A 115,343-nucleotide genomic window follows, 5' to 3' on the forward strand; every position below is an offset into this window, starting at 1 on the left:
TGCTCGCCCACGCTGTAGGTCATCAGCACGCGGCGCTGTATCGCCGCGATTATGCCTACAGCGCCAACGGCAACCTCGAGCACATTGCCGACAGCCGCCACGGCCAGCGCACCTACGGCTACGACGCCCTCGACCGACTGATTCGCGTGCGTCACTCGCGCGATGAACTGCCCGAATCCTTCGCCCACGACCCGGCCGGCAACCTGCTGATGCAGGACCGCCCGGGACCGGCGAAGGTCAAGGGCAACCGCCTGTTGATGCAGGGCGACCGCCATTACGACTACGACGCCTTCGGCAACCTGATCCGCGAACGTCGGGGCCACGGTCAGACCCTCGTCACCGAATACCGCTACGACTGCCAGCACCGCCTGATCGGCCTGACCCGCCCCGACGGCCAAACTGCCCGTTACCAATACGACGCCTTCGGCCGGCGCATCCGCAAAACCGTCAACGGCATCGCCACTGAGTTCTTCTGGCAGGGCGATCAACTCGTCGCCGAAAGCAGCCCAACCCAGTACCGCAGCTTCGTCTACGAACCCGGCACCTTCCGCCCCTTGGCCCTGCTCGACGGCAAAGGCCCGAAAAAAGCCTGCCCGTTCTACTACCAACTCGACCACCTCGGCACCCCGCAAGAACTCACCGACTACAGCGGCGAAATCGTCTGGTCGGCGCAATACGACGCCTACGGCAAAGTCGCCGCCGTGACCCTGGCCGGCGAAGAATACCTCGACCAGCCGCTGCGCTTTCAGGGGCAGTACTTCGATGCGGAAAGCGGACTGCATTACAACCGCCATCGGTATTACGACCCGAGGTTGGGAAGGTATCTGACCCCGGATCCGGTGAAGCTCGCGGGTGGGTTGAATCAGTACCAGTACGTGCCGAATCCGACGGGGTGGGTGGATCCGTTGGGGTTGACGTCCAGTTGTCCGCCGCCGAATAAGCCTGGGTGTGCAGTGCCGGGTGGGATTGGTGGGGCTAAGGTTGATGAGGGAACGCCCAAGGTTCCCGCAGCGAAGCATGAAAACCACTACCTTTATCGTGGTGATGATCGAGAGCCTTGGGAGATTTTTGAAGCAGGGTTTGAACCGTGGGGCGAAAGTACAGATTTATATTTGCATGCTCTCGACAATAAAAGTCCTCCTAGCTGGTTCGTGGCCACGTCCACATCAGAAAAAGAGGCAATGAAATTTGCAACTGGCCATGGATTCGCTGATGGATACATTTATGTCCTCAAGAACATTCGCGGCATCAACGTCAATAAAGAATTGGGAGCCATGTCGCCACATCGCCGAGAGGTAGAGATCGCCTTTCCGGGCGGGATCAATAACAGGGACATTGTCGGAGCTACCCCCGTTACCGAAAATGGCGAATACATCGGATACTCCATACCCAACCCTTACAGGAAATAGTCGTGAAAAAAATAGAAATCCAAATCATAAAAAACCAAGTCCAACAAACCGCGACCTTAGAGGTAGACAGAAAAACAAGAACACTCATCTTCTCTACCCATGACGGTTTAACAAAAAAACATACCGCCGAAGATCTTTATCAATGCTTTGGCTTACTCAGAGCGGATTTCCCCGAGATTACGTTTTTGTGCAAGGGTGCAAAAATAAATGTCCACCCGTCCCGTATGTCGTCACAAATGTCAGCAGGGTTGGTCGCCTACGAAGTCAGGAAGGGATACCCGACCGACGAGGACGATGTCGTACGCATTTTTGATTACGAAGAAAACGATTTAACAAACGACATAAAAAAACAGGAAAACCACTACAAACTATGGATTGAGTCAATCACCCCTACAAACCGTTTATCTACCGAATGCTAGACGGTGAGAAAAAGAAACCTATTAAAGCTGCAATCAACGGAGATCAATAATGGAAAAGACTCAAATAACCATAATCATCAACGGAACCAGGGAACAAGCGACCTTAAAACATGACGCTAGCAAAGGAATCATAAAATTCTCCATGCGCAATGGATTTAGAAAACAATACGAGGCTAGCGATCTTTATCGATGTTTGGCGAAAATCCGCGAAGACCATCCTGACATAGTATTTTTATGCAAAGGCGCCAAGCTTAATGTAACTCCATCAACAATGTGTTCCCAAATGAGCGGCGGCATTATTGCCTACGAATTAAAACCTGGCAAATCCGCAACCTTCGACGACATAGTGCAAATATTTGCTTACGAAGAAGAAAACTTATCTAGAAACCTAGAAGAACAACAAGCTTACTATAAGGAGTGGGTTGCCCTTACATTAGAAGCACGTCGAGCGAACCGAAGCCCAACTGATGGCTCGATAAAATAATAACCCAACATACCAATTATCGGATGACTTTAGAGCACTAGGACTCTAGGAAACTCACAGAATATCGAACCGATACTACAACGCAGAGAAAATACTCCGCCAGGATACTTTATCTTGACAGGACTCGTATATGACAAATGAAGACTTCCGAGAACTCTTTCAATTCTTGGGTGCCTATTTTCACGAAGATTGGATGTGTGAATCCAATCTAGCGGACGAGATTGTAAACTCATTCATAAATGACTCTGCGCTCAAAACGATAGAGGTTGTTGCAAAAGAAATTCAAAACCTATTGGATTTAAAATTAAGTGAAACCGTTTTGAGAGATTTCCTGTTGAAAGAAATCGGATGTAGCTATTGCTACTGGCATGAGTGGCAGAGCGGAGAGCAATGGCTCAGACACGTAGCTTTCAAGCTACAGCAGACGTGATAATCAACCGAAAGACGCTTCAAAGATAGTTTCTATTGAGGCTCAGCGACTCACTAAAACAGAAAGCCCGGCAGCGCTACCGGGCTTATATATCTGCAACTAATGAGCGCTACGATCTAGCGTACCGAGCCCGGGTTTGCCGCAATGTGAAGTCGTTTCCCGACCTGTTCCGACCATCACCGAGCCTAAGAAGCAGCGTCACTATTTAAAATCCACATCAAACGCCTGATAAAACGCATTCCCGGTATTGGCGACGATCCACATCAGCACAATGACGTGATGCCCCTTCTTGTTCGCAGGCAGTTTCACTTCGTGGTCGACTTTGGCCTTCAGCTCGTCCGCATGGCTGTAATACGGCACTTGGGGATAGAAGTCCTCGAAGAAGGGTGCCGCTTCCAGTTGCGCGCGGGTAATGCGTTGCTGTGGATCCCAGCCATCCTTGGTGATCAGCCAACGATATCCGCGGGTGGTGTGCGGTGCGGTGTAGACCCAGCTGACCTTGAAGATCTGGCCCGGATCGACGTTAAGCAGCGGCCAGGTGAACGGGCGAGCGAGCTTGGTGCTCATCTCGGTATGGGTGTAGTTCACGCAATCGCGTGCATCGGTCTTGCCGCCGCTGAGAATGTAGCCGTCGGCTGGCGGCGCGACGCTGTCAGCGTCTGTGTCGAAGGGCTGCGGGAACGGTCCGGCCGCCAACGCCGGAAAGTTCTTGCCACCTTCCATTTCGTTGACTTGCCAACCGCCGAGCAAGCCGAGGTCAATGGCCACTGCGCCGCGACTCGCTGGCGAAATAACGCGACCGTGTTTCAGTTGGGTCTGTGCAATTGCCTGATTCATGTTTTTCACTCCGTTGATTTAAGAACCCTCCTTCCCGAGGAGAGGCCTTCAAGCTAACGGAGGCAGTTTTTTTGTCCATCGGCGCTTTTGTCGCAGGTTGATCGGCCGGAAAGGCAGATCGCCGAAAACACTGGATGGATAACCAGTTACTGCGGAGACTTCGCACTCGTTATGTAGCTAATCGCGTACACGTTGAATTGATGAAATCGCGCCTGAATGATTCAAGCCAGTTTTGCCTGATACTCCTTTTCGTATTGCCCGGCGAGTTGCACTTTCTGTTTTTCGTCGAGCAGCTTGCCGGCCATCTGGAAGAATTTATGCTCTTCCTCCTCAAGGTGATGATGGACCTTGTCCGACAGTTTTTTTGCCGTGGCCAACCATGCAGGGCTCGACATCTCGGTTTCGTCGAGTTCTTCCATCATCTCGTCCATTTCATGGTGCTCGGCGATGGCGTGGCGGCTCAGATCAACGCCTTCGTCAATTTCCATCAACGGAATGTAGAAGTGCCGCTCTTCTGCGGTTTCGTGCGCTTGCAGTTCAGCTTTCAGCTGTTTGTAGGCTTCGACCCGCTCAGGGCTGTCGCCGCTGGTCGCGATGAGCGCCTTGGCGTAAGTGCGCTGACGCTCGTGGCTTTCGCGCAGGGCTTCAAAAATATTCAAGGGAGCTTCCTCATCAATCGCACTCAGGGAAAGGCGCGATAAAGCCTAGACCGCAGCGCTTGATTAACGGTTCCGCTTGTTTATCGAGGGGCTTGGAGGCGCCTGCCCGGACACGGTAGGCTGGGCGTTCAATTACACAAGGAAGTCACGCATGAATTTGCGCATAGAGTTGACGCAGAACCCTACCGAGGAACAACGCAGCGCGATTCTTGCCCCGTTGCGTGCGCACAATGTCGCCAATGCCGGGCCGTCTACCTGGGAGCCTGTCGCGCTGCTGGTGCGCGACGAACAGGACGCGATTCTCGGCGGCCTGTATGGGCACACGTTTTACCGCTGGTTGTTCATTGAGCTGCTGGCAGTCCCGGAACAGGGGCGCGGCCAGGGTATCGGCACCAGACTGATGCAGATGGCCGAGGATTTTGCCAGGGAAAAGGATTGTGTCGGAATCTGGCTCGACACGTTCTCCTTTCAGGCGCCCGGGTTTTATCGGAAGGTGGGCTACAGCGAATGTGGCGAGATTGCCGATTATCCACTGGGGCACAAGCGGCATTTCTTCCAGAAGCGGCTTATCGGTTGAATGTTCCGCCGCCTTCGCGAGCAGGCTCGCTCCACAGGTTCTGTGGCATTCACCTATGTGGGAGCGAGCCTGCTCGCGAAAAGCGCCAGCCGCTTCAGCACCTGATCAGAGACAGGTTGCCAGAGCCGCCAAACGCCGCTTGGCGACGAAATCATCCTGCTGGGCGTAGTAGTTCAACGTTGTGCCGGATGCCTCGGTGATCACATCGACAAACGATTCTGCCGAACGCGTATACACCGTCGTGCCGCCCGGCTTGCGCGGTTCCAGATAGGCCGCCGCATCGACGCCAAATACCGCTTCGTCCTGCCAGCCGAACTGCACGCACTGGGCGACGACTTTCTCAGGCTTGTCCGAGGTCAACACCTTGTAGGGGCTCTTGGTGCGAGCATCGTCCATCACCGAACCTGCGCAACCGGCCAGCAGGACCGTCACCAGCGCTACCATCAGCATTCGCATTGCATTTGCTCATTCAGAAAAAAGCGGACTGTAGCACTGCAAAGCGAGAATTCGTTCTGCTTTACTGTTTTTATACGGCCACCGGTCCCACGAGGAAAATACATGGCGCCTAGCGACCAGCGACATGAACACGCGCTGAAACTGTTTCTCGACGCGCACCCCGAACTGCGCGAAGCCCTCGACCATCTCAATCCGCTGCTGGCCCAGGCCAAGGGAGAAAGCCAGGCGCAATACCGCGAAGAACGCCTGCATGAAGCGTTTGAAGCCGAGGCGGAGAGTCAGGGGTTGTTTGCGTGGGAGCTGACGCTGCAACTGACGGCTGGTTCGCCTGAGGAATATCAGGCGCAGCGTCTTGAGGTACACCGGGAAGTGGCAGAGATGGCGGGGATGGACTGGCTCGAATATTGCGACTTGTACGGCAGCACCCCATAGGCCCCCCACCAATGGGTCATAGGCAACGTGGATTTCGCGGCGCGACTGATAAAGCTTTATGATGCCCGCAGTTTTGCTGATCGAGTCCGTCATGAAATTCGCCATTGCGCTGTTTTCCGCCGCCCATGCGCCCTCCTCGCGCCGTGCCCTGCTGTTTGCCCAGGCCGCGCTGGCCGGGGGGCATGAGATTGTCCGGCTGTTCTTTTATCAGGACGGCGTCTTCAACGCCTGCGATGCAGTGGTAACGCCGCAGGACGAGCTGGACTTGCCCAAGCAGTGGCGCAGTTTTATCAGCGAACAGAAGCTGGACGGTGTGGTGTGCATCGCCGCCGCTTTGCGCCGTGGTGTATTGAATGAAGAAGAAGCCAAGCGTTACCAGCGCGAGGCGATTTCACTCAGCGCGCCGTGGGAATTGTCCGGCCTCGGCCAACTGCACGACGCCGTGCAAGACGCTGATCGCCTGATCTGCTTTGGAGGTGCATAAGATGGCCAAGTCGCTGCTGATCATCAGCCGTCAGTCGCCGTGGTCCGGCCCTGGCGCTCGCGAAGCGCTGGATATCGTGCTGGCCGGCGGCGCCTTCGATCTGCCGATCGGCGTGCTGTTTCTCGATGATGGCGTGCTGCAACTGGCCGCCGGACAGAACGCCAAGGCCCTGCAACAGAAGGACCTCAGCGCCAACCTGCAAGCGCTGCCGATGTTTGGTGTCGAGGAGCTGTTCTATTGCGCCGAAAGCGGCAACGCTCGCGGACTTGGAAAACGGTCGCTGGACGACGCACAGCCGCTGACCACCGAGCAAATCACCGCCCTTATTGACCGTTACGACCAGGTGATCACCCTCTGATGTCGACTTTGCATGTGTTGTCCCATTCCCCGTTCGGCGATGATCGCTTGAACAGTTGCCTGCGTGTCATCGGCAGCGCGGATGCATTGCTGCTCTGCGGTGACGCGGCCTATGCGTTGCAACCGGGCACGGCGCCATTCGCTGCGCTGCAAGCCTGTGCGCGCAAACGCTACGTCCTGGCCGAAGATGCCCAGGCGCGCGCCATCGAGATTCCCGACTGGGCCGAAGCCATCGACTACCCGGCCTTCGTCGCACTGTCGATTCATCACGACAAGGTCAACAGTTGGCTATGAATCGCATGACCGTAGGCGGCCGTACCATTGAACTCGACAAGGACGGCTTTCTTGTCGAACTGAGCGACTGGTCGGCCGAGGTCGCCAGCGCCCTCGCCGCTGCCGAAGACCTTGAGTTGACGCCCGAACACTGGGAAGTCCTCGAACTGCTGCGCAGCTTCTACAAAGAATTCCAGCTGTCGCCGGCCACGCGGCCGCTGATCAAGTACACCGCGATGAAGCTCGGTCCTGACAAAGGCAACAGCCTGCACCTGAACCGACTGTTCAAAGGCACCCCTGCCAAACTCGCCGCGAAACTGGCGGGCCTGCCCAAACCGACGAATTGCCTATGACCGACTATCCAGCGCTGACCCTCGACACACCCGCCGAACACCCGTTCGCGCAATTCGTGCGCATCCTTGGCAAGGGCAAGCGCGGTGCCCGCGACCTGACCCGAGCCGAAGCGCGGGAAGCCATGGGCATGGTGCTCGACGACAAGGTCGAGGACACCCAGCTCGGCGCCTTTCTGATGCTGCTGCGGCACAAGGAAGAAAGCGCCGAGGAAATGGCCGGTTTCACCGAAGCCCTGCGCGAACGCTTGCAGGCGCCGGCGCTGAACGTCGATCTCGACTGGCCGACCTACGCCGGCAAGAAACGCCATCTGCCGTGGTATCTGCTGGCGGCCAAATGCCTGGCGCAAAACGGCGTGCGTATCTTCATGCACGGTGGCGGCGCACACACGGCCGGACGGCTTTACAGCGAGCAATTGCTCGGCGAGCTGAACATCCCGTTGTGCCGCAACTGGCAACAGGTCGGTACCGCGCTGGATAATGGTGGCCTGGCCTTTATGCCGCTGGTGGATTGGGCACCGCACTTGCAAAAAATGATCGACCTGCGCAATACCCTGGGCCTGCGCTCGCCGATCCACTCGCTGGCGCGGATTCTTAATCCGCTCGGCGCACGTTGCGGGCTGCAAAGCATTTTCCACCCCGGCTACCAGGCGGTGCATCGTGATGCCAGCGGTCTGCTCGGCGATACGGCGATTGTGGTCAAGGGTGATGGCGGCGAAATCGAAATCAACCCGGACGCCACCAGCCATCTCTACGGCACCCGCGGCGGTCAGAGCTGGGATGAAGAATGGCCACAGTTGTCAGCGCAACGCCACGTCAAACCCGCATCGCTGGACATCGAACAGTTGAAAGCCGTGTGGCGCGGCGATGTCGTCGACAGCTACCCGCAAATGGCCTTGATTGCGACCATGGCCCTCGCCCTGCGCGGCCTCGGTCAGGATCGTGAACTGGCCTTTGCAACCGCCGAGCAGTATTGGGCGGCACGCAACACATCGATCTAACCGATCATTAACGCCCGATCTTTGCGCTTTTTGTTCGAACTCATCGGAATAGACTCGGCTCCAACGATTATTGGTTTACGGAGTCTTGATCATGGGTTTACTCGTCGATGGCCACTGGCAGGACAAGTGGTATGAAAGCAGCAAGGACGGCGCGTTCCAGCGCGAACAGGCGCAACGCCGCAACTGGGTGACCGCTGACGGTCAGGCCGGGCCGAGCGGCGAAGGCGGTTTCGCCGCCGAAGCGGGGCGCTATCACCTCTACGTGTCCCTCGCCTGCCCTTGGGCGCACCGCACGCTGATCCTGCGCAAACTCAAAGGTCTGGAAAGCCTGATCGACGTATCCGTGGTCAGTTGGTTGATGCTGGAAAACGGCTGGACCTTCGACAAGGCGCTGGGCTCGAGCGGCGACCGTCTCGACGGTTTCGACTTCATGCACCAGCGTTACACCGCTGACACGCCTGACTACACTGGCCGCGTCACGGTGCCGGTGCTGTGGGACAAAAAGCTCAAGCGCATCGTCAGCAATGAATCGGCGGAGATCATCCGTATGTTCAACAGCGCGTTCGATGGTCTCACCGGCAATGATCTGGATTTCTACCCGGCGCCGTTACGCAATGAGATCGACGCGCTGAACGAGCGGATCTATCCGGCGGTTAACAACGGTGTTTACCGTGCCGGCTTCGCCACCTCTCAGCAGGCCTATGAACAAGCCTTCGATGAAGTGTTCGCCGAGCTGGATCATCTGGAGCAACTGCTGGGCGCCAATCGTTACCTGAGCGGGGAATACCTGACTGAAGCCGATGTGCGCTTGTTCACCACGATGATTCGCTTTGACGCTGTGTATCACGGGCACTTCAAGTGCAACCTGCGGCGCATTGCCGACTATCCGAACTTGTCGAACTGGCTGCGCGAAATGTATCAGTGGCCAGGGATTGCCGAGACGGTAGATTTCCAGCACATCAAGCATCACTACTACGGTAGCCACAAGACCATCAACCCGACCGGGGTGGTGCCGAAGGGGCCGGAGCAGGATTTCACCGTGGCGCATGATCGGGCGCGGTTGAGTGGGCAAGGGGTTTGGCACCGGGGTTGATTCCAGACAAGCGTGAGTTTCAAGGCCCCTTCGCGAGCAGGCTCGCTCCCACATTGGATTAGTGTCGTGCACAAATCCCCTGTGGGAGCGAGCCTGCTCGCGATGGCAGCGACTCGGTTCTCAGACCTGCGCCTGAGCCCCTTCAAACCACGCCAGTTTTTCGCGCAACTGCACCACTTCCCCAACGATCACAAGCGTCGGCGCATGCACTTTATGCTCCGCCACCAGTCGCGGCAGGTCGGCCAGCGTGCCGGTGAATACTCGCTGATTGACCGTGGTGCCTTGCTGAATCAGGGCCGCCGGGGTATCCGCAGAACGGCCATGCTTGATCAACTGCTCGCAGATGATCGGCAAGCCCACCAGGCCCATGTAGAACACCAGCGTCTGCGCCGGAGCCACAAGGTCCGCCCATGGCAGATCGGTTGAGCCGTCCTTCAAATGGCCGGTGACAAACCGCACGGACTGCGCATGATCGCGATGAGTCAACGGAATCCCGGCATACGCCGCGCAACCGCTGGCCGCCGTGATTCCCGGCACCACCTGGAACGGAATGCCGTGGGCCGCCAGTTCTTCGATCTCTTCGCCGCCACGACCGAAGATGAACGGATCACCGCCCTTCAACCGCACCACGCGTTTGCCGGCCTTGGCCAGGTCGACCAATTGCTGGTTGATCTGATCTTGCGGCACGGCGTGTTCGGAACGACGTTTGCCGACGTACACGCGCTCGGCGTCACGACGGCACAACTCCAGAATCGCCGGCGCCACCAGACGGTCGTACAGCACCACATCGGCTTGCTGCATCAAACGCAGCGCACGAAAGGTCAACAGATCCGGATCGCCCGGCCCGGCACCGACCAGATAAACCTCGCCGGTGGTGACCATGGGTTCACCATCCACCTTGGCTTGCAACAGGCGTTCGGCCTCGGCGCCCTGCCCGGCCAATTGCCGGTCGGCGATCGGCCCCTGAAACACATCTTCCCAGAAGCCACGGCGCTGCTGCACATCCGGAAACAGGTTTTTCACCTGGTTGCGAAAACGCGCGGCAAGTCCGGCCAGTTGACCGTAGGTCGAGGGAATCCAGGTTTCGATCTTGGCGCGAATCAGACGCGCCAGCACCGGCGCATCGCCGCCGCTGGACACTGCAATGATCAACGGCGAGCGATCGACAATTGCCGGGAAGATCACGCTGCACAACTGCGGCGCATCGACCACGTTCACCGGCACGCAACGTCGATGCGCATCACTGGAAACCTGTGCGTTAAGCGTTTCATCGTCGGTGGCGGCGATGATCAGCGCGCAACCGTCCAGATCCGCCTCCACGTAACCGCGCAACAGGCACTCGCCAGCGGAGGCGACGACCAGTTCGCGCAGTTGCGTTTCGATTTCAGGTGCGACCACCCGCAGCAGCGCACCGGCATCGGCCAGCAGGCGGGATTTGCGCAAGGCAATCTCCCCCCCGCCGACAACCAACACACGACTGCCGCGCAGGTTGTGAAACAGCGGCAGATATTTCATTTAACCGATGACCTCAAGGCCGCCCATGTACGGCTTGAGCACGTCCGGGACGCGGATCGAACCGTCGGCCTGCTGATAGTTTTCCAGCACGGCAACCAGGGTACGGCCGACCGCCAGGCCGGAACCGTTCAAGGTGTGCACCAGTTCCGGCTTGCCGGTTTCCGGGTTGCGGAAGCGCGCCTGCATGCGACGGGCCTGGAAGTCGCCGCAGTTGGAGCACGAGGAAATTTCACGGTACTTGTCCTGGCTCGGAATCCACACTTCCAGGTCGTAGGTCTTGACCGCGCTGAAGCCCATGTCACCCGTACACAGGGCCAGGGTGCGGTAAGGCAGACCGAGCAGTTGCAGGACTTTTTCGGCGTTGGCGGTCAGGCCTTCCAGCGCTTCCATCGATTGCGACGGCTCGACGATCTGAACCATTTCAACCTTGTCGAACTGGTGCTGGCGGATCATGCCGCGAGTGTCGCGACCCGACGCACCGGCTTCGCTGCGGAAGCACGGGGTGTGGGCGACGAACTTGATTGGCAGCAGTTTCGAATCGACGATTTCGCCGGCGACAATGTTAGTCAGCGACACTTCGGCAGTCGGAATCAGGTACAGGTCGGCTTCGCCTTCGCGAGCGATCTTGAACAGGTCTTCTTCGAACTTCGGCAACTGGCCGGTGCCTTGCAGTGCCGGGGCTTGCACCAGATAAGGCGTGTAGGCCTCTTCATAGCCATGTTCGTTGACGTGCAGGTTGATCATGAACTGCGCCAGTGCACGGTGCAGACGGGCGATCGGGCCACGCAGCAGAGCAAAGCGGGCGCCGGACAGCTTGGCGGCAGTCTCGAAGTCCAGCCAGCCGAACTTCTCGCCCAGGGCGACGTGGTCTTTCACTTCGAAATCGAATTGAGTCGGGGTGCCCCAGCGGCGCACTTCGACGTTGTCGTCTTCGTCTTTGCCGACCGGAACCGACTCGTGCGGCAAGTTCGGAATACCGAGCAGGATCGAATCCAGTTCGGTCTGGATCGCGTCCAGCTCGACTTTACCGACACTCAGTTCGCCCGCCATGCGCTCGACGTCCGCCATCAACGGCGCGATGTCTTCGCCGCGCTGCTTGGCCTGACCGATGGATTTGGAACGCGCGTTACGCTCAGCCTGCAGTGCTTCGGTGCGGGTCTGGACGGTCTTGCGCTGTTCTTCCAGCGCTTCGATGCGCGCGGTATCCAGGGCATAGCCACGGGAAGCCAGGCGGTCCGCTACGTCCTGAAGGTTGCTACGTAACAGTTTGGAATCGAGCATGTCGGTTTCTCGTTATCAAAGTTTGGTCAGGGACAGGCCAGCCCACGTCGCGAGCAGCCCGCCGAATACGCTGAGTGCCGCGTAGCCCAGGGCCAGCAACACCTGCCCACTTTCGAGCAGGCGCACCGTATCCAGTGAAAAGGATGAAAAAGTCGTCAGCCCCCCGAGGAAGCCGACCATCAACCCGGCACGCACCTCGATCGGCACCTCCGGGCGTATCAAAAACAGGCCGTACAACACGCCAATCAGCAGACAGCCCACGATATTAACGGCCAGCGTCGCGGTATAGAAGTGCCGCGGCCAATTGGCGCTGACCCAATTGCCGGTGGCGAAGCGCAACAAGGTGCCGGCCACGCCGCCGACCGACACCGCAACGATCAATGGAAGCACTATTTTCTCCGCTGCCGAGGGCTTAAACGGTCGAGTTGGGCAAGGTGGTTGAGCTTCTCGCCGATCTTCAGTTCCAGGCCACGCGGCACCGGTTGGTAGAACGGGATCGGCTCGAGTTCTTCCGGGAAATAATCTTCACCGGCGGCGTAGGCATCCGGTTCGTCGTGGGCATAACGGTATTCGTCACCGTAACCCAATTGCTTCATCAGTTTGGTCGGCGCGTTGCGCAGGTGCAGTGGCACTTCCAGCGAGCCGTGTTCGGCGGCGGCACGCAGGGCGGTTTTGAAGCCCATGTACACCGCGTTGCTTTTCGGCGCGCAAGCCAGGTAGGTGATGGCCTGCGCCACGGCCAATTCACCTTCCGGGCTGCCGAGACGCTCCTGCACTTCCCACGCCGCCAGGCACAGACTCAGTGCGCGCGGGTCGGCGTTGCCGATGTCTTCGCTGGCCATGCGCACCACGCGCCGGGCCAGGTACAGCGGATCACAACCACCGTCGATCATCCGCGCAAACCAGTACAACGCACCGTCGGGATTGGAGCCACGTACCGATTTGTGCAGCGCCGAGATCTGGTCATAGAACGCTTCGCCGCCCTTGTCGAAACGCCGCCGGGTGTCGCCGAGCAGACTTTGCAGCAGCTCGGTGCCGATTTCGCTGTTGTCTTCGGCCAGGTCCGAGGCGTTTTCCAGCAGGTTGAGCAAGCGCCGGCCATCGCCATCGGCGGCTGACAGCAGCATCTGGAAGCCTTCGTCGTTGAGCGTCAGGTTGCGCTTGCCCAGGCCGCGCTCTTCAGTGAGCGCGCGGTGCACCAGTTTACGCAACGCCGCTTCGTCGAGGCTTTTCAGCACGTAGACGCGCGCGCGCGACAGCAGCGCGTTGTTCAATTCGAACGAAGGGTTTTCGGTGGTGGCGCCGATGAAGATCAGCGTGCCGTCTTCAACATAGGGCAGAAACGCATCCTGCTGCGACTTGTTGAAGCGGTGCACCTCGTCGACGAACAGAATCGTGCGCTTACCGTACTGGCCGGCCTGCTGTTTGGCGATTTCAACTGCCTGACGGATTTCCTTGACCCCGGCGAGCACCGCCGAGACCGTTTCGAAGTGTGCATCGGAAACTTCCGCGAGCAACCGCGCAAGTGTGGTCTTGCCCACACCCGGTGGTCCCCAGAAGATCATCGAATGCAGGGCACCCTGCTCCAGCGCCTCGCGCAGAGGCTTGCCGCGAGCGAGTACGTGCTCCTGACCGACGTACTCATCCAGATTGGTCGCACGCAAACGCGCGGCCAGCGGCTGGGCTATCGGTGCACTGCGAAACAGATCCATCACGTAGCGTTGAAACCTCTATTTGAATACCAGGACCAACATTAAACCCTGTGGGAGCGGGCTTGCTCGCGAATGCGGTGTGTCAGTTGGCACGTGAATAAACTGATACACCGCATTCGCGAGCAAGCCCGCTCCCACATTTGGAATGGTGGTTATTCCTGGATGACGTCGGCACCCTTGGGGATGTCGAACTTGAACTTCGATGCCGGTACCGCTTCGTTGGCTTTCACCCCGGTGAACAGGATATTGGTGCGTTGGCCAACGCTGTCAATCAGTTGCATGTCATTGAGCAGACCGTTGCGAAACGACAGGCGCAGGTTGTCGAACAAGGTGTCCTTGGTCTTCGGCTTGAGGGTGAAATCGATCACGCCGCCCGCCTCTTTCGCGCTGATATCAAAGCTCTGGCTGATCTTCGACACGTCGCCGGAGAGCAGCAATGCCGGGGTCTGGGTCAAGCGTTCGTCGAGCTTTTTGATGGTCGCCTGTTCCAGGTCCGGGTCCCACAGGGTGACTTTCTTGCCATCGGAGACCATGGTCTGCTCGGCCGGGGCGTTGGTGTGCCAGTAAAACAGGCCCGGACGCTGCAGGGTCATGTTGCCGGTGGTTTCCTGCAATTGCGTGCCGCTGCCGTCGAGGGTCAGCTGCGAGAAGTTCGCGCTCAGGGTCTTGGATGTTTCCAGCAATTGGGTCAGACGGGCTACGTCTTTTTCATCGGCGTGAGCGGTGAGCGCGGTCAGCGCCAGTACTGGCAACAGCATGCGGATAAGACGCATGGGAGTCCTCTTGAATACTCGTGGGAGAGTGGCGGAACCTCATTGTCCCGCCGCTTGCTTGGCAAATCAGTCGCGCACCGGGCCTGGCGCCAGGACTTCGCGCGAACCATTGGTGTTCATCGAGGTGACGACCCCGGCCATTTCCATGGCTTCGATCATCCGTGCGGCGCGGTTGTAGCCGATCTTCAACTTGCGCTGGACAGCGGAAATCGAGGCACGACGGCTTTCCAGCACGAACTGCACCGCCTCGTCATACAGCGCATCGGCTTCAGGATCATCGCCGTCGCCGCCACCGCTGCTGCCTTCAAAGCCGCTGCCCGCCTCTTCGACACCGTTGAGGATGTCGTCGTTGTATTCCGGCGCACCGCGCAGTTTCCACGCTTCAACCACACGATGCACTTCATCGTCGGAAACGAACGCACCGTGAACCCGGATCGGCAGGCTGGTGCCCGGCGGCATGTAGAGCATGTCACCGTGACCGAGCAACTGCTCGGCGCCGCCCTGGTCGATAATGGTCCGCGAGTCGATCTTGCTCGACACCTGGAACGCCATACGGGTCGGGATGTTGGCCTTGATCAGACCGGTGATCACGTCCACCGACGGCCGCTGGGTCGCCAGAATCAAGTGAATCCCGGCCGCACGGGCCTTCTGCGCGATACGGGCGATCAGTTCTTCGACCTTCTTGCCGACGATCATCATCATGTCGGCAAACTCATCGACCACCACAACAATGGTCGGCAGTTTCTGCAGCAATGGCGCTTCGTCGTGGATGCTTTCGCGCTTGTACAACGGATCGCTCAATGGCTCGCCGGCATCCTGCGCTTCCTTGACCTTGGCGTTGAAGCCGGACAGGTTACGTACGCCCATCTTCGCCATCAATTTATAACGCCGTTCCATCTCGGCGACGCTCCAGCGCAAGGCGTTGGCGGCGTCCTTCATGTCGGTCACCACCGGACACAGCAGGTGCGGGATGCCTTCATAAATCGACAGTTCGAGCATCTTCGGGTCGATCATGATCAGCTTGGCGTCTTCCGGGCCGGACTTGAACAGGATCGACAGGATCATCGCGTTCACGCCCACCGACTTACCGGAACCGGTCGTACCCGCCACCAGCAGGTGCGGCATCTTCGCCAGGTCGGTAATCACCGGTTTGCCGCCAATGTCGTGGCCCAGCGCCAGGGTGACCGGCGACTTGAAGTTGTCGTACTCCGGCGTCGACAGCACTTCGGAGAAGCGCACGATCTGCCGGTCTTCGTTGGGGATTTCAATACCGACGGTGGTCTTGCCCGGGATCACTTCAACGACCCGCACACTGGTCACCGCCAGCGAACGCGCAAGGTCTTTCGCCAGGTTGGCGATACGGCTGACCTTGACGCCGGCGGCAGGCTGAATTTCGTAACGGGTAATCACCGGACCCGGGTGGATCGAATCCACGGTGACCTCGACGCCAAACTCCTTGAGCTTGATTTCGAGCAGATGGCCGACCGCGGCCAGGGATTCCGGCGAATAGTTGAGCTGTTTCTTTTCCGCAGGATCAAGGATCGAGATCGGCGGCAAGGTGCCTTCGACAGCGCTGTCGACAAACAACGGCGCCTGTTTCTCTTTCTGCACGCGCTTGCTTGGCTCGGGGGCTTTGGCCGGGGCTGGCGCAATGACCGGCGGGACCTGCTTCTCGCGATCGGACATGTGCTTGCTCAGGGCTTGCTCACGCTCGATCAGGCGCTCCTTGACCTTGGCCTGCTCACGCTTGTCGGTGACGGTCGGCGCGACCACGTCGTGCACGCGGTCATCGACCTCACGCAATTGCGCGACCAATTGTTTGCGCTCGGTGCGCGCCGTCCACCAGCGGTTGAGCGCGCTCTGGAACAATTCGAACAGGTCGAGCGTGATCTTGCCGGTGATGTCCATCACCTTGAACCACGACAGATCGGTGAACACCGTCAGGCCGAACAGGAACAGCGCAATGAACAGCAACGTGCTGCCCTGAATATTCAGCGCATTCTTCGCCAGGTCGCCAAGGCTTTCGCCCAGTGCCCCACCGGCGCCGGCCGGCAGACCGGTCGCGGCATGGAAATGGATGTGGGCCAGCGCAGCCCCGGACAGCACCAGAAATACCAGGCCGATCAGCCGCCAGGAGAACAGCCAGCCGCTCCACTGCCATGGCTCGTGGCGCTGACGGAAGATCTGATAGGCCTTGATCGCCAGCAAAAGCGGAAAGATGTAGGCGAAGTAACCCAGCACCATGAACAGGATATCGGCACTGTAGGAGCCCGCCGGGCCGCCGAAATTCTGTACGTCGTCGATCTTGCTGTTATGACTCCAGCCCGGATCGTCCTTGCCGTAGGTCAGCAAGGCCATCATCAGGAACAGACACAACGCGCCGATGGCGATCAATGCACCTTCCTTGAGCCGGTAGTGCAGTTGCTGACGCCAGAGCGGAACGACTGTTTTTGGTGCTTCGGTGGATTTCTTCAAAACGCTTCTTTTCCTGCGCCCGAGGCGCGTCCATCTATTGAATGACAAAAAACTGCCCAATCCAGGCAGGTAAAAAGTAAACGGGCACAACCGAGACTACTTTTAACACTGTGCGGCGGCTTTTATAAACACAGCGATAGGCGCGGCGCGCAGCAAATATCTGTAACAGCCCGGCATTGTACGGGTTTGTACGAGCGTTACCATGCTTGCAGCCCAGTGTTGAGCATAGCCAAGCGTACACAAACTGCGGTCCAATTTGATCATGCATTGTCTTTTGTGACAAAGGCTTATGAGGTGTATTTGATGAACGTAGCGAAGCCTGCGACCGCGTCCCGCTTGCCACGCTGAATCGGCACGCACGCGATGATCGCTTACGACCACAGCCGACACCCCAAGTTGCACCACGATGCAGGTGCAGGCAGGCTTGCATGCAGGACATCTCGGGCGATTCGCGGCACACTCGCTCCCGGGACCAAAACACCCCTGACCGCCCTCCCCTTCTGCAAAGCCTGGATGCCATGCTGACTTGGTTACAACGTAATTCACTGACTTTTCCACCACTGGAAAAGGCCATGCGCGACCCCAACGGCCTGCTCGCCGCGGGTGGCGACCTGTCCGCCGATCGGCTGATACAAGCTTATCGCCACGGCTGCTTTCCGTGGTTCTCAGAAGGCCAGCCGATTCTCTGGTGGTCGCCTAATCCGCGTACGGTGCTGTTTCCCGACGAACTGCACGTTTCGCGCAGTCTCGGCAAATTGCTGCGCAAGCAGCGTTACCAGGTGACCTTCGATCAGGATTTCGAGGCCGTGATCCGCGCCTGCGCCGCGCCACGGGATTACGCCGACGGCACCTGGATCACCCAGGCCATGCAGGACGCTTACGTTGAATTGCACCGACGCGGCTTTGCCCATTCGGTCGAGGTCCGCGATCAGGGCGAACTGGTCGGCGGCCTGTACGGCCTGGCGATGGGCCAGTTGTTTTTCGGTGAATCAATGTTCAGTCGCGCCGACAACGCCTCGAAATATGGCTTTGCCACGCTGGTGCAGCACTTGAAGGACTCCGGATTCGTGCTGATCGATTGCCAGATGCCAACCGATCATCTGCACAGTCTCGGCGCCCGGGCGATTCCGCGCCAGGAATTCGCCGACTATCTGGCCCGACACCTGGATCAACCCAATCGCGCGACCTGGGTTTGCTGAGCGACTTTGGCGCGCGTGGCTTACACTTAATTCACCAGCTTATCCCGAGGGTTGATCATGACCGAGTTGGCGCGGTTGAAGTTCTATGCCACTCAGCCTCACTCTTGCAGTTATCTGCCCGAGGAGCAGGCCACGACCCTGTTTCTCGATCCCAGTCAGCCCATGGATGTGCATGTCTACGCAGACCTGTCGGAGATGGGCTTTCGTCGCAGTGGCGACCATTTGTACCGGCCGCATTGCCAGAATTGCAATGCCTGCGTGCCTGCGCGCATTCCGGTCGCGCAGTTCAGCCCCAATCGCCAGCAGAAGCGTATTTTCAAACGCAACGCCGACTTGCAGGTACGCCCGGCCAAGCCTCAGTTCAGCGAAGAGTATTTCGACCTGTACCAGCGTTATATCGAACAACGTCACGCCGACGGCGATATGTACCCACCGAGCCGCGATCAATTCTCGACTTTTCTGGTGCGCGACCTGCCCTTCTCGCGGTTCTATGAGTTCCGACTCGACGGACGGTTACTCGCGGTGGCGGTGACCGATTTGCTGCCGAACGGTTTGTCGGCGGTGTATACCTTTTACGAACCCGAGGAAGAACGTCGCAGCCTTGGCCGTTTCGCCATCCTCTGGCAGATCGGCGAGAGCCGGCGCCTTGGCCTCGAAGCGGTCTACCTCGGTTACTGGATCAAGAATTGCAAAAAGATGAATTACAAGACGCAATATCGGCCCATCGAACTGCTGATTAATCAGCGCTGGGTCGTCCTCAACTAATCCCACCGCCTAAACCCCTTGGCGTAAACCCCATTTTTCGGGCACAATGCACGCCGCTTTTGCCTGGCGCAGTTGCACCGGGCCATTCATTGGATACCGAGGGCTTTACTGCATGTCGAAAGAAGACAGCTTCGAAATGGAAGGCACTGTCGTCGACACCCTGCCCAACACCATGTTTCGTGTGGAGTTGGAAAATGGGCACGTCGTAACCGCGCATATTTCCGGCAAGATGCGCAAGAACTACATTCGTATTCTTACCGGTGACAAAGTGCGCGTCGAGCTGACGCCCTATGATTTGAGCAAAGGGCGGATCACTTACCGCGCTCGTTAATCAAGTCAATACAGAACGCCCGGGTTATGCCGGGCGTTTTTGTATGTGCGATTTGGGTTTTGGCTTGAGTGTTGGGTGTATATCCGTTGCTGCGGTAACGGCTGCTCAGGGTTCCGCCCTTACGGCGGGTCACCTTTTCCAAACGCCGAAAAGGTAACCCAGAAGGCTTTGCCCCCGGCGTACGGCCCGCTCGCTGGGGCTCGGGGTTCCTTCGTTACGGGATCGATCCGGGCGCAGCGTCTCCGGTTTGCTTCGCTGCACCTCCTCTCGCTGTGTACGACTGCGTCGTACGGTCGCTGCGCTCCCACGCCCGGATCAATCCCGTAACAAAGCCTGCCGATGGGGCATAAGATCAAAAGCCAGAGCCAGAGCCAGAGCCAGAGCCAGAGCCAGATCAAAAGATCGCAGCCTGCGGCAGCTCCTACGGTTGGATCGTTTGTATCCGGTAGAAATATGTTGGCCGGAGGCCGCCATCGCGAGCAGGCTCACTCCTACATTTGGAATGCATACACCAGTGAGAGACAGGTCGGCTGTCAGGCCGCCTTCGCGAGCAGGCTCGCTCCCACAGAAAAGCAAAGCAGCGCAGCTGCCCGCGGCAAAGCCGCCCCACTCAACAATGAGCGTTAGCTCGAGTACCGCTCTTGATCTTGATCCACGGGCGACTTCGGAAGGCTGAGTGGAGGGATTGATCCGGGCGTGGGAGCGCAGCGACCGTTTGGCGCAGCCAAACACAGCGAGAGGAGGTGCAGCGAAGCAAACCGGAGACGCTGCGCCCGGATCAATACCGCAGCGAAGGAACCCGAGCCTGCGAGGGCCGTACGTAGGAGCAAGCCTTTTTGGTTACTTTTTCGGCGTCTGGAAAAAGTGACCCGCCGTAAGGGCGGAACCCTAAGCAGCCATCACCGCAGCAACGGATATTCACCCAAAAACCCCAAACGACAAATAACAAAAAGGCGCCCGAAGGCGCCCTCGTGATCCAAGGCCGTCAGGCCATTTCCGCGGTAGTTTCGAAGTCGAACGTCAGTTCCCCGTCCTTGATGTCGATGTGCACCACACCGCCATGCTCGGCCAGCTCGCCAAACAGAATCTCCTCTGCCAGCGGACGCTTGATCTTGTCCTGAATCAAACGCGCCATCGGCCGTGCGCCCATTGCCGAGTCGTAACCACCCGCCGCAAGCCAACTGCGCGCCGCATCGGTCACTTCCAGCAACACGCGCTTGTCTTCCAGCTGCGCCTGAAGCTCGGTAAGGAACTTGTCCACCACACTTTTGATGACCTCATGGCTGAGGCGACCAAACTGGATAATGGTGTCCAGACGGTTACGGAATTCCGGCGTGAAGCTCTTCTTGATCACTTCCATCGCATCGGACGAGTGGTCCTGATGGGTGAAACCGATCGAAGCCCGCGCGGCCGTTTCGGCACCGGCGTTGGTGGTCATGATCACGATCACGTTGCGGAAGTCCGCCTTGCGCCCGTTGTTATCGGTCAGCGTACCGTGGTCCATGACCTGCAGCAGCAGGTTGAAGACTTCCGGATGCGCCTTCTCGATTTCGTCGAGCAGCAATACGCAATGTGGCTGCTTGGTGATCGCTTCGGTCAACAGACCGCCCTGATCAAAGCCGACATAACCCGGAGGCGCGCCGATCAAACGAGATACGGTGTGACGCTCCATGTATTCGGACATGTCGAAACGCACCAGTTCGATGCCCAGCGCCTTCGCCAGTTGGCGCGCGGCCTCGGTCTTGCCGACACCGGTAGGCCCCGCGAACAGGAACGAACCGACCGGTTTGTCCGGTGACTTGAGCCCGGCACGGGACAGTTTGATCGCGGTCGACAGCGAATCGATCGCCGCGTCCTGGCCAAACACCGTGAGCTTCAGATCGCGCTCCAGATTACGCAGCAGCTCCTTGTCGGAACTGGTGACGTGTTTCGGTGGAATCCGCGCGATTTTCGCCACAATGTCTTCGACCTGCGGCACTTCGATACGCTTGACGCGCATCTCGACCGGTTGCAGACGCTGGTAGGCGCCCGCCTCGTCGATCACATCGATAGCCTTGTCCGGCATGTGCCGGTCGTTGATGTAGCGCGACGCCAGCTCGGCGGCGGCACGCAACGACTCATCGCTATATTCGATGTTGTGGTGCTGCTCGAAACGCCCTTTCAGGCCACGCAGGATACCGATGGTGTCTTCCACCGACGGCTCGACGACATCGACCTTCTGGAAACGACGCGCCAAGGCACGATCCTTCTCGAAGATGCCGCGAAATTCCTGGAAGGTGGTCGAGCCGATGCAACGAATGTCGCCAGACGACAGCAGAGGCTTGAGCAGGTTGGATGCATCCATCACGCCACCGGACGCAGCGCCCGCACCAATAATGGTGTGGATTTCGTCGATGAACAGGATCGCCTGCGGACGTTTTTTCAGCTCATTGAGCAGCGCCTTGAAGCGCTTCTCGAAATCGCCGCGATATTTGGTGCCTGCGAGCAGAGCGCCAAGATCGAGCGAGTAGACAACCGCATTGGCCAGCAGATCCGGCACCTGATTGTCGACAATGCGCTTGGCCAGGCCTTCGGCAATTGCGGTTTTACCTACGCCTGCCTCGCCGACCAGCAGCGGGTTGTTTTTGCGCCGACGCGCGAGGATCTGCGCGACACGCTCGACTTCCGACTCGCGCCCGACCAGCGGATCGATCCGCCCCTGACGAGCGAGTTCGTTGAGGTTGCTGGCATAAGCATCCAGAGGATTGCCTGAAGAAGAAGACTCACCGCCCTCGTCGTCCTGCATATCTTGTTCACCTTCAGAGTGATCGCCATGCCCAGGCACTTTGGAAATGCCGTGAGCGATGTAATTGACGACATCAATGCGCGCAACGCTCTGCTGTTTCAGCAGAAACACTGCCTGACTCTCTTGCTCACTGAAGATTGCAACCAGCACGTTGGCGCCGGTGACTTCGCGTTTGCCCGAGCTCTGTACGTGGAAAACAGCACGCTGCAGGACACGCTGGAAGCCCAGGGTTGGCTGGGTTTCACGGTCCTCGTCATGAACGGGGATCAATGGCGTTGTGGAGTCGATGAACTCCTGCAGGTCATGCTTGAGTTTGTCGAGGTTTGCGCCGCAGGCACGCAAAACGGTGGCGGCAGCCTCATTATCCAATAGGGCCAGCAGCAGGTGTTCGACGGTCATGAATTCATGACGCTTCGAACGAGCCTCCTTGAAGGCTAGATTGAGGGTGACTTCGAGCTCGCGGTTTAACATAGCTTCACCTCATACCCAAGTGGTCGGCGATTAACCGTCCTTCTCGATTTCACAGAGTAGCGGATGCTGGCTTTCCCTGGCGTACTGGTTGACCTGCATGGCCTTTGTCTCGGCGATGTCGCGGGTAAACACTCCACATACTGCCCGCCCTTCTGTATGGACGGCCAGCATGACCTTGGTCGCCAGCTCGCGATTCAGGTTAAAAAACACCTCGAGCACTTCGACGACGAAATCCATCGGTGTGTAGTCATCATTAAACAAAACCACCTTGTACATCGGCGGCGCCTGTAACGCAGGCTTTGCTTCCTGAACAGCAACGCCTGCCGAATCGTCGTCGTGCTCCTGTGGAAGATCCTTTTGGAGAAGCGGGCGATCCTGATTGAATGTTAGTCGAATCTGGCTGATTGCATGCATGGAAAGAAAGGTTCGTCAGTTGTGCAAATACAGTGGTGGGGGCGATTGCTCACGTTTTCAACTCCGACTGCCCGGTCACCTTGACTATCGGGAAAACGGTGTTACAACCAATAGAGCCCACAGTGGGTAAAAAAGATCCGCGGAGTCAATTCTTTTAACGAATTCGATTGCGGATGTCCTGGATGATACTCCAGCGATGGAGACTGTTGCAGAGGGATTTGAGCATGGCTGTCGGCAAGGTGAAATGGTTCAACAATGCCAAGGGGTTCGGCTTCATCAACACCAATGGCCGTGAAGGTCGCGACGAGGATGGCAAGGACATCGATTTCTTTGCCCACTTCTCGGCGATCGAAATGGACGGGTACAAAACCCTGAAAGCGGGCCAGGAAGTGAATTTCGACATCGTGCAGGGTCCGAAGGGACTGCATGCTGTAAGCATTAAGCCCGTAGTCATCAAACCAGCCACGGCTTCTGAAAGTGCCGCTGTTGGCGCAGCGGCTGCTGCCGCTGCCGCAACGGCCAAAGCAATGAGCTGACTGATTCCTGCCTGAATACGCCGAGCAAAAAAACCGCCTGACTCAACCCATCGAGTCAGGCGGTTTTTGTATGCCTGCGATATTTACATATGCGAAATCAACGCATCCCCAAACCCTGAAGAGGAAACCAGCTTGGCTCCCTCCATCAAACGCTCGAAATCATAAGTAACAGTTTTGGCACTAATCGCACCGTTAGTACCCTTGATGATCAGGTCTGCCGCTTCAGTCCAGCCCATGTGACGCAGCATCATCTCGGCCGAGAGGATCAGCGAGCCCGGGTTGACCTGATCCTTGCCAGCGTACTTCGGTGCCGTACCGTGAGTCGCCTCGAACATTGCCACGGTGTCGGAAAGGTTGGCGCCCGGCGCGATACCGATACCGCCCACTTCCGCCGCCAGCGCGTCGGACAGATAGTCACCGTTCAGGTTAAGTGTAGCGATGACGTCATATTCGGCCGGGCGCAGCAGGATCTGCTGGAGCATGGCGTCGGCGATAGCGTCCTTGACCACAACGTTCTTGCCGGTTTTCGGGTTCTTGAACTGCATCCACGGACCGCCGTCGAGCAGCGTTGCGCCGAATTCTTCGGCCGCCACTTCGTAGGCCCATTCCTTGAAGGCACCTTCGGTGAACTTCATGATGTTGCCTTTGTGCACGATGGTCAGCGAATCGCGGTCGTTATCGACCACGTATTGCAGGGCCTTGCGCGCCAGACGCTTGGTGCCTTCGCGGGAAACCGGCTTGACGCCAATGCCGCAGTTTTCGTCGAAACGGATCTTGGTGACACCCATTTCTTCTTTAAGGAATTTGATGACCTTGGTGGCTTCCGGCGAACCGGCCTTCCATTCGATACCGGCGTAGATGTCTTCGGAGTTCTCGCGGAAGATGGTCATGTCAACATCGCCAGGCTTTTTCACCGGGCTTGGCACGCCTTCGAACCAGCGCACCGGACGCAGGCAGACGTACAGGTCGAGTTGCTGACGCAGGGCAACGTTCAGCGAGCGGATGCCGCCACCGACTGGAGTGGTCAGCGGGCCTTTGATGGACACCACGTAATCCTTGACCGCATCGAGAGTTTCCTGCGGCAGCCAGGTGTCCTGATCGTAAACCTGGGTGGCCTTTTCCCCGGCGTAGACTTCCATCCAGGAAATCTTGCGCTTGCCGCCGTAGGCCTTTTCAACAGCAGCATCGACAACCTTGATCATCACCGGACTGATGTCGACACCAATACCGTCACCTTCGATGAAGGGGATGATCGGGTTATCAGGAACATTGAGAGAATGGTCTGCATTGACGGTGATTTTGTCGCCGACGGCTGGAACCTGAATCTTCTTGTAACCCATGCTGAACTCCATTGTTTGGATTGAACATCTGGCTTGCTTCGAGCGTAACCCAGTTAAATCAACACGCAAACCCTATGTTCCGCCACCGCGCACTTCTCGTTTCGTACAAGCCTGAAAGCAAAGGGAAAAGCGCCAAACTCCAGCATTCGTAACGAGTCTTTGCCCAGCCCTGCCCTGCGACCTTTAGACCAATGGACGAGAATCGTTGCATATGAACCATCGGCAGATTGCCAGCTACCTATGTATAATGCCGCCCGCTGACCACAGGGTCACGACGGCTGGCCTCTCTAGCACGAGACTTTCCGCCTGATTGGTCGGGTTGTTACCGCAGCCTGACTGCTTGACGCTCTACTGATGCACCCAACATCACCGCGAAGAATCTCGACATTCGGTTCATGGATGACTTTGAACGAACGCGCTTACCCGGCGCCCCTCGAGTTTCTGCGCACGCTTTAGCAAAGAAGAGAGAGTTAATCCGAATATGCCCACCCGCTCGAAGATCATCTATACCTTCACCGACGAAGCCCCAGCCCTCGCCACCTATTCCCTGCTGCCGATCATCGAGGCTTATACGGCCTCGGCCGATATCGCCGTGGAAACCCGCGATATCTCTCTTGCAGCGCGCATCCTGGCCAGCTTCCCCGAGCAACTGGGCGACAAAGCCGTAGCCGACCACCTCGCCGAACTGGGCGACCTGGCCGTTACGCCTGAAGCCAACATCATCAAGCTGCCGAACATCAGCGCTTCGGTGCCACAGCTGCAAGCCGCGATCAAAGAGCTGCAGGCGCAGGGTTACAACCTGCCGGACTACCCGGAAACCGTGACCAGCGACGCCGACAAAGACGCCAAGGCGCGTTACGACAAGGTCAAGGGCAGCGCCGTGAACCCGGTTCTGCGCGAAGGCAACTCCGACCGCCGCGCTCCGCTGTCGGTGAAGAACTACGCGCGCAAGCACCCGCACAAAATGGGCGCCTGGGCCAAAGACTCCAAGTCCCACGTCGCTCACATGAGCACCGGCGATTTCTACGGCAGCGAAAAAGCTGCCCTGATCGACGCCGCTGACGCCGTGAAGATCGAACTGATCGCCAAAGACGGCACCGCTACCGTCCTGAAAGAAAAAACCACCGTTCAGGCTGGCGAGATCCTCGACTGCGCCGTGATGAGCAAAAACGCCCTGCGCGCGTTCATCGCTGCGGAAATAGAAAGCGCCAAGGCCCAGGGCGTGCTGCTCTCGGTTCACCTGAAAGCGACCATGATGAAGGTCTCCGACCCGATCATGTTCGGCCAGATCGTTGCCGAGTTCTATAAAGACGCCCTGACCAAGCACGCTGATGTGCTGAACCAGATCGGCTTCAACCTGAATAACGGCATCGGCGATCTGTACGCGCGCATCAAGGCCCTGCCTGGCGATCAGCAAGCACAGATCGAAGCGGACATCGCCGCGGTCTACGCTGCGCGTCCGTCGCTGGCGATGGTCAACTCCGACAAAGGCATCACCAACCTGCACGTGCCGAGCGACGTCATCGTCGACGCCTCGATGCCGGCGATGATCCGTGACTCCGGCAAAATGTGGGGCACCGACGGCCAGTTGCACGACACCAAGGCCGTGATCCCGGATCGTTGCTACGCAACCATCTACCAGGCCGTGATCGAAGACTGCAAAGCCAATGGCGCCTTCGACCCGACCACCATGGGCAGCGTGCCAAACGTTGGCCTGATGGCGAAGAAAGCCGAAGAGTACGGCTCGCACGACAAGACCTTCCAGATCAAGGCTGACGGTGTGGTTCGTGTGACCGACAGCAAAGGCACCCTGCTGATGGAGCAGGCAGTTGAAGCCGGCGACATCTTCCGCATGTGCCAGACCAAAGACGCGCCGATCCAGGACTGGGTCAAACTGGCCGTCAACCGCGCTCGCGCGAGCAGCACGCCGGCCATCTTCTGGCTGGACCCGATGCGCGCTCACGATGGCGTGGTGATCGAGAAGGTTCAGGCTTATCTGAAGGATCACGACACTGCCGGTCTGGACATCCAGATCATGGCGCCGGTCGACGCGATGAAGTACACCCTGCAGCGCACCCGCGAAGGCAAGGACACCATTTCGGTGACCGGTAACGTGCTGCGCGACTACCTGACCGACCTGTTCCCGATCATGGAACTGGGCACCAGCGCCAAGATGCTGTCGATCGTGCCGCTGATGAACGGCGGTGGCCTGTTCGAAACCGGCGCCGGCGGTTCGGCTCCGAAGCACGTGCAACAACTGGTTGAAGAGAACTTCCTGCGCTGGGATTCGCTGGGTGAGTTCCTCGCCCTGGCCGCTTCTCTCGAGCATCTGGGTGTGAACTACAACAACCCGAAAGCACTGGTGCTGTCGAAAACCCTGGACCAGGCCACTGGCCAGTTCCTCGACAACAACAAGTCGCCATCGCGCAAAGTCGGCAACATCGACAACCGCGGCAGCCACTTCTACCTGGCAATGTACTGGGCTCAGGCCCTGGCCGCCCAGACTGAAGACGCTGCACTGCAAGCGCAGTTCGCGACACTGGCCAAGACGCTGACCGAGAACGAGGCAACCATCGTTGCCGAGCTCAACGCCGTTCAGGGCAAGCCAGTCGACATCGGCGGTTACTACCACGCCGACGCCGAGCTGATCAGCAAGGCCATGCGCCCAAGCGCAACCTTCAACGCGGCGATTGCTGCGCTGGTTTAAGGTTGTAGCGCTGTAAACAGACCCCGGCCGAGTGCCGGGGTTTGTGTTTCTGCTGACAACACAAAACCCTTGTAGGAGTGAGCCTGCTCGCGATAGCGGTATACCATTCACCATTAATGGCGACTGATAGCACCGCTATCGCGAGCAGGCTCACTCCTACAAGGGATTGGGTTTCAACCAATAGATTGAGGAGGTTTTATGGAATGGCTCCCCCACATCACCGTCGCCACCGTCGTCGAGGACAACGGCCGTTTCCTGATGGTCGAAGAGCACAAGGCCGGGCGTAACGTGCTCAATCAGCCGGCCGGGCATCTCGATCCGGATGAAACACTGATCGACGCCGCCATCCGCGAAACCCTTGAAGAAACCGGCTGGGACGTCGAACCCACCGGGGTGATCGGCATCTACCTGTACACCGCACCGAGCAACGGTGTGACTTATCAGCGTGTATGTTTCAGCGCCAAAGCCGTGCAACACCACCCGGATTACCAACTCGACGACGGCATCCTCGGCGCCAAGTGGCTGACCCGCGACGAATTAATTGCCCAGCGCGACAACTGGCGCAGCGAGCTGATCATCCGTTGCATCGACGATTACCTGGCCGGTCATCACTTCAGCCTCGAACTGATCCGCCCTTCTCTTTAGCCTTGCGGCCGCGAGCCTGATAGAATCGCGCCCTTTTCCAAGACACTCATTGAATCCCTATGCGTGATCCAGCCCCTTCTGACACATCCAAGCAGCGCGTCATTGTCGGCATGTCCGGCGGCGTGGACTCTTCCGTTTCCGCACTTCTGCTGATCGAGCAGGGCTATGAAGTGGAAGGCCTGTTCATGAAGAACTGGGAAGAAGACGACGGAACGGAATACTGCACCGCCATGGACGATCTGGCGGATGCGCAGGCCGTGTGCGACAAAATCGGCATCAAGCTGCACACCGCCAACTTTGCCGCCGAGTACTGGGACAACGTGTTCGAGCATTTCCTCGCCGAATACAAGGCCGGACGCACCCCGAACCCGGACATCCTCTGTAACCGCGAGATCAAGTTCAAGGCGTTCCTCGACTACGCCATGATGCTCGGCGCCGACCTGATTGCCACCGGCCACTATGTTCGCCGCCGCGACATCGACGGTCGCACCGAACTGCTCAAGGGCCTGGACCCGAACAAGGATCAGAGCTATTTCCTGCACGCCGTCGGCGGTGAACAGATCGCCAAGACGCTGTTCCCGGTCGGCGAACTGGAAAAGCCGCAAGTACGCGAAATTGCCGAGAAATACGAGCTGGCCACCGCGAAGAAGAAGGACTCCACCGGGATCTGCTTTATCGGCGAGCGGCGCTTCAGCGATTTCCTCAAGCAATACCTGCCAGCCCAGCCAGGCGAGATCAAGACCACCGAAGGCGAAGTCATCGGCCGTCACCACGGCTTGATGTACCACACCATCGGCCAGCGCCAGGGCCTCGGCATCGGCGGCTTGAAAGACGCCGGTGATGAGCCGTGGTACGTGCTGCGCAAAGATCTGGACACCAACGAGCTGATCGTCGGCCAGGGCAACAACCATCCGTGGCTGTTTTCCAGCGCCCTGCTCGCCTCGGAAATCTATTGGGTCAACCCGATCGACCTGAGCCAGCCGATGCGCCTGACCGCCAAAGTGCGTTATCGCCAGAGCGATCAGGCCTGCACCCTGGAAAAAACCGCCAACGGCTACCGCGCCGTGTTCGACGAACCGCAACGCGCGGTGACGCCGGGTCAATCGGTGGTGTTCTATGACGGGGAAATCTGCCTCGGCGGCGGCGTGATTGAAGTCGCCGAACCGTGGAGCGGCCAGGCATGAGCCCGACTCAGGAGCAACTGACGGCGCTGGGCGGTGTGTTTCTCGCCGCTGTGCTGGTCGACCGCATCGCCAAGACCGGACAGACCCACGAAGCCGGTCTGAGCTGCATGCTCGGCAGCCTGCTGGTGCGCGATCCGAAAGATACGCTGGATGTGTACGGCGGCGATGACCTCAATCTGCGCGAGGGCTACCGCGCACTGATCGGCGCCCTTGAACGTGATCCAAGCACCTTGCAGCGCGAGCCGCTGCGCTACGCCCTGTCGATGCTCGGTCTGGAGCGGCAGTTGGCCAAGCGCGGCGACATGCTGGAAGTGATCGGCAAGCGTCTGCCGCAGATCCAGTCGCAGGTCGAACACTTTGGCCCTGCCCACGAAAACGTGATCGCCGCGTGTGGCGCGCTGTATCAAGACACCCTGAGTACGCTACGCCAACGCATTCAAGTGCACGGCGACATGCGCAATCTGCAGCAGCCAAGCAACGCCTCGAAAATCCGCGCCCTGCTCCTTGCCGGTATTCGCTCGGCGCGCCTGTGGCGCCAGCTCGGCGGCCATCGCTGGCAGTTGGTGATCAGCCGCCGCAAGCTGCTCAAAGAGCTGTATCCGTTGATGCGCAGCGAGTAAACGCTGCGCCATAAAAGCTTTGTAGTCTGTAACGCGTAATACGCCGGTCAGTTGGCAGCGGATCGGCGGATTTTTTCATGTATGATACGCGCCCCATTTCGTTGCCCGACTGTCCGAGAACACCCCATGCAGCTCTCTTCGCTCACTGCGGTTTCCCCTGTAGACGGCCGCTACGCCGGCAAAACCCAGGCCCTGCGCCCGATTTTCAGCGAGTACGGTCTGATCCGTGCCCGCGTCCTGGTTGAAGTGCGCTGGCTCCAGCGCCTGGCCGCCCACGCCGGTATCCCTGAAGTACCGGCCTTCTCCGCCGAAGCCAACGCCGTTCTCAATGAACTGGCGGAAAACTTCTCGCTGGAGCACGCCGAGCGCGTCAAAGAGATCGAGCGCACCACCAACCATGACGTCAAGGCGATCGAATACCTGCTCAAGGAGCAGGCGGCCAAGCTGCCGGAGCTGGCCAGGGTCAGCGAGTTCATCCACTTTGCCTGCACCAGCGAAGACATCAACAACCTGTCCCACGCCCTGATGCTGCGCGAAGGCCGTGACGAGGTGATGCTGCCGCTGATGCGCCAGACCGCCAACGCCATCCGCGAGCTGGCCATCCGTTTCGCCGACGTGCCAATGCTGTCGCGCACCCATGGTCAGCCGGCTTCGCCGACCACTTTGGGTAAAGAACTGGCGAACGTGGTTTACCGCCTCGAGCGTCAGATCGCTCAGGTCGCTGCCGTTCCGCTGCTGGGCAAGATCAACGGCGCCGTCGGCAACTACAACGCGCACCTGTCGGCCTACCCACAGATCGACTGGGAAGCCAACGCCCGCGCCTTCATCGAAGACGAGCTGGGCCTGGGCTTCAACCCGTACACCACGCAGATCGAACCGCACGACTACATTGCCGAACTGTTCGACGCCATTGCGCGCTTCAACACCATCCTGATCGACTTCGACCGTGACATCTGGGGCTACATCTCCCTGGGCTATTTCAAGCAGCGCACCATCGCCGGCGAAATCGGTTCGTCGACCATGCCGCACAAGGTCAACCCGATCGACTTCGAAAACTCCGAAGGCAACCTGGGCATCGCCAACGCGCTGTTCCAGCACCTGGCGAGCAAACTGCCGATCTCCCGCTGGCAGCGCGACCTGACCGACTCCACCGTATTGCGTAACCTCGGTGTCGGCTTCGCCCACAGCGTGATCGCCTACGAAGCCAGCCTCAAAGGCATCAGCAAACTCGAGCTGAACGAGCAGAAGATTGCCGCTGACCTGGATGCTTGCTGGGAAGTATTGGCCGAGCCGATCCAGACCGTGATGCGCCGCTACAACATCGAAAACCCGTACGAAAAACTGAAAGAACTGACCCGCGGCAAGGGCATCAGCCCTGAAGCGCTGCAGACTTTCATCGATGGCCTGGACATGCCAGCCGAGGCGAAAGCCGAGCTCAAGCAACTGACCCCGGCCAACTACATCGGCAACGCTGTGGCACAAGCCAAACGCATCTGATCGACCGTTTGCCCCGTTTAAGACGCCCGGCCGCGCCGGGCGTTTTTATTCCCGTCTGAAAAGTGCTTTTTTTCAATAGGTTACATATGAATTCCGATATTCCTCTTCAACTTCTGGGCGGCCTTACAGCTCGCGAATTCCTGCGCGACTACTGGCAGAAAAAACCGCTGCTGATTCGTCAGGCGATTCCTGACTTCGAAAGCCCGATCGACGCCGACGAACTGGCCGGCCTGGCCTTGGAAGAAGAAGTCGAATCGCGTCTGGTCATCGAGCACGGCGAGCGCCCTTGGGAACTGCGTCGCGGCCCGTTTGCCGAAGACGAGTTCAGCAAGCTGCCCGAGCGCGAGTGGACCCTGCTGGTACAAGCGGTCGACCAGTTCGTGCCGGAAGTCAGCGAACTGCTGGAAAACTTCCGCTTCCTGCCGAGCTGGCGCGTCGACGACGTGATGATCAGCTTCGCCGCCCCAGGTGGCAGCGTCGGTCCGCACTTCGACAACTACGACGTGTTCCTGCTTCAGGGCCACGGCAAGCGCAACTGGAAAATCGGCCAGATGTGCGATTCCGAGAGCCCGCTGTTGCAGCACGCCGATCTGCGCATCCTCGCCGAGTTCGAACAGACCGAAGAATGGGTGCTGGAGCCAGGTGACATGCTCTACCTGCCACCGCGCCTGGCCCATTGTGGCGTCGCGGTCGACAACTGCATGACCTACTCGGTGGGCTTCCGTGCCCCGAGCGCCGCTGAAGTGCTGACCCATTTCACCGACTTCCTCAGCCAGTTCCTGACCGACGAAGAGCGCTACACCGATGCCGACGCACAGCCAGCGGCCGACCCGCATCAGATTCAACATGACGCGCTGGATCGCCTGAAAAGCCTGCTCGCCGAACACATGAGCGACGAGCGTCTGCTGCTGACCTGGTTCGGCCAGTACATGACCGAGCCGCGCTACCCGGAACTGGTGGTCGGCCCGGAAGACGTCGAAGAAGACGATTTCCTCGCCGCCCTCCAGGACGGCGCCGTACTGATTCGCAACCCGAGCGCGCGTCTGGCCTGGTCCGAAGTCGACGACGACCTGCTGCTGTTCGCCAGCGGCCAGAGCCGTTACCTGCCGGGCAAGCTGCGCGAACTGCTGAAGCTGATCTGCGCCGCTGACGCCCTGCACACCGATAACCTCGGCGAGTGGCTGAACGATGAAGACGGTCGCGGCCTGCTGTGCGAACTGGTCAAGCAAGGCAGTCTGGGGTTCGCCGATGAATAAAATTCGCGTTCGTGTCGCAGACTGGCAGAAGGATATCGCCGAGATCCGGCGCATTCGTGAAGCGGTGTTCATCGCCGAGCAATCGGTGCCGCCCGAGCTTGAGTGGGACGCGGACGACGCGACCGCCGTGCATTTTCTGGCCTTTGAAGGCGACTTTCCGATTGGCACCGCGCGCCTGCTGTCCGATGGGCACATCGGCCGGGTCTCGGTGCTGAAAGACTGGCGCGGGATGAAGGTCGGTGACGCGCTGATGCAAGCGGTGATCGCCGAAGCCGAAGCGCGCGGCCTGAAGCAACAGATGCTCAGCGCGCAGGTGCAGGCCACGGCGTTCTATGAGCGCCTGGGGTTCAGCCTGGTCAGCGAGGAGTTTCTCGAGGCCGGGATTCCGCATGTCGATATGGTTCGGCATTCGACCTGATACCGAGGCGCGGCCTTCGCGAGCAGGCTCGCTCCCACAGGGAGTCTCCAGCGAACACAGATTTTGTGTGCAGCAGAGATCCAATGTGGGAGCGGGCTTGCTCGCGAAGAAGCCCTCCAGCACAGCGCAAAATTCACTACTGAACATGCAAAACCCTGTGGCGAGGGGATTTATCCCCGTTCGGCTGCGCAGCAGTCGCCAACCCAGCGCGCTCGATTCAACTGACTCGCCGCGTTTTCAGGATTTGGGGCTGCTTCGCAGCCCATCGGGGATAAATCCCCTCGCCACAAGAGCAGTTCTCGAAACGCCCCGTCATCCAACGCTGCCGGGGCGTTTTGCTGTCTACGATTCAACTTGCCCCACCCCGGGCCGACAAACTGGCACTATCAAGCCTTTCGAACGCGGAGATAACGGACATGTCCCTACGCACCCTGCTCACCACCCTGCTGCTCGGTTGCAGTTTTTCGGTGCTGGCAGCCACAGAAATCGTCCCCCTCAAGTACCACACCAGCGCCGACATGCTGCCGGTGGCGCAGGACTTTATCGGCCAGGACGGTCAGGTCAGCGCCTACGGCAACCAACTGATCGTCAAGGCTGAGCCGGGCAAGATTCAGGAATTGAAGGACCTGCTGGCGCAACTCGATACCGCGCCCAAGCGCTTGCTGATCACCGTCGACACCAATGAAAACAACGGCCGTGGCGACGAAGGTTACTCGGTCAACGGCGCCCAGCCGAATCAGACCCGCATCATCAGCCGCAGCACCACCAGCCGTAACGGCGGCGTGCAACAGATTCAGGCCAGCGAAGGCGCTCCGGCATTGATTCAGGTCGGTCAAAGCGTGCCGATCACCAACACCCAGAGCGATTCCTACGGCGGCTACAGTAGCGAAACCCAGTACCGCAACGTCACTCAGGGCTTCTACGTGACAGCCAGCGTTACCGGCGACACCGTTCATCTGGCAATCAGTACCAACCGTGACCGCATGAGCCAGGAGCGTCCCGATGTAGTGAACGTGCAAAGCACCGACACAACCGTCACCGGGCGCCTCGGTGAATGGATCACCCTGGCGGGCGTCAACAGCCAGACTCAGGCCGACAAACAGGGCCTGACCCGCAGCTACTCGACTCAAGGCCGGGATGACATGACCCTGCGGGTGAAAGTCGACACGCTGGACTAAAGCACCGAAAACTGACTGATTAGTCGTATTAGACGAAAGATGTAGTGCTTGAAAAAAAGCACTACAAAACGTTTGACGAGGCAAAAAAGCAGAGGCATGATGGCCTCGCTCCCGCTAATCAGAGGCCCTGGCAAGGGCCTTCGAAGCGCCGTTCGCACCTACCCCGCGAACCGTTTCGTGTCTGTACCGCCCACAAGGTGTGTTTGACGAGGTTGCCGACTGGAACGAAGTTGTCCCGAGGGACGGAAGCGTATTTAGGTAACCCGGCTTCACGCTGTTGATCGCATAAAGGCCCACGACGCCCAAATGTGCCTGCAGTACGCCACTACCTGCTCACTTCCCCTCGAGCCCATCGTTCATCCCGTCGCCTACCCCGCCGAATCCGCCATGACCCCGAAGCTTCTGGTCAGCGAGCGCAGGAATTTTCCACCGCAGAACAACTTTTCATAAAAGACGCGACGAGGTTTATCTCCATGGCACTGACACGCGAACAGCAAATTGCAGCCCTCGAAAAAGACTGGGCTGAGAACCCGCGCTGGAAAGGCGTGACTCGCACTTACTCCGCTGCTGACGTGGTCCGTCTGCGTGGCTCGGTTCAGCCTGAGCACACCTTCGCGAAGATGGGCGCCGAGAAGCTGTGGAACCTGGTCACCCAGGGTGCCAAGCCGTCCTTCCGTCCAGAGAAAGATTTCGTCAACTGCATGGGCGCCCTGACCGGCGGCCAGGCTGTGCAGCAAGTCAAGGCCGGTATCCAGGCGATTTACCTGTCGGGCTGGCAAGTGGCAGCGGACAACAACTCCGCAGAATCCATGTACCCGGACCAGTCGCTGTACCCGGTGGACTCGGTGCCAACCGTGGTCAAGCGCATCAACAACTCGTTCCGTCGTGCCGACCAGATCCAGTGGAAAGCCGGCAAGAACCCGGGCGATGAAGGCTACATCGACTACTTCGCACCAATCGTGGCCGACGCTGAAGCCGGTTTCGGCGGCGTGCTGAACGCCTACGAGCTGATGAAAAGCATGATCGAAGCAGGCGCCGCCGGCGTTCACTTCGAAGACCAACTGGCGTCCGTGAAGAAATGCGGACACATGGGCGGCAAGGTACTGGTACCCACCCAGGAAGCCGTACAGAAGCTGACCGCTGCGCGTCTGGCAGCTGACGTTGCTGGCACACCGACCATCATTCTGGCCCGCACCGACGCCAACGCGGCCGACCTGCTGACCTCCGATTGCGACCCGTACGACCAGCCATTCGTCACTGGCGAACGTACTCAGGAAGGTTTCTACAAGGTGCGTGCCGGCCTGGATCAAGCCATCGCCCGTGGTCTGGCTTACGCGCCATACGCCGATTTGATCTGGTGCGAAACTGCCAAGCCGGACCTGGACGAAGCCCGTCGCTTCGCCGAAGCGATCAAAAAGGAATACCCGGACCAGCTGCTGTCGTACAACTGCTCGCCTTCCTTCAACTGGAAGAAAAACCTGGACGACGCGACCATCGCCAAGTTCCAGCGCGAGCTGTCCGCCATGGGCTACAAGCACCAGTTCATCACCCTGGCCGGCATTCACAACATGTGGCACAGCATGTTCAATCTGGCGCACGACTACGCCCGCAACGACATGACTGCCTACGTGAAGCTGCAAGAGCAGGAATTCGCTGACGCCGCCAAGGGTTACACCTTCGTGGCTCACCAGCAGGAAGTGGGCACCGGCTACTTCGACGACATGACCACCGTGATCCAGGGCGGCTCGTCCTCGGTGACCGCGCTGACCGGTTCGACCGAAGAAGAACAGTTCCACTGATAACGCTTCGCTGAGCAAACGGCCTTTGCGGATCGAATAAAAAGCTAACTGCAGAGCCGCCAAACTGACGCCCCGACTGGATCGGGGCGTTTTTTTTGCCTGCGTGAATCTCAAAGACACCACAAATCCTTTGTAGGAGTGAGCCTGCTCGCGATAGCGGTGTGTCCGACACCCGATGCGTTACAGGAACACCGCTATCGCGAGCAGGCTCACTCCTACAGGTTTTGTGTTTTCCTGTGCGAAAACATTGATCTGACGCGGTACAAGCGTCAGAAATTTCCGCTAAAACGGTAGGCTTCGCTACTTGCAGTAACGCGCAAGTAAGACAACTTCCCAACCACTCACTCGTTAAACAGTTACAAAACCACTCCAAACGATATCAATTATCATTCAGCGGCAACTATGTTCGTTACATTCCCTACAAAACAGTAATTGATGGAAACCCGCCTAATGCCCGCAACGCATGGGCCGCAGGGCTTTGAGGAAGCGCTATGTCCTTAATCCGGTAAATAATTTCGCCTTTGGAATTTTACTTGCCGGGTGTTTAGCCATAAAATCAGCCCGATTGATTGCTGCGACATATCGTCACTGCCTATTTCTTTATCAAGCTCAGAGACCTTTGCTCTCTGTTAAGGATTACCAGCATGCCCGAAGCGACAGGACTCATGGCCCACAACTGGGGCTTTGCCATTTTCCTTCTGGGTGTCGTCGGCCTGTGTGCCTTCATGCTTGGCGTCTCCAGCCTCCTTGGGTCAAAAGCCTGGGGTCGCAGCAAAAACGAACCGTTCGAGTCGGGCATGCTACCTACCGGTGGCGCCCGCTTGCGGCTCTCAGCCAAATTCTATCTGGTCGCGATGCTGTTCGTGATCTTCGATATCGAAGCCCTCTTTCTCTTTGCATGGTCTGTGTCCGTCCGCGAAAGCGGCTGGACCGGATTCGTCGAAGCTCTCGTTTTCATAGCAATTCTGTTGGCAGGTCTTGTCTACCTGTTCCGAGTGGGCGCCCTTGACTGGGCTCCGGAAGCTCGTCGCAAGCGGCAGGCGAAGCTGAAACAATGAGGCTTTGGCAATGCAATACAATCTCACCAGGATCGACCCCGATGCTCCTAACGAGCAGTATCCGATTGGCCAGCGGGAAACCGTTTCCGATCCGTTAGAAGATCAAGTCCACAAAAACATTTTCATGGGCAAGCTGGAAGACGTGCTGAGTGGCGCGGTCAACTGGGGACGTAAGAACTCCCTGTGGCCGTACAACTTCGGCCTGTCGTGCTGCTACGTGGAAATGACCACCGCCTTCACGGCGCCCCACGACATCGCGCGCTTTGGCGCCGAAGTGATCCGGGCCTCGCCGCGTCAGGCCGACTTCATGGTTATCGCCGGTACCTGCTTCATCAAGATGGCGCCGATCATTCAGCGTCTCTATGAGCAGATGCTCGAACCGAAGTGGGTTATCTCCATGGGTTCGTGCGCCAACTCCGGCGGCATGTACGACATCTACTCCGTGGTTCAAGGCGTAGACAAGTTCCTGCCCGTGGACGTCTACGTACCTGGCTGTCCGCCCCGTCCGGAAGCATTTCTGCAAGGCTTGATGCTTTTGCAGGAATCGATTGGACAGGAGCGTCGTCCGCTTTCCTGGGTCGTTGGTGATCAAGGCGTGTATCGCGCCGACATGCCTTCGCAGAAGGATGCGCGCCGCGAACAGCGAATCGCAGTCACCAACCTGCGCAGCCCTGACGAAGTCTGATCCAGTTCTGTTCCAAGTAACGAGAAGCTGGCTTCATTCTTTACGTTGACCGAAAGCGAAAAAATAACCATGACTACAGGCAGTGCTCTGTACATCCCGCCTTATAAGGCAGACGACCAGGATGTGGTCGTCGAACTGAACAACCGTTTTGGCGCCGAAGCGTTCACCGCGCAGGCAACCCGCACCGGCATGCCGGTGCTGTGGGTCGCGCGCACCAGGCTCGTTGAAGTCCTGACGTTCCTGCGCAACCTGCCCAAGCCGTACGTCATGCTCTATGACCTGCACGGCGTGGACGAGCGTCTGCGCACCAAGCGTCAAGGGCTGCCGAGCGACGCCGAGTTCACCGTGTTCTATCACCTCATGTCGCTGGAGCGTAATAGTGACGTGATGATCAAGGTGGCCTTGTCCGAAGGCGACCTCAGCATGCCTTCCGTCACCAGCATCTGGCCGAACGCCAACTGGTACGAGCGTGAAGTCTGGGACATGTTCGGCATCGACTTCAAAGGCCACCCGCACCTGTCGCGCATCATGATGCCGCCGACCTGGGAAGGTCACCCGCTGCGCAAGGACTTCCCGGCGCGCGCCACCGAATTCGACCCGTACAGCCTTAACCTCGCCAAGCAGCAGCTTGAAGAGGAAGCGGCGCGTTTCCGTCCTGAAGACTGGGGCATGAAGCGTTCCGGGGCCAACGAGGACTACATGTTCCTCAACCTCGGTCCGAACCATCCTTCGGCGCACGGTGCATTCCGCATCATTTTGCAGCTGGACGGCGAAGAGATCGTCGACTGCGTTCCGGACATCGGTTACCACCACCGTGGCGCCGAGAAGATGGGCGAGCGTCAATCCTGGCACAGCTACATTCCGTACACCGACCGCATCGACTACCTCGGCGGTGTGATGAACAACCTGCCGTACGTGCTCTCGGTCGAGAAGCTTGCTGGTATCAAGGTGCCCGAGAAGGTCGACGTCATCCGCATCATGATGGCCGAGTTCTTCCGTATCACCAGCCACTTGCTGTTCCTGGGTACGTACATCCAGGACGTCGGCGCCATGACCCCGGTGTTCTTCACCTTCACCGACCGCCAGAAGGCGTACACGGTGATCGAGGCGATTACCGGTTTCCGCCTGCACCCGGCCTGGTACCGCATCGGTGGCGTCGCCCACGACCTGCCGCGCGGCTGGGAAAAACTGGTCAAGGACTTCGTCGAGTGGATGCCCAAGCGTCTGGACGAATACACCAAGGCCGCCCTGCAGAACAGCATTCTCAAGGGCCGTACCGTCGGCGTCGCCGCCTACAACACCAAAGAGGCCCTGGAATGGGGCGTCACCGGTGCCGGCCTGCGTTCGACCGGTTGCGATTTCGACCTGCGTAAAGCGCGTCCGTACTCGGGCTACGAGAACTTCGAATTCGAAGTTCCGCTGGCCGTCAACGGCGATGCCTACGACCGCTGCATGGTTCGCGTTGAAGAGATGCGCCAGAGCATCAAGATCATCGACCAGTGCATGCGCAATATGCCGGAAGGCCCGTACAAGGCGGATCACCCGCTGACCACGCCGCCGCCGAAAGAGCGCACGCTGCAGCACATCGAAACCCTGATCACGCACTTCCTGCAAGTTTCGTGGGGCCCGGTCATGCCGGCCAACGAATCCTTCCAGATGATCGAAGCGACCAAGGGCATCAACAGTTATTACCTGACGAGCGACGGCGGCACCATGAGCTACCGTACCCGGATCCGCACCCCAAGCTTCCCGCATCTGCAACAGATCCCTTCGGTGATCAAAGGCAGCATGGTCGCGGACTTGATTGCGTACCTGGGTAGTATCGACTTCGTTATGGCCGACGTGGACCGCTAAGCATGAACAGCACGCTTATCCAGACAGACCGTTTCACCTTGAGTGAAACCGAGCGCTCGGCCATCGAGCACGAGCTGCATCACTACGAAGACCCGCGCGCGGCGTCGATCGAAGCCCTGAAGATCGTTCAGAAGGAACGCGGCTGGGTGCCGGATGGCGCCCTCTACGCGATCGGCGAGATCCTCGGCATCCCGGCCAGCGACGTTGAAGGCGTGGCGACGTTTTACAGCCAGATCTTCCGTCAACCGGTCGGCCGCCACATCATTCGCGTCTGCGACAGCATGGTCTGCTACATCGGCGGCCACGAGTCGGTGGTCAGCGAAATCCAGAACAATCTGGGCATCGGCCTGGGCCAGACCACCGCCGACGGTCGTTTCACCCTGCTGCCGGTCTGCTGCCTCGGCAACTGCGACAAGGCGCCGGCGCTGATGATCGACGACGACACCTTTGGCGACGTGCAGCCTGCTGGCGTGGCCAAACTGCTCGAGGGCTACGTATGACCCTGACATCTTTCGGTCCTGCCAACCGCATTCAGCGTTCGGCCGAGACTCACCCGCTGACCTGGCGTCTGCGCGATGACGGCGAAGCCGTATGGCTCGACGAATACCAGGCCAAGAACGGTTACGCCGCTGCGCGCAAGGCCTTCGCCGACATGGATCAGGACGCCATCGTCCAGACCGTGAAGGACGCTGGCCTGAAGGGTCGCGGCGGCGCCGGCTTCCCGACCGGCGTCAAGTGGGGCCTGATGCCCAAGGACGAATCCATCAACATCCGCTACCTGCTGTGCAACGCGGATGAAATGGAGCCGAACACCTGGAAAGACCGCATGCTGATGGAGCAACTGCCCCATCTGCTGATCGAAGGCATGCTGATCAGTGCCCGCGCGCTGAAAACCTACCGTGGCTACATCTTCCTGCGTGGCGAATACACCACCGCCGCCAAGCACCTCAACCGTGCCGTGGAAGAAGCCAAGGCTGCTGGCCTGCTGGGCAAGAACATCCTCGGTTCCGGTTTTGATTTCGAGCTGTTCGTGCACACCGGTGCCGGGCGTTACATCTGCGGTGAAGAAACTGCACTGATCAACTCCCTCGAAGGCCGCCGCGCCAACCCGCGCTCCAAGCCGCCCTTCCCCGCCGCCGTCGGCGTGTGGGGCAAGCCGACCTGCGTGAACAACGTCGAAACCCTGTGCAACGTGCCGGCGATCATCGCCGACGGCGTTGACTGGTACAAATCGTTGGCCCGCGAAGGCTCCGAAGACATGGGCACCAAGCTCATGGGCTTCTCCGGCAAGGTCAAGAACCCGGGCCTGTGGGAACTGCCATTCGGCGTCACCGGTCGCGAACTGTTCGAAGATTACGCCGGCGGCATGCGCGACGGCTTCAAGCTCAAGGCCTGGCAGCCAGGTGGCGCCGGTACCGGTTTCCTGTTGCCGGAACACCTCGACGCACAAATGTACGCCGGCGGCATCGCCAAGGTCGGCACCCGTATGGGTACCGGTCTGGCGATGGCGGTGGATGACAGCGTCAACATGGTCTCGCTGCTGCGCAACATGGAGCAGTTCTTCGCCCGCGAATCCTGCGGTTTCTGCACCCCGTGCCGCGATGGTTTGCCATGGAGCGTCAAGCTCCTGATGGCCATCGAGCAAGGCAAGGGCCAGCCAGGCGACATCGAGACCCTGCTGGGTCTGGTCGGTTTCCTCGGCCCGGGCAAGACCTTCTGTGCTCACGCACCGGGTGCCGTGGAGCCGTTGGGCAGTGCCATCAAATACTTCCGTCCAGAGTTCGAAGCCGGTATCGCGCCTGTCAGCGCCGCCGTCCCGCCTCTGGCAAGGCCGATCGTAGTCGGCGCGTAAACGCTTAAAAAGGCGAAGGGTCCGTGCCCTTCGCCTTTCGTCCGATGACGCCCTTCGGGGCTGTTTGGATTCGGACGCATAACAAGATTCCATTAGCCACGCCCGCTGACACCGGGCCAACGAAGACCTTTGAACCATGGCCACTATCCACGTAGACGGCAAAGCGCTCGAAGTCGACGGGGCAGACAACCTGTTACAGGCATGTCTGTCGCTGGGCCTCGACATTCCATATTTCTGCTGGCACCCCGCGCTTGGTAGCGTCGGGGCTTGCCGCCAGTGTGCGGTCAAGCAGTACACCGACGAAAACGACACCCGTGGTCGCATCGTCATGTCCTGCATGACGCCTGCCACCGACAACACCTGGATCTCCATCGACGATGAAGAATCCAAGGCGTTCCGCGCCAGCGTTGTCGAATGGCTGATGACCAACCACCCGCACGACTGCCCGGTGTGCGAAGAAGGCGGTCACTGCCACCTGCAAGACATGACGGTGATGACCGGCCACAACGAGCGCCGTTATCGCTTCACCAAGCGCACCCACCAGAACCAGCAACTGGGCCCGTTCATTTCCCACGAGATGAACCGTTGCATCGCTTGCTACCGTTGTGTGCGTTTCTACAAGGACTACGCCGGCGGCACTGACCTCGGTGTGTTCGGCGCTCACGACAACGTGTATTTCGGTCGCGTTGAAGACGGCACGCTTGAGAGCGAGTTCTCCGGCAACCTCACCGAGGTCTGCCCGACCGGTGTGTTCACCGACAAGACTCACTCCGAGCGCTACAACCGCAAATGGGACATGCAGTTTGCCCCGAGCATCTGCCACGGCTGCTCGAGCGGTTGCAACATCTCCCCGGGCGAGCGTTACGGTGAACTGCGTCGTATCGAAAACCGTTTCAACGGTTCGGTGAACCAGTACTTCCTCTGTGACCGTGGCCGTTTCGGTTATGGCTACGTCAACCGCACCGACCGTCCACGTCAGCCGCTGCTGGCCGACGGCACCAAGCTGAGCCTCGACGCTGCGCTGGATAAAGCCGCCGATCTGCTGCGCGGTCGCAACATCGTCGGTATCGGTTCGCCGCGTGCCAGCCTCGAAAGCAACTACGCGTTGCGCGAACTGGTCGGTGCCGAGCACTTCTATTCGGGCATTGAGGCTTCCGAGCTGGAGCGCATCCGTCTGGTCCTGCAGGTGCTGAACGACAGCCCGCTGCCCGTGCCGAACATGCGCGAGATCGAAGACCACGACGCGATTTTCGTCCTCGGCGAAGACCTGACCCAGACCGCTGCGCGTATGGCTCTGGCCCTGCGTCAGTCGGTCAAGGGCAAGGCTGAAGACATGGCCGAAGCCATGCGCGTCCAGCCTTGGCTTGACGCTGCCGTGAAGAACATCGGTCAGCACGCGCTGAACCCGCTGTTCATCGCCAGCCTCGCCGAAACCAAGCTCGACGACGTCGCCGAAGAATGTGTACACGCCGCTCCCGACGATCTGGCGCGCATCGGTTTTGCCGTTGCTCACGCACTGGATGCCAGCGCCCCGGCCGTTGACGGTCTGGACGCCGAAGCGCTGGAACTGGCGCAGCGCATCGCCGACGCCCTGCTCGCCGCCAAGCGCCCGCTGATCATCGCCGGTACTTCGCTGGGCTCCAAAGCGCTGATCGAAGCCGCCGCCAACATTGCCAAAGCATTGAAGCTGCGCGAGAAAAACGGTTCGATCAGCCTGATCGTGCCGGAAGCCAACAGCCTCGGTCTGGCCATGCTCGGTGGTGAATCGGTCGACGCCGCGCTGCAAGCGGTTATTGATGGCAAGGCCGACGCGATCGTCGTGCTGGAAAACGATCTGTACACCCGCACCGCCAAAGCCAAGGTCGATGCCGCACTGGACGCCGCGAAAGTGGTGATCGTCGCCGACCATCAGAAAACCGCTACCACCGACCGCGCACAACTGGTGCTGCCAGCGGCGAGCTTCGCCGAGGGCGACGGTACGCTGGTCAGCCAGGAAGGCCGCGCCCAGCGCTTCTTCCAGGTTTTCGATCCGCAGTACATGGATGCGAGCATCCTGGTTCACGAAGGCTGGCGTTGGCTGCACGCCTTGCGCGCCACCCTGCTCAACCAGCCGATCGACTGGACGCAACTCGACCACGTTACCGCCGCCGTTGCTTCGAGCACCGCGCAACTGGCGCGTATCGTCGACGCTGCACCGTCGGCTGCGTTCCGCATCAAAGGTCTGAAACTGGCGCGTGGGCCGCTGCGTTATTCCGGTCGCACCGCGATGCGCGCCGACATCAGCGTCCACGAACCGCGCACCCCGCAAGACAAGGACACCGCGTTCGCCTTCTCCATGGAAGGTTACTCGGGCTCTGCCGAACCGCGTCAGCAGGTTCCTTTTGCATGGTCGCCGGGCTGGAACTCGCCACAAGCGTGGAACAAGTTCCAGGACGAAGTCGGTGGTCACCTGCGCGCTGGCGATCCGGGCACCCGCCTGATCGAAAGCACTGGCGATTCGCTGAACTGGTTCGCCACCGCGCCGCGTGCGTTCAGTCCGGCGCCGGGTACCTGGCAAGCCGTGCCGTTCTTCCACTTGTTCGGCAGCGAAGAAAACTCTTCGAAAGCTGCACCGGTGCAAGAGCGCATTCCGGCGCCTTACGTGGCTCTGGCGAAATCCGAAGCGGACCGCCTCGGCGTCAACGACGGTGCCCTGTTGAGCCTGAACGTGGCCGGCCAGACCTTGCGTCTGCCGCTGCGCATCAATGAAGAACTGGGCGCCGGTCTGGTGGCATTGCCTGCGGGCATCGCCGGCATTCCACCGGCATTCGCCGGCGTGTCCGTCGACGGTCTGCAGGAGGCAGCGCAATGACCTGGTTCACCCCTGAAGTGATCGATGTGATCCTGACGGTCATCAAAGCCATCGTGATTCTGCTGGCCGTAGTGGTCGCAGGCGCCTTGCTCAGCTTTGTCGAACGTCGCCTGCTGGGCTGGTGGCAGGACCGTTACGGTCCGAACCGCGTTGGCCCGTTCGGCATGTTCCAGATCGCTGCCGACATGCTGAAGATGTTCTTCAAGGAAGACTGGACCCCGCCGTTTGCCGACAAGGTGATCTTCACCCTGGCGCCGGTGGTGGCCATGTCCGCCCTGCTGATCGCCTTTGCGATCATCCCGATCACCCCGACCTGGGGCGTGGCGGATCTGAACATCGGCCTGCTGTTCTTCTTCGCGATGGCGGGTCTATCGGTCTATGCGGTGCTGTTCGCCGGATGGTCGAGTAACAACAAGTTCGCCCTGCTCGGCAGCTTGCGTGCCTCGGCGCAGACCGTGTCCTACGAAGTGTTCATGGGCCTGGCCCTGATGGGCATCGTGGTGCAGGTCGGCTCGTTCAACATGCGCGACATCGTCGAGTACCAGGCGCAGAACCTGTGGTTCATCATTCCGCAGTTCTTCGGCTTCTGTACCTTCTTCATTGCTGGCGTGGCCGTGACTCACCGTCACCCGTTCGACCAGCCGGAAGCGGAACAGGAACTGGCCGACGGTTACCACATTGAATACGCCGGTATGAAATGGGGCATGTTCTTCGTCGGTGAATACATCGGCATCATCCTGATCTCGGCGCTGCTGGTCACCCTGTTCTTCGGTGGCTGGCACGGTCCGTTCGGCATCCTGCCGCAACTGTCCTTCGTCTGGTTCGCATTGAAGACCGCGTTCTTCATCATGCTGTTCATTCTGCTGCGCGCTTCCATCCCGCGTCCGCGTTATGACCAGGTGATGGATTTCAGCTGGAAATTCTGCCTGCCACTGACCCTGATCAATTTGCTGGTAACCGCTGCGGTTGTGTTGTTGAACACGCCTGCGGTTGCGGTTCAGTGAGGATTTGACCCATGTTCAAATATATTGGCGACATCATTAAGGGTACCGGTACCCAGTTGCGCAGCATGGTCATGATCTTCGGTCATGGCTTTCGCAAGCGCGACACCCTGCAATATCCCGAGGAGCAGGTCTACCTGCCGCCGCGTTACCGTGGCCGCATCGTCCTGACGCGCGACCCGGATGGCGAAGAACGCTGCGTAGCCTGCAACCTGTGCGCCGTGGCGTGCCCGGTGGGTTGCATCTCGCTGCAGAAAGCTGAAACCGAAGACGGTCGCTGGTACCCGGACTTCTTCCGGATCAACTTCTCGCGCTGCATTTTCTGCGGTCTCTGCGAGGAAGCCTGTCCGACCACCGCGATCCAGTTGACCCCGGATTTCGAGATGGCCGAGTTCAAACGTCAGGACCTGGTGTACGAGAAAGAAGATCTGTTGATCTCCGGCCCCGGCAAAAACCCTGATTACAACTTCTATCGTGTTGCAGGTATGGCAATCGCTGGCAAGCCGAAAGGCGCTGCGCAGAACGAAGCCGAACCGATCAACGTGAAGAGCTTGCTGCCTTAAGGAAGAACGATGGAATTCGCTTTCTATTTCGCATCGGGTATCGCTGTTGTGTCCACGCTGCGTGTGGTCACCAACACCAACCCTGTGCATGCCCTGCTCTACCTGATCATCTCGTTGATTGCCGTGGCCATGACTTTCTTCGCCCTCGGCGCACCGTTCGCCGGTGTGCTGGAAGTGATCGCCTACGCCGGCGCCATCATGGTGCTGTTCGTGTTCGTGGTGATGATGCTCAACCTGGGGCCCGCCTCGGTTCAGCAGGAACGCACCTGGCTCAAGCCCGGCATCTGGGCGGGGCCGGTAATTCTTGCCGCCCTGCTGCTGGCCGAACTGCTGTATGTGCTGTTCGCTCACCAGAGCGGCCAGGCCATCGGCCACACCACCGTAGACGCGAAAGCCGTGGGCATCAGCCTGTTCGGCCCGTACCTGCTGGTGGTCGAACTCGCCTCGATGCTGCTGCTCGCCGCAGCCGTCACGGCGTTCCATTTGGGCCGTAACGAGGCGAAGGAGTAACACATGCCTGCTATCCCTCTCGAGCATGGACTGGCGGTTGCCGGCATCCTGTTCTGCCTTGGTCTGGTCGGCCTGATGGTCCGCCGCAACATTTTGTTCGTGTTGATGAGTCTGGAAGTGATGATGAACGCCTCTGCCCTGGCGTTCATCGTTGCGGGCGCCCGCTGGGCGCAGCCGGATGGACAGATCATGTTCATCCTGGTGATCAGCCTGGCAGCCGCCGAGGCCAGTATTGGCCTGGCGATCCTGCTGCAACTGTATCGCCGCTTCCACACGCTCGATATCGACGCTGCCAGTGAGATGCGCGGATGAACCTGATCTTTCTGACTTTCGTATTTCCTCTAATCGGTTTCCTGCTGCTGTCGTTCTCCCGTGGACGCTGGTCGGAAAACCTCTCGGCGCTGGTCGGCGTGGGTTCCATTGGCTTGTCGGCGATTGTCACCGCTTACGTCATCTGGCAATTCAACGTCGCGCCTCCCGAAGGCGGTCACTACACCCTGGTGCTTTGGCAGTGGATGGCGGTGGAAGGCTTCAAGCCTGACTTCGCCCTCTACGTCGATGGCCTGTCGATCACCATGCTCGGCGTGGTGGTTGGCGTAGGTTTCCTGATCCACCTGTTCGCGTCCTGGTACATGCGCGGCGAAGCGGGTTACTCGCGCTTCTTCTCGTACACCAACCTGTTTATCGCCAGCATGCTGTTCCTGGTACTCGGCGATAACCTGTTGTTCCTGTACTTCGGCTGGGAAGGCGTGGGCTTGTGCTCGTACCTGTTGATCGGTTTCTACTACAGCAACCGCAACAACGGTAACGCCGCACTCAAGGCCTTCATCGTGACCCGGATCGGCGACGTGTTCATGGCCATCGGCCTGTTCATCCTGTTCCAGCAAGTGGGCACGCTGAACATTCAGGAACTGCTGGTGCTGGCACCGCAGAAATTCCAGGTCGGCGACTTCTGGATCACGCTGGCGACCCTGATGCTGCTCGGCGGTGCTGTCGGCAAATCGGCACAACTGCCGCTGCAAACCTGGCTCGCGGATGCGATGGCCGGCCCTACCCCGGTTTCGGCACTGATCCACGCTGCAACCATGGTGACCGCGGGTGTCTACCTGATCGCCCGTACCCACGGTCTGTTCACCCTGGCGCCAGACATCCTGCACCTGGTCGGCATCGTCGGTGGCGTAACGCTGGTACTGGCCGGTTTTGCCGCGCTGGTGCAGACCGACATCAAACGCATCCTCGCCTACTCGACCATGAGCCAGATCGGCTACATGTTCCTGGCGCTGGGCGTTGGCGCCTGGGAAGGCGCGATCTTCCACCTGATGACCCACGCCTTCTTCAAGGCACTGCTGTTCCTGGCGTCCGGTGCGGTGATTGTTGCCTGCCACCACGAGCAGAACATCTTCAAGATGGGCGGTCTGTGGAAGAAGCTGCCACTGGCTTACGCCAGCTTCATCGTCGGTGGCGCTGCGCTGGCCGCTCTGCCACTGGTCACCGCCGGCTTCTACTCCAAGGACGAAATCCTCTGGGAAGCGTTTGCCAGCGGCAACCAGGGTCTGCTGTATGCAGGTCTGGTCGGTGCGTTCATGACGTCGCTGTACACCTTCCGCCTGATCTTCATCGCGTTCCACGGTGAAGCCAAGACCGAAGCCCACGCCGGTCACGGCATTGCACATTGGCTGCCACTGTCGGTGCTGATCGTGCTGTCGACCTTCGTCGGCGCAATGATCGTGCCGCCGCTGCACGGCGTTCTGCCGCAGAGCGTTGGTCATGCCGGCGGCGAAGCCAAGCACAGTCTGGAAATCGCCTCGGGCGCCATCGCCCTGGCCGGTATCCTGCTGGCGGCCCTGCTGTTCCTCGGCAAGCGTCGCTTCGTCACGGCAATCGCCAACAGCGGCATCGGCCGTTTCCTTTCGGCCTGGTGGTTCGCTGCCTGGGGCTTCGACTGGATCTACGACAAACTGTTCGTCAAGCCGTACCTTGCGATCAGCCATGTACTGCGCAAAGACCCGCTCGACCAGACCATCGGTCTGATCCCGCGTATGGCCAAGGGTGGTCACACTGCCCTGAGCCGCACCGAGACCGGTCAACTGCGTTGGTACGCCGCCTCGATGGCTGCTGGTGCCGTGCTGGTGATCGGCGCCATCGTGCTGGTAGCGGTCTGATATGAACCTTGCGAATTTGCGAAAGGAAACGAGCCCGTCATGATTCTGCCTTGGCTAATCCTGATCCCCTTCATCGGCGGCCTGCTGTGCTGGATGGGTGAGCGCTTCGGCGCTACCCTCCCGCGCTGGATTGCGCTGTTGACCATGACCCTGGAACTCGCACTCGGCCTCTGGCTGTGGGCCCACGGTGACTATTCATTCGCACCGGCGCCGGGCGCCGATCCGACCTGGGCGCTTGAGTTCAAGCATGTCTGGATCCAGCGTTTCGGCATCAACGTGCACCTGGCCCTCGACGGCCTGTCGCTGTTGATGATCCTGCTGACCGGTCTGCTGGGTATCCTCTCGGTACTGTGTTCGTGGAAAGAAATTCAACGTCACGTTGGTTTCTTCCACCTGAACCTGATGTGGATCCTGGGCGGTGTTGTCGGCGTGTTCCTCGCCCTCGACCTGTTCATGTTCTTCTTCTTCTGGGAAATGATGCTGGTGCCGATGTACTTCCTCATCGCGCTCTGGGGTCACAGTTCTTCGGACGGCAAGAAAACCCGGATCTACGCCGCGACCAAGTTCTTCATCTTCACGCAGGCTTCCGGCCTGATCATGCTGGTGGCGATCCTCGGTCTGGTGCTGGTCAACTTCAACAACACTGGCGTGATCACTTTCAACTACGCCGATCTGTTGAAAGCCAAGATGTCGATGACCACCGAGTACATTCTGATGCTCGGCTTCTTCATCGCCTTCGCGGTCAAGCTGCCGGTCGTACCGTTCCACTCGTGGCTGCCGGATGCTCACGCCCAGGCGCCGACCGCCGGTTCCGTCGACCTCGCCGGTATCCTGCTGAAAACCGCGGCCTACGGTCTGCTGCGTTTCGCCCTGCCGCTGTTCCCGAACGCTTCGGCCGAGTTTGCGCCGATCGCCATGACCCTCGGTCTGATCGGGATCTTCTACGGCGCATTCCTGGCGTTTGCACAAACCGACATCAAGCGTCTGATCGCCTTCTCTTCCGTTTCCCACATGGGCTTCGTGTTGATCGGCATCTACTCCGGCAGCCAACTGGCGCTGCAAGGCGCGGTGATCCAGATGCTCGCGCACGGTCTGTCGGCAGCGGCACTGTTTATCCTCAGCGGTCAGTTGTACGAGCGTCTGCATACTCGTGACATGCGTGAGATGGGCGGCCTGTGGTCGCGTATCGCTTACCTGCCGGCGATCAGCCTGTTCTTCGCCGCCGCGTCGCTGGGCCTGCCCGGCACCGGTAACTTTGTCGGCGAGTTCCTGATCCTGATCGGCTCTTTCGCCAGCGCTCCATGGGTCACGGCGATTGCCACTTCCGGTCTGGTGTTCGGTTCGGTCTACTCGCTGATCATGATCCACCGTGCCTACTTCGGCCCGTCGAAATCCGACGCGGTGCTGCACGGTATGGACGCGCGCGAACTGATCATGGTGCTCGGTCTGGCGGTGCTGCTGATTTACCTCGGCGTCTACCCGCAACCGTTCCTCGACACCTCTGCCGCCACCATGCATGGCGTGCAGCAGTGGCTCGGCACCGCCTTCTCTCAACTCGCTTCGGCCCGGTAAGAGCGCTATGGAATTCACGATTCAACACTTTATTGCGCTTGCGCCACTGTTGATCACCAGCCTCACCATTATCGTGGTGATGCTGGCAATCGCCTGGCGCCGCAACCACTCGCAGACCTTCCTGATTTCGGTGGCGGGTCTGAACCTGGCGCTGCTGTCGATCCTGCCGGCCCTGAAAGTCGCGCCTTTGGCCGTGACCCCATTGCTGCAGATTGATGCCTTCGCCTGCCTGTACATGGCGATGATCCTGGTCGCCACCCTCGCCTGCGTCACCCTCGCCCACGCCTATCTGGGTGATGGCGGTTCGGGTTACCCGGGCAACCGTGAAGAACTTTACCTGCTGATCCTGATGGCCGCTGCCGGTGGTCTGGTGCTGGTCAGCGCGCAGCATCTGGCCGGGTTGTTCATCGGTCTGGAACTGCTCTCGGTACCGGTTTACGGTCTGGTGGCTTACGCCTTCTTCAACAAGCGTTCGCTGGAAGCCGGCATCAAGTACATGGTGCTGTCGGCCGCGGGTTCCGCGTTCCTGCTGTTCGGTATGGCGTTGCTGTACGCCGATGCCGGTTCACTGAGCTTCGTCGGCATCGGTCAGGCCCTGGCCGCGACTGGTCTGCCAAGCCCGCTGGCGCAACTGGGCCTGGGCATGATGCTGATCGGTCTGGCGTTCAAGCTGTCGCTGGTACCGTTCCACCTGTGGACGCCGGATGTTTACGAAGGTGCTCCGGCACCGGTGGCGGCATTCCTCGCGACCGCTTCGAAGGTGGCAGTGTTTGCGGTGATGGTGCGTCTGTTCCAGCTCTCCCCTGCTGCCAGCAGTGGTGTACTGAGTGACGTGTTGAGCGTCATCGCGGTCGCCTCGATCCTGTTCGGTAACCTGCTGGCCCTGACCCAGAGCAACCTCAAGCGTCTGCTCGGTTACTCGTCCATTGCGCACTTCGGCTATCTGCTGATCGCGCTGGTGGCGAGCAAGGGTCTGGCGGTGGAAGCCATTGGCGTGTACCTGGTCACCTACGTGATCACCAGCCTTGGCGCGTTCGGCGTGATCACGCTGATGTCGTCGCCGTACAACGGCCGCGACGCCGACGCTCTGTACGAATACCGCGGCCTGTTCTGGCGCCGTCCGTACCTGACTGCCGTGCTGACCGTGATGATGCTGTCCCTGGCCGGCATCCCGCTGACCGCCGGCTTCATCGGCAAGTTCTACATCATCGCCAGCGGCGTCGAAACGCGTCAGTGGTGGCTGGTGGGTGCGCTGGTTCTGGGCAGCGCCATCGGCGTGTTCTACTACCTGCGCGTGATGGTCACCCTCTACCTGATCGAGCCAAACCTGCGTCGCCACGACGCCCAGTTGCACTGGGAACAGAAGGCAGGCGGCGTCATGTTGCTGGCCATCGCCCTGGTTGCGTTCTTCCTGGGTGTTTATCCGCAGCCATTGCTGGTGCTGGTACAACAGGCGGGTCTGGCGGGCTGATTGCCTGGCTGATCTGGCTACACATGGAAACGGCACCTTCGGGTGCCGTTTTTGTTTTTATAGATATCGATATCGTGGGTGTTTGTGCTGGCCTCTTCGCGGGCAAGCCCGCTCCCACAGGTTTGTGTGTCGCTCATAGCATCCGGGTGCATCGCAAGCCGTTGTAGGAGTGAGCCCGCTCGCGATGGCGTCTACAAGTCGATGGATATGCTAACTGACCCACCGCTTTCGCGAGCAGGCTCGCTCCCACATTGGATCGTGCTACTCAAAAAATCCGATGACACCTGAGATTCCTGTGGGAGCGAGCCTGCTCGCGAAAGCGGCAGATCAGGCACCCCAAAAAAAACGGCACCTCCCGGTGCCGTTCATATTTCATAAATCAACCGTCACTTACGTGCATCCGCCCACGATTTCAGCAGTTCGCTGTAACTCACGGTTTCACCTTTCGGCTTCTCGTTCGCCAGTTTCGGTTTCGGTGCGCCCGGCTGATCGAACCAATACTGAGCATCGCGCTCCGGGTTCATCTTCGGAGCACAAACTGCCTGAGCCTTGGAGCGTTCGAGGCGTTCCATGATGCGGTCCTGATCCTTGGCCAAGCCATCAAGCGCCTGTTGCGGGGTCTTCTCGCCACTGGCCGCTTCGGCGATGTGGCTCCACCACAACTGCGCCAGACGCGGATAGTCCGGCACGTTGGTTCCCGTCGGGGTCCATTGCACGCGGGCCGGGCTGCGGTAGAACTCGACCAGGCCGCCGAGCTTCGGTGCCAGATCGGTCATCGCCTGGGAGTTGATGTCCGACTCGCGAATCGGCGTCAGACCGACGATGGTTTTCTTCAGCGACACGGTTTTCGACGTGACAAACTGCGCGTACAGCCACGCCGCCAGTTTCTGTTTCTCAGGCGTGGACTTCATGAACGTCCACGACCCCACATCCTGATAGCCGAGCTTCATGCCCTCTTCCCAATACGGCCCGCGCGGCGAAGGCGCCATGCGCCATTTCGGCGTGCCGTCGGCATTGACCACCGGCAGGCCCGGTTTGGTCATGTCGGCAGTGAACGCGGTGTACCAGAAGATTTGCTGAGCGATGTTGCCTTGCGACGGCACCGGGCCGGACTCGGAGAAGGTCATGCCCGCCGCTTCCGGTGGCGCGTACTTCTTCAACCAGTCGACGTATTTGGTGGTCGCGAACACTGCCGCCGGGCCGTTGGTGTCGCCGCCGCGGGTCACGCTGGAGCCGACCGGGTGGCAGTCTTCGACGCGAATGCCCCACTCGTCCACTGGCAAACCGTTGGGAATGCCCTTATCGCCGCCGCCGGCCATGGAGAACCAGGCATCGGTGAAGCGCCAGCCCAGCGACGGGTCTTTCTTGCCGTAGTCCATGTGGCCATAGACGCGCTTGCCGTCGATTTCCTTGACGTCTTCGCTGAAGAATTTGGCGATGTCTTCATAGGCCGACCAGTTCACCGGCACGCCCAGCTCGTAACCGTACTTTTCCTTGAACTTGGCTTTCAGGTCGGCACGCTCGAACCAGTCGGCGCGAAACCAGTACAGGTTGGCGAATTGCTGGTCGGGCAACTGATAGATTTTGCCGTCCGGCGCGGTGGTGAAGGAGATACCGATGAAGTCCTTGAGGTCGAGAGTCGGCGAGGTGAAGTTCTTGCCCTCGTTGGCCATCAGGTCGGTGATCGATTCGGTTTTGCCGTAGCGAAAGTGCGTGCCGATCAGGTCGGAGTCATTGACCCAGCCGTCATAGATGTTCTTGTCCGACTGCATCACTGTCTGCATTTTCTCGACCACGTCGCCTTCCTGCAGCAAGTCGTGGGTGAGCTTGATTCCGGTGATTTCGCTGAAGGCCTTGGCCAGCACTTTGGACTCGTATTCGTGGGTGGTCAGGGTCTCGGAAACGACCTTGATGTCCATGCCGCGAAACGGCTCGGCGGCCATGATGAACCACTTCAATTCTTCGAGCTGCTGTTCGGCCGTCAGGGTCGAGGGCTTGAACTCGCTGCCGATCCATTTTTTCGCAGCATCTTCATAGGCGTCGGCCCAGGCAGATGCGCTCAAACCGCTGAGTGCCAGCATGGCTGCCAATGAAATGCTATGTCGCAGCTTATTGTTTTTATCGAACATAGAGACCTCCTGTTTAAGTTGTGGAGCCGCGTTGCCGAACGATTCGACTAGCCCCAACGCATCACAGCCAACAGCCACACCAGGGACAACGCGGACGCCACCCAGATGCTCCAGTCGGTGACGCCGATTACCAGCAGATGCAGGTAGGCGCTGCCGAGAAGACCGATAAACAAGCGATCGCCACGGGTGGTGGCAATCGGCAAAAACCCGCGCCGCAGAATGCTCGGCGAGCGCAATTCCCAAGTGGTCATGCCCACCAGAATCAGACCAATGCCGATGAAGAACGCGGCGGTCGGTGTCGTCCAGCTCATCCATTCCATCATCAGCTCCTCAGACTCGACCGAGGGCAAAGCCCTTGGCCACGTGGTTGCGTACAAACCAGATCACCAGCATGCCCGGCAGGATGGTCAACACCCCCGCCGCTGCCAGCACGCCCCAATCGATCCCCGATGCCGACACCGTTCGCGTCATTACCGCCGCAATCGGCTTGGCGTTGACCGAGGTCAGCGTGCGCGCCAACAGCAGTTCGACCCAGGAAAACATGAAGCAGAAAAACGCCGTGACACCAATGCCGGAGCCGATCAACGGGATGAAAATCTTCACGAAAAACTTGGGGAAACTGTAGCCGTCGATGTAGGCGGTTTCGTCGATCTCCTTGGGCACGCCGGACATGAAACCTTCAAGAATCCACACCGCCAGCGGCACGTTGAACAGGCAGTGCGCCAAGGCCACGGCGATGTGCGTGTCAAACAGACCGATTGACGAATACAACTGGAAGAACGGCAGCAAAAACACCGCCGGCGGCGCCATGCGATTGGTCAACAGCCAGAAGAACAGGTGCTTGTCACCGAGGAAACGATAGCGTGAAAACGCGTAAGCCGCCGGCAGCGCCACGCTCAGGGAAATCACTGTGTTGAGGCTGACGTAATACAGCGAGTTCAGATAGCCGGTGTACCAGCTCGGATCGGTGAAAATCACCTTGTAGTTCGCCAGCGTGAAAGCCTGCGGAAACAGCGTCAGGCCGCCGAGGATTTCGGTGTTGCTCTTGAACGACATGTTCAGCAGCCAGTAGATCGGCACCAGCAGGAACAGGATGTAGATCAGCAACGGAATAAGCTTCTTTTTGCTCATGGCCGGGCCTCAGCGGTTGGCGTCGGAGTGCGTCATGGCGGTATAGAACAGCCAGGACACCAACAGAATGATCAGGAAGTACACCAGCGAAAACGCCGCTGCCGGACCGAGGTCGAATTGCCCTACCGCCATCTGCGTCAACGTCTGACTCAAGAAGGTCGTGGCATTACCCGGCCCGCCGCCGGTGAGCACGAACGGCTCGGTGTAGATCATGAAACTGTCCATGAAGCGCAGCATTACCGCGATCAGCAGCACGCTCTTCAGCTTGGGCAGTTGAATGTGGCGGAACACCGCCCAGGCCGAGGCCCGATCAATCCGTGCAGCCTGGTAATACACGTCGGGAATGGCCCGCAAACCGGAGAAACACAGCAGCGCGACCAGCGAAGTCCAGTGCCAGACGTCCATCACCAACACGGTCACCCAGGCGTCCATGGTATTGGCCGCGTAGTTGTAGCTGATGCCCATCGCGTTGAGGCTGGAGCCAAGCAGGCCGATGTCGGCGCGGCCAAAAATCTGCCAGATGGTGCCGACCACGTTCCACGGAATCAGCAGCGGAATCGCCAGGATGATCAGCACCACCGAGGACCAGCGGCCCTTGGTCGGCATGGTCAGCGCGACGGCGATGCCCAGCGGGATTTCGATCAGCAGCACACAGGCCGAATAGATGAACTGGCGCAGCAGCGAATCGTGCAAACGCGGGTCGAGCAGTACCTGCTTGTACCAGTCGGCACCGACGAAGTAGCGGCTGGACTGGTCGAAGATGTCCTGCACCGAATAGTTGACCACGGTCATCATCGGGATCACCGCACTGAACGCCACCAGCAGGAACACCGGCAACACCAGCCACCAGGCCTTGTTGTTCTGCACCTTGTTCATGGCTGCGCCTCCTCGTCGCTGACTTCCAGCAAAAATTCATCGGCATAGACCATCAGCCACTGCGCCGGGAAACTGATGTACGCCGTGCCCTGCGGCACCGGTTTGTCTTCGGCCAGACGCACATTCAACGGCGCGCCGTCGAGGTTGAGGGTCATGATCTTGTAGGTGCCAAGGTCTTCGACGTGTACGACTTTTGCCTGCATCGCATCGTCAAACGGCTCGTCCCAGACATGAATAAACTCGGGACGGATGCCGACCTTCAGATTTTTCCACTGACCGTGCTCGATATGACGCTGCATGGCGCCGGACAGGGGCAGGTGGGTCGAGGCGAAACCGACGCCACCGGGTTGCGCCTGCACCTCAATCAGATTCATCCCCGGGCTGCCGATGAAATAGCCGACAAAGGTGTGGCTCGGCCGCTCGAACAATTCCCGTGGCGTACCGAACTGGACGATCTGGCCGCCGTACATCACCGCGATCTTGTCGGCAAAGGTCGAGGCCTCCAGTTGATCGTGGGTGACGTAGACCATGGTGATGTTGAACTGCTCGTGGATCTGCTTGAGCTTGCGCCGAAGCTTCCACTTCAGGTGCGGGTCGATCACCGTCAGCGGCTCGTCGAAGAGGATTGCCGAAACATCGTCGCGCACCAGACCACGACCCATCGAGACTTTCTGCTTTTCGTCGGCGGTGAGGTTGCGTGCTTTCTTGCTCAACAGATTCTGCAGGTCGAGCACTTCGGCAATTTCCTGCACCTTGCTGTGCACTTTCGCCTCGGCCATGCCCTGATTTCGCAGGGGAAAGGCGAGGTTATCGAACACGGTCATGGTGTCGTAGACCACCGGAAACTGGAAAACCTGAGCGATGTTGCGCTTCTCCGGGGTCAGGTCGTTGACCGCTTTACCATCGAACAGCACGTGGCCCTGTGAAGGGCTGAGCAGGCCGGAAATGATGTTGAGCAAGGTCGACTTGCCGCATCCGGACGGGCCGAGCAAGGCGTACGCCCCGCCCTGCTCCCAGATGTGGTCCATTTCGCGGATCGCATAATCTTCCGCGCCGCTCGGGGTTTTGCTGTAACTGTGGGCGAGGTGCTGCAATCGGATTTCGGCCATCAGGCAACCCTCGCGACACGCCGGCCCGGTGCTTGCACCAGACGGCCCTGCGCATCGAAAACGAACAGTTTATGGGTCGGGATATAAATGCGGATCGGCGCATCGACGTCGTATTCGTGAACCCCGGGCAGGTGCAGCACCAGCAGGAAATGCTCGTTACGCACGTGCAGGAAGGTTTCCGAACCGCTGATCTCGGCGACTTCAACGGTCACGGCCAACTCAAGATCATCGTCATTGCTCGGCACCAGCGAGATATGGCTGGGGCGCACGCCGAAGCGGAACTCGCCCTCGCCCACCGGGCGCAAGTCAACGTTCAACGGGAAGTGTACGAAGTTGGCAAAGCTGACTTCGTTGCCGACAATGCGCCCGGGCATCAGGTTGATCGGCGGCTCGGAGAACAACTCCGCCGCCAGTACCGTTTGCGGCTGATGGTAAACCTCGGTCGACGGCCCACTCTGGATCACCCGGCCTTCGTGCAGGATGGTCGTGGTGCCGCCGAGGGCCAGTGCTTCGTTGGGTTCGGTGGTGGCGTAGATGGCAATGGTGTGGCGCGCCTTGAACAGCTCGCGCATCTCCTGGCGCAGCTCTTCGCGCAGCTTGTAGTCGAGGTTGACCAAGGGTTCATCGAAGAGGATCAGTTCGGCGTCCTTGACCAGCGCGCGAGCCATGGCCGTACGCTGCTGCTGACCGCCGGATAGTTCCAGCGGATAGCGCTGCAAGAACTTCTCGATGCGCAGCATGCGTGCGGTTTCCTGCACCTTGCTGTGGATGATCTCTTTGGAAATACCGGCCTGGCGCAGCGGCGAGGCGATGTTCTCGAACACCGTCATGGTCGGGTAATTAATGAACTGCTGATAGACCATCGACACATTGCGCAGACGCACCGGGCGCTGGGTGACGTCGACGCCGTTCATCAGCACGCGACCGCTGTCGGGCTTGTCCAGACCGGCCATCAGGCGCATCAGACTGGTTTTGCCGGACAGGGTGCGCCCGAGCAAGACGTTGAAAGATCCGGGTTCGAATTTCAGGCACGCATCGTCGATCCAGATCTGGCCCTCGACGGTACGGCTGACGTGCTCCAGGGTGAGTGACATGGCTCGGCCTTTTTTATTTTTTGGAGTCAAGCGACCTAAGCAACAGAGCGACATTCGTGCCAGAAATAGCAAGTGGTTGATTTGGTTTGAGAATCGCTGGTTACGTGGAAACGAGGCGTTCACAGCTGAACACTTTTGAACAGTGGGGTGATTGACAATGAACAATAGTGAACAACACTCTATGCACCCGATCTGACCGTCACCGCCGGTCAATTGTAGGAGTGAGCCTGCTCGCGATAGCTGTGTGTCAGTCGATGAAATTTATCTGAAAGACCGCTATCGCGAGCAGGCTCACTCCTACAGGGGGTCTATATCGGTTTCAGAATCGGGTTCATAACAATAATAAAATCGCTGCACTCAGAGGCTCGCCCCCATGGCCGCACCTGCTTCGCCGCTGTCCCACGACGCGATCGTCCAGACTTCCTGGCAACGTTGCCGCGCGTTCGGTCTCGACCATCAGAGCACACCGGCCTTCGATCAATTGCCTGCGGCCGGCATTGCGCGCCTGCTCGACAGTCATCATTCACTGGTGCAGACCACCCACCAAGAGGTCCTGCCCTATTACGAAAACATCCTCAGCAACTCCAATTGCCTGATCATGCTCGCCGACAATCAGGGCCAGGTGCTGACTTCGTGGGGCACCCAGCGGTTTATCGAGCCGAATCTGGCGCGGGGCTTTCAGGCCGGGGCGAGCTGGATGGAACGCAGCAGCGGCACCAATGCGATCGGCACTGCGCTGGCCTGCGAACAGGCAGTGCACATCGAACACGACGAGCATTTTCTCAAGGCCAACCGCTTCATGACCGGCTCCGCCGCGCCGATTTTCGATGCCGAGCGCAAGGTCATCGCCGTGCTGGATGTGTCCAGCGACAGCTACCTGCCGCCCTCGCACACCCTCGGCATGGTCAAAATGATGAGCCAGACCGTGGAGAACCGGTTGATCCTCAACCTGTTTCATGGCCAGCATTTTCAACTGACCTTCAACACCGGTTTGAACAACCTCGACAGCCAATGGGCCGGGTTGTTGATTTTCGATGAGAGCGGTCAGGTGCTTTCGGCCAATCGCCGCGCCGACAACTTGCTCGGTGTGCGCCTGTCACGGGTCAGCGTCGAAAGCCTGTTTAAGGTCTCGCTGCTGGAGCTGATCAATCAGCCCGAGGGGTTGCCGTTTGCCTTGCAGACTTGCGGGCGCAACCGTTTTCAATGCTTGTTGAAACGACCGAAACAGGCGCCGGTTCAGGCGCGGGTGTTTGTCGCCGAGGACAAGCGTGCGTCAGCCAGTGCGATCAGCCTCAATACGCTGCATTTCGGCGACAGCCGCGTGGAAAAAGCCGTGCGCCAGGCCGAACGGTTATTGGAAAAAGACATTCCGTTGTTGATTCACGGCGAAACCGGGGTCGGCAAGGAAGTCTTCGTCAAAGCCCTGCACCAGGCCAGTTCACGCAGCAAACAGGCATTTATTGCGGTCAACTGCGCCGCCATCCCCGCCGAGCTGGTCGAGTCGGAACTGTTCGGCTACGAGAAAGGCGCTTTCACCGGCGCCAACCAGAAAGGCAGCATCGGCCTGATCCGCAAGGCCGACAAAGGCACGCTGTTCCTCGATGAGATCGGCGATATGCCGCTGCCAACCCAGGCGCGCCTGTTGCGAGTGTTGCAGGAACGTTGCGTGCAACCGGTGGGCAGCAGCGAATTGTTCCCGGTGGATCTGCGAATTATCTCGGCGACCAATCGCTCGTTGCGCGAGCAAGTGCAGTTGGGCCGCTTCCGTGAAGATCTGTATTACCGCATCGGCGGCCTGACCCTGGAACTGCCGCCGCTGCGTGAGCGCAGTGATAAACAGGCGTTGTTCAAGCGACTGTGGGAACAGCATCGTGAGCCGACGCAATGGGCGGGGCTGAGCCCAGAGGTGTTGGAATTGTTTGAAAAGCATCCGTGGCCGGGGAATTTGCGACAGGTCAGCAGCGTGATGCAGGTCGCTTTGGCGATGGCAGAAGAGCAACCGGTGCGGCCGGAGCATTTGCCGGATGATTTTTTTGTCGATCTGGAGATGGAGCCAGTGGAGACGGCGCCGCCGCTGGGGCTGGATTTGAATGATGTTGACGCGTTGAATCGGGAGTTGAAGGCGGCTGGGGGGAATATTTCGCATCTGGCGCGGCGGTTGGGGGTGAGTCGCAATACGCTCTATAAACGGTTGCGGCAGGCTGAATGATAAGGTGACCTCAAGGGCCTCTTCGCGAGCAGGCTCGCTCCCACAGGGGGGACTTGTGTCGATCACAAGAGCATGCATGACGCAAATCCAATGTGGGAGCGAGCCTGCTCGCGAAGGCGTCAGCCGGTCAACTCTGGTCCTGAGGAAGAAAAAACAAAACCCGCACAAGGCGGGTTTTGTTTTAAAGCAGACAAGGCAATCAGTCCGCCAGACGCCAGGTCGTGCCACCCTTGCCATCTTCCAGCACCACACCCATCGCCGTGAGCTGATCACGAATCCGGTCCGACTCGGCCCAATCCTTACCCGCCCGAGCCGCCAGACGCGCGGCAATCAACGCATCCACTTCTGCCGCATCGACACGCCCTTCAGCGCCTGCCTGCAGGAAGTCATCGGCCTCGAGCTGCAACACGCCCAGCACACTCGCCAGTTCTTTCAAGCGCGCCGCCAGACCGGCCGCTGCATCGAGATCACTCTCACGCAGACGGTTGATCTCGCGCACCATCTCGAACAGCACGGCGCACGCTTCGGGGGTGCCGAAGTCGTCGTTCATCACCGTGGTGAAACGCTCGACGAACGCTTCGCCGCCGGCCGGCGCCACAGACGGCAGACCTTTCAGCGCGTGGTAGAAACGCTCCAGTGCGCCCTTGGCGTCCTTGAGGTTGTCTTCCGAGTAGTTGATCGCGCTGCGGTAGTGGCTCGACACCAGCAGGTAGCGCACGACTTCCGGGTGGTACTTGTCGAGTACGTCGCGGATGGTGAAGAAGTTGTTCAACGACTTGGACATCTTCTCGCCATTGATGCGAATCATCCCGCAATGCATCCACGCGTTGGCGTAGGTCTTGCCGGTGGCCGCTTCGCTCTGGGCGATCTCGTTTTCGTGGTGCGGGAACTCCAGGTCGCTGCCGCCGCCATGAATGTCGAAGGTCTCGCCGAGGCAGCAGGTCGACATGACCGAGCACTCGATGTGCCAGCCCGGACGTCCTGCGCCCCATGGCGATTCCCAGCTCGGCTCGCCCGGCTTGGCGGCTTTCCACAGCACGAAGTCGAGCGGGTCTTCTTTCGACTCGTCGACTTCGATACGCGCGCCAATGCGCAGGTCTTCGATCTTCTTGCGCGACAGCTTGCCGTAGCCCATGAACTTGGCGACGCGGTAGTACACGTCACCATTGCCTGGCGCGTAAGCGTAGCCCTTGTCGATCAGGGTCTGGATCATCGCGTGCATGCCAGCGATATGATCGGTGGCGCGCGGTTCCATGTCCGGTTTCTGGATGTTCAACCGTGCTTCGTCTTCGTGCATCGCGGCGATCATGCGCTCGGTCAGCGCTTCGAACGATTCACCGTTCTCGCGGGCACGATTGATGATCTTGTCGTCGATGTCGGTGATGTTGCGCACGTAGGTCAGGTCATAACCGCTGAAGCGCAACCAGCGCGTCACCAGGTCGAACGCGACCATGCTGCGGCCGTGGCCGAGGTGGCAGTAGTCGTACACGGTCATCCCGCAGACGTACATGCGCACCTTGTTGCCATCCAGCGGCTTGAAGACTTCTTTGCTCTTGGTGAGCGTGTTGTAGATCGTTAGCACGTTAGTTCCTTGACTCACTCACTGGCCCCACGAATCACGCAGGGTCACAGTACGGTTGAATACCGGCTGACCGGGTTTCGAGTCCTTCAAATCAGCGACGAAGTAACCTTCGCGCTCGAACTGGAAACGGTCTTCCGGCTGTGCGTTACCGAGCGATGGCTCAGCGCGACAACCGGTCAGCACTTGCAGCGAGTCAGGGTTGATGTTGTCGAGGAAACTGGCGCTGTCTTCGGCCTTTTCCGGGTTCGGCGAACGGAACAGGCGATCGTACAGACGCACTTCGCACTCGACGCTGGCGGCGGCCGGCACCCAGTGGATCACGCCTTTGACCTTGCGGCCTTCCGGGTTCTTGCCGAGGGTGTCCGGGTCGTACGAGCAACGCAGTTCGACGATGTTGCCGTCGGCGTCCTTGATCGCTTCGTCGGCACGGATCACGTAGCTGCCGCGCAAACGCACTTCACCGGCCGGTTCCAGGCGCTTGTAGCCCTTCGGCGGCTCTTCCATGAAGTCTTCGCGGTCGATGTAGATTTCCCGGGCGAACGGCAACGCGCGCACGCCCATGTCTTCTTTCGGGTGGCGTGGCAGTTCGAGGTTTTCGACCTGGCCTTCCGGGTAGTTGGTGATGACCACTTTCAGCGGACGCAGCACGCACATGGCGCGCGGTGCGCTGTGGTCGAGGTCGTCACGGATACTGAATTCGAGCATGCCGAAGTCAACCACGCCGTCGGAACGGTTGGTGCCGATCATTTCGCAGAAGTTGCGGATCGATTTTGGTGTGTAGCCACGGCGGCGGAAGCCCGACAGCGTGGACATGCGCGGATCGTCCCAACCATTGACGTGCTTTTCGTCAACCAGTTGCTTGAGCTTGCGCTTGCTGGTGATGGTGTAGTTGAGGTTCAGACGGCTGAACTCGTACTGGCGCGGGTGCGCCGGCACTGGCAGCGCGTCGAGGAACCACTCGTACAGCGGACGATGGCTTTCGAACTCGAGGGTGCAGATCGAGTGGGTGATGCCTTCGATCGCGTCCGACTGACCGTGAGTGAAGTCGTAGTTCGGGTAGATGCACCACTTGTCACCGGTCTGGTGGTGATGGGCGTGGCGAATGCGGTACATGATCGGGTCGCGCAGGTTCATGTTCGGCGAAGCCATGTCGATCTTCGCGCGCAGTACGCGAGCACCGTCCGGAAATTCACCGGCCTTCATGCGCGCGAACAGGTCGAGGTTTTCCTCAACCGAACGGTCACGGAACGGGCTGTTCTTGCCCGGCTCGGTCAGGCTGCCACGGTATTCCTTGGCCTGCTCGGGGGTCAGGTCATCGACGTAGGCCTTGCCGGCCTTGATCAGCTCGACCGCCCAGTCGTGCAACTGGTCGAAATACTGCGAGGCGTAGCGCACCTCGCCTGCCCATTCGAAGCCCAGCCACTGCACGTCGCTTTTGATCGCGTCGATGTATTCCTGATCTTCCTTGGCCGGGTTGGTGTCGTCGAAACGCAGGTGCGTGACACCACCGAACTCCTGGGCCAGGCCGAAGTTCACGCAGATCGACTTGGCGTGGCCGATGTGCAGGTAGCCGTTGGGCTCCGGCGGGAAGCGGGTCACGATCTGGGTGTGCTTGCCCGAGTCCAGGTCTGCCTGGATGATCGGCCGCAGGAAGTTGACCGGCACGGCAGGGCCGGACTTGGCATTCGAGGTAGGGTCGACAGTGGGCTTGCTCATAGGATCCTTGACTTACATGTGCGCGGCCGCAAAGAGGGGCCAGACAAAACAAAGCCGCTATCATAGCCGATGCTGTCAAGGGCCTGACAGAGCAGGCCCTATAAAGGCATGCATTTAATCACCGCGAAATGAAAAACCGCCTCGAAATTCGCGCCTGTCACGCTAAACTGCGCACCTTGGCCGAAGCAGGCTGAACCGGTTTTCAGGCCAGGTGTCGGAAAACCACGAATTCCCTATACAGAGTAATGACCATGACTCAAGTCAAACTGACCACCAACCATGGCGACATCGTCATCGAACTGAACGCTGAAAAGGCGCCGATCACCGTTGCCAACTTCATCGAATACGTGAAGGCCGGTCACTACGAAAACACCGTTTTCCACCGCGTCATCGGTAACTTCATGATCCAGGGCGGCGGTTTCGAGCCTGGCATGAAAGAAAAGAAAGACAAGCGTCCAAGCATCCAGAACGAAGCGGACAACGGTCTTTCCAACGACAAGTACACCGTCGCCATGGCCCGCACCATGGAGCCGCATTCGGCTTCGGCGCAGTTCTTCATCAACGTTGCCGACAACACCTTCCTCAACCACAGCGGCAAGAACGTGCAGGGCTGGGGCTACGCGGTATTCGGTAAAGTCACCGAAGGCACCGACGTTGTCGACAAGATCAAGGGCGTGTCGACCACTTCCAAGGCCGGCCACCAGGACGTACCTGCTGACGACGTGATCATCGAGAAAGCCGAGATCATCGCAGCGTGATATTGCTGATTTCAGACTTGCATCTGGAAGAGGAGCGCCCGGACATTACCCGGGCGTTTCTGGATTTGCTCGCCGGACGCGCCCGCTCGGCGAGTGCGTTGTACATCCTCGGCGACTTTTTCGAGGCGTGGATTGGCGATGACGCCATGACGCCCTTTCAGCGTTCCATCTGCCAGGCACTGCGCGATTTGAGCGACAGCGGCACGGCCATCTTTCTGATGCACGGCAATCGCGACTTCATGCTCGGCAAGGCGTTCTGCAAAGAGGCCGGCTGCACGCTGTTGAAGGACCCGAGTGTCGTGCAGTTCTACGGCGAGCCGGTGCTGCTGATGCACGGCGACAGCCTGTGCACCCGCGACGTCGGCTATATGAAACTGCGCCGCTACCTGCGTAACCCGATCACCCTGTTTATCCTGCGCAACCTGCCCTTGCGTACCCGGCACACACTGGCGCGCAAACTGCGCAACGAAAGCCGGGCTCAGGTGCGGATGAAGGCCAATGACATCGTCGATGTCACGCCGGAAGAAATTCCGCGGATCATGCAGGCGTTCGGGGTGAAAACCCTGATTCACGGGCACACCCACCGCCCGGCGATTCACAAGTTGCAGCTCGGTGAGCAGGCGGCGAAGCGGATTGTCCTGGGCGACTGGGATCGTCAGGGCTGGGCGTTGCAGGTGGATGAGAGCGGGTACGCGTTGGCGCCGTTCGATTTTGCCCCGCCGCCTGCCCTGCCCGCCCCCACTCTCTAAAGCCGAACACAAAACCCAATGTGGGAGCGGGCTTGCTCGCGAAAGCGGTGTATCAGACAAATCAACGCTGAATGACACATCGCCTTCGCGAGCAAGCCCGCTCCCACATTTTTGACCGCGTAGTGCCTCAATGCCCGCTGGCGGCAGGTCCGGCCTTGGCGGCAAACGGCGGCTTCGCCAGCCACACGATCAAGATCAACCCCATGAACCCCCACCCGAGCAGCGTGAAGTAATCCACGGTCGACAACATGTACGCCTGACTGGTCAGAATCTGATCCATCTGCGCATACGCCGACTGACCCGCCCCGCCCAGCGTATTCAAGGTCTCGCGCGTCGCCGGCTCGAACGTGCTGATGCTCTCGCTCATGTAGGCATGATGCTGATCGGCCCGGCGAATCCAGATCCACGTCGTCAGCGAGGCCGCAAAGCTGCCGCCCAACGTGCGCAGAAATGTCGCCAGACCGGCACCGTCGGCAATCTGGCTCGGCGGCAGATCCGACATCAGAATGCTCAACGTCGGCATGAAGAACAGCGCCACGCCAATGCCCATGAACAACTGCACCAGGGCGATGTGCTGAAAGTCGACCTCATTGGTGAACTCGGCGCGCATGAAGCAACTCAGGCCAATCGCCAGAAACGCAATGCCGGCGAGCAGACGCAGGTCGAACTTGTGCGCGTACTTGCCGACAAATGGCGACAGCAGCACCGGCAGAATACCGATCGGTGCCACGGCCAGACCGGCCCAGGTCGCGGTGTAGCCCATTTGCGTTTGCAGCCACTGCGGCAGGATCAGGTTGATGCCGAAGAAACCGGCGTAACCCAACACCAGCACCAGCGTGCCGATACGGAAGTTGCGATAGGCGAACAGGCGCAGGTTGACCACCGGATGGCGGTCGGTCATTTCCCAGATCACGAACACCGCCAGCGCCACCACAGAAATCGCCGCGCCGACGATGATGAAGTTCGACTCGAACCAGTCCAGGTCATTGCCCTTGTCGAGGATCACCTGCAACGCACCGACGCCGATGATCAGCGTAATCAACCCGACGTAATCCATCGGCTGACGGCTGGTCACGACCGGCCGTTTAGCCAGTTGCGAACGCACCACCATCACCGCAAAGATGCCGATCGGCACGTTGATGAAGAAGATCCATGGCCAGCTGTAACTGTCGGTGATCCAGCCACCGAGAATGGGCCCGGCAATCGGCGCAACCACCGTGACCATCGCCAATAACGCCAGGGCCATCCCGCGTTTCGCCGGCGGATACACCGCGATCAACAGGGTTTGGGTCATCGGGTACAGCGGCCCGGCGACCAGCCCCTGCAACACCCGAAAGCCAATCAGCTCGGGCATCGAGGTCGAGATTCCGCAGAGAAACGACGCCAGCACAAACAGCATGGTCGCCCACAGAAACAGCTTCACCTCGCCGAAGCGGCGGCTGAGCCAACCGGTGAGCGGCAGAGCAATCGCATTACTCACCGCAAACGAAGTAATGACCCAGGTGCCCTGCTCCGAACTCACGCCGAGGTTGCCGGAGATCGTCGGCAGTGCGACGTTGGCGATGGTCGTGTCGAGCACTTGCATGAACGTCGCCAGCGACAGACCGATGGTGCTGAGCAACAGGCTGGGCGGCGTGAAAGAAGCGTTATTGCTCATGGTGAATCCTATGAAACCGGGTTGGCGCTGCGTCCTGATGAACACAGCCGGCCTTGTGGGAACGGGCCCCTGTGGCGAGGGGATTTATCTGTGGCGAGGGGATTTATCCCCGCTGGACTGCGCAGCAGGCCCGTTTTTCCTGAGCCAAAAGAGGGGCCGCTTCGCGACCCAGCGGGGATAAATCCCCTCGCCACAGATAAATCCGCTCGCGACAGATAAATCCCCTCAGCCACAAGGAGCGCACCTGAAAGATCGTGGTGTCAGCGCTGCGCGGTCTTGTCCGCCGCAGCGCTGTTGTCGTGAATCAGCTGCGCAATCATCGCGTCCGCTTCAGCCAGTTGGCGGTCGTAGACGTTGGTGCTGAACGAGGCCTTTTGCGGTGGTTGCTGCGCCAGCACCGGGCCGCTCTGATCGTGCAGATTCACTTCAACGTTGGTCGACAGCCCCACGCGCAATGGGTGCCTGGCCAATTCTTCGGCATTGATGTGAATGCGCACCGGGACGCGCTGGACGATCTTGATCCAGTTACCGGTGGCGTTCTGCGCCGGCAGCAGGGCAAACGCGCTGCCGGTGCCAGCGCCAAGGCTGTCGACGGTGCCGCTGTATTTCACGTCGCTGCCATAGATGTCGGCCTCGATATCGACCGGCTGGCCGATGCGCATGTCACGCAGTTGGGTTTCCTTGAAGTTGGCGTCGATCCACAGTTGATCCAGCGGAATCACCGCCATCAGCGCGGTGCCCGGCTGCACGCGCTGACCGAGCTGCACGGTGCGCTTGGCGACGTAACCGGTAACCGGCGCGATCAAGGTGCTGCGGGCATTGGTCAGGTAGGCCTGACGCAGATCGGCGGCGGCCGACATCACATCCGGATGCGACGAGACCACGGTGTCGTCGACCAGTGCGCTGGTGGTTTTCAGTTGCTGTTTGGCGTTGGCCAAGGCGTTCTGCGCCGAGGTCAGGTCATCGCGGGCGTGGGACAGCTCTTCCTGGGAAATCGCCCCGCCCTGGGCCAGATTTTTCCGCCGGTTGTAGTTGTCCTGGGCCTTCTGCACTTCGGCCTGTTGCGCGTTGACCTGGGCCTTCATGCCGTCAACGTTGCTGTACAAGCCGCGCACCTGACGCACGGTGCGCGCCAGTTTGGCCTTGGCACTTTGCAGGCCGACTTCGGCATCGTTGGGGTCGAAGTTGACCAGTACCTGGCCTTCGTGGACCAGATCACCGTCGTCGGCGCCGATGCTGACCACGGTGCCGGTGACCAGCGGTGTAATTTCCACCACGTTGCCGTTGACGTAGGCATCGTCGGTGCTTTCGTTAAAGCGTCCGATGAACTCGTGATAGGCCCAGACGCCGGCGCAGGCGAGTGCGACCACAACGGCGAGGGTCAGCAACAGCACTTTGCGTTTGCGCGGGTTACCGGTGTCCGGGGTGTTGCCTTGAGCTTGGGTGTTTTCGGCAGTGGCCATGACAAATACCTTGAATTATTGGTGCGACGAGGCTGGGCTGGCGTTGGCTGCGGTCAGGCTTTCACCCTGGAAGCCGCCGCCCAGCGCTTGCATCAGTTGAATCGACAGGTCGATCTGCTCGGCATTGAGGGTCGCCAGTTGGCGCTGGGCCTGGAGCAATTGCTGCTCGATGCTGAGCACGTCCAGGTAGTTGCCGATGCCGGAACCGTAACGCTGGACGACGGTGTTGTAAGAATCCTGAGCGATGTCGGTGGCGTGTTGCTGCGCACCGATCTGTCGACCGATATCACGCAACTGGTTGATCGTGTCGCCAACATCGCCGAGGGCTTTCACCAGACTTTTGTTGTACTGCGCCACCGCAAGATCGTAATCGGCATCGCGCGCATCGAGGTTGGCGCGCAGGCGTCCGCCATCGAAGATCGGCAGCGACACGGTCGGCGCGATGTTGAAGAAGCGACTGGCGGAACCGAACATCGCATCCCCCAGCAACGACTCGGCGCCGGCCGAGGCCGACAGGTTGAGGTTGGGATAGAAACGGGTTTTCGCCGCGTCGATATCTTTGCTCGCCGCTTCGACACGCCAGCGCGCCGCGACCAGATCCGGGCGGCGACCGAGCAGTTCCGCCGGCAACACCGACGGCACGGCCACAGCGCTGGCTTGCAGGACTTTCGGCCGGGCGATTTCGTTACCGCGATCCGGGCCTTTGCCGAGTAATACAGCCAAAGCGATTTTCGCGCTGTTCAGGCGCTTTTCCGCATCGATCAGGCTGGCCTGAGAACTGGCTTCCAGACTCTGGGTTTGCTGGAACTGGTACTGGCTGTCGATCCCCGAACTCAAGCGGCGCTGACTGAGGTCGAGCATTTGCCGGGTGCGCTTGAGGTCTTCACTGGCGAGGTCGTACACGATGTGCGCCTGGCCGAGATCGCTGTAAGCGCGGGCGACGTCAGCGGCGAGTGTCAGCTGCGCGGCCTGACGGTCGACTTCAGCAGCGCGAGCCTCGCCGAGTGCGGCTTCCCAGGCATCGCGCTGGCCGCCCCATAAATCGAAGTTGTAATTGAAACCGGCGCTGACATTGCGCACCGTCGCATAGGCACCGCCCTGCCCCAACGGATCCTGGTCGCGGGCCAGACGCGAACGGCTGATGCCGGCGCTGGCGTCGAGGGTCGGATAACGTTCGGCATCGGCGGCGTACGCGGCAGCACTGGCCTGATGCGCGCGGGCTTCGGCGATTTGCATGTCCGGGCTGTCGTGCAGGGCTTCGCGGATCAGACCGTCGAGCTGCGGATCGCCGAGGCTGCTCCACCAATCGCTTTTCGGCCACGCCGCCGGTGACAGCTTGACGCCGTTCAGAGACTGCGCTGTCTCAAGCTTCGCCGCATCGAGGCGCTGACCTTCGGTGTCGAGGCCGCTGTAGTTGGCGCAACCGGCGAGGATCATCGCCGACAGCAACAGCGTCAGGCTGCTGCGCAAGGTTTTAGCGCTCATTGTGTTCACCTAAACGCTGGACGGTGATCGGGTCGCCGGCCGCCAGGAGGATTTTCTTGAGGATGTATTCGAGGGTTTTCAGCTCATCGCGGGAGATGGCGCCGGCCAGCTCGTTCATCGCGTCGGCGCCGATGTACGGCAGACGATCGGCCAGTTGCTGGCCCTGCTCGGTCAGTTTCAGTTGCACCTGACGCCGATCGCCTTCGCTGCGCTGGCGGATCAGGAAACCTTTCTGCTCCAGACGATCGAGCATGCGCGTCATCGACCCGCTGTCCAGCGACAAATGCCGGCACAGCTCGGCCGGGGTGTCGACGCCGAACTGGGCCATGATGATCAACACCTTGAACTGCGCGGCGGTAATGCCGTGCGGTTCCATGTGGGTGTCGATGATCCGGTCCTTGAGCAACGCGGCACGGCCCAGCAACAGGCCGAGGTGGCAATGTTTGAATTCGTCGGGCGTGAAATGCTTCATGTGTCCACCTAATAACTGCCTAGGCAGTGAAAGTATGTCGAGATGTTACTGCTTAGGCAGCGAATGTCAACGCAATAGTTAGGGGGCTTGGTAATTAGTTGATCAGTAGGCTTGGTTTTTGCGGCGCGGCGCCGGACGCCATCGCTGGCAAGCCAGCTCCCACAGGGGGAACGCATTTTCAGTGTAGGAGTGAGCCTGCTCGCGATGAGGCCTTAAGCCGCACCCTCTCTGCTGGCTGGAAAGCCGCCTTCGCGAGCAGGCTCGCTCCCACATTTGACCTGTGGCAGGCACACATTCATGTCTGCTGGAGATCCCTGTGGGAGCGAGCCTGCTCGCGATGGCATCCTTTCATTCACCATCAATGGTGCGGCTGATGGCGTCATCGCGAGCAGGCTCACTCCTACAAGGGGAACGCATTCCAAATGTGGGAGCGAGCCTGCTCGCGAAGGGCGCGACTCGGTTCAAATGAGCAGGTGTGCGCTAGAAATCGCGTTTGTAAAAGATATCCAGCGAACTGGCCACGCCGCTGGCCGCTTCGACATAGACCTTCTTGCTCAGCTTGTAGCGCAACGCGATGGTGCTGGCCGGTTCGAACACGCCGACGCCGTAGCGCAAGCTGAGTTTCTCGGAGATGTTGCCGCTGGCGACGACGCTGGTTTCGTTGCCGCTGCCCTGAGTGTCGAGCTGGAAATCCTGAATCCCCAAGTCCTTGGCCAGACCACTGGTGACCCCGGCGCTGCCCATCAAGCCCAGGCCCAATGCGGCTTGCGCGAGCATGTTGTTGTCTTCGCCATTGGTGCTCAGCGGGCGCCCCAGCACCAGATAGGACAAGGCTTGCTCCTGACTCATGGCCGGTTCGGAGAAGATTTGCGTCGTCGGCTGTTCGGCGCTGCCACTGAGCCGGATGCCGGCGATGACGTCGTCGGTCTGGCGAATCGCCTCGATGTCCAGATACGGCTGGTCGATGGGCCCGGCAAACAACAGACGCGCACGCCGCACCGTCAGGCGCTGCCCGTAGGCGCGGTATTTGCCGTCGTTGAGCCAGAGTTCGCCACGGGTGTCCATGTTGTCGCCGATGTGCACCTGACCTTGCAGATTGGCAGTCAGGCCAAAACCGGCAAAACTCAGCTTGTCCTGGCCGACGATGACATCGATGTCCATTTTCATCGCGATGGGCGGTTTGCCCTCTTCGGTCTGCGCCCCGACGATGATGGTGTCGTCGGAGACTTTCACCGTCGACGGCGGTAGCTCGCGCACGGTGATTTCGCCCTTTGGCACCAGCACCTTGCCGGCAATTTTCAGCTCATCGCCGGCCATGGAAATTTTCAGATCCGGGGCCATCTCAAGCTTGGCGTAGGGTTCGACGCTGACCGGCAATTGCGTGCCCTTGAGTGCCAGGTCGACCACCAGCGCCGGCCCCCAGGCCACATCACCGTTGAGGCTACCCTGCCCGCGCGGGCCACTTTTCCAGCCGCCGTCCAGACGCACCGCTTCGCCAGCGATCACCGCTTTGAGCTGCAAATCCTGCAACTCCATCGGCAGTTCGGCGCCAGACACTTCGCCGTCGCTGAGCTGCACGGTGCCATTGACCAATGGCGCGAGCAGGCCGCCGGAAAGCGTGCCGCTGCCGTTGAGGTGCCCGGTGAGTTTCTCCACCATCGGCACAAACGGCCGCGCCACGGACACGTCCAGACCGGTGAGGCGGAACGAGCCCGTCAGCGGTTTGTTTTTCGGCAGTGGATTGAGCTGCGCCTGCACCATCAACTCGCCCAGTTTGCCGCCGACGAAGTTGAGTTCGGTGTCGACGCGCTTGGGCGTGAGTTTGCTGGTGAGCTTGAGCGTCTGGTACGGAAAGTCCAGCCACTGCTCTTTGTCACGCACACGCAGGGTGCCACCACTGGCATCGACACTGACCACGCCGTTCGGGCCGCTCGCTGGCAGGTCCAGTTGCAGATCGGCGTTGAGCCGGCCCTGCCAGGCAAAGTCCTTGGGCAGCCATTGCGCAAGGCTTTCGATCGGGAATTGCTTGAGGTGATAGCGCAATTTGGGCTCGGGCATCAGCCGCTGGTCTTCACCACACAGGCTGGCGTTGCCGGACAGCCAGCAATGCGCGCCGAAGTTGATCTGGCCGTCCGCCAGGCGTTCCAGCTTGGCCGGACTTTGCAGCCTCCAGTCCTGACCGCCAACCTGAATGTCGCCGCTGGCCAGCCGCCCGCGCCAGTTGCCCTTGTCCAGATTGCCGTCCAGACCCAGCGCCAGTTTCAGCTTCGGTCCGATCAGGTCGAGGTTGAGTTTCTGGCTTTTGATATCGCCCTGAGCATTGGCCGTCAGGGTGCCCAGCGAGGTATCGCCCGCGTGAATGCCGCTGCCTTTCAAATCGATCTTCGCCCGTTGCGCACTGTCGAGGGTGGCGTCGAGGTTAAGGCTTTGCAGGCGATTGTCCTCAAACACCAGCTGCGAACCTTGCAGATTCAACTTGCCCTGCGGCGCCTTCAGCGTGCCGGCGGCGTTGAGCTGGCCGTTGATCTGCCCGCGCAACTGCGGCCACAGCTGGGCCAGTCGCGGCAATTTGATGTCGATCTGTCCGCTGAGTTTTTCGTGCAGGCTGCCCTTGCCGCTGATGTGGTTATCGCCGAGGCGGATTTGCAGGGCGTTGAGGTTCCACTGTTCGCCGGCACCGTCAGCCTTGGCTTGCAGAATCGCCGGTTGACCACGCAGTTTGCCTTTGAGGTCGAGGTCGGCGCTGAGGCTCAGCCGTTCATTCTTCATTTCGCCTTTGCTCTTCAGCGGCCCGGCCAACGTGCCCGGCAGTTCCGCGACCCAATACGCCGGGTTGAGCGCCGACAAGTCCAGCGCCGTGTCCCAGGCGATACCGTCGGCGAAGCGCACATTGACGTGCCCTTCTGCCTTGCCCTGCCCGGCCTGCATGACCAGTTGCGGCAAGGCGATCTGTTCGAGGCTGCCGCTGAACGGACTGCTCAGGGTGAACGCCCCCGCCGGGCCATCCAGCGCGGCGGCGAAGTTGCCCAGATATTGTCCGTCGGTGTAGGAGACTTCGCCGATGAATGTGCGCAATGCGACTTGCGGCTCGTCGATCTCCGGATAGAGCCGATGCCAAGGGAAGTCTTGCCAGTTGATGTTGGCCTGGGCGCTGAGGCCTTTGCTCCAGTCGACATTGCCGGTGAGCTTGAGGCTTTGCGTGTCGTTGGCGTTGAGGTCGAGCCCGGCGATTTGCGCGCCGTTGGCGTCGACCTTGCCTTTGAGCAACAGCGCCACTGGCGATTTTTCGGCGGGCAAGGTTGCGTTGCCGACAAGCTGGTAACCGTTTTTCAGGTCGCCTTCGCCCGTCAGTACAAGCTGATTGAATTGCAGGGTGTCAGGCAGATCGGCGCTGGGTTTGAACGCGTCGCTGGTGATGCGCACCTTGGCCGGTAGATTTTCCGCCAGCGCTTGCAGTTCACCGCTCAACTGGCCGTCGAGGTAGCCACGGCTGTCGGCTTGCAGGTTGAGGGTTTTCAGCAAATCGCCGTCGACCTTCAGCGCCAGTGTCCAAGGTTCAGTGCCCGGCGCCGGCAAGGTCAAATCGCCCTGGATGTTCAGCGGCCAGTTGCCGCTCGGTTGCAGCAAACCGGAGAGGTTCAGGCTGAGTTCGTCGCGCTGCAATTTCACGCTGTCGATCTGCAAGCCCTGAGCAGTCCAGTGCGCCGCCAGTCGCAAGCCCTTGAGCTGTTCGCTGCCGTTGAACAATAGGCTGCCCACCTCAACATCGCCCAGCTCGATCGCCAGCGGCAATTGCAGATCCGGCGGTTGGATGGGGCCGCTCGGCGCGGTGTCTTCGCTCGGTGGAAATTGCAGACTCACCTGATCAGCCTTGAGCTGATCGATGCACAAGGTCATGCGTGTCAGGCACAGCGGCGACCAGGCGAAGATCGCCTTGTTCAGCTCAACGCGGCTCGTGTCTTGCTGCCAAACCAAATGATCGGCGCTCCATTGACCACCGAGGCGACCGTTGAAATTCTCCACGCTCAAGCCCGGCACCAAGCCCAGCGCCCAGCGGCTGCCCGCCTGCGTGCCAAGCAATGCCGCAAGGCTCAAGACCACCAACAAGACCAGCGCCAAAACCGTCAGCGCCGTTATTTTCACACCACGCTTCACAGCTCAGGCCCCATGGAAAAGTGCAGCCGGATGCCGCCGTCGTCGTCCAGCGCGTGGGCCAGGTCGAGGCGGATCGGCCCGACCGGCGAGACCCAGCGCACACCCACACCAACCCCGGTCTTGAGGTTCGGCAGTTCGAGTTTGTTGAAAGAGTTGCCCTGGTCGACAAAGGTCGCGACCCGCCATTTCTCGGCGACCGAATACTGATATTCGACGCTGCCGGCGACCATATAACGGCCGCCGATGCGGTCGCCCTTGGAGTTTTTCGGCGACAGGCTCTGATAGTCGTAACCGCGCACGCTCTGATCGCCACCGGCAAAGAAGCGCAGCGACGGCGGGATCGAGTTGTAGCCGTTGGTGGCGCTGCCGCCGACTTGTACGCGACCGAGCAGACGGTGCTTGTCGAAGACGGTGGTCAGGCCTTTGACCAATGCAGTGCCATAGAGAAGGTTGTTGTCCGAACCGAGGCCTTCCTTGGCCACTTTGCTTTCGAAGCTCAGGCGATAGCCGTTGCGCGGGTCGATACGGTTGTCACTTTTCAGGTACGAATAACTGATGCCGGGCATCAGCAACGTACTGAGGCCCGAATCGTCGCCGAGTTCATATTCTTCGCGCTGCCATTTCAACGAGATCACCCGTTGCCAGCCGCTGGGCAACTTGCTGTGCCATTCCGGGCCGAAGGTGAGCAGTTTGCTCAGCGTGTCAGAGCCTTCAATGTCCTCGAATTGATAACCGCCGGCCCAGCGCAATTTGTCGGTCAGCGGCGGATCGAGCGGAATGTCATAGAACAGCCCGACGTTTTGCCGCGGCGCCGACAGCTCGGCCTCCCAACCATAGCTGTCGCCCTGCGGATTGACCCAGTGCCGCGTCCAGTTAGCCCTGACCCGCGGGCCGACGTCGGTCGAGTAACCGAGCCCCAGGCCCATGGTCCGTGGTTTGCGCGTGTCGAGCTTGACGTCCACCGGGATCACATCGTTCTTCGCCGCGGTCGGCGCGGCGTCAACACGCACGCCTTCAAAATAGCCGCTCGATTGCAGGTCGCGGTTAAGTTCGGCGATCAGTTCGGAGTCGTAGGGTTCGCCAGCCTTGAATGGCACCATGCGTTGCAGCAGGTCTTCGTCGAACGGCGTGTCGCCTTCGAAACTGACTTTGCCCAGTGCATAACGCGGGCCGCTGTCGTAGATCAATTCAATGTCGGCCACACCCGCGCGCGGGTCGACCATCAGTTTTTGGCTAGTGAAGCGACCGCTGAAGAAACCGAAACGCGAGGCCTGGTTCTGGATCACTCGCTTGGCGTCTTCGTAGCGGCCATGGTTGAGTGGCGCACCGGATTTGAGCTGATCGCTCTTCGGTACGCGGAAGGATTTGAGCGAGGCCGCCGGGCCGTCGACGCGGATGATGACGTTGCGCAGGCGAATCGGCTCGCCGGGATCGATGTTCAGCACCAGGCGCGGTTTATCGCCGCCCTTGACGTCACTTTCAATCTGCGCCTGGTAATAGCCCAACGCCTGGGCAGCCTTGCGCGCCTGCTCCTCGGCACCGCGACTGAAGCGCTGCAAGGCTTCTTCGTCGCGGTCGCCGAGGCTGCCGATATAGCCTTCTATATTGGCCTTGAGTTCATCGTTGGACGGTTTGATCCGCACATCCAATTCACTTTGCGCCAGCGCCGCGCAGCTGGATAACAGCATCAGCACGCCACTGGTAAATCTTCCTGGAAACTTCATAGGCGCGGATGCTATCAGGGCTGGGGAGCCTGATAGAACAGGAAATTTCTGAAGAAGTTCGATGATTAACCCGTTGCTGTTTGTAACACCTGCGGATTGGCGTGGAAAAATACGTGTTCGCGCACCGGCCCGACGGCAACCTCGCCGATCTCCTGATAACCCTGCCTTTTGTAGAATTCCAGGTAGCGCGGGTTGCCGGTGTCGAGCACCACGCCTTGCGAGGTCTCATCCACCGCGCACCAGTTGTGCACGGCGGTGAGCAATTGTTCGCCGTAGTGCTTGCCCTGAAACTGCGGATGCACGCCGAGCAACGGCAGCATGTGCACCGAGTCACCGGGCACGCACGCCGCGACGGCATCGTGATATTCCAGATAACGCCGGGTGCAGCGAAACCCAGTGCTGAGCACCATGCGCAGGCGCCATGCCCAACTTTCGGTGATACCGAGGCGACGTTGTGGCGGTGCAATCAGGGCAATGCCGATCAGTCGGTCGTTGACCAGCAGGCCGATGGCGGGCAGGTCCTGGAGAAAATGCTGTTTGACCCGTTCGCGCACCGTCGCGCGCACGCGCTGTTCATAACCGGGGCGCTCGGCTTCGAACAGATACCCGAAGGTCGGTTCGTGGCGATAGGCCTGATACAACAACGAGCGGGCTTCGCGGGAATAGCCGCGGTCGAGCATATGAATGTCGGCGATGGCGGTCTGGGTTTCAGGCATGACGGTGGATCTCCCCGGGGCGCGCTCGGAGGATGGCGCGCTTGTTGGTACGAACCTTTTGACGGAGGCGTGGTTCCCTCACAGGTTAGACCAGCCCTGGATCTTCATCGAATGTGGGGACGCTATCGCGAGCAGGCGAAGGCCTACATTTTGGAATGCGTTCCCCTGTAGGCCTTCGCCTGCTCGCGATAGCGTCATCACTAACAACGTGAATCCCACAGGTGAAATTGATTTGTCCCACACTGGCCCATCTCCCCCATGTCAGCTAGCATCGCCCTTTTGCCAGGACTGCCGACCATGAAGATCGTTTCCTTCAACATCAACGGACTGCGTGCCCGTCCGCATCAGCTGGCAGCGCTGATCGAAAAACACCAGCCGGATGTGATCGGCCTGCAGGAAACCAAGGTTCACGACGACCAGTTCCCCCTCGACGACATCCGCGCGCTCGGCTACCACGTGCATTTCCACGGCCAGAAAGGCCATTACGGTGTGGCCCTGCTGTCACGCCACGAGCCGATTGCCATCCACAAAGGCTTCGCCACTGATGACGAAGACGCCCAGCGCCGTTTCATCTGGGGCACTTTTGCTGATGCCAATGGCGTGCCGGTGACGATCATGAACGGCTATTTCCCCCAGGGAGAAAGCCGCGACCACCCGACCAAATTCCCCGCCAAGCAGCGTTTCTACAGCGACCTGCAAGCCCTGCTGGAAAGCCAGTTCCATAACGAACAGCCGCTGGTGGTGATGGGCGATGTGAACATTTCCCCGGAAGACTGCGACATTGGCATCGGCCCGGACAACATGAAGCGCTGGCTGAAAACCGGTAAATGCAGCTTCCTGCCTGAAGAACGTGAGTGGATGGCGCGGCTGAAGAACTGGGGCCTGACCGACAGCTATCGTCACCTCAACCCGGACGTGACGGACATGTTCAGCTGGTTCGACTACCGCAGCCGTGGGTTTGAAGATGAGCCCAAGCGTGGGCTGCGCATCGATGTGATCCTGGCTTCCCACGGCTTGCTGCCGCGTGTAAAGGATGCCGGCGTGGACTACGAACTGCGCGGGATGGAAAAGCCGTCGGACCATGCGCCGATCTGGCTGGAACTGGCCTGATCCCAAGTCTTACGCATTACCTGTAGGAGTGAGCCTGCTCGCGATAGCGTAGTGTCAGTCGATGCAAATGTTGACTGATATATGGCTATCGCGAGCAGGCTCACTCCTACAAAGGACCGTTGTCATATTTCGGTCACGCGTCTGACTTAATCTCCCCGGCAATCCCCTTGGCTTGATTCGGTGCCGGCATGACCCTGCGTGTTCTGTTCGTCTTTCTCTCGAGTGCCTGGCTGACGGTGGCTGCCGCCGCCCTGCCCATTCCGGAAAACGGCCCGGCGTTGCGCATTCAAGGTTCCAACACCATCGGCGCCGAACTCGGCCCGGCACTGGTTGAAGGCCTGCTGCAGGAACAGGGCTTGCTGAAAGTCCACCGCGAAACCCCGGACACCGCCAACGAACAACGCATCGTCGGCCAGACCGCCCAAGGTCAACGCGTAGTCGTCGACGTTGCCGCCCACGGTTCCAGCACCGGCTTCACCGCGTTGAAAAACGCCAGCGCCGATCTGGCCGCCGCCTCCCGTGAGATCAAGGACAGCGAGCTGCTCAGCCTGCAATCACTTGGCGATCTGAAGAGTCCTGCCGCCGAACAAGTCATCGCCATCGATGGCCTGGCGATCATCCTTCATCCCGACAATCCCCTTCAGCAACTGGACACCGCCCAACTGGCGCGAATCTTCGCCGGTGAAGTGAAAACCTGGGAAGCCCTCGGCGGTCGTGGCGGGGCCATCCATTTATATGCGCGGGATGATCAGTCCGGCACGTACGACACGTTCAAGGAACTGGTCCTCAGTCGTCATGGGAAAAGTCTGAGCAGCGCAGCGAAAAGGTTTGAAGCCAGCGAGCAATTGTCCGATGCGGTCAGCAGTGATCCGCAAGCCATCGGTTTCATCGGCCTGCCTTATGTGCGTCAGGCCAAAGCGCTGGCGATTGCCGATGGCGCATCGCAAGCGATGTTGCCGCTCAACAGCCTGATCGCCACCGAGGATTATCCGTTATCCCGGCGGCTGTTTTTCTACCTGCCGCCCGACAACCAGAATCCGTGGGCGCAGGCCTTGGCGGCGTTTGCGCAAAGCCCCCAGGGCCAGGCGATCGTCGCCGCCAGCGGGTTTATCAGTCAGACCGTACACGCCATGACCGTCGCGCCGAATGCACTGATGCCCGAGGGTTATCAATCGCTCAGCCGTCACGCCCAGCGTCTGACGGTGAATTTTCGTTTTGAAGAAGGCAGCGCGAGCCTGGACAACAAGGCCCGGCAGGATCTGGCGCGGGTGTTCGACTATATAAAGCGTCACGGCAAGATGGATCGGGCGGTGACGCTGGTGGGTTTTGGCGATCTCAAGGATGATCCGGCGCGCGCCGATCTGCTGTCCAGACTGCGGGCGATGACGGTGCGCCGCGAGCTGGTCAAGAATGGCGTGGTGTTGCGCGAAGTGCGCGGGTTCGGCGCGTTGATGCCGGTGGCGGCTAATAGCGCCGATGAGGGACGGATCAAGAATCGGCGGGTTGAGGTTTGGGTGTATTGATCCGGATCCTGTGGTGGTGAATTCGAAGGCCCCTTCGCGAGCAAGCCCGCTCCCACAGGATCTGTGGCGTCCACAAATCCATTGTGGGAGCGAGCCTGCTCGCGAATGAGGCGACGCGGTCTTACTGACCGCTACGCAACATTTCCTTCGGCACATATTTGCCGATTTCGAACTTGCCGATCGCCGCGCGGTGCACTTCGTCCGGGCCGTCAGCCAGGCGCAGGGTGCGCTGCATGGCATACATATAGGCCAGCGGGAAATCGTTCGACACCCCCGCCCCGCCATGCATCTGAATGGCGCGGTCGATCACTCGCAGCGCAACGTTTGGCGCCACCACCTTGATCTGGGCGATTTCGCTTTTTGCCACTTTGTTGCCGACCGTGTCCATCATGTACGCCGCTTTCAATGTCAGCAGACGCGCCATGTCGATCTCCATTCGCGAGTCGGCGATCTTGTCGACATTGCCGCCCAGGCGTGCCAGCGGTTTGCCGAACGCGGTGCGGCTCACCGAACGTTTACACATCAGTTCCAAGGCACGTTCAGCCATGCCGATCGAACGCATGCAGTGGTGAATCCGGCCCGGGCCGAGGCGACCCTGAGCGATTTCGAAGCCGCGTCCTTCGCCAAGCAGGACGTTTTCGTACGGCACACGCACGTTGTCGAACAGCACTTCGGCATGACCGTGCGGTGCATCGTCGTAACCGAACACCGGCAGCGGACGGACAATTTTTACCCCGGGGGTATCGACCGGGACGAGGATCATCGAGTGCTGGGCGTGACGCGGGGCGTCGGGGTTGCTCAGGCCCATGAAGATCAGAATCTTGCAGCGCGGATCGCAGGCGCCGGAGGTCCACCATTTTTTGCCGTTGATCACCCACTGATCGCCATCGCGCACCGCGCTGGCGGCCATGTTGGTCGCGTCCGAAGACGCCACGTCCGGCTCGGTCATGGCGAACGCCGAACGGATCTCGCCGCGCAGCAGCGGTTCCAGCCAGCGCTGTTTCTGCTCTTCGTTGGCATAGCGCACCAGCACTTCCATGTTGCCGGTGTCCGGCGCCGAGCAGTTGAACGGCTCCGGCCCCAGCAGGGAACGGCCCATGATTTCCGCCAGCGGCGCGTATTCGAGGTTGCTCAGGCCGGCACCGAGTTCGGACTCAGGCAGAAACAGATTCCATAGACCTTCAGCCTTGGCCTTGGCTTTGAGCTCTTCCATGATCGCCGTCGGTTGCCAGCGATCACCTTCGGCGACCTGGCGTTCGAACACCGCTTCGGCCGGGTAAACGTAAGTGTCCATGAACGCAGTCACGCGCTCACGCAGTTCTTGCACCTTGGGCGAATAAGCGAAATCCATGAGCAGCTCCCGATGGTTAAGGCAGTTCTTGCAGAGGTTGTTCAAGTCATGCAATCGATGCTAGAACAGCGCTGATCATTTACCTAGCCTATTCTCGGCGTGTATAAACATTCATCACCAATATATGATCCGCTGATCGTCAGCCCCAAAACACTTGCACTTAATAACAAGAGAAGCCGCGTTATGAATCTGAGTAAGGTCGACCTCAACCTTTTCATCGTCTTCGACGCGATCTACACCGAAGCCAACCTGACCCGCGCCGGGCAGATTGTCGGCATCACGCAGCCGGCGGTGTCGAACGCGCTGGCACGGTTGCGCGAAACCTTCAACGACCCGCTGTTTGTGCGCACGGCCCAAGGCATGGTGCCGACGCCGATGGCGCAGAACATCATCGGCCCGGTGCGCAACGCCCTGTCGCTATTGCGCGTGTCGGTGCAGGAAAGTCGCATTTTCAACCCGGCGCAGGCGGTCAAGACCTACCGCATCAGCATGACCGACCTCACTGAAGCGATAATCCTGCCGCCACTGTTCCAGCGCTTGCGCCGCCTGGCGCCGACGGTGATTATCGAAAGCTTTCTGTCCAAACGTCGGGAAACCACCAAGGAACTGGCGGCCGGGCGTCTGGATTTCGCCGTGGATGCGCCGCTCAACACTGACCCACAGGTGCGCCACGTCAAGCTGATGGACGACCGTTACGTCTGTGCGATGCGCAAGGGCCATCCGATGGCGGGCAAGGACAAACTCAGCCTCGATGACTACCTGTCGCTGACTCACATCCATATTTCCAGCCGCCGCAGCGGTCTGGGTTATGTCGATCTGGCACTGGGCAAAATGGGCATCCAGCGCAAGATCGCCCTGCGCTCGCAGCACTACCTGATGGCCTCGCAAGTGATGCAGCAGACCGACATGGTCATGACCGTACCGGAGCGGTTTGCCCGCCGGCACGAACTGCAGGCGTTCAATTTGCCGGTCAACGACGTGCCGTCGGTGGAGACGCATCTGTACTGGCATGAAAGCACCGACCAGGACCCGGCCAACCGCTGGATGCGCGAACAGATGATCGAGTTGTGCCAGCAGGTGACGGCGCAGGAGAAGAAGCTGGAAAAGGTGTAGGGCTTCAGGCCGCGTTATCGTTCTTCGCGAGCAGGCTCGCTCCCACAGGGGCTTGCGACGTGCACAACACCCATGTGGGAGCGAGCCTGCTCGCGAAGAGGCCATCAACTACACCACAAATCATCCCGCTTGACGTAAACGTAAACCACCGATTAGCTTAGCGCCACGCCCCCTTTCCGAGCGCTTTCATGAGCAGTCAGACTTACAGCATTTCCGACCTCGCCCGCGAGCTGGACATCACCACCCGGGCGATCCGCTTTTATGAAGAGCAAGGCCTGCTCAGTCCTGAGCGTCGTGGCCAGGAACGCATTTACTCACCGCGCGACAAGGTCACGCTGAAACTGATTCTGCGTGGCAAACGCATCGGCTTCTCGCTGGCCGAATGCCGTGAGCTGATCGAGCTTTACGATCCGTCGAGCGGTAACACCAGACAGCTCAACAGCATGCTGGCGAAAATCAGCGAGCGCCGTGAACAGCTTGAGCAACAGTTGCTCGATATCGAACAGATGAAACTGGAGCTCGATACCGCCGAGGAGCGCTGTGTGCAGGCGCTGGAGCAGACGCTCAAGAGCCAGCAGGTGGTCTAGCAAACACCACATCCCCCTGTAGGAGTGAGCCTGCTCGCGATAGCGGTGTATCAGAAAAAAATTGATGACTGACACTCCGCTATCGCGAGCAGGCTCACTCCTACAAAGGGATCTCCACGAATTCAACAGAGCAGGTCCCAGCCATGTCCCTCCCCTCCCAAGTACGCCTGATCGAAGTCGGCCCACGCGATGGCCTGCAGAACGAAGCCCAACCCATCAGCGTGGCCGACAAGGTGCAACTGGTCGATGCCCTGAGCGCTGCTGGCCTGGGCTATATCGAAGTCGGCAGTTTCGTCTCGCCCAAGTGGGTGCCGCAGATGGCCGGGTCGGCCGAGGTTTTCGCGCAGATCCAGCGTAAACCGGGGGTGACCTACGGCGCGCTGGCGCCGAACCTGCGCGGCTTCGAAGATGCCATCGCCGCCGGGGTCAAGGAAGTCGCGGTGTTTGCCGCCGCCTCCGAAGCCTTTTCGCAACGCAACATCAATTGTTCGATCAGCGAAAGCCTGGCGCGCTTCGCACCGATCATGGAAGCCGCCAGACAACACGGCGTTAGCGTGCGTGGTTACGTTTCCTGTGTGTTGGGCTGCCCGTATGAAGGCACGGTCGCGCCGGAGCAAGTGGCGCTGGTCGCGCGCGAGCTGTACGCGATGGGCTGTTACGAGGTGTCGCTGGGCGACACCATCGGCACAGGGACCGCCGGGGCGACTCGACGCCTGTTCGAAGTGGTGTCGGCGCACGTGCCGCGAGACAAGCTCGCCGGGCATTTCCACGACACTTACGGCCAGGCCATGGCCAATATTTACGCCAGCCTGCTCGAAGGCATCGCCGTGTTCGACAGTTCGATCGCCGGCCTCGGCGGTTGCCCTTACGCCAAGGGCGCGAGCGGTAACGTTGCCACCGAGGACGTGGTGTACTTGCTCAACGGCTTGGGGATCGAGACCGGCATCGACCTGGACACCTTGATTATCGCGGGCCAGCAGATCAGCGCCGTGCTCGGCCGGCCCAGCGGCTCGCGGGTGGCCAAGGCGCGCAGCGCACAGTGAGGTGTTACCGCTGCGTCGGCGATGTGGGCAAAAGCGAGTAACACGGAAACAAATTGTCTGGATTGCTCCGACCCGAAAAATTCTGAAAATCCTAAACACTTGATTTATAAGGGTTTTAAAAAGTTGGCACGACACCTGCTATCTCTATCGCATAACAAGAATAAAAAGCCGCAAACCAATAAAAACAAGACGAAACGACTCTGACATAACAAAAACAACACGGCAGAGACGCAGCTAACAGATTTTTTTGGAGAAGGTGTGCTTTTCAGGGTGCTCTCAGGAGTGACCCGCAACCGGGCAGAGAACAATAAAACTACCTTCAGGTAGCTCCCGAATCGGTTGGATCGCTTGGCGAGAAAGCAGATCAGCGCTCAAAAAAATACGTTTGCTCTTGACCCCGGATGGGGGTCGCCAAAAACAGCGGTAAAGGGCCACGGTTGCCAAAAACAACAACAGACCGACCCTCAATAATAAAAAAAGAGCACGCGACGACAAAATTAAAGGGGAGCTTCGGCTCCCCTTTGTGCTTTCTGTAATCCCCGAAATCCCCCCAATTTCCTTGTGGGAGCGGGCTTGCTCGCGAAAGCGGTGTGCCATTCACACTTGCATTGACTGACACACCGCTTTCGCGAGCAAGCCCGCTCCCACATTTGATCTTCTTCAGGCCTGCCTTCCGCGCAGCTCTTCGATACTGATCTCACGCATGCGGAATTTCTGGATCTTGCCCGTCACCGTCATCGGAAACGCTTCAACGAATTTGAAATGCCGCGGCGTCTTGAAGTGCGCGATGCGTTCCTTGCACCAGGCTTGCAGTTCCAGTTCCGAGGCGCTGTGGCCGGGGTGGAATTTGATCCAGGCGACAATTTCTTCGCCATAGCGCGAACACGGAATGCCGATCACCTGGACGTCGGCCACCGCCGGGTGAGTGAAGAAAAACTCCTCCAGCTCACGCGGATAAATATTCTCGCCGCCACGGATGATCATGTCCTTGTTGCGCCCGGCGATATTGACGTAGCCCGCCTCGTTCATGCTCGCCAGGTCGCCGGTGTGCATCCACCCTGCCTCGTCGATGGCTTCAGCGGTGGCCTGCGGGTTGTTCCAGTAACCCAGCATCACGCTGTAGCCGCGGGTGCAGAGTTCGCCGATGGTGCCGCGGGGTACAAGGTTTCCGGCCTCGTCGATGATTTTGCTTTCCAGCTGCGGCTGGGTGCGGCCGACGGTCGTCACGCGCAATTCCAGCTCGTCGTTCGGTCCGGTCTGTAGCGATACCGGGCTGGTTTCGGTCATGCCGTAGGCAATCTGCACTTCGCTCATGTGCATCTCGCGAATGACCCGGCGCATGACTTCTATCGGACACGTGGCGCCGGCCATGATGCCGGTGCGCAGGCTCGACAGATCGAATTCGCCGCGCTGTGGCTGATCGAGCATGGCGATAAACATGGTGGGGACGCCGTACAGGCCCGTGGCCCTTTCCTCGGCGACGGCTTGCAGCGTCAGCAGCGGATCGAATGCATCGTTGGGGTAAATCATCGTGCTGCCATGGGTGATGCTGCCGAGGTTGCCCATGACCATGCCAAAGCAGTGATACAACGGCACCGGGATCATCAGGCGATCGGCGGGGGTCAGGCCGATACTTTCGCCGACCATGAAACCGTTGTTGAGGATGTTGTAGTGACTGAGGGTGGCACCTTTGGGAAAACCGGTGGTGCCGGAGGTGTACTGGATGTTCACCGGTTGATCGAAATGCAGACTGTCGCTGCGTTCGCATAATTGTTGCGGCGAGACACTGCGGGCCAGATCGGCCAGTTGCGACCATGGCAGGAAGCCGGATGGCGGTCGCGCATCGAGACTGATCACCCCGCGCAGGTCCGGCAGGCGTTCGCTGTGCAACTGGCCGATGGGTTGTTCGGCCAGTTCCGGCGCCAGGCCCTGCAGCATTTCGTGATAGTTCGAGGTTTTGAACGCGCCTGCACAGACCAGCCATTGGCAGCCGGACTGCTTGAGCACGTATTCGAGCTCGGAACTGCGGTACGCCGGGTTGATGTTGACCAGGATCACGCCGATTTTCGCCGTGGCGAACTGGCTGATGCACCACTGCGCGCAATTGGGTGCCCAGATGCCGAGGCGGTCACCGGCCTGCAAACCGAGGGCGAGCAAGGCGCGAGCATGCAGGTCCACGGCGTCGCCCAGTTGCCGCCAGGAATAACGCAACTGTTGATGGCGCACCACCAGCGCCTCGCCGTCCGGGTACTGCGCGACGGTCTGATCGAAGCGCTGACCGATGGTCATCGCCAGCAAGGCTTTGTCCTGAGAACCGCGGGTATAGCTGCGCTGCGGTGTTGCACTGGGTTGATCCATGATGACCCCTATTGTCTTTATTAGTGGGTGTATCGAAGTGCCCTTTGTAGGAGTGAGCCTGCTCGCGATAGCGGTGTGTCAGTCGAGGCAAACATCGACTGGTACGACATTATCGCGAGCAGGCTCACTCCTACATGAAGCTCTCCGTTTTCAATCCTGAACTGCCCTCACTCTCGCCCAAGTTGACGCTTACGTAAAGCCGATTGACAGTCTAACTCATGAAGCTTTACGTTAACGTAAAGCTGAACGCCGATTCTCGAGCGCTCCACCCGATAAAAAAGCCAATAGGTGACCCATGAGCTACCCATCCCTGAACTTCGCCCTCGGTGAAACCATCGACATGCTGCGCGATCAGGTTCAGTCCTTTGTCGCCGACCAGATCGCGCCGCGGGCTGCGCAGATCGATCACGACAACCTGTTCCCGGCCGACATGTGGCGCAAATTCGGTGACATGGGCCTGCTCGGCATTACCGTGCCGGAAGAATACGGCGGCGCCGGCCTGGGTTATCTGGCGCACGTGGTGGCGATGGAAGAAATCAGCCGCGGCTCGGCGTCGGTGGCGTTGTCCTACGGCGCGCATTCCAACCTCTGCGTCAACCAGATCAACCGCAACGGCAACCACGAACAAAAGATCAAGTATTTGCCCAAGCTGATCAGCGGCGAGCACGTCGGCGCCCTGGCGATGAGCGAGCCCAACGCCGGTTCCGACGTGGTCTCGATGAAACTGCGCGCGGATAAACGCGGCGACCGTTTCGTGCTCAACGGCAGCAAAACCTGGATCACCAACGGCCCCGACGCCAACACCTACGTGATCTACGCCAAGACCGATCTGGAAAAAGGTCCGCACGGCATCACTGCGTTCATCGTCGAGCGCGACTGGAAAGGCTTCAGCCGCAGCAACAAATTCGACAAGCTCGGCATGCGCGGCTCCAACACGTGCGAGCTGTTTTTCGATGACGTTGAAGTGCCGGAAGAAAACATCCTCGGCGTACTCAACGGCGGCGTGAAAGTGCTGATGAGCGGCCTCGATTACGAGCGCGTGGTGCTCTCGGGTGGCCCGACCGGGATCATGCAGTCGTGCATGGACTTGATCGTGCCGTACATCCACGACCGTAAGCAGTTCGGCCAGAGCATCGGCGAATTCCAGCTGATCCAGGGCAAAGTCGCCGACATGTACACCCAACTCAACGCCAGCCGCGCCTACCTTTACGCCGTTGCCCAGGCCTGCGAGCGCGGCGAAACCACGCGCAAGGACGCCGCCGGGGTGATCCTCTACACCGCCGAACGCGCCACGCAAATGGCCCTCGACGCGATCCAGATTCTCGGCGGCAACGGCTACATCAACGAATTCCCCGCGGGCCGCCTGTTGCGTGACGCCAAGCTGTATGAAATCGGCGCCGGCACCAGCGAAATCCGACGCATGCTGATCGGTCGCGAACTGTTCAACGAAACCCGCTAAACGGAGCTGACCATGGCAACCCTGCACACTCAGCTCAACCCGCGTTCAGCGGAGTTCGCCGCCAACAGCGCGGCGATGCTCAAACAGGTCGACGCCCTGCAGACCCTGCTCGCCCAAGTGGCGCAGGGTGGCGGCGCGAAAGCCCAGGAGCGACACACCTCGCGGGGCAAGTTGCTGCCGCGTGAGCGCATCAATCGCCTGCTCGATCCCGGCTCGCCGTTTCTCGAGATCAGCCAACTCGCCGCTCACGCCGTGTATGGCGAAGAGGTGCCCGCCGCCGGGGTGATCGCCGGGATCGGTCGGGTCGAAGGCGTCGAATGCATGATCGTCGCCAACGACGCGACGGTGAAAGGTGGCTCGTACTACCCGTTGACCGTGAAAAAACACCTGCGCGCGCAGACCATCGCCCAGCAGAATCGCTTGCCATGCATTTATCTGGTGGATTCGGGTGGCGCCAATTTGCCGCGTCAGGACGAGGTGTTTCCGGACCGCGAGCACTTCGGGCGGATCTTTTTCAATCAGGCCAACATGAGCGCCATGGGCATCCCGCAGATTGCCGTGGTCATGGGCTCGTGCACCGCTGGCGGCGCTTATGTGCCGGCGATGGCGGACGAGGCGATCATGGTGCGCAACCAGGCGACGATTTTCCTCGCCGGGCCGCCGCTGGTGAAGGCCGCGACCGGCGAAGTGGTCAGTGCCGAAGACCTGGGCGGTGCCGACGTGCACTGCAAGACCTCCGGGGTGGCCGACCACTACGCCGAGAGTGACGAACACGCCCTCGCCCTCGCCCGCCGCAGTGTCGCCAACCTCAACTGGCGCAAGCTGGGCGAGGTGCAGCAACGCACGCCGATTGCCCCGGCGTATGCCAGCGACGAGTTGTACGGTGTGGTTCCGGCTGACGCCAAGCAGCCGTTCGACGTGCGCGAAGTGATCGCACGGCTGGTCGACGGTTCGCTGTTCGATGAGTTCAAAGCGCTGTTCGGCACCACACTGGTCTGCGGTTTCGCCCATCTGCATGGCTACCCGATCGCGATTCTGGCGAACAACGGCATCCTCTTCGCCGAAGCCGCGCAGAAAGGCGCGCACTTTATCGAACTGGCCTGCCAGCGCGGCATTCCGTTGCTGTTTCTGCAAAACATCACCGGTTTCATGGTCGGGCAGAAATACGAGGCCGGCGGCATCGCCAAGCACGGCGCAAAACTGGTGACCGCGGTGGCGTGCGCCAAGGTGCCGAAATTCACCGTGATCATCGGCGGCAGCTTTGGGGCCGGCAACTACGGCATGTGCGGGCGGGCCTATGATCCGCGTTTCCTGTGGATGTGGCCGAATGCTCGGATCGGCGTGATGGGCGCCGAACAGGCGGCCGGCGTGCTGGTGCAGGTCAAGCGCGAACAGGCCGAGCGCAGCGGTCAGGCGTTCAACGCCGAACAGGAAGCCGAGATCAAACAACCGATCCTTGATCAATACGAAGAACAGGGCCACCCCTACTATTCCAGCGCCCGGCTTTGGGACGACGGCGTCATCGACCCGGCGCAAACCCGCGACGTGCTGGCCCTGGCGTTTTCCGCGTCGTTGAACGCGCCAATCGAACCGAGCCGCTTCGGCGTGTTCCGGATGTGATGCTTTTTTTGTGGGAGCGAGCCTGTGTGGCGAGGGAGCTTGCTCCCGCTCCTGCAAAAACCGTGGAGACGGATGAATATGAGTGATTTCAACACCCTTGAGCTCCAGAGTGACCCACGCGGCTTCGCCACGCTGTGGCTCAACCGCGCCGAGAAGAACAACGCTTTCAACGCCGAAATGATTCGTGAATTGATCCTCGCCCTCGACAAGGTCGCCAGCGATGCCGGCCTGCGTTTCCTGTTGCTGCGTGGGCGCGGCAGGCATTTCAGTGCCGGCGCCGACCTGGCCTGGATGCAGCAATCGGCGGAACTCGATTACAACACCAACCTCGACGACGCCCGTGAACTGGCAGAGCTGATGTACAACCTCGCCAAACTGAAAATCCCCACCGTGGCCGTGGTACAAGGCGCGGCGTTCGGTGGCGCGCTTGGACTGATCAGTTGCTGCGACATGGCCATCGGTGCCGATGATGCGCAGTTCTGCCTGTCGGAAGTGCGCATCGGCCTGGCGCCGGCAGTGATCAGTCCGTTCGTGGTGCAGGCAATCGGCGAACGTGCGGCACGGCGTTATGCGCTGACGGCCGAGCGCTTCGGCGGGCAGCGCGCGCGGGAGATCGGCCTGTTGTCGGAGAGCTATCCGGCTGCAGAACTCGATCAACAGGTCGAACAGTGGATCGACAATTTGCTGCTCAACAGCCCCGCCGCCATGCGCGCCAGCAAAGATCTGCTGCGTGAGGTCGGCAACGGTGCGCTGACCCCGGCCCTGCGCCGCTACACCGAAAATGCCATCGCGCGGATTCGTGTCAGTCCGGAAGGCCAGGAAGGCTTGCGTGCCTTTCTGCAAAAACGCCCGCCGAACTGGCAAGCCGCAACCACTCAGGAGTCGCGTTGATGAGCGCACCCGTGATTACCACCTTGCTGGTGGCCAACCGTGGCGAAATCGCCTGCCGCGTGATGCGCACCGCCAAGGCCCTCGGACTGACCACCGTCGCCGTGCACAGCGCCACCGACCGCGAGGCGCGGCACAGCCGTGAAGCGGATATTCGCGTCGATCTGGGCGGCAGCAAAGCGGCCGACAGTTACCTGCAAATCGACAAACTGATTGCCGCGGCCAAGGCCAGCGGCGCGCAGGCCATTCATCCGGGATACGGTTTTTTGTCCGAGAACGCCGGGTTCGCCCGCGCGATCGAGGCGGCCGGACTGGTGTTCCTCGGTCCGCCCGCCTCGGCCATCGACGCCATGGGCAGCAAGTCCGCCGCAAAAGCCCTGATGGAAACGGCGGGCGTGCCGCTGGTGCCGGGCTACCACGGCGAAGCGCAAGACCTCGAGACCTTCCGTGAGGCGTGTGAGCGCATTGGTTATCCGGTGCTGCTCAAGGCCACGGCCGGCGGCGGCGGTAAAGGCATGAAAGTGGTTGAGCACGTCGGTCAGTTGGCCGAAGCCCTCGCCTCCGCGCAACGTGAAGCGCAATCGTCGTTCGGCGATTCGCGGATGCTGGTGGAAAAGTACCTGCTCAAGCCGCGCCATGTGGAAATCCAGATCTTTGCCGACCAGCACGGTCATTGCCTGTACCTGAACGAGCGCGATTGCTCGATTCAGCGACGCCATCAGAAAGTCGTCGAAGAAGCCCCCGCGCCAGGCCTGACACCTGAGCTGCGGCGAGCGATGGGCGAAGCGGCGGTCCGTTCGGCGCAAGCGATCGGTTACGTCGGCGCCGGCACCGTTGAGTTTTTGCTGGATGCTCGCGGTGAGTTCTTCTTCATGGAGATGAACACGCGGTTGCAGGTTGAGCACCCGGTGACAGAAGCCATTACCGGCCTGGATCTGGTTGCCTGGCAAATCCGCGTTGCCCGTGGCGAGGCGCTGCCGATCACCCAGGCGCAAGTGCCGCTCAACGGGCACGCCATTGAAGTGCGGCTGTATGCCGAAGACCCGGCGAACGACTTTTTGCCGGCGACTGGTCGCCTCGACCTGTACCGCGAATCCGCTGCGGGACCGGGGCGCCGGGTCGACAGCGGCGTTGCCGAAGGTGACGAGATTTCGCCGTTCTACGACCCGATGCTCGGCAAGCTGATTGCCTGGGGCGAGGATCGCGAGCACGCCCGCCTGCGCTTGTTGAGCATGCTTGACGAGTTCGCGATTGGCGGCTTGAAGACCAATATCAACTTCCTGCGCCAGATCATTGCGCACCCGGCGTTTGCTGCCGCTGAGCTGGACACCGGTTTTATCCCGCGTTATCAGGAACAGTTGCTGCCCGTGCCGGGGGCGCTGAGCGATGCTTTCTGGCATACCGCCGCCCAGGCCGTTGCGCAAAGTTTGCCGGCGGACGATACACAGTCGCCGTGGGCGTCAGCCAGTGGTTGGCGTGCCGGGCTGCCCAGCGAGATCACCCTTCACTTGAGCTGTGAGGGCGAGGATCGCGCACTGACCTTGAACGCAGATGGCAACGTAAGGCTTTGCGGGGAAACACTGCTGATCGAACACGACGGCGTTCGTCGCCAGGTACGAGCGATTCGTCGGCATGACGCGGTGTATCTGCAATGGGATGGCCAGTTGCGCCGCATCGAAACGTACGATCCGATCAGCGCCGTGGAAGCTAGCCACAGTCATCAGGGCGGGCTGACCGCGCCGATGAACGGCAGCATCGTCCGCGTGCTGGTCGAGGCAGGACAAACCGTCGAAGCGGGCGCTCAGCTCGTGGTGCTGGAAGCCATGAAAATGGAGCACAGCATTCGTGCGCCCCATGCGGGCGTGGTCAAGGCGCTTTATTGCCAGGAAGGCGAAATGGTCGGCGAAGGCAGCGCGCTGGTGGAACTGCAAGAGCTGTGAACAAGCCGATCGATCCGACGGCAGACGCGGATCGATCGGCCTAGAAACGTGCCGTTGCCTGGACCACGACACCGAGTATCCGGCACTCGTCGGTGAACAGCGCTTTCGGCCAGGTCGGGTTGAGCGGCACCAGGTAACGCTGGCCGCCCTCTTCATCGAGTTTGCGAAAAATCGCTTCGTCGCTGTCGGGCCACTGCGCGATGACCAGTTTGCCCGGCACCGCCTCCGCTGCCGGATCGACCAGAATCAACATCCCTTCGGCCACGCTCGGGCCGCTGGGTGCCGTCATTGAATCGCCGGCCACCGTCAGCCAGAACGCGGCGCCACGGGCGTGGTAATCCGTCAGTTCGAACCTTTGCTTGCCTGAGGCGGGCGCATAGGCGGTCTGATCGCTCTCGCGCGCTTCGCACGGGGTACGCCAATCACTTACCGGGTAGCGGAAGTACGGGTTGTACTTTTGCGCCAGCGGCATTTCGTCCGCAGGCGTCAGCTGCGGCTCGCGGATCACCAGCTCCACTTCCAGAAATTCCATGCCCAGCGCTTGCAGCACACGGTTCATTTGCGTAATGCCCGGCTCGCGACGTTTGTTCAGCCAATGGCCGATGCCGCCCTGGGACATGCCGACGCGCTCTCCGAGCTCTGTTTGAGTGATTTTGAGCTCACTCATTTTGGCCTTGACCAACTCAATCCATTTATCCATGTGCGGCACCTTACGCGGGAGCCTGCGGCCCGCAAAACACATATTGTAGTATTAAAATTCAAGTCACAATTACGGATTGTACTATCCTCAGCGGACGGACTTTCAATCCAACACGGAGTGGCCCCTCACGATGAACATCAACAGCAAAGACCTGCCCGATCTGCAAATGGACACCACCTTCACCTCGCCCCAAGGCACCGCCGCGGCCCAGCGAGCGCTCGACTATTACTTGAAACCAACTGTTTCAGAACCCCAGGCCGATGAGCGTTTTTTCGATGTCAGGCGCCACCTCAGCGGCGAGGAAGCCCTGGTGCATGCCTCGGATCTGTTGCGCTGCGCCGCGGCGACAGCCTTCAAAGCCGCTGAAAACCTGCAAGGCGCGAGTCGCGATCTGGCGTTCTCGGTGGTGCACATGGTGGATATGGCGCGGGCGATGGTTGACCACTCGCTTGACGGCGATGAGGCCTGAGCCATGAAAGCTCAAACGGACAGGAAAGAATTTCCCAATCGCGCAGATAAAAACATTTGACTTGCAAATGATAATGATTATTATTGCAAGCAGCTGGTCGCGAGATCAGTCGATAGACCAGAGACCTTAGGTCGGTCTTCTGGACTATCTCCTCATCAGGCTAATCACGGTTTTTGACCCGGCTTTTTGCCGGGTCTTTTTTTGCCCGTTTTTCGGGCTTGTGTCTTCAGGCTAATGAAGTCTTTGGGTGCTGCAAATTCGATGGCGCGGATAATATCAAAAGAATATTGGTTGGCAAGCCGAGCCCGGCCACATTGGGGCAAACTAACGACAATTAGCACTTGAGAATCAATCGCACAGTCTCTAAGCTGCCTTCGCGTCATGGAGGACGCCCCCCGCCACAAACCCCGCGATTCCCCTCGGTTTCACCGCTGTCTTGCGTGTAAAGTAGCCGCCATAAAAATCATATTCAGGATTCGATTATGACTGTGGCCAAATCTTCATTCGATATCAGCGCCAACTTCGACAGCGGCAATATCCAAGTCATCGACATCAGTAATCCGCTCAATCCGGTGCTGGCCATCCGCCCGGATACACGCAGCGCGCATTTTCAGTGGTTCCACTTCAAGGCCAGCGGCCTGCATGTTCATCAGGAACACTGGTTTCGCCTGGTCAATGCCAGCCAATCGACCTACAGCAAAGGCTGGCCGGGCTATCAAGCGGTGGCGTCGTACGATCACGTCAACTGGTTCCGCATCCCCACCAGTTTTGAAGGCGACAGCCTGCGCTTTTGCCTCGAAGCCGAGCAAACCCACGCCTGGTTCGCCTATTTCGAACCTTACAGCCGTGGCCGTCACGATTGGCTGATCGGGCAAGCGCTGAGCAAGGCTGGCACCGAACTGCTGGCGACCGGCAAAAGCGTCGAAGGTCGTGATATTCAGTTGCTGCGCAAAGGCAGCGGTGCCGAAGGCCAGCGCAAGATCTGGATCATCGCCCAGCAGCATCCGGGCGAGCACATGGCTGAATGGTTCATGGAAGGCGTGATTGAGCGCCTGGAACGTCAGGACGATCCGCTGCTGAACAAACTCCTGGCCAGCGCCGATCTATATCTGGTGCCGAACATGAACCCGGACGGCGCCTTCCACGGGCATCTGCGCACCAACGCCATGGGCCAGGACTTGAACCGTGCCTGGCAGAGCGCCAGTCAGGAAATCAGCCCGGAAGTGCTTTTCGTCCAGCAACAGATGGAAAAATATGGCGTCGATGCGTTTATCGACGTACATGGCGACGAAACCATTCCTCACGTGTTCACCGCCGGCTGTGAAGGCAACCCTGGCTTTACGCCGCGCATCGAAAAGCTCGAAGAGCATTTCCGCAGTCACCTGAAGCACACCACCAAAGACTTCCAGACCACCTACGGCTACACCCGTGACGAACCGGGTCAGGCCAACATGACACTGGCCTGCAACAGCGTCGGGCAGAAATACGACTGCCTGTCGCTGACGCTGGAGATGCCGTTCAAGGACCACGACGACCACCCGGACAAGCTCACCGGCTGGTCGGGCAAACGTTCGAAGCAATTGGGCAAAGACGTGCTGACCACTCTCGCCGACATGGTCGATACCCTGCGCTGATCGCCCTCCCCTGTAATGACAAAAGATCGCAGCCCGCCTGCGATCTTTTGCTTTGAGGGTCAGCCGCGATCGCGCCCGCGCAACATGCTCTCGAGCACCTCATCACGGCGCACCCAGCCATGAAACAGTGCCGCCGCCAGGTGCACCAGTACCGTCAGAAACAGCAGATAGGCCAGATAACCGTGGGCCTTGCGCAACAACGCAAACAGCTGTGCATCGGCCGGCACGATTGACGGCAAATGCACTGAGGCGCTGAGCATCACCGGCTCGCCCGAAGCGCTGATCATCGCCCAGCCGAGCAGCGGCAACACCAGCATCAACGCATACAACAAGACATGGGAGCCCTTGGCTGCCAGCACTTGCCAGCCCGGCAGATCATCGGGCAGCGGCGGCTGGCGCGTGGACCAACGCACCAGCAGGCGCACGATCACCAGCGCCAGAATCGCGATACCCAAGGGCTTGTGCAGATGGATCAGCCACTCATGGCGAGACGACACCGAAGTGACCATCCCGGCGCCGATAAACAGCATGGCGATGATCATCAGCGCCATCAGCCAGTGCAACAGGCGCGCCAGCAAGGCGAAATGAGTCGGTTGAGCGCTCATGGACGAGCCTCCTGTTTGGCCGCGGGCAACTGGCTGACTTCGCTGGTGCGACGCAGGTAGGAATCGGCGTAGCCGGCGGAACGCGCGGCAAGCAATGGATCGTCGGAACCTTGAATGCCGGCCGGCAGCACCAGCGGGTCATAGTTGATGTCGCGGCACTCACCACTGAGCTGCGGCTGGGTTTTCTCCAGCACCAGCGTACCGGCGTTCAGCACCTTGCGCCCGACGGGCCAGGATTTGCTGGCATCGTTTACCGGATCGTCGGCATTGGCCAGGGTGATGTTCAACTGGAAGCGCAATGGTGCAGCGGCCAAGCGTTGCACCAGATCCTTTTCCAGAAAGTCCGCGCCTTCAGGGGCGGTGGCCCCTGCCGCGTCCTGCGCCAGTGGCGTCATGCTCCAGCGCACTGCCTGCTTTTTACCGCTGGCGTCGACCAGGTAAAACGCATTGACGCTGTTATAGGTTTCAGTGGCGTAACTGGCCGACGGCTTGGCGGTCTTCACCCACGTCAGGAACGGCACGGCTTCCGGGTGCGCAGCAAAGAATGCCGGGACCTTCGTCGGGTCGGGCTTGCCGGTGGCCGGATCCGGTGACTGCGCCTGCTGCAATTGGTAGAACGCTTCGGGAGTGGCCACCGGGAACACCGGCATGCTGTTCATCCCGGTGCGCCATTGCTGGCCGTCCGCCTGAGTGAAGCGCAGCGCCAGACTGCGGATCGGCACGGCGCTATCCGGCGCATACGGGTTGCCCGCCGGCAAGGCGAAGCGCCCGACCACCGGCGTCTGCGGTTGATTAAACACCTGCGCAGTAGAAAACGCCCGGGCCTCGCCACTGCTCTCGAAATGGCCGATCACGCAGACGCCCTTGGCGTGGTTGCGCCGAAAACCTTGATGCACGCCGTTGTTCTTTTCCAGCACATCGACCAGCGCCTTGGGCGTCAATCGCTGTGGGTCGAAGTTGCCATGCACGTAGGCCATCGCCCCGGCCACGGCGGCGACTACCACGGCAATGCCGCCCAGACGCAAAACCAGACTCGCGGCACTCAATGGCCGGCGCGGTGGCCTGCCGGGCGGTGCGGTGTTGGGAGACGAGCGATCAACCATGAAACTCTCCAGGCCAACGGCCATAGGTAGGAAGAATCAGCAAGACGCGCGCCGTCGGGGTTTATTCCATGGCGCAGTGTTTATTTTTCCGAACGTGGAATAACCTCCAGTGACGGACGTCTTCCTAGTCCACAGCGTAGTGACTAGTAGAATTTCATGAGCGAATTCGACGAACAGTTGAGAGAAATCATTCCGCGGCTGCGCCGCTTTGCCGTGTCCCTGACGCGCAAAAGCAGCAGTGCCGACGATCTGGTCCAGGCCAGCCTTGAACGGGCGCTGTCAGCGTGGGGCGGCAAACGCACCGACGGCGATTTGCGCGCCTGGCTGTTTGCGATCCTCTACCGGCAATTTCTCGATGCCCATCGCCGCGCTCGGCGCTATGCGCGAATGCTCGAGTTCTTCACCGGGCGCGACGACGCCGAACCGTCGGTAGAGCGCACCGTTATCGCCCGCTCGACCCTGCAAGCTTTCGATCGCTTGCCCACCGAACAACGCGCCCTGCTACTGATGGTGTCGGTGGAAGGCCTTGCCTATAAAGAGGTCGCCGAGATCCTCGGCGTCCCGACCGGCACCGTGATGTCGCGCCTGTCCCGCGCCCGCCAGGCCTTGCGCCAACTCAGCGACGGCGAAATCAGCAGCCCTTCTTTGCGGATACTCAAATGATCAGCCTGCCTCCCAGCGAGCATGACTTGCACGCCTACGTCGACCACCAGCTCAGCGACGCCGACCGGCGCACGCTGCAAACCTGGCTGGCCAGCCACCCCGAGGAAGCGGCGCAAGTGCGCGCCTGGCAGCAGGATGCCCAACAGTTGCGTGCAGCCCTCAGTGGCGCGTTGCAGCAACCGGCCAACCCGGCGCTGGATCCGGCGCTGATCCGCCAGCGCCGCCGGCACCAGTCCCGACGCCATCTGGCCAGCGCGGCCGTGTTGCTGATCGCGGTCGGCATCGGCGGTTTCAGTGGTTGGCAGGCCAGGGAAATGACCCTGGCGCGCCCTTCCCCGTTACCGATGACCGACGCCTTGCAAGCCTATCGGTTGATTGCCCAGCAGGGCATCTTGCCGGCCGACTATCAAGTCGACGACGACGGCGACATGCAGCATTGGCTCGACCGCTACTTCAAGCAGGCCGGGCGCTTGCCGGATCTCAAAGCCGCCGGGTTCGAGCCGGTCAGCGGGCGTTTGCTGAGCACCGACGAAGGTCCGGCGGCGATGGTGATGTATGAGGATGGCAGTGGCCATAAAGTGAGTTTTTACGTGCGCCCGCCGGGGCCGAAGAATACGTTCCTGCCGCGGGGCAGTCGCAACGATGGCGATTTGCAGGCTGACTATTGGTCCGGTGCCGGCTACAACTATGCGCTGGTCAGCCCGACGGACTCGCCGGCGGCGCAGTTGCTCAAGCAATCACCACCGTTCTGAAATACCACCCTGCACTCGTCAGCTTCTACATTCGGGATCGTGCATATTTCATGGAGCTGGCGCCCGAGCTCTGGTTAAACTGGGACCGCCGCGCTCCCGGTGGAGCCGGCCCAATCAACCAGGAGTCTGCCCCGCGTGCCCGCCCGACCGACCAGACGATCACGATTGAGCCAACGCTGGCCGGTGTTGCAGCGCTTGTTCGGCAAGGGCCTGGCCGCCAGCGCGGCGCCTGATGGCAATGCCCGGTCGATCCGCGAATATTTCCGCGACAAGGCCCACCAGCAGGGTTACACCCTCAGCCGCAGCCAGCAGCAGGTGATTGACTGCATGGCGCAGCAGGCCAGTATTTTGCTCGACAGCCGCGCGCGCACGCCGCCCGGCCTGTATCTGTACGGCCCGGTCGGGCGCGGCAAGAGCTGGCTGCTCGACGGTTTTTTTCAGGCACTGCCGATCACCCGCAAACGCCGCCTGCATTTCCATCAGTTCTTCGCCCAATTGCATCAGGACATGTTCCGCCACCGTCAGTTGGAGGACGCGCTGGAGGTCACGCTCGACGAATGGCTGCAAGACTGCCAGGTCCTGTGTTTCGATGAGTTTCATGTCCACGATATCGGCGACGCGATGCTCATCAGCCGCCTGTTCAAGGCATTGTTCAAGCGCCGGATCGTGCTGTTACTGACGTCCAACTACGCGCCGGAAGGGCTGCTGCCCAATCCGCTTTATCACGCCCGCTTCAAGCCGGTGATCGAACTGATCAATGCGCGTATGCAGGTGATGGAGGTGGGTGGTCCTCACGACTATCGCAGCCAGGCCCGGCGCCATACGCATCAGCGGTTCACCCAGGGACATTACGTCTGGCCCGCTACGCCGGCCCAACGCCAGGCCCTGAACGTGCCGCCCCGCACCGCGCCGGCCCTGACGCTCGCGGTTGGCACCCGCCACTTGCAGGCGCGCTTGTGCGAAGAGCGTCGGGTCGGTTTTACCTTCGGCGATCTGTGTGAACAGCCGACGGCCGTCATGGATTACCTGCAGCTGTGCCAGCGTTTCGATCAGTGGATCATCGATGACTTGCCGGCACTGGATGACTGCCCCATCGCTGTGCAGCAGCGCTTCATCAACCTGATCGACGTGCTTTACGATCAGGACAAACACCTGACTTTGCTTGGCCGATTGCCGTTGTGCCAGAGCCTGGCAGGCAACGCCATCGACCTGGCGCGCACGCGCAGTCGGTTGGGGCAATTGCAGGAAGTCCACGAAGCCGACTGAGATTTTGAACCCTGTGAGAGCGAGCCCTGTGGGAGCGAGCCTGCTCGCGAAGCGGTGTATCAGTCACATCAGTCTTGATTGAAATTACGCCTTCGCGAGCAGGCTCGCTCCCACAAGGTGCCGTGCAATTTCAAACCTCATTCAATCCGTCATTCGCTTTGCCGTTATCATGTCGCCCATCCCCAGCGCCCAGGCGCCGTTCCACTGATCAATAGCGAACCTCACCATGCACACCCTTGCTCAATTGCGCGCCGGCGAGCTGTCAGGCATTACGCGGCTGGATCTGTCCGGCGGTCTGACCGAATTCCCGCGCGAGATTTTCGATCTGGCTGACACGCTGGAGGTGCTCAACCTCAGCGGCAACGCCCTGGATCGCCTGCCGGATGACCTGCATCGACTGACTCGCCTGCGCGTGCTGTTCTGCTCGGACAACCTGTTCACCGAACTGCCCGCGTGCCTGGGCCGGTGTACGGCGCTGACGATGATCGGCTTCAAGGCCAACCGCATCGTCAACGTTCCCGCAGCCGCCCTGCCCCCGCTGCTGCGCTGGCTGATCCTGACCGATAACTGCATCGAGACCCTGCCGAGCGAACTCGGTGAACGGCCTCACTTGCAAAAACTGATGCTCTCGGGAAACCGCCTACAAGCGCTGCCCTCGTCGCTGAGTCGTTGCCTGCGTCTGGAACTGATCCGCATTGCGGCCAACCGCCTCACCGAGCTGCCGCACTGGCTGCTGACCTTGCCGAGCCTGACGTGGCTGGCCTACGCCGGTAATCCGCTGGAAACCGAAGCTGACGCCGCCGCCCTTGAAGCCACACCGCGCATCGACTGGGCGGCGCTGCGCCTCGAACAACAGTTGGGCGAAGGCGCGTCCGGGGTGATTTCCCGGGCGCAGTGGCAGCGCGGTGATGGCGTTTCAGTCCCGGTGGCGGTGAAACTCTACAAAGGCCAAATGACCAGTGACGGCTCGCCGCTGCACGAGATGAACGCCTGCATCACCGCAGGTCGGCACCCGAACCTGATCCGGGTCGAAGGGCGCATCGTCGGCCATCCCGATGGGCAGCAAGGGCTGGTGATGCAGCTGATTGATCCGAGTTATCGCAACCTCGCCGGACTGCCCAGCCTCGCGTCTTGTTCGCGCGATGTTTACGCTGACGACCTGCGCTTGAACACCGGCGTCGCCTTGCGCATTGCCAAGGGCATCGCCTCGGCAGCGGGACACTTGCACGCGCAAGGCATCACCCACGGCGATCTCTACGGGCACAACATTTTGATCAACGATCAGGGCGATTGCCTGCTTGGGGATTTTGGTGCGGCGTCGTTTCACGCCACCGCAGACAGCCCGCAAAGCCGTGCCTTGCAACGCCTTGAAGTGCGCGCGTTCGGTGTACTGCTGGGGGAATTGCTGGCGCGCATCGACGCGGGGCTCAGTGTCGAGCGGCGTGTGGCGCTGGAGGAACTGGAGCGGCGCTGCTGTCAGGCGGATGTGCTGGGGCGGCCGGATTTCAGCGAAATCAGCGAGGTGTTAGAGGGTCTGTGACCGCTGCGCGGTCATTCGCGAGCAGGCTCGCTCCCACAGTTGAAATACCTTCCAATGTGGAAGCGAGCCTGCTCGCGAAGGAGTGTTTACTGGCGAAACAGATCAGCCCGCCAGACCGACAAACATGTCCTGCACATCGTCATGGTTGTCGAGGCCTTCGAGGAACGCTTCGACTTCTGCCATTTGCTCGTCGCTCAGGCCGCTGACCGGATTCTTCGGCTGGTAGCCCAGTTTCGCCGACAACACCGTGAAGCCCTGCTCCGGCAACGCCTTCTGCACGGCGTCGAGGTCAGTTGGATCGGTCAGGAACAGCGTTGCGCCCTCTTCACCCGGTTCGAAATCCTGGGCGCCGGCTTCGATCGCGGCCATTTCCGGATCGGCATCGGGGGTGTCCGGCGAGGCCTCGATCATGCCGACGTGGTTGAACATCCAGGCCACCGAACCGGAAGCGCCCAACTGGCCCTTGCGGAAGGCCACGCGGATTTCCGCCACGGTGCGGTTGATGTTGTCGGTCACGCACTCGACGATCAGCGGCACCTGATGCGGGGCAAAACCTTCGTAGGTGACGCGATGGTATTGCACGGTCTCGCCCAGAAGACCGGCGCCTTTCTTGATCGCGCGGTCCAGGGTTTCTTTTGGCATCGAGGCTTTCCTGGCCTGTTCGACCACCAGACGCAAATGCGCGTTGGTGGCGGTATCGGCACCGTTGCGGGCCGCGATGGTGATTTCCTTCACCAGCTTGCCGAAGATCTTGCCCTTGGCGTTGGCTGCCGCTTCTTTGTGTTTAACCTTCCACTGTGCGCCCATTACTCACTCTCTTGATCTGTGGCGCCGAGACATCTATTGGCCGACGCGTGGCGCAAGTTTATACGGCCTAAAGTCGGCAATCGACCAGAAAATGCCGGGGCCGAATCGACATCTTCACCAAACCCCGTAGGACTCTTCTGAAAAACCGCTTTGACATGACCATTCGGCCCGGCGGTTTCGTACCCTCTGTGGCCCGAATCGCCTGACAGAGCCCGCTCGATGCTCAATGACAAGGAAAGTCCCTTCACCCTCACCCTGACCGACAGCGGATTGCGCCTGCCGGTGTTGCGCTTTCGCGGTGAAGAAGCGCTCAACCAGCCGTATCGCTTTGACCTGCGGTTGATCGGCGTCGCCCCGGCGATTGCGCCCGGCACGCTGTTGCACCAGCCGGCCTTTTTGCACCTCAGCGCGCACCATGGCATTCACGGTCTGATCGCCAGTGCCAGTTGCGAGCATCGCGGCACGCATCGTGTCGGCTATCGCCTGAGTCTGGTGCCGCACCTGCAAAGATTGGCGCAAGGGAGTAAACGGCGCGTGTTCACCCAACTCAGCGTGCCGCAGATCCTGCAGCGTTTGATGGCAGAAAACGCCCTGCCGGGCGACGGTTACCGTGTCGAAATGAGCGTGGGCCAGTACCCGCCACGTCCGTTTTGCGTCCAGTACGAGGAAAGCGATCTCGCGCTGATCCAGCGCTTGTGCGAAGAGGAAGGCATTCACTACCACTTCGAACACGGCCCTGCCGGACATGTCGTGGTGTTTGCCGATGACAGCCTGAGCCTGCCGCAAGAACCCCTTCCGCTGGCATTCAAGGCCGATGAGCAGACGCCGTCGCCTTGTGTCAGCGCGTTGTATCAGCAGCATCACGCCGCCCCCGTGGCAGCGCTTCCGCGCGTGCGTGACCGCGGGCAGCGAGCGGCCTATCAAGACGCTGCCAATCAGGTGGCCGCGGATCCGCCGCCCTTGAGGCCTTCGCCTGAACAATCTCACCTCGAACAGCGCAGCCGTCGTCATCTGCAACGAAAACGTTGTCAGTTGCGCTCCATCGAGGGCCGCAGCGACTGCTGCGCGTTGCGTAGCGCAGGCTTGCTGATGGTCACCGAACACCCGATCAGCCACTTCAACGAGCATTGGCGGATCACCTCGGTGCGCCATCAGGGGCAATCGCCGTCGATTCTTGACCCGACCTGCGTGGTGCAGCGCTATCACAACGACTTTAGCGCTCAACCCTGGTCAAGCGACTTCCGCCCGCCGCTGCAGCAACAACGCCCCAGCGTGGTCGGCTATCACTTGGCGCGCGTGCTCGGCGCGTCAGGACAGCCGGCGCAGCTCGACGCGCAAGGGCGTATCGCCGTGCAACTGTGGCCGCAGGCCGAGGCGCACGCTGACGATAGCGATGCGGTTTGGCTGCCCATCGCCATGACGCGGGTCAACGGGCGTATTGCGGCGGACGAGTTGCCTGGCGCCGGTAGCGAGGTGTGGGTCAGTTTCCTCGACGGCGATCCGGACCGGCCGATCATATTGCTCGGTCACTCGCGCAAGCTGCCGCCGCGCGAACCACCGTCCACTGGCGACAGCAGTCTGCTGCTCGACTGGCTGCTCAATGGCAGCGAACAGTAACCAGGGGGCGCTCAGCCTTTGTCGGCCTTGCCCGCGGCCGCGGCAAACTTCGCCAGCCGCACGTCCAGATGCCGTGGTCGGCGGCCATGGTCTTCGGCGCGCTCCTTGCGGCGAATGGCGTTGCGCACCAGCAGCGAACCCAGATAGCGGATCGGCTCTGGCGGGAAGTAGCCCAACGGACCATTGACCAGCGGCGAACGCGTCCACGGGTTATCCAGCCCTTGCACCAGCGACGCGAGAATCTGCCCGCCCATGTGACAGGGGCCGACCCCGCTGCCCGAATAGCCGAAGCCGTAAAACACATTGCCGCTACGGCTCATCTGGCCGAAAAACGGCAGACCGGTGACCGAGCGATCAGACGGGCCGTTCCAGGTCGCGTCGACTTTGACCTCGGAAAATGCCGGAAAGAAGTCGTCGAGGCTGCGCTTGAGCAACCCGGCATACGGTGACGGCTGGTCGAATACCGGCGACAGGCGACCGCCATAAGCGAAGGTATTGCCGCCCTTGCCGAGCATGATCCGACCGTCCGCGGTGTTGTGGTAGTAGTGCACGAAAATCCGTGAATCCAGCACGGTGACGCCACTGGTCAAGCCGATCTGCTGCAACAGGTCCGGACGTGGCTCGGTGATCAGCATGTCGCTGGAAACGATCGCCACGCTGCGCTCGAATTGTGGGAAGGCACGAGCCATCCACGCATTCATCGCCAGCACCACGCGGTCGGCTATCACGTTGCCGTTCGGCGTCTGGATGCGCGCCGGGCGGCCCTCCTCCAGGCCAGTCATCGCCGACTGCTCGTGGATTTTCACGCCCAACTGCAGCGCGACGCGGCGCAGGCCGCGCACCAGTTTGCCCGGTTGCACACTGGCCGCTGCGGGCGAAAACCAGCCCTCCAGGTGCTTTTGCGAACCGGCCATGCGCTGCACATCGGCCAGCGGACGCTGGCTGAAGGAGTTGACGCCGTTGCGCTCCAGCGCCGCAATCACCGCGTCCGTCGAACCGACTTGTGCGCGGTTGGTGGCGGTGTACAAAGTGCCGTCGAGACGGTACTCGGCATCGACGCCGTAATGCTCGCAAAACGCGCCGATGGCATGGATGCTGCGCTCCGACTCTTGCACCAGGCGTACAGCTTCCGCGACGCCGAACAAGCGCTCAAGGGTGAAATATTTCGCCGACCACGACAGCGCGCAACCACCGTTACGCCCACTGGCGCCCGCACCGCAGATATCGGCCTCGATCAGCCGCACGTCGAGTTCGGGGTTTTGCTGCTTGAGCATGATCGCGGTCCAAAGCCCGGTGTACCCGCCACCGACAATGCACACATCGGTACGCACGTCGCCCTGTAGCGGTGGACAGGTTTCGCTACGGTCAGCCAGCAAGGCCTGCTCCAGCCAGAACGGTCTCATGGGGTTTCTCCAGTCAGTTGGCCGCGCCACGGCCTGCCACACACCGCAGCAGGCCGCCGGGCAAGGGGTTCAGGAACGCAGCGGTTTGATCGTCAGCGGGCCATTGGGAATGGCGGCACGCGGCTCCATGACGCCGACGGGGCGACTGTTCCAGTGCGGAATCAGCACCAACGCCGAGAACAGCGCACAGCCGGCGAACACAATAAACACGGTCACCGAATCGAAATAACCGGGCAACAATCCGCCCAGCACCGCCCCGACCGAACCACAGCCGTTGACGAAACCGGCAGCCGTGGCGCCAGCCTTGGCTTTGCCGAAGTCGATGGCGGCGGCACCGCTGATCATCGAATCCGGACCGTAAAGGGTCAGGCCCATGACAAACAGCAACAGCACCACCAGCAACACGCTGCCGCTTTGCAACGCCGCCATGAACAGCGCCAGGGTCACGGTCAGCGCCAGCAGGCTCAGGACGCAGGCCGGCATGCGGCGGGCGCCGAACAGTTTGTCGGAGGCCAGACCGATCAGTATCGGTCCGAGCAATCCGGCCAGTTCGAACGCGGTGGGGATGATCGCTGCGCCGACCTTGCCGACACTGGGCATCTGCTCAAAGACAATCACCGGGCCCCACAACAGGATCGCGTAACGCGCCGGTTTCAACATGAAGTACGCAAGGCCGAGCACCAGCACCGTGCGGTTGCGCAGGATTTCCTTCAACGGCTCCCAGACACTGAGTTTGCTGTTGGCGGCGGTTTCTTCAGCCGTGAGTAGCGGCTCCGGTTCCACTGCGGGCAAGCCGACGTCTTCGGGTTTGTTGCGCTGGAAGATAAAGAACAGCACCGCGACCACCGCGACCACCGCCGCGCTGGAAATGAAAGCGGCATGCCAGCTGCCGATCAGCGTGTACGCCCACCAGCCGGCGAATGGCGACGCCACCAGCCCGCCGAAGGCGTAGCACGAACTCCATAACCCGAGTACGCGCCCACGTTGCTGCGCCGGGAAGAAGCTGCCCAGGTTTTTGCACAACCCCGACCATCCCGTCGATTGCGCCAGCCCCTGAATCAACATGCAGGTGGCAAAGATCGGCAGCGTGGCGAAACTGCCCATCACCAGCGCGGCGGCGGCAGAAATCAGCAAGCCACCGAGCACCACAACCCGGGGGCCGAAGCGGTCGGCGAGCATGCCCCAGGTGAATTGGCCGATGGCATAAGACGCCAGATAAATCGCGTCGAGATTGGCCATGGTCATCTTGTCGAGCATGAAGCCCGGGTCTTCGGCGATGCCCAACTTGGCTACCGAAAACGCTTTGCGGGTGAAATAGAAAGCGGCGTATGCGAGCCAGGTGATAGCGAAAATCTGCACGCGCCAACGCGCAAGGGTGCCGATGTGCTTGTTCATGGTGGTTCTGACCTCAGGGTGTGAGTGTGCCGGCAGAATCGTTAAGAAAAACGCCTGTGTTTTTTATTGTTGAGCACTGCGATACCAGCGCGTCCCTGCGCCGATAGCGGTCAGATGAGTCCTGTTGTTGCACGCCCAGGCTCATGGGCCAACGCTGCTGCCCGAACGGACAGTCAGCGATGGCGTGAGCCGATCAAAGCAATTACTGTTTAATAAATAAAATCGATTTATCGTATTTCACACATAAGCTCAGCTTGTTACTGAGTTGAGCTGCGCTCGTCATCCGGAGTCGCCATGTCCGTTTCCCACGCCCAACTCAAAGCCTTCCACGCCGTGGCCGTGCATGGAAGCTTCACCCGCGCGGCCGAGCGCCTTTACCTGACGCAACCGGCGATTTCCGACCAAGTGCGCAAACTCGAAGAACGCTTCGGCGTGTTGCTGTTTCACCGCAATAAACGCTCCGTGCGCCTGACTGACCTCGGCGAGCGGCTGCTGGCGATCACCCAGCGTCTGTTTGTGATCGAAGCCGAAGCTCAGGAGCTTCTGCAGGAATCTCAGGCGCTGCAAACCGGCAGCCTGATTCTGGCGGTGGATGCGCCGGTGCACGTGCTGCCGCAGATTGCGCGTTTTTGCGAGCGCTATCCGGGAATCAGCGTGAAGATCGAGACCGGCAATACCGACGAATCGCTGTTTCGCCTGTTCAATTATCAGGCCGATCTGGCGCTGCTTGGGCGTGATGTCAGCGATGAGCGCTTGCTGTGCGTGGCGCTGCGTAACGACCCGATGGTCGCGTTTGTTTCACGCAACCACCCGTGGGCCGATCGCGCCTCGATCTGTCTTGCGGATCTGGATGACACACCCTTGGTGTTGCGTGAACACGGTTCGGTGACGCGGCAGACGCTGGAAGAAGAAATGGCGCGCGCCGGGTTTCGCATTCGCCCGGCGATCCAGGTTGAAGGCCGGGAGGCGGCGCGCGAGGCGGTGGTCGTGGGGATCGGCGTCGGCGTGGTTTCCGCTGCGGAGTTTGGCGCCGACTCGCGGGTCTGCGCCCTGCCGATCACCGATTGCACCCGGCGCCTGACCGAGACGCTGGTGTGCTTGCGCGAGCAGAGTTCGCGGCGAGTGGTGGCGACGTTTCTCGATATGGTGCGCGAAAGTCTCGTGTAGGCAGCATCGGCCCCTTCGCGAGCAGGCTCGCTCCCACCGTCAAATGGGCGAGCGAGCCTGCCCGCGAATAAGTCGCCTCGGTCTTCAGTCAGGGGCCAGGTCAAAAAATGCCTGAATCAAGCGCAACTCGCGCCGCCGCTCCATGCAGCCAATCATGTGCCGGTTCACCAGCCCGTCCCCGGCAAGCGCAATCGCCACCACGCGCGGGTCATGGCTGACCTCCACCGAAGACACCACTCCGACACCCAACTCAGCCGCCACTGCTTCGGTGACGGCCTCGCGACTGTCCAGTTCCAGCAACACCCGGGGATGAATCGAGGCCTGGGCGCAGGCCTCGTCGAACGTGCGACGGGTGATCGAACTCGGCTCGCGCAGCACCATGATCACCTGATCCAGCTCCTTGAGTTGCACCTCAGCGGAACGTGTCGCCCAAGGATGCGCCGCCGGCACCAGGGCGCAGATCCGCGACTCGCTGAGCGCTTGCAGATGCAGGCCTTTGCGTGGCTCGACCTGCGTCAGCACGGCCACATCGGCATGTTCCGAGAGCAGCGCTGCCAGTGTTTCCTGGGCATTGCCCAGGCGCAGATTCACCGTGATCCCCGGATAACGCGCGCGCAGGCTGGCGAGCATCGGCATGACCATGTGCGGGCCGTCTGCCGCGACTTCCAGGCGGCCGGTCAGCAATTGGCGATTGGCTTCCAGCAGGGCCTGCGCCTCTTCCGCCAGACCGAACATGGCCCGGGTGATCGCTGCCAGTTTGGTGCCCTCCTCGGTCAGCTCCACCCGTCGCGCGGTGCGGCGCAGCAGGGTGATCTGGTAATGCTCTTCCAGCGCCTTGATGTGCCCGGTGACCGCCGGCTGACTGATAAACAACCGCGCGGCGGCGCGGGTGAAGCTGCCTTCCCGGGCCACGGCGTCGAAGGCGCGCAGCTGAAACAGGTTCATGAATAACCCTCACTGATGGCTGGCATAACAACAAACAATTTGATTGATGACACGGCGAATTGCAACGTATGCCCCGTAGCTTCATCCCACAGCGCTTTCGCGAGGACACACGAATGAGTACCGCCGCTCCAATTCTGCTCACTCCCGGCCCGTTGACCACGTCGGCCCGCACCCGCCAGGCGATGATGGTTGACTGGGGCTCGTGGGATGATCGCTTCAATCAACTGACCGCCAGCCTTTGCGAGCAACTTTTAGCGATTCTCAACGGCGCCGCCAGCCATCACTGCGTGCCGTTGCAGGGCAGCGGCACCTTCGCCGTCGAAGCGGCCATCGGTACGCTGGTACCGCGCGACGGCAAAGTGCTGGTGCTGATCAACGGTGCGTACGGCAAGCGTCTGGCGAAAATCTGCGAAGTGCTCGGCCGCTCGTTCAGCACCTTCGAAACCGCTGAAGACGAACCCACCACCGCCGCTGACGTCGATCGCCTGCTGCGCGCCGACGCGGACATCACTCACGTTGCGCTGATCCACTGCGAAACCAGCACCGGCATTCTCAATCCGCTGGCGGAAATTGCCCAAGTCGTCGCGCAACACGGCAAACGCTTGATCATCGACGCCATGAGCTCCTTCGGCGCACTGCCGGTGGATGCGCAAAAAATACCGTTCGACGCGCTGATCGCCGCGTCCGGCAAATGCCTGGAGGGCGTGCCGGGGATGGGCTTCGTGTTCGCGCGCAAAGACTCGCTGGCCGCAGCGGCTGGCAATTCGCACTCGCTGGCGATGGACCTGTACGACCAGCACGCCTACATGATGAAAACCGGACAATGGCGCTTCACCCCGCCGACCCACGTGGTCGCAGCCCTGCATGAAGCGCTGCTGCAGTACCTCGAAGAAGGGGGCCTGCCGGCGCGGCATGCGCGCTACGCCGCCAACTGTCAGGCATTGATGGAAGAAATGGGCAAACTCGGCTTGCGCAGCTTTCTGCCTGCGGCGATTCAGGCGCCGATCATCGCCACGTTTCATGCACCGCATGATCCGCGTTATCAGTTCAAGGAATTCTACGAACGGGTCAAGGCCAAGGGTTACATCCTCTACCCCGGCAAACTGACCCAGGTCGAGACGTTCCGCGTCGGCTGCATTGGCCATGTCAGCCCTGACGAGATGCGCCAGGCCGTCGCCGCGGTGGGCGACGTGCTGCGCGAGATGGAAGTGCTGGAAATCTGAGCCTTACCCCCTGTGGGAGCGGGCTTGCTCGCGAATGCGGTCGCGCATTCAACATGGATGGCGACTGACATACCGCCTTCGCGAGCAAGCCCGCTCCTACACCGAATTTTATTGCCAACTCAGGAATGTGACTGCCATGAACTACACCAACCCAAGCAAGCTGCAAGCCGCCATCCTCGACTGGGCCGGCACCGTGGTCGATTTCGGCTCTTTTGCGCCAACGCAGATTTTTGTCGAAGCCTTCGCCGAGTTCGACGTGCAGGTTTCCATTGATGAAGCTCGCGGGCCGATGGGCATGGGCAAGTGGGATCACATTCGTACCCTGTGCGATCAGCCACAAGTCGCCGAGCGTTACCGCAAAGTGTTCGGCCGCACGCCGAGCGACGACGACGTCACCGCCATCTACAACCGTTTCATGCCACTGCAGATCGAAAAGATCGCTGAGCATTCGGCGCTGATTCCGGGCGCGCTGGACACCATCGCGCACCTGCGTCAGCAAGGGATCAAGATCGGCTCCTGCTCCGGTTATCCGAAGCCGGTGATGGACAAAGTCGTCGAACTGGCCGCCCGCAACGGCTACGTCGCGGACCACGTGGTCGCCACTGATGAAGTACCGAACGGCCGTCCCTGGCCGGCGCAGGCCCTGGCCAACGTGATTGCGCTGGGCATCGACGATGTCGCCGCTTGCGTGAAGATCGACGACACCGTGCCGGGCATTCTCGAAGGTCGCCGTGCCGGCATGTGGACGGTCGCACTGATCTGTTCCGGCAACGCACTGGGTCTGGACTACGAAGCCTATCGCGCACTGGGCAGCGATGAACTGGCCAGCGAGCGCAAGCGCATCCATGCCCAGTTTGCAGACGCTCGCCCGCATTACATGATCGACACCATCAGCGATTTACCTGAGGTGATTGCCGACATCAACCAGCGTCTGGCCAACGGAGAGATGCCGCAGAACACTTGAGGCTGAAAAACAAACACCGCTGATCAATGATAATCAGCGGTGTTTTCTTTTTGTTCAAAACCAGGACAACGCTCGGTAATTATTCACTGCGACACAAGATCGCCCGATGCATCGTAAGCCACTCCGTCGGGATGTTTAACACTGCCATCCGGCAACTGTTCAGTTCCATCTTCCCAAACAATACGGCCATCCGGATATTCAACGGTATTATCCGGCCAGATGATCCGCCCGTCCGGATACTCTACCCTGCCGTCTGCATGTTGGATGATGCCGTCGGGACGTTTGACCGACGTTTGTCCGGCATCAACGACGCTACCGTCAGGCAGTGTGGTCGAACCATCGACGTTGGCGGTCGCACCGAAAGTCTGGATCAGCGCGATCAACGCCACCGGATCGACGTTGATATTGAGCGTCGGCCATGGCATTGGCGGGCGCTTGTTGGCGGCCGGCGTAGTCGGAGCTGTCGGTGCGACCGGCGTGGTTGGTGCCACGGGTTTGGTCGGTGCCACTGGCTTGGTTGGCGCCATTGGTTTGGTCGGCGCAACTGGTCTGGTTGGCGCCGGCGGCTTGGTTGGCGTCACTGGTTTGGTCGGTGCCACCGGTTTGGTTGGCGCAACTGGTTCGGTCGGCGCCACCGGCTTGGTTGGTGCCACTGGTTTGGTCGGTGCCACTGGCTTGGTCGGCACCACTGGTTTGGTCGGTGCCACCGGCTTTGGCGTCGTGGTAGAGGGGCGAGGCTTCGGAATTGGACTTTTCATATTATTCTCAAATTAAGTAAACATACTTTAAATCTTTAAACTAAAGATCCGAGCAGACAATAATTACCTCAAACAAACTAATCAAACCAAAAGGAATCACAGAATATAAACAACATCAAGTTACGCCAGACAGGGCTTACCGCAGAAATTTCAATAAATAACAACATGAAAACGGATACTGAATATTGTTTTTTGCTGCAAAAAACCTCACGTACTCCAGGCAAAAACATCGCGGCAGGTTTACAGTGAAACGAGTGCCGTGATGTCGGCCTGATTGCACTCTGATCGCGAGGACACACCGTATGCCGTGGACAAGTTCAGAATCACGCTACAGCACCGTGTCGGTGTTGCTGCACTGGCTGATGCTGGTGTTGTTGGTGCTGGTGTACGCCAGCATGGAATTGCGCGGGTTCTTTCCCAAGGGCAGCGGCGGCCGTGCGCTGATTCGCGAGATGCACTATCTGCTCGGTCTCACCGTGTTCGTGCTGGTGTGGTTTCGCCTGCTCGCGCGCAGCCTTGGCCCGGCGCCGAAAATCTTCCCCGCTTCGCCCGCCTGGCAGACCCTGTTGGCGCGGCTGATGCATTGGGCGTTGTACCTGTTCATGCTGTGCATGCCCATCCTTGGCTGGCTGATCACCAGCGCCGAGGGCCATCAAGTCATGTTTTACGGTTTCGACTTGCCGCTGCTGGTCGGTGAAGACAAGGCGTTCGCCAAGCAGGTCGAAGGCTGGCATGTGCTGATTGCCACACTCGGTTACTGGCTGATCGGCCTGCATGCGCTGGCGGGGATTTACCATCATTACGTGGTGCGCGATAACACGCTGCTGCGGATGATGCCCAAGCGCGGCTGAACTCAGGGCGTCGCGGCAAATCCGCGTCGCCCTTGCAGGCCGCCCGTGTGGATGAAGACCAGACGCGTGCCGACGGCAAATCCGCCCGCTTCGACGTGTTGCTTGAGCGCCAGCAAGGCCTTGCCGGTGTACAGCGGTTCCAAGGGAATGCCGCTGGCCTGCCCGGTCTGCTCGATGAAGGTCAGCAATGCCTCGTCAACCTTGGCGAAACCGCCACGGCTGGCGTCGATCAGTTGATAGTCCGCCGCGGAGTCGTTGGCTTGCGCGAAGATCGACTCGATGTTCGGCGCCACGCCGTGATCGTCCGGCACCGCCAACGCGCCATACAGCGACCGCTTGCCATTGTCGGCAAGCGCCAGCCCGGCCAACGTCGTGCCGGTGCCACACGCCAGCCACCACGCGTCGAAATCCTCCCAGCCCAGGCTCGCCAACTGCGCATCGACCTGCTGTTTGATCGCGGCGCAACCGAGTGCGCCGGCCAGGCCACCACCGCCCTCGGGCACGGCATACACGTTCGGATATTGCATCAGCCACGGAATCCAGAAACCCGGTTGATGCCGCGCGCGGTAGCCCGCGTAACCCAGCCAATGCAACTGCATGCCGAACGCTTGCAGATCCTGCACGGTCGGTGTGTTTTGTGGGTGTCCGCGCAGCAGCCCGACTGTCTTGAAACCCAGCCGCTTGCCCGCCGCCGCCAGCGCATGCAGGTGATTGGAATGCGCCCCGCCGAGGCTGATGATGCCTTCGGCGCCGGCACGGTCAGCGGCTTTAAGGTGCTCGACGAGTTTGAACCACTTGTTGCCGCTGATCAGCGGATCGATTTGATCAAGGCGCAGGACCGCAACTTCAATGCCGGCAGTGGTCAGCCAGTCGAGATGAAGGTATTGGAGGGAGGCTTGGGGTAGCCAGCCGGAGGAAGGCAAAAGCATGGGCGGCCATACTATCGGAACAGAGCCGGCATTCTAGCCATTCATGAACAGCTATCGCGAGCAAACCTTGTGGGAGCGAGCCTGCTCGCGAAGGCGTCGTGTCAGTCGAACTCTAATTGACTGACATTGCGCTTTCGCGAGCAGGCTCGCTCCCACAGGTTTAGCGGTGGAGCTTAGAGTTCTGCAGCGAGGCGCGAACCCTGATTGATCGCGCGCTTGGCATCCAGCTCCGCCGCGACATCCGCGCCGCCGATCAAGTGCACATTCTGCCCCGCCGCAACCAGACCCTCGTGCAGTTCACGCAGCGGATCCTGGCCTGCGCAAATCACGATATTGTCAACCGCCAGCAGCTGCGGCTCGCCGGTTTCGCCAATGCGGATGTGCAGACCCTGATCGTCGATGCTCAGGTATTCAACGCTGTTGAGCATCTGCACCTGCTTGTTCTTCAGACCGGTCCGGTGAATCCAGCCGGTGGTTTTGCCCAGGCCGTCGCCGACCTTGGTTTTCTTGCGCTGCAACAGGAACACTTCGCGCGCCGGTGCATGCGGTGCCGCTTTGATCCCGGCCACACCGCCACGGGCTTGCAGTTGCGTATCGATGCCCCACTCTTTCCAGAACGCGGCGCGATCCTGGCTGGTGGCCACGCCTTGATGGACGAGAAACTCCGAGACGTCGAAACCGATGCCGCCAGCGCCAATCACCGCAACACGCTTGCCCACCGGCTTGCGCTCAAGGATCACGTCCAGATAGCTCAGCACCTTGGCATTCTCGACCCCGGGAATCGCCGGTACACGCGGGGCGATACCGGTGGCAAGAATGATTTCGTCATAGCCGCCCTCGACCAGTTTCGCCACGTCAACCCGGGTGTTCAGGCACACCTCGACGTTTGTGGTTTGCAGCTTGCGCTTGAAGTAACGCAGGGTCTCGAAAAACTCTTCCTTGCCCGGCACGCGCTTGGCGATGTTGAACTGTCCGCCGATTTCGCTGGCCGAATCGAACAGCGTGACCTGATGGCCGCGTTCTGCGGCCACGGTCGCTGCGGACAAACCGGCCGGGCCGGCGCCCACCACGGCGATCTTCTTGATCTGCTGCACCGGCAGATAATTGAGCTCGGTTTCATGGCAGGCGCGCGGGTTGACCAGGCAACTGGTGAGCTTGCCGCCGAACGTGTGGTCCAGGCACGCCTGGTTGCAACCGATGCAGGTGTTGATTTCGTCGGCTCGACCTTCAGCGGCCTTGTTGACGAAGTCCGGATCGGCGAGGAACGGCCGCGCCATCGACACCATGTCGGCATCGCCTTCGGCGAGAATCTGCTCGGCAATTTCCGGTGTATTGATGCGGTTGGTGGTGATCAGCGGAATGCTCACCGAGCCGCGCAATTTGGCCGTGACCTTGCTGAACGCCGCACGCGGCACTTTAGTGGCGATGGTCGGAATTCGCGCTTCGTGCCAGCCGATACCGGTGTTGATAATGGTCGCACCGGCCTGCTCGATGGCTTTGGCCAGCGTAACGATCTCGTCCCAGCTGCTGCCGCCCTCAACCAGGTCGAGCATCGACAAACGGAAAATAATGATGAAGTTCGGGCCAACGGCTTCACGCACACGGCGGACGATTTCCACCGGCAGGCGCATGCGGTTTTCGTAGCTGCCACCCCAACGGTCGGTGCGGTGGTTGGTGTGCGCGGCGAGGAACTGGTTAATGAAATAACCTTCCGAGCCCATGATTTCGACGCCGTCGTACTCCGCGGACTGCGCCAGTACCGAGCAGGTGACAAAATCGCTGATCTGCTTCTCGATGCCTTCCTCGTCCAGCTCTTTAGGCTTGAACGGGTTGATCGGCGCCTGAATCGCGCTCGGCGCTACTTGCCTGGGACTGTAGGCATAGCGCCCGGCGTGAAGAATCTGCATGCAGATCTTGCCGCCCGCTTCGTGCACGGCGCGAGTGACGATGCGGTGCTTGAGCGCTTCCTCTTCAGTGGTCAGTTTGGCTGCGCCGGAGTACACGCCGCCCTCGTCGTTCGGGCCGATGCCGCCGGTGACCATCAGGCCCACGCCGCCACGGGCACGTTCAGCGAAGTACGCCGCCATGCGCTCGAAGCCGCCAGGTTTTTCTTCCAGACCGGTGTGCATCGAGCCCATCAGGGTACGGTTGCGCAGCGTGGTGAATCCCAGGTCCAGCGGGGCCAACAGGTGCGGGTAATGAGCGGCGGTCATCGGTAACTCCACAACGAGCGATCACGGAAAAAGTGCGGGAGGTCTACGTCCCCCGTCAGGCATGTGCGACAGACTAAGAGTCGCACTGCTGTCACTCAATGACCGTAACTGACAAGTTAATGATCCAAATGCGCAACACCCCTTGGCAAGCGCAGGCGCGCGCCCTACCCTAGTCGGCACACCCTGTACCCGGCTGTTGTTGGATTTCATGCGCAAACTTCTGTACCTGTTTTTTTCCATGGCCATCGTCGCCGCCCTGACCACCTACGCCATGTGGGCGGCAGACCGGCCGGCGGGCCATTACCTGTCGGACCTGCGCATCAAACTGGCGCTCGACCAGGGCACGCGCGCCGAGCGCGGCAATCTGCTGGGCATCCAGCCCGAACTGTTTCCCACCGACTACCAAAGCCCCGAGCGTCTGCACCGCAAACTCGCAGCGTATTTTCAGCAAGCGCAGGATCAAGGCCTGTTGAATGAAAAGACCGTGGTCGTGCTGCCGGAAAACGTCGGCACCTGGTTGATGATCAGCGGCGAAAAAGACGAGTTGTATCAGGCCTCGACCGTGACCGAGGCGATGAACT

At 60.2% G+C, this 115,343-nt stretch carries 101 protein-coding genes (1 of these 101 running past the window's edge); 62 read left to right on the forward strand and 39 right to left on the reverse strand.

Going from position 1 to position 115,343, the window contains the following annotated elements:
- From HU755_RS17570 to HU755_RS17585, 4 genes are all read left to right on the forward strand, one after another.
- The coding region (locus HU755_RS17570; protein ID WP_186634893.1) for an RHS repeat-associated core domain-containing protein at window positions 1-1,409 on the forward strand (1,409 nt) is incomplete at its 5' end.
- Between the two features lie 2 nt (window positions 1,410-1,411).
- Entirely contained in the window at window positions 1,412-1,828 is a 417-nt protein-coding gene (locus HU755_RS17575; protein WP_186634896.1) for a hypothetical protein, read from the forward strand.
- A gap of 49 nt (window positions 1,829-1,877) precedes the next feature.
- Entirely contained in the window at window positions 1,878-2,312 is a 435-nt protein-coding gene (locus tag HU755_RS17580) for a hypothetical protein (protein ID WP_186634899.1), read from the forward strand.
- 130 nt (window positions 2,313-2,442) lie between these two features.
- Window positions 2,443-2,742 (forward strand): contact-dependent growth inhibition system immunity protein, encoded by a 300-nt coding sequence (locus tag HU755_RS17585; protein ID WP_186634902.1) that lies wholly within the window; start codon window positions 2,443-2,445, stop codon window positions 2,740-2,742.
- Window positions 2,743-2,943: 201 nt separating this feature from the next.
- Here the strand turns inward: HU755_RS17585 and HU755_RS17590 are convergent, their stop codons facing one another.
- Window positions 2,944-3,579 (reverse strand): lytic polysaccharide monooxygenase auxiliary activity family 9 protein, encoded by a 636-nt coding sequence (locus HU755_RS17590; RefSeq protein WP_186623017.1) that lies wholly within the window; start codon window positions 3,577-3,579, stop codon window positions 2,944-2,946.
- Window positions 3,580-3,800: 221 nt separating this feature from the next.
- Window positions 3,801-4,238, reverse strand: a complete 438-nt coding sequence (locus HU755_RS17595) for a hemerythrin domain-containing protein (RefSeq protein WP_186551833.1) — start codon at window positions 4,236-4,238, stop codon at window positions 3,801-3,803.
- Between the two features lie 151 nt (window positions 4,239-4,389).
- On the opposite strand from HU755_RS17595, the gene HU755_RS17600 reads away from it, so the two are divergent.
- A complete protein-coding gene (locus HU755_RS17600) occupies window positions 4,390-4,815 on the forward strand; it encodes an N-acetyltransferase (protein ID WP_186634905.1) in 426 nt (141 codons plus the stop codon).
- Between the two features lie 105 nt (window positions 4,816-4,920).
- Here the strand turns inward: HU755_RS17600 and HU755_RS17605 are convergent, their stop codons facing one another.
- Entirely contained in the window at window positions 4,921-5,271 is a 351-nt protein-coding gene (locus HU755_RS17605) for a hypothetical protein (protein ID WP_186623005.1), read from the reverse strand.
- Between the two features lie 102 nt (window positions 5,272-5,373).
- On the opposite strand from HU755_RS17605, the gene HU755_RS17610 reads away from it, so the two are divergent.
- The 7 genes from HU755_RS17610 to HU755_RS17640 all read left to right on the forward strand — a co-directional run bounded on the left by HU755_RS17610 (window position 5,374) and on the right by HU755_RS17640 (window position 9,261).
- Complete coding sequence (locus HU755_RS17610) at window positions 5,374-5,703, forward strand: DUF6388 family protein (RefSeq protein WP_186634908.1); 330 nt, start codon at window positions 5,374-5,376, stop codon at window positions 5,701-5,703.
- A 91-nt stretch (window positions 5,704-5,794) separates the two neighbouring features.
- Entirely contained in the window at window positions 5,795-6,187 is a 393-nt protein-coding gene (gene tusD, locus HU755_RS17615) for a sulfurtransferase complex subunit TusD (RefSeq protein ID WP_186623001.1), read from the forward strand.
- A 1-nt stretch (window position 6,188) separates the two neighbouring features.
- The gene (gene tusC, locus HU755_RS17620) at window positions 6,189-6,545 is read left to right on the forward strand and encodes a sulfurtransferase complex subunit TusC (protein ID WP_186634911.1); all 357 of its coding nucleotides are present in this window, start codon (window positions 6,189-6,191) and stop codon (window positions 6,543-6,545) included.
- Window positions 6,545-6,838: a sulfurtransferase complex subunit TusB gene (tusB, locus tag HU755_RS17625; protein ID WP_186634915.1), complete on the forward strand. Its 294-nt coding sequence runs from the start codon at window positions 6,545-6,547 to the stop codon at window positions 6,836-6,838. The genes tusC and tusB overlap by 1 nt, the downstream gene beginning before the upstream one ends.
- On the forward strand, window positions 6,835-7,170 hold the full coding sequence (locus HU755_RS17630; RefSeq protein WP_186634918.1) for a TusE/DsrC/DsvC family sulfur relay protein: 336 nt from the start codon (window positions 6,835-6,837) through the stop codon (window positions 7,168-7,170). Before tusB ends, HU755_RS17630 begins: the two co-directional genes overlap by 4 nt.
- Entirely contained in the window at window positions 7,167-8,168 is a 1,002-nt protein-coding gene (locus HU755_RS17635) for a glycosyl transferase family protein (protein WP_186634921.1), read from the forward strand. The genes HU755_RS17630 and HU755_RS17635 overlap by 4 nt, the downstream gene beginning before the upstream one ends.
- Before the next feature lie 91 nt (window positions 8,169-8,259).
- Window positions 8,260-9,261 (forward strand): glutathione S-transferase family protein, encoded by a 1,002-nt coding sequence (locus HU755_RS17640; protein ID WP_186634924.1) that lies wholly within the window; start codon window positions 8,260-8,262, stop codon window positions 9,259-9,261.
- A 120-nt stretch (window positions 9,262-9,381) separates the two neighbouring features.
- On the opposite strand, the gene cysG is transcribed toward HU755_RS17640, so the two are convergent.
- The 6 genes from cysG to HU755_RS17670 all read right to left on the reverse strand — a co-directional run bounded on the left by cysG (window position 9,382) and on the right by HU755_RS17670 (window position 17,017).
- On the reverse strand, window positions 9,382-10,776 hold the full coding sequence (cysG, locus tag HU755_RS17645) for a siroheme synthase CysG (RefSeq protein WP_186634927.1): 1,395 nt from the start codon (window positions 10,774-10,776) through the stop codon (window positions 9,382-9,384).
- Window positions 10,777-12,057, reverse strand: coding sequence for a serine--tRNA ligase (gene serS / locus HU755_RS17650; RefSeq protein WP_186634930.1), 1,281 nt, complete (start codon window positions 12,055-12,057; stop codon window positions 10,777-10,779).
- A gap of 15 nt (window positions 12,058-12,072) precedes the next feature.
- A complete protein-coding gene (gene crcB, locus HU755_RS17655) occupies window positions 12,073-12,447 on the reverse strand; it encodes a fluoride efflux transporter CrcB (protein ID WP_186551821.1) in 375 nt (124 codons plus the stop codon).
- Window positions 12,447-13,769 (reverse strand): replication-associated recombination protein A, encoded by a 1,323-nt coding sequence (locus HU755_RS17660; protein WP_186634933.1) that lies wholly within the window; start codon window positions 13,767-13,769, stop codon window positions 12,447-12,449. Before HU755_RS17660 ends, crcB begins: the two co-directional genes overlap by 1 nt.
- 152 nt (window positions 13,770-13,921) lie before the next feature.
- Window positions 13,922-14,542 carry an outer membrane lipoprotein chaperone LolA gene (lolA, locus tag HU755_RS17665; protein ID WP_186551819.1) on the reverse strand — a complete coding sequence of 207 codons (621 nt, stop codon included), beginning with the start codon at window positions 14,540-14,542 and terminating at the stop codon, window positions 13,922-13,924.
- 66 nt (window positions 14,543-14,608) lie between these two features.
- The gene (locus HU755_RS17670; protein ID WP_186551818.1) at window positions 14,609-17,017 is read right to left on the reverse strand and encodes a DNA translocase FtsK; all 2,409 of its coding nucleotides are present in this window, start codon (window positions 17,015-17,017) and stop codon (window positions 14,609-14,611) included.
- A 518-nt stretch (window positions 17,018-17,535) separates the two neighbouring features.
- Here HU755_RS17670 and aat point away from each other — a divergent pair.
- The 3 genes from aat to infA all read left to right on the forward strand — a co-directional run bounded on the left by aat (window position 17,536) and on the right by infA (window position 19,312).
- Window positions 17,536-18,216 carry a leucyl/phenylalanyl-tRNA--protein transferase gene (gene aat / locus HU755_RS17675; RefSeq protein ID WP_186622989.1) on the forward strand — a complete coding sequence of 227 codons (681 nt, stop codon included), beginning with the start codon at window positions 17,536-17,538 and terminating at the stop codon, window positions 18,214-18,216.
- Window positions 18,217-18,273: 57 nt separating this feature from the next.
- The gene (locus HU755_RS17680; protein ID WP_186634935.1) at window positions 18,274-18,981 is read left to right on the forward strand and encodes an arginyltransferase; all 708 of its coding nucleotides are present in this window, start codon (window positions 18,274-18,276) and stop codon (window positions 18,979-18,981) included.
- A 112-nt stretch (window positions 18,982-19,093) separates the two neighbouring features.
- Window positions 19,094-19,312: a translation initiation factor IF-1 gene (gene infA, locus HU755_RS17685; protein WP_002553999.1), complete on the forward strand. Its 219-nt coding sequence runs from the start codon at window positions 19,094-19,096 to the stop codon at window positions 19,310-19,312.
- Between the two features lie 985 nt (window positions 19,313-20,297).
- On the opposite strand, the gene clpA is transcribed toward infA, so the two are convergent.
- The gene (gene clpA, locus HU755_RS17690) at window positions 20,298-22,568 is read right to left on the reverse strand and encodes an ATP-dependent Clp protease ATP-binding subunit ClpA (RefSeq protein ID WP_016775266.1); all 2,271 of its coding nucleotides are present in this window, start codon (window positions 22,566-22,568) and stop codon (window positions 20,298-20,300) included.
- Between the two features lie 30 nt (window positions 22,569-22,598).
- Window positions 22,599-22,982 (reverse strand): ATP-dependent Clp protease adapter ClpS, encoded by a 384-nt coding sequence (clpS, locus tag HU755_RS17695; protein WP_011334948.1) that lies wholly within the window; start codon window positions 22,980-22,982, stop codon window positions 22,599-22,601.
- 224 nt (window positions 22,983-23,206) lie between these two features.
- Between clpS and HU755_RS17700 the strand changes: the two genes are divergently transcribed.
- The gene (locus HU755_RS17700) at window positions 23,207-23,518 is read left to right on the forward strand and encodes a cold shock domain-containing protein (RefSeq protein WP_186634938.1); all 312 of its coding nucleotides are present in this window, start codon (window positions 23,207-23,209) and stop codon (window positions 23,516-23,518) included.
- Between the two features lie 83 nt (window positions 23,519-23,601).
- On the opposite strand, the gene icd is transcribed toward HU755_RS17700, so the two are convergent.
- On the reverse strand, window positions 23,602-24,858 hold the full coding sequence (gene icd / locus HU755_RS17705) for an NADP-dependent isocitrate dehydrogenase (protein ID WP_186622986.1): 1,257 nt from the start codon (window positions 24,856-24,858) through the stop codon (window positions 23,602-23,604).
- 481 nt (window positions 24,859-25,339) lie between these two features.
- Between icd and HU755_RS17710 the strand changes: the two genes are divergently transcribed.
- The 22 genes from HU755_RS17710 (at window position 25,340) to nuoN (ending at window position 51,741) form a co-directional block, all read left to right on the forward strand.
- Window positions 25,340-27,565 carry an NADP-dependent isocitrate dehydrogenase gene (locus HU755_RS17710; RefSeq protein ID WP_186634941.1) on the forward strand — a complete coding sequence of 742 codons (2,226 nt, stop codon included), beginning with the start codon at window positions 25,340-25,342 and terminating at the stop codon, window positions 27,563-27,565.
- Window positions 27,566-27,763: 198 nt separating this feature from the next.
- Window positions 27,764-28,210 (forward strand): NUDIX hydrolase, encoded by a 447-nt coding sequence (locus HU755_RS17715; protein ID WP_186634944.1) that lies wholly within the window; start codon window positions 27,764-27,766, stop codon window positions 28,208-28,210.
- A gap of 59 nt (window positions 28,211-28,269) precedes the next feature.
- A complete protein-coding gene (gene mnmA, locus HU755_RS17720) occupies window positions 28,270-29,394 on the forward strand; it encodes a tRNA 2-thiouridine(34) synthase MnmA (RefSeq protein WP_186622982.1) in 1,125 nt (374 codons plus the stop codon).
- The gene (hflD, locus tag HU755_RS17725; RefSeq protein WP_186551810.1) at window positions 29,391-30,014 is read left to right on the forward strand and encodes a high frequency lysogenization protein HflD; all 624 of its coding nucleotides are present in this window, start codon (window positions 29,391-29,393) and stop codon (window positions 30,012-30,014) included. Before mnmA ends, hflD begins: the two co-directional genes overlap by 4 nt.
- A 126-nt stretch (window positions 30,015-30,140) precedes the next feature.
- Entirely contained in the window at window positions 30,141-31,511 is a 1,371-nt protein-coding gene (gene purB / locus HU755_RS17730; protein WP_186634947.1) for an adenylosuccinate lyase, read from the forward strand.
- A gap of 86 nt (window positions 31,512-31,597) precedes the next feature.
- Window positions 31,598-32,767: a cupin domain-containing protein gene (locus HU755_RS17735; RefSeq protein ID WP_186634951.1), complete on the forward strand. Its 1,170-nt coding sequence runs from the start codon at window positions 31,598-31,600 to the stop codon at window positions 32,765-32,767.
- A complete protein-coding gene (locus HU755_RS17740) occupies window positions 32,760-33,185 on the forward strand; it encodes a GNAT family N-acetyltransferase (protein WP_186634954.1) in 426 nt (141 codons plus the stop codon). Before HU755_RS17735 ends, HU755_RS17740 begins: the two co-directional genes overlap by 8 nt.
- A gap of 416 nt (window positions 33,186-33,601) precedes the next feature.
- On the forward strand, window positions 33,602-34,363 hold the full coding sequence (locus HU755_RS17745) for a secretin N-terminal domain-containing protein (RefSeq protein WP_186551807.1): 762 nt from the start codon (window positions 33,602-33,604) through the stop codon (window positions 34,361-34,363).
- Window positions 34,364-34,836: 473 nt separating this feature from the next.
- Window positions 34,837-36,162: an isocitrate lyase gene (aceA, locus tag HU755_RS17750; RefSeq protein WP_186622975.1), complete on the forward strand. Its 1,326-nt coding sequence runs from the start codon at window positions 34,837-34,839 to the stop codon at window positions 36,160-36,162.
- A 644-nt stretch (window positions 36,163-36,806) separates the two neighbouring features.
- Entirely contained in the window at window positions 36,807-37,220 is a 414-nt protein-coding gene (locus HU755_RS17755; protein ID WP_003223812.1) for an NADH-quinone oxidoreductase subunit A, read from the forward strand.
- 10 nt (window positions 37,221-37,230) lie between these two features.
- Window positions 37,231-37,905, forward strand: a complete 675-nt coding sequence (locus HU755_RS17760) for an NADH-quinone oxidoreductase subunit B family protein (protein WP_186634957.1) — start codon at window positions 37,231-37,233, stop codon at window positions 37,903-37,905.
- A 69-nt stretch (window positions 37,906-37,974) separates the two neighbouring features.
- Window positions 37,975-39,759 carry an NADH-quinone oxidoreductase subunit C/D gene (gene nuoC, locus HU755_RS17765; RefSeq protein ID WP_186634960.1) on the forward strand — a complete coding sequence of 595 codons (1,785 nt, stop codon included), beginning with the start codon at window positions 37,975-37,977 and terminating at the stop codon, window positions 39,757-39,759.
- A 2-nt stretch (window positions 39,760-39,761) separates the two neighbouring features.
- Window positions 39,762-40,259: an NADH-quinone oxidoreductase subunit NuoE gene (nuoE, locus tag HU755_RS17770; RefSeq protein WP_003223804.1), complete on the forward strand. Its 498-nt coding sequence runs from the start codon at window positions 39,762-39,764 to the stop codon at window positions 40,257-40,259.
- Entirely contained in the window at window positions 40,256-41,611 is a 1,356-nt protein-coding gene (nuoF, locus tag HU755_RS17775; RefSeq protein WP_064363636.1) for an NADH-quinone oxidoreductase subunit NuoF, read from the forward strand. Before nuoE ends, nuoF begins: the two co-directional genes overlap by 4 nt.
- 136 nt (window positions 41,612-41,747) lie before the next feature.
- The gene (gene nuoG / locus HU755_RS17780; RefSeq protein ID WP_186634964.1) at window positions 41,748-44,462 is read left to right on the forward strand and encodes an NADH-quinone oxidoreductase subunit NuoG; all 2,715 of its coding nucleotides are present in this window, start codon (window positions 41,748-41,750) and stop codon (window positions 44,460-44,462) included.
- Window positions 44,459-45,466, forward strand: coding sequence for an NADH-quinone oxidoreductase subunit NuoH (gene nuoH, locus HU755_RS17785; RefSeq protein ID WP_039763316.1), 1,008 nt, complete (start codon window positions 44,459-44,461; stop codon window positions 45,464-45,466). The genes nuoG and nuoH overlap by 4 nt, the downstream gene beginning before the upstream one ends.
- 11 nt (window positions 45,467-45,477) lie before the next feature.
- The gene (gene nuoI, locus HU755_RS17790) at window positions 45,478-46,026 is read left to right on the forward strand and encodes an NADH-quinone oxidoreductase subunit NuoI (protein WP_186534151.1); all 549 of its coding nucleotides are present in this window, start codon (window positions 45,478-45,480) and stop codon (window positions 46,024-46,026) included.
- 9 nt (window positions 46,027-46,035) lie between these two features.
- Window positions 46,036-46,536, forward strand: coding sequence for an NADH-quinone oxidoreductase subunit J (nuoJ, locus tag HU755_RS17795; RefSeq protein ID WP_007951462.1), 501 nt, complete (start codon window positions 46,036-46,038; stop codon window positions 46,534-46,536).
- A gap of 3 nt (window positions 46,537-46,539) precedes the next feature.
- Window positions 46,540-46,848: an NADH-quinone oxidoreductase subunit NuoK gene (nuoK, locus tag HU755_RS17800; protein ID WP_003180046.1), complete on the forward strand. Its 309-nt coding sequence runs from the start codon at window positions 46,540-46,542 to the stop codon at window positions 46,846-46,848.
- Entirely contained in the window at window positions 46,845-48,698 is a 1,854-nt protein-coding gene (gene nuoL, locus HU755_RS17805; RefSeq protein ID WP_186551804.1) for an NADH-quinone oxidoreductase subunit L, read from the forward strand. Before nuoK ends, nuoL begins: the two co-directional genes overlap by 4 nt.
- A 39-nt stretch (window positions 48,699-48,737) precedes the next feature.
- Complete coding sequence (gene nuoM, locus HU755_RS17810) at window positions 48,738-50,270, forward strand: NADH-quinone oxidoreductase subunit M (RefSeq protein WP_186634967.1); 1,533 nt, start codon at window positions 48,738-48,740, stop codon at window positions 50,268-50,270.
- Window positions 50,271-50,277: 7 nt separating this feature from the next.
- Window positions 50,278-51,741, forward strand: coding sequence for an NADH-quinone oxidoreductase subunit NuoN (gene nuoN, locus HU755_RS17815; RefSeq protein WP_024013420.1), 1,464 nt, complete (start codon window positions 50,278-50,280; stop codon window positions 51,739-51,741).
- 386 nt (window positions 51,742-52,127) lie between these two features.
- Here the strand turns inward: nuoN and HU755_RS17820 are convergent, their stop codons facing one another.
- From HU755_RS17820 to HU755_RS17845, 6 genes are read right to left on the reverse strand one after another with little or no spacing between them, the layout of a single operon-like run.
- On the reverse strand, window positions 52,128-53,870 hold the full coding sequence (locus HU755_RS17820) for an ABC transporter substrate-binding protein (RefSeq protein ID WP_186634970.1): 1,743 nt from the start codon (window positions 53,868-53,870) through the stop codon (window positions 52,128-52,130).
- A gap of 47 nt (window positions 53,871-53,917) precedes the next feature.
- Complete coding sequence (locus HU755_RS17825; RefSeq protein WP_038861868.1) at window positions 53,918-54,190, reverse strand: DUF2160 domain-containing protein; 273 nt, start codon at window positions 54,188-54,190, stop codon at window positions 53,918-53,920.
- A gap of 10 nt (window positions 54,191-54,200) precedes the next feature.
- On the reverse strand, window positions 54,201-55,001 hold the full coding sequence (locus HU755_RS17830; RefSeq protein WP_186634973.1) for a carbohydrate ABC transporter permease: 801 nt from the start codon (window positions 54,999-55,001) through the stop codon (window positions 54,201-54,203).
- Between the two features lie 9 nt (window positions 55,002-55,010).
- The gene (locus tag HU755_RS17835; RefSeq protein WP_007912484.1) at window positions 55,011-55,877 is read right to left on the reverse strand and encodes a carbohydrate ABC transporter permease; all 867 of its coding nucleotides are present in this window, start codon (window positions 55,875-55,877) and stop codon (window positions 55,011-55,013) included.
- Window positions 55,874-56,986, reverse strand: coding sequence for an ABC transporter ATP-binding protein (locus tag HU755_RS17840; protein ID WP_186634976.1), 1,113 nt, complete (start codon window positions 56,984-56,986; stop codon window positions 55,874-55,876). The genes HU755_RS17835 and HU755_RS17840 overlap by 4 nt, the downstream gene beginning before the upstream one ends.
- The gene (locus HU755_RS17845) at window positions 56,986-58,080 is read right to left on the reverse strand and encodes an ABC transporter ATP-binding protein (protein ID WP_186634979.1); all 1,095 of its coding nucleotides are present in this window, start codon (window positions 58,078-58,080) and stop codon (window positions 56,986-56,988) included. Before HU755_RS17845 ends, HU755_RS17840 begins: the two co-directional genes overlap by 1 nt.
- 373 nt (window positions 58,081-58,453) lie before the next feature.
- Here HU755_RS17845 and HU755_RS17850 point away from each other — a divergent pair, with 373 nt between their 5' ends.
- On the forward strand, window positions 58,454-60,289 hold the full coding sequence (locus tag HU755_RS17850; RefSeq protein ID WP_186634982.1) for a sigma-54-dependent Fis family transcriptional regulator: 1,836 nt from the start codon (window positions 58,454-58,456) through the stop codon (window positions 60,287-60,289).
- Between the two features lie 199 nt (window positions 60,290-60,488).
- Here the strand turns inward: HU755_RS17850 and cysS are convergent, their stop codons facing one another.
- Both cysS and HU755_RS17860 read right to left on the reverse strand, forming a co-directional pair.
- Window positions 60,489-61,871 (reverse strand): cysteine--tRNA ligase, encoded by a 1,383-nt coding sequence (cysS, locus tag HU755_RS17855; RefSeq protein ID WP_186634985.1) that lies wholly within the window; start codon window positions 61,869-61,871, stop codon window positions 60,489-60,491.
- 18 nt (window positions 61,872-61,889) lie between these two features.
- Entirely contained in the window at window positions 61,890-63,587 is a 1,698-nt protein-coding gene (locus HU755_RS17860) for a glutamine--tRNA ligase/YqeY domain fusion protein (protein WP_186549934.1), read from the reverse strand.
- 251 nt (window positions 63,588-63,838) lie between these two features.
- On the opposite strand from HU755_RS17860, the gene HU755_RS17865 reads away from it, so the two are divergent.
- Both HU755_RS17865 and lpxH read left to right on the forward strand, forming a co-directional pair.
- On the forward strand, window positions 63,839-64,345 hold the full coding sequence (locus HU755_RS17865) for a peptidylprolyl isomerase (protein WP_186549931.1): 507 nt from the start codon (window positions 63,839-63,841) through the stop codon (window positions 64,343-64,345).
- On the forward strand, window positions 64,342-65,094 hold the full coding sequence (lpxH, locus tag HU755_RS17870; RefSeq protein ID WP_186634988.1) for a UDP-2,3-diacylglucosamine diphosphatase: 753 nt from the start codon (window positions 64,342-64,344) through the stop codon (window positions 65,092-65,094). The genes HU755_RS17865 and lpxH overlap by 4 nt, the downstream gene beginning before the upstream one ends.
- 127 nt (window positions 65,095-65,221) lie before the next feature.
- Here the strand turns inward: lpxH and HU755_RS17875 are convergent, their stop codons facing one another.
- The 7 genes from HU755_RS17875 to HU755_RS17905 all read right to left on the reverse strand — a co-directional run bounded on the left by HU755_RS17875 (window position 65,222) and on the right by HU755_RS17905 (window position 76,766).
- On the reverse strand, window positions 65,222-66,751 hold the full coding sequence (locus HU755_RS17875; RefSeq protein ID WP_186634992.1) for a DHA2 family efflux MFS transporter permease subunit: 1,530 nt from the start codon (window positions 66,749-66,751) through the stop codon (window positions 65,222-65,224).
- A 260-nt stretch (window positions 66,752-67,011) separates the two neighbouring features.
- A complete protein-coding gene (locus tag HU755_RS17880) occupies window positions 67,012-68,214 on the reverse strand; it encodes an HlyD family efflux transporter periplasmic adaptor subunit (RefSeq protein ID WP_186634995.1) in 1,203 nt (400 codons plus the stop codon).
- 15 nt (window positions 68,215-68,229) lie between these two features.
- A complete protein-coding gene (locus HU755_RS17885; protein WP_186634998.1) occupies window positions 68,230-69,699 on the reverse strand; it encodes an efflux transporter outer membrane subunit in 1,470 nt (489 codons plus the stop codon).
- The gene (locus HU755_RS17890; protein WP_186635001.1) at window positions 69,689-70,171 is read right to left on the reverse strand and encodes a MarR family winged helix-turn-helix transcriptional regulator; all 483 of its coding nucleotides are present in this window, start codon (window positions 70,169-70,171) and stop codon (window positions 69,689-69,691) included. The genes HU755_RS17885 and HU755_RS17890 overlap by 11 nt, the downstream gene beginning before the upstream one ends.
- Before the next feature lie 480 nt (window positions 70,172-70,651).
- Window positions 70,652-74,326, reverse strand: a complete 3,675-nt coding sequence (locus HU755_RS17895) for a translocation/assembly module TamB domain-containing protein (protein ID WP_186635004.1) — start codon at window positions 74,324-74,326, stop codon at window positions 70,652-70,654.
- Window positions 74,323-76,050, reverse strand: coding sequence for an autotransporter assembly complex family protein (locus HU755_RS17900; RefSeq protein ID WP_186635007.1), 1,728 nt, complete (start codon window positions 76,048-76,050; stop codon window positions 74,323-74,325). Before HU755_RS17900 ends, HU755_RS17895 begins: the two co-directional genes overlap by 4 nt.
- A 65-nt stretch (window positions 76,051-76,115) precedes the next feature.
- Complete coding sequence (locus tag HU755_RS17905) at window positions 76,116-76,766, reverse strand: N-acetyltransferase (RefSeq protein WP_186549916.1); 651 nt, start codon at window positions 76,764-76,766, stop codon at window positions 76,116-76,118.
- Between the two features lie 297 nt (window positions 76,767-77,063).
- Here HU755_RS17905 and xthA point away from each other — a divergent pair, with 297 nt between their 5' ends.
- Together xthA and HU755_RS17915 are read left to right on the forward strand one after the other, a co-directional pair.
- Window positions 77,064-77,876: an exodeoxyribonuclease III gene (gene xthA / locus HU755_RS17910; RefSeq protein ID WP_186635010.1), complete on the forward strand. Its 813-nt coding sequence runs from the start codon at window positions 77,064-77,066 to the stop codon at window positions 77,874-77,876.
- A 188-nt stretch (window positions 77,877-78,064) separates the two neighbouring features.
- Window positions 78,065-79,399, forward strand: a complete 1,335-nt coding sequence (locus HU755_RS17915) for a substrate-binding domain-containing protein (RefSeq protein ID WP_186635013.1) — start codon at window positions 78,065-78,067, stop codon at window positions 79,397-79,399.
- A 121-nt stretch (window positions 79,400-79,520) separates the two neighbouring features.
- Here HU755_RS17915 and HU755_RS17920 read toward each other — a convergent pair whose 3' ends face one another.
- Window positions 79,521-80,750 (reverse strand): acyl-CoA dehydrogenase, encoded by a 1,230-nt coding sequence (locus HU755_RS17920; RefSeq protein ID WP_186549910.1) that lies wholly within the window; start codon window positions 80,748-80,750, stop codon window positions 79,521-79,523.
- A 183-nt stretch (window positions 80,751-80,933) separates the two neighbouring features.
- Between HU755_RS17920 and HU755_RS17925 the strand changes: the two genes are divergently transcribed.
- The 3 genes from HU755_RS17925 to HU755_RS17935 all read left to right on the forward strand — a co-directional run bounded on the left by HU755_RS17925 (window position 80,934) and on the right by HU755_RS17935 (window position 83,493).
- A complete protein-coding gene (locus tag HU755_RS17925; protein ID WP_186635016.1) occupies window positions 80,934-81,863 on the forward strand; it encodes a LysR family transcriptional regulator in 930 nt (309 codons plus the stop codon).
- Window positions 81,864-82,051: 188 nt separating this feature from the next.
- Window positions 82,052-82,450: a MerR family DNA-binding transcriptional regulator gene (locus HU755_RS17930; protein ID WP_186549906.1), complete on the forward strand. Its 399-nt coding sequence runs from the start codon at window positions 82,052-82,054 to the stop codon at window positions 82,448-82,450.
- Between the two features lie 143 nt (window positions 82,451-82,593).
- The gene (locus HU755_RS17935; RefSeq protein ID WP_186635019.1) at window positions 82,594-83,493 is read left to right on the forward strand and encodes a hydroxymethylglutaryl-CoA lyase; all 900 of its coding nucleotides are present in this window, start codon (window positions 82,594-82,596) and stop codon (window positions 83,491-83,493) included.
- A 660-nt stretch (window positions 83,494-84,153) separates the two neighbouring features.
- On the opposite strand, the gene HU755_RS17940 is transcribed toward HU755_RS17935, so the two are convergent.
- Window positions 84,154-85,851, reverse strand: coding sequence for an AMP-binding protein (locus HU755_RS17940; protein ID WP_186635022.1), 1,698 nt, complete (start codon window positions 85,849-85,851; stop codon window positions 84,154-84,156).
- Window positions 85,852-86,146: 295 nt separating this feature from the next.
- Here HU755_RS17940 and HU755_RS17945 point away from each other — a divergent pair, with 295 nt between their 5' ends.
- From HU755_RS17945 to HU755_RS17960, 4 genes are all read left to right on the forward strand, one after another.
- Entirely contained in the window at window positions 86,147-87,310 is a 1,164-nt protein-coding gene (locus HU755_RS17945) for an isovaleryl-CoA dehydrogenase (RefSeq protein ID WP_186635025.1), read from the forward strand.
- Between the two features lie 12 nt (window positions 87,311-87,322).
- Window positions 87,323-88,930: a carboxyl transferase domain-containing protein gene (locus HU755_RS17950; protein ID WP_186635029.1), complete on the forward strand. Its 1,608-nt coding sequence runs from the start codon at window positions 87,323-87,325 to the stop codon at window positions 88,928-88,930.
- Window positions 88,931-89,008: 78 nt separating this feature from the next.
- Window positions 89,009-89,821, forward strand: coding sequence for a gamma-carboxygeranoyl-CoA hydratase (locus HU755_RS17955; protein WP_186635032.1), 813 nt, complete (start codon window positions 89,009-89,011; stop codon window positions 89,819-89,821).
- Window positions 89,821-91,758 (forward strand): acetyl/propionyl/methylcrotonyl-CoA carboxylase subunit alpha, encoded by a 1,938-nt coding sequence (locus HU755_RS17960; RefSeq protein ID WP_186635035.1) that lies wholly within the window; start codon window positions 89,821-89,823, stop codon window positions 91,756-91,758. Before HU755_RS17955 ends, HU755_RS17960 begins: the two co-directional genes overlap by 1 nt.
- A gap of 40 nt (window positions 91,759-91,798) precedes the next feature.
- On the opposite strand, the gene HU755_RS17965 is transcribed toward HU755_RS17960, so the two are convergent.
- Window positions 91,799-92,458, reverse strand: coding sequence for a LexA family transcriptional regulator (locus HU755_RS17965; RefSeq protein WP_186635038.1), 660 nt, complete (start codon window positions 92,456-92,458; stop codon window positions 91,799-91,801).
- 130 nt (window positions 92,459-92,588) lie between these two features.
- Here HU755_RS17965 and HU755_RS17970 point away from each other — a divergent pair, with 130 nt between their 5' ends.
- Complete coding sequence (locus HU755_RS17970) at window positions 92,589-92,927, forward strand: DUF3077 domain-containing protein (protein WP_186549890.1); 339 nt, start codon at window positions 92,589-92,591, stop codon at window positions 92,925-92,927.
- Window positions 92,928-93,409: 482 nt separating this feature from the next.
- Window positions 93,410-94,561, forward strand: a complete 1,152-nt coding sequence (locus HU755_RS17975) for a carboxypeptidase family protein (RefSeq protein WP_186549888.1) — start codon at window positions 93,410-93,412, stop codon at window positions 94,559-94,561.
- 59 nt (window positions 94,562-94,620) lie between these two features.
- On the opposite strand, the gene HU755_RS17980 is transcribed toward HU755_RS17975, so the two are convergent.
- Window positions 94,621-95,166: a cytochrome b gene (locus tag HU755_RS17980; protein ID WP_186635040.1), complete on the reverse strand. Its 546-nt coding sequence runs from the start codon at window positions 95,164-95,166 to the stop codon at window positions 94,621-94,623.
- Window positions 95,163-96,269: a catalase family peroxidase gene (locus HU755_RS17985; RefSeq protein ID WP_186635043.1), complete on the reverse strand. Its 1,107-nt coding sequence runs from the start codon at window positions 96,267-96,269 to the stop codon at window positions 95,163-95,165. The genes HU755_RS17980 and HU755_RS17985 overlap by 4 nt, the downstream gene beginning before the upstream one ends.
- A 156-nt stretch (window positions 96,270-96,425) precedes the next feature.
- Here HU755_RS17985 and HU755_RS17990 point away from each other — a divergent pair, with 156 nt between their 5' ends.
- The 4 genes from HU755_RS17990 to HU755_RS18005 all read left to right on the forward strand — a co-directional run bounded on the left by HU755_RS17990 (window position 96,426) and on the right by HU755_RS18005 (window position 100,490).
- Window positions 96,426-96,932, forward strand: a complete 507-nt coding sequence (locus HU755_RS17990) for a sigma-70 family RNA polymerase sigma factor (RefSeq protein WP_186635046.1) — start codon at window positions 96,426-96,428, stop codon at window positions 96,930-96,932.
- Window positions 96,929-97,684, forward strand: a complete 756-nt coding sequence (locus HU755_RS17995; protein ID WP_186635049.1) for an anti-sigma factor — start codon at window positions 96,929-96,931, stop codon at window positions 97,682-97,684. Before HU755_RS17990 ends, HU755_RS17995 begins: the two co-directional genes overlap by 4 nt.
- 135 nt (window positions 97,685-97,819) lie before the next feature.
- Complete coding sequence (zapE, locus tag HU755_RS18000; RefSeq protein ID WP_186635053.1) at window positions 97,820-98,950, forward strand: cell division protein ZapE; 1,131 nt, start codon at window positions 97,820-97,822, stop codon at window positions 98,948-98,950.
- 226 nt (window positions 98,951-99,176) lie between these two features.
- A complete protein-coding gene (locus HU755_RS18005; protein WP_186635057.1) occupies window positions 99,177-100,490 on the forward strand; it encodes a leucine-rich repeat-containing protein kinase family protein in 1,314 nt (437 codons plus the stop codon).
- 102 nt (window positions 100,491-100,592) lie between these two features.
- Here HU755_RS18005 and HU755_RS18010 read toward each other — a convergent pair whose 3' ends face one another.
- A complete protein-coding gene (locus HU755_RS18010) occupies window positions 100,593-101,297 on the reverse strand; it encodes a YebC/PmpR family DNA-binding transcriptional regulator (RefSeq protein WP_186635060.1) in 705 nt (234 codons plus the stop codon).
- A 219-nt stretch (window positions 101,298-101,516) separates the two neighbouring features.
- On the opposite strand from HU755_RS18010, the gene HU755_RS18015 reads away from it, so the two are divergent.
- Complete coding sequence (locus HU755_RS18015) at window positions 101,517-102,914, forward strand: type VI secretion system Vgr family protein (protein ID WP_186635063.1); 1,398 nt, start codon at window positions 101,517-101,519, stop codon at window positions 102,912-102,914.
- Between the two features lie 11 nt (window positions 102,915-102,925).
- Here the strand turns inward: HU755_RS18015 and HU755_RS18020 are convergent, their stop codons facing one another.
- Window positions 102,926-104,317, reverse strand: coding sequence for an FAD-dependent oxidoreductase (locus HU755_RS18020; RefSeq protein ID WP_186635066.1), 1,392 nt, complete (start codon window positions 104,315-104,317; stop codon window positions 102,926-102,928).
- Window positions 104,318-104,386: 69 nt separating this feature from the next.
- Window positions 104,387-105,712, reverse strand: a complete 1,326-nt coding sequence (locus HU755_RS18025) for an MFS transporter (protein ID WP_186635069.1) — start codon at window positions 105,710-105,712, stop codon at window positions 104,387-104,389.
- 294 nt (window positions 105,713-106,006) lie between these two features.
- On the opposite strand from HU755_RS18025, the gene HU755_RS18030 reads away from it, so the two are divergent.
- Entirely contained in the window at window positions 106,007-106,879 is an 873-nt protein-coding gene (locus HU755_RS18030) for a LysR family transcriptional regulator (RefSeq protein ID WP_186635072.1), read from the forward strand.
- An 84-nt stretch (window positions 106,880-106,963) separates the two neighbouring features.
- On the opposite strand, the gene HU755_RS18035 is transcribed toward HU755_RS18030, so the two are convergent.
- Entirely contained in the window at window positions 106,964-107,824 is an 861-nt protein-coding gene (locus HU755_RS18035; RefSeq protein ID WP_186635075.1) for a LysR substrate-binding domain-containing protein, read from the reverse strand.
- A gap of 113 nt (window positions 107,825-107,937) precedes the next feature.
- On the opposite strand from HU755_RS18035, the gene HU755_RS18040 reads away from it, so the two are divergent.
- Together HU755_RS18040 and phnX are read left to right on the forward strand one after the other, a co-directional pair.
- Window positions 107,938-109,047 (forward strand): 2-aminoethylphosphonate--pyruvate transaminase, encoded by a 1,110-nt coding sequence (locus HU755_RS18040; protein WP_186635078.1) that lies wholly within the window; start codon window positions 107,938-107,940, stop codon window positions 109,045-109,047.
- A 136-nt stretch (window positions 109,048-109,183) separates the two neighbouring features.
- The gene (gene phnX / locus HU755_RS18045) at window positions 109,184-110,011 is read left to right on the forward strand and encodes a phosphonoacetaldehyde hydrolase (protein WP_186635081.1); all 828 of its coding nucleotides are present in this window, start codon (window positions 109,184-109,186) and stop codon (window positions 110,009-110,011) included.
- Between the two features lie 83 nt (window positions 110,012-110,094).
- On the opposite strand, the gene HU755_RS27705 is transcribed toward phnX, so the two are convergent.
- Entirely contained in the window at window positions 110,095-110,769 is a 675-nt protein-coding gene (locus HU755_RS27705) for a hypothetical protein (RefSeq protein ID WP_272978028.1), read from the reverse strand.
- A gap of 302 nt (window positions 110,770-111,071) precedes the next feature.
- On the opposite strand from HU755_RS27705, the gene HU755_RS18055 reads away from it, so the two are divergent.
- A complete protein-coding gene (locus HU755_RS18055; RefSeq protein WP_186635087.1) occupies window positions 111,072-111,620 on the forward strand; it encodes a cytochrome b in 549 nt (182 codons plus the stop codon).
- A 2-nt stretch (window positions 111,621-111,622) separates the two neighbouring features.
- Here HU755_RS18055 and HU755_RS18060 read toward each other — a convergent pair whose 3' ends face one another.
- Together HU755_RS18060 and HU755_RS18065 are read right to left on the reverse strand one after the other, a co-directional pair.
- On the reverse strand, window positions 111,623-112,549 hold the full coding sequence (locus HU755_RS18060; RefSeq protein ID WP_186635091.1) for a 1-aminocyclopropane-1-carboxylate deaminase/D-cysteine desulfhydrase: 927 nt from the start codon (window positions 112,547-112,549) through the stop codon (window positions 111,623-111,625).
- A gap of 173 nt (window positions 112,550-112,722) precedes the next feature.
- Complete coding sequence (locus HU755_RS18065; protein ID WP_186635094.1) at window positions 112,723-114,762, reverse strand: NADPH-dependent 2,4-dienoyl-CoA reductase; 2,040 nt, start codon at window positions 114,760-114,762, stop codon at window positions 112,723-112,725.
- Window positions 114,763-114,970: 208 nt separating this feature from the next.
- Between HU755_RS18065 and HU755_RS18070 the strand changes: the two genes are divergently transcribed.
- Window positions 114,971-115,343, forward strand: partial view of a carbon-nitrogen hydrolase family protein gene (locus tag HU755_RS18070; protein WP_186635097.1) — the start only. Its footprint extends 758 nt past the window's final position; only the first 373 of its 1,131 coding nucleotides appear in the window; its start codon is at window positions 114,971-114,973; the stop codon falls past the right edge of the window.

Source organism: Pseudomonas sp. SWRI111 (assembly GCF_014268555.1).
Classification (GTDB): Bacteria; Pseudomonadota; Gammaproteobacteria; order Pseudomonadales; family Pseudomonadaceae; genus Aquipseudomonas; species Aquipseudomonas hamedanensis.

What these genes read in the sequence shown, in the direction of transcription:
- HU755_RS17845 (WP_186634979.1), bottom strand. Translation starts at nt 58,080, where the DNA reads ATGTCACTCACCCTGGAGCACGTCAGCCGTACCGTCGAGGGCCAGATC.
- tusC (WP_186634911.1), top strand. Translation starts at nt 6,189, where the DNA reads ATGGCCAAGTCGCTGCTGATCATCAGCCGTCAGTCGCCGTGGTCCGGC.
- HU755_RS17915 (WP_186635013.1), top strand. Translation starts at nt 78,065, where the DNA reads ATGACCCTGCGTGTTCTGTTCGTCTTTCTCTCGAGTGCCTGGCTGACG.
- mnmA (WP_186622982.1), top strand. Translation starts at nt 28,270, where the DNA reads ATGCGTGATCCAGCCCCTTCTGACACATCCAAGCAGCGCGTCATTGTC.
- HU755_RS18010 (WP_186635060.1), bottom strand. Translation starts at nt 101,297, where the DNA reads ATGGGCGCACAGTGGAAGGTTAAACACAAAGAAGCGGCAGCCAACGCC.
- HU755_RS17710 (WP_186634941.1), top strand. Translation starts at nt 25,340, where the DNA reads ATGCCCACCCGCTCGAAGATCATCTATACCTTCACCGACGAAGCCCCA.
- HU755_RS17680 (WP_186634935.1), top strand. Translation starts at nt 18,274, where the DNA reads ATGACCGAGTTGGCGCGGTTGAAGTTCTATGCCACTCAGCCTCACTCT.
- HU755_RS17955 (WP_186635032.1), top strand. Translation starts at nt 89,009, where the DNA reads ATGAGTGATTTCAACACCCTTGAGCTCCAGAGTGACCCACGCGGCTTC.
- nuoN (WP_024013420.1), top strand. Translation starts at nt 50,278, where the DNA reads ATGGAATTCACGATTCAACACTTTATTGCGCTTGCGCCACTGTTGATC.
- HU755_RS17605 (WP_186623005.1), bottom strand. Translation starts at nt 5,271, where the DNA reads ATGCGAATGCTGATGGTAGCGCTGGTGACGGTCCTGCTGGCCGGTTGC.
- HU755_RS18025 (WP_186635069.1), bottom strand. Translation starts at nt 105,712, where the DNA reads ATGAACAAGCACATCGGCACCCTTGCGCGTTGGCGCGTGCAGATTTTC.
- HU755_RS17975 (WP_186549888.1), top strand. Translation starts at nt 93,410, where the DNA reads ATGACTGTGGCCAAATCTTCATTCGATATCAGCGCCAACTTCGACAGC.
- xthA (WP_186635010.1), top strand. Translation starts at nt 77,064, where the DNA reads ATGAAGATCGTTTCCTTCAACATCAACGGACTGCGTGCCCGTCCGCAT.
- HU755_RS17995 (WP_186635049.1), top strand. Translation starts at nt 96,929, where the DNA reads ATGATCAGCCTGCCTCCCAGCGAGCATGACTTGCACGCCTACGTCGAC.
- HU755_RS27705 (WP_272978028.1), bottom strand. Translation starts at nt 110,769, where the DNA reads ATGAAAAGTCCAATTCCGAAGCCTCGCCCCTCTACCACGACGCCAAAG.
- HU755_RS17925 (WP_186635016.1), top strand. Translation starts at nt 80,934, where the DNA reads ATGAATCTGAGTAAGGTCGACCTCAACCTTTTCATCGTCTTCGACGCG.
- HU755_RS18005 (WP_186635057.1), top strand. Translation starts at nt 99,177, where the DNA reads ATGCACACCCTTGCTCAATTGCGCGCCGGCGAGCTGTCAGGCATTACG.
- HU755_RS17940 (WP_186635022.1), bottom strand. Translation starts at nt 85,851, where the DNA reads ATGGATCAACCCAGTGCAACACCGCAGCGCAGCTATACCCGCGGTTCT.
- infA (WP_002553999.1), top strand. Translation starts at nt 19,094, where the DNA reads ATGTCGAAAGAAGACAGCTTCGAAATGGAAGGCACTGTCGTCGACACC.
- clpA (WP_016775266.1), bottom strand. Translation starts at nt 22,568, where the DNA reads ATGTTAAACCGCGAGCTCGAAGTCACCCTCAATCTAGCCTTCAAGGAG.
- HU755_RS17640 (WP_186634924.1), top strand. Translation starts at nt 8,260, where the DNA reads ATGGGTTTACTCGTCGATGGCCACTGGCAGGACAAGTGGTATGAAAGC.
- cysG (WP_186634927.1), bottom strand. Translation starts at nt 10,776, where the DNA reads ATGAAATATCTGCCGCTGTTTCACAACCTGCGCGGCAGTCGTGTGTTG.
- HU755_RS17885 (WP_186634998.1), bottom strand. Translation starts at nt 69,699, where the DNA reads ATGAGCGCTAAAACCTTGCGCAGCAGCCTGACGCTGTTGCTGTCGGCG.
- HU755_RS18065 (WP_186635094.1), bottom strand. Translation starts at nt 114,762, where the DNA reads ATGACCGCCGCTCATTACCCGCACCTGTTGGCCCCGCTGGACCTGGGA.
- HU755_RS18040 (WP_186635078.1), top strand. Translation starts at nt 107,938, where the DNA reads ATGAGTACCGCCGCTCCAATTCTGCTCACTCCCGGCCCGTTGACCACG.
- HU755_RS17630 (WP_186634918.1), top strand. Translation starts at nt 6,835, where the DNA reads ATGAATCGCATGACCGTAGGCGGCCGTACCATTGAACTCGACAAGGAC.
- HU755_RS17980 (WP_186635040.1), bottom strand. Translation starts at nt 95,166, where the DNA reads ATGAGCGCTCAACCGACTCATTTCGCCTTGCTGGCGCGCCTGTTGCAC.
- nuoC (WP_186634960.1), top strand. Translation starts at nt 37,975, where the DNA reads ATGACTACAGGCAGTGCTCTGTACATCCCGCCTTATAAGGCAGACGAC.
- HU755_RS18015 (WP_186635063.1), top strand. Translation starts at nt 101,517, where the DNA reads ATGCTCAATGACAAGGAAAGTCCCTTCACCCTCACCCTGACCGACAGC.
- HU755_RS17880 (WP_186634995.1), bottom strand. Translation starts at nt 68,214, where the DNA reads ATGGCCACTGCCGAAAACACCCAAGCTCAAGGCAACACCCCGGACACC.
- phnX (WP_186635081.1), top strand. Translation starts at nt 109,184, where the DNA reads ATGAACTACACCAACCCAAGCAAGCTGCAAGCCGCCATCCTCGACTGG.
- nuoM (WP_186634967.1), top strand. Translation starts at nt 48,738, where the DNA reads ATGATTCTGCCTTGGCTAATCCTGATCCCCTTCATCGGCGGCCTGCTG.
- HU755_RS17735 (WP_186634951.1), top strand. Translation starts at nt 31,598, where the DNA reads ATGAATTCCGATATTCCTCTTCAACTTCTGGGCGGCCTTACAGCTCGC.
- nuoI (WP_186534151.1), top strand. Translation starts at nt 45,478, where the DNA reads ATGTTCAAATATATTGGCGACATCATTAAGGGTACCGGTACCCAGTTG.
- HU755_RS17945 (WP_186635025.1), top strand. Translation starts at nt 86,147, where the DNA reads ATGAGCTACCCATCCCTGAACTTCGCCCTCGGTGAAACCATCGACATG.
- HU755_RS18035 (WP_186635075.1), bottom strand. Translation starts at nt 107,824, where the DNA reads ATGAACCTGTTTCAGCTGCGCGCCTTCGACGCCGTGGCCCGGGAAGGC.
- HU755_RS17715 (WP_186634944.1), top strand. Translation starts at nt 27,764, where the DNA reads ATGGAATGGCTCCCCCACATCACCGTCGCCACCGTCGTCGAGGACAAC.
- serS (WP_186634930.1), bottom strand. Translation starts at nt 12,057, where the DNA reads ATGCTCGATTCCAAACTGTTACGTAGCAACCTTCAGGACGTAGCGGAC.
- lolA (WP_186551819.1), bottom strand. Translation starts at nt 14,542, where the DNA reads ATGCGTCTTATCCGCATGCTGTTGCCAGTACTGGCGCTGACCGCGCTC.
- tusD (WP_186623001.1), top strand. Translation starts at nt 5,795, where the DNA reads ATGAAATTCGCCATTGCGCTGTTTTCCGCCGCCCATGCGCCCTCCTCG.
- HU755_RS17830 (WP_186634973.1), bottom strand. Translation starts at nt 55,001, where the DNA reads ATGAGCAAAAAGAAGCTTATTCCGTTGCTGATCTACATCCTGTTCCTG.
- nuoG (WP_186634964.1), top strand. Translation starts at nt 41,748, where the DNA reads ATGGCCACTATCCACGTAGACGGCAAAGCGCTCGAAGTCGACGGGGCA.
- tusB (WP_186634915.1), top strand. Translation starts at nt 6,545, where the DNA reads ATGTCGACTTTGCATGTGTTGTCCCATTCCCCGTTCGGCGATGATCGC.
- HU755_RS18030 (WP_186635072.1), top strand. Translation starts at nt 106,007, where the DNA reads ATGTCCGTTTCCCACGCCCAACTCAAAGCCTTCCACGCCGTGGCCGTG.
- HU755_RS17965 (WP_186635038.1), bottom strand. Translation starts at nt 92,458, where the DNA reads ATGGATAAATGGATTGAGTTGGTCAAGGCCAAAATGAGTGAGCTCAAA.
- HU755_RS17900 (WP_186635007.1), bottom strand. Translation starts at nt 76,050, where the DNA reads ATGAAGTTTCCAGGAAGATTTACCAGTGGCGTGCTGATGCTGTTATCC.
- HU755_RS17590 (WP_186623017.1), bottom strand. Translation starts at nt 3,579, where the DNA reads ATGAATCAGGCAATTGCACAGACCCAACTGAAACACGGTCGCGTTATT.
- HU755_RS17935 (WP_186635019.1), top strand. Translation starts at nt 82,594, where the DNA reads ATGTCCCTCCCCTCCCAAGTACGCCTGATCGAAGTCGGCCCACGCGAT.
- HU755_RS17890 (WP_186635001.1), bottom strand. Translation starts at nt 70,171, where the DNA reads ATGAAGCATTTCACGCCCGACGAATTCAAACATTGCCACCTCGGCCTG.
- aat (WP_186622989.1), top strand. Translation starts at nt 17,536, where the DNA reads ATGCTGACTTGGTTACAACGTAATTCACTGACTTTTCCACCACTGGAA.
- HU755_RS17635 (WP_186634921.1), top strand. Translation starts at nt 7,167, where the DNA reads ATGACCGACTATCCAGCGCTGACCCTCGACACACCCGCCGAACACCCG.
- HU755_RS17740 (WP_186634954.1), top strand. Translation starts at nt 32,760, where the DNA reads ATGAATAAAATTCGCGTTCGTGTCGCAGACTGGCAGAAGGATATCGCC.
- HU755_RS18060 (WP_186635091.1), bottom strand. Translation starts at nt 112,549, where the DNA reads ATGCTTTTGCCTTCCTCCGGCTGGCTACCCCAAGCCTCCCTCCAATAC.
- HU755_RS17660 (WP_186634933.1), bottom strand. Translation starts at nt 13,769, where the DNA reads ATGGATCTGTTTCGCAGTGCACCGATAGCCCAGCCGCTGGCCGCGCGT.
- HU755_RS17860 (WP_186549934.1), bottom strand. Translation starts at nt 63,587, where the DNA reads ATGAGCAAGCCCACTGTCGACCCTACCTCGAATGCCAAGTCCGGCCCT.
- HU755_RS17865 (WP_186549931.1), top strand. Translation starts at nt 63,839, where the DNA reads ATGACTCAAGTCAAACTGACCACCAACCATGGCGACATCGTCATCGAA.
- aceA (WP_186622975.1), top strand. Translation starts at nt 34,837, where the DNA reads ATGGCACTGACACGCGAACAGCAAATTGCAGCCCTCGAAAAAGACTGG.
- nuoK (WP_003180046.1), top strand. Translation starts at nt 46,540, where the DNA reads ATGCCTGCTATCCCTCTCGAGCATGGACTGGCGGTTGCCGGCATCCTG.
- HU755_RS17745 (WP_186551807.1), top strand. Translation starts at nt 33,602, where the DNA reads ATGTCCCTACGCACCCTGCTCACCACCCTGCTGCTCGGTTGCAGTTTT.
- HU755_RS17840 (WP_186634976.1), bottom strand. Translation starts at nt 56,986, where the DNA reads ATGGCCGAAATCCGATTGCAGCACCTCGCCCACAGTTACAGCAAAACC.
- nuoF (WP_064363636.1), top strand. Translation starts at nt 40,256, where the DNA reads ATGACCCTGACATCTTTCGGTCCTGCCAACCGCATTCAGCGTTCGGCC.
- HU755_RS17825 (WP_038861868.1), bottom strand. Translation starts at nt 54,190, where the DNA reads ATGGAATGGATGAGCTGGACGACACCGACCGCCGCGTTCTTCATCGGC.
- HU755_RS17600 (WP_186634905.1), top strand. Translation starts at nt 4,390, where the DNA reads ATGAATTTGCGCATAGAGTTGACGCAGAACCCTACCGAGGAACAACGC.
- HU755_RS17920 (WP_186549910.1), bottom strand. Translation starts at nt 80,750, where the DNA reads ATGGATTTCGCTTATTCGCCCAAGGTGCAAGAACTGCGTGAGCGCGTG.
- purB (WP_186634947.1), top strand. Translation starts at nt 30,141, where the DNA reads ATGCAGCTCTCTTCGCTCACTGCGGTTTCCCCTGTAGACGGCCGCTAC.
- HU755_RS17850 (WP_186634982.1), top strand. Translation starts at nt 58,454, where the DNA reads ATGGCCGCACCTGCTTCGCCGCTGTCCCACGACGCGATCGTCCAGACT.
- HU755_RS17760 (WP_186634957.1), top strand. Translation starts at nt 37,231, where the DNA reads ATGCAATACAATCTCACCAGGATCGACCCCGATGCTCCTAACGAGCAG.
- HU755_RS17820 (WP_186634970.1), bottom strand. Translation starts at nt 53,870, where the DNA reads ATGTTCGATAAAAACAATAAGCTGCGACATAGCATTTCATTGGCAGCC.
- hflD (WP_186551810.1), top strand. Translation starts at nt 29,391, where the DNA reads ATGAGCCCGACTCAGGAGCAACTGACGGCGCTGGGCGGTGTGTTTCTC.
- HU755_RS17930 (WP_186549906.1), top strand. Translation starts at nt 82,052, where the DNA reads ATGAGCAGTCAGACTTACAGCATTTCCGACCTCGCCCGCGAGCTGGAC.
- HU755_RS17585 (WP_186634902.1), top strand. Translation starts at nt 2,443, where the DNA reads ATGACAAATGAAGACTTCCGAGAACTCTTTCAATTCTTGGGTGCCTAT.
- nuoL (WP_186551804.1), top strand. Translation starts at nt 46,845, where the DNA reads ATGAACCTGATCTTTCTGACTTTCGTATTTCCTCTAATCGGTTTCCTG.
- icd (WP_186622986.1), bottom strand. Translation starts at nt 24,858, where the DNA reads ATGGGTTACAAGAAGATTCAGGTTCCAGCCGTCGGCGACAAAATCACC.
- HU755_RS17985 (WP_186635043.1), bottom strand. Translation starts at nt 96,269, where the DNA reads ATGGTTGATCGCTCGTCTCCCAACACCGCACCGCCCGGCAGGCCACCG.
- HU755_RS18055 (WP_186635087.1), top strand. Translation starts at nt 111,072, where the DNA reads ATGCCGTGGACAAGTTCAGAATCACGCTACAGCACCGTGTCGGTGTTG.
- HU755_RS17990 (WP_186635046.1), top strand. Translation starts at nt 96,426, where the DNA reads ATGAGCGAATTCGACGAACAGTTGAGAGAAATCATTCCGCGGCTGCGC.
- HU755_RS17875 (WP_186634992.1), bottom strand. Translation starts at nt 66,751, where the DNA reads ATGAGCAATAACGCTTCTTTCACGCCGCCCAGCCTGTTGCTCAGCACC.
- HU755_RS17755 (WP_003223812.1), top strand. Translation starts at nt 36,807, where the DNA reads ATGCCCGAAGCGACAGGACTCATGGCCCACAACTGGGGCTTTGCCATT.
- HU755_RS17610 (WP_186634908.1), top strand. Translation starts at nt 5,374, where the DNA reads ATGGCGCCTAGCGACCAGCGACATGAACACGCGCTGAAACTGTTTCTC.
- HU755_RS17700 (WP_186634938.1), top strand. Translation starts at nt 23,207, where the DNA reads ATGGCTGTCGGCAAGGTGAAATGGTTCAACAATGCCAAGGGGTTCGGC.
- nuoH (WP_039763316.1), top strand. Translation starts at nt 44,459, where the DNA reads ATGACCTGGTTCACCCCTGAAGTGATCGATGTGATCCTGACGGTCATC.
- HU755_RS17960 (WP_186635035.1), top strand. Translation starts at nt 89,821, where the DNA reads ATGAGCGCACCCGTGATTACCACCTTGCTGGTGGCCAACCGTGGCGAA.
- HU755_RS17905 (WP_186549916.1), bottom strand. Translation starts at nt 76,766, where the DNA reads ATGCCTGAAACCCAGACCGCCATCGCCGACATTCATATGCTCGACCGC.
- nuoJ (WP_007951462.1), top strand. Translation starts at nt 46,036, where the DNA reads ATGGAATTCGCTTTCTATTTCGCATCGGGTATCGCTGTTGTGTCCACG.
- clpS (WP_011334948.1), bottom strand. Translation starts at nt 22,982, where the DNA reads ATGCATGCAATCAGCCAGATTCGACTAACATTCAATCAGGATCGCCCG.
- HU755_RS17580 (WP_186634899.1), top strand. Translation starts at nt 1,878, where the DNA reads ATGGAAAAGACTCAAATAACCATAATCATCAACGGAACCAGGGAACAA.
- HU755_RS17970 (WP_186549890.1), top strand. Translation starts at nt 92,589, where the DNA reads ATGAACATCAACAGCAAAGACCTGCCCGATCTGCAAATGGACACCACC.
- HU755_RS18020 (WP_186635066.1), bottom strand. Translation starts at nt 104,317, where the DNA reads ATGAGACCGTTCTGGCTGGAGCAGGCCTTGCTGGCTGACCGTAGCGAA.
- HU755_RS17950 (WP_186635029.1), top strand. Translation starts at nt 87,323, where the DNA reads ATGGCAACCCTGCACACTCAGCTCAACCCGCGTTCAGCGGAGTTCGCC.
- nuoE (WP_003223804.1), top strand. Translation starts at nt 39,762, where the DNA reads ATGAACAGCACGCTTATCCAGACAGACCGTTTCACCTTGAGTGAAACC.
- HU755_RS17835 (WP_007912484.1), bottom strand. Translation starts at nt 55,877, where the DNA reads ATGAACAAGGTGCAGAACAACAAGGCCTGGTGGCTGGTGTTGCCGGTG.